Origin of the sequence: Capnocytophaga periodontitidis (assembly GCF_016126015.1) — a bacterium.
GTDB classification, from domain to species: domain Bacteria; phylum Bacteroidota; class Bacteroidia; order Flavobacteriales; family Flavobacteriaceae; genus Capnocytophaga; species Capnocytophaga periodontitidis.
This window is the reverse complement of record NZ_JAEFDB010000005.1, coordinates 115,343-197,519: the sequence shown is the minus strand read 5'-3', so window position 1 is coordinate 197,519 and position 82,177 is coordinate 115,343. Positions and strand designations below refer to the sequence as shown.

General features: G+C 40.3%; 62 protein-coding genes (1 of these 62 only partly in view). 32 read left to right on the top strand and 30 right to left on the bottom strand.

Features of this window, described 5'->3' with window-relative positions:
- From I7X29_RS09455 to I7X29_RS09435, 5 genes are all read right to left on the bottom strand, one after another.
- Positions 1-2,136 (bottom strand): DUF7619 domain-containing protein (locus I7X29_RS09455; RefSeq protein WP_198474270.1); only part of this gene is annotated, 2,136 nt, incomplete at its 3' end.
- Positions 2,137-2,517: 381 nt separating this feature from the next.
- The gene (odhB, locus tag I7X29_RS09450) at positions 2,518-3,789 is read right to left on the bottom strand and encodes a 2-oxoglutarate dehydrogenase complex dihydrolipoyllysine-residue succinyltransferase (RefSeq protein ID WP_009414363.1); all 1,272 of its coding nucleotides are present in this window, start codon (positions 3,787-3,789) and stop codon (positions 2,518-2,520) included.
- A gap of 29 nt (positions 3,790-3,818) precedes the next feature.
- Positions 3,819-4,775 (bottom strand): DUF4299 domain-containing protein, encoded by a 957-nt coding sequence (locus I7X29_RS09445; RefSeq protein WP_198474268.1) that lies wholly within the window; start codon positions 4,773-4,775, stop codon positions 3,819-3,821.
- 400 nt (positions 4,776-5,175) lie between these two features.
- Positions 5,176-5,736 carry a TonB-dependent receptor gene (locus I7X29_RS09440; RefSeq protein ID WP_198474266.1) on the bottom strand — a complete coding sequence of 187 codons (561 nt, stop codon included), beginning with the start codon at positions 5,734-5,736 and terminating at the stop codon, positions 5,176-5,178.
- Between the two features lie 124 nt (positions 5,737-5,860).
- Positions 5,861-8,635, bottom strand: coding sequence for a 2-oxoglutarate dehydrogenase E1 component (locus tag I7X29_RS09435; RefSeq protein WP_198474264.1), 2,775 nt, complete (start codon positions 8,633-8,635; stop codon positions 5,861-5,863).
- 372 nt (positions 8,636-9,007) lie between these two features.
- On the opposite strand from I7X29_RS09435, the gene I7X29_RS09430 reads away from it, so the two are divergent.
- Positions 9,008-9,487, top strand: a complete 480-nt coding sequence (locus I7X29_RS09430) for a Dps family protein (RefSeq protein ID WP_009414368.1) — start codon at positions 9,008-9,010, stop codon at positions 9,485-9,487.
- Positions 9,488-9,669: 182 nt separating this feature from the next.
- Complete coding sequence (locus I7X29_RS09425) at positions 9,670-10,590, top strand: aspartate carbamoyltransferase catalytic subunit (protein WP_198474262.1); 921 nt, start codon at positions 9,670-9,672, stop codon at positions 10,588-10,590.
- A 70-nt stretch (positions 10,591-10,660) separates the two neighbouring features.
- Here I7X29_RS09425 and I7X29_RS09420 read toward each other — a convergent pair whose 3' ends face one another.
- The 7 genes from I7X29_RS09420 to I7X29_RS09390 form a co-directional block, all read right to left on the bottom strand.
- Positions 10,661-11,527, bottom strand: a complete 867-nt coding sequence (locus tag I7X29_RS09420; protein ID WP_198474260.1) for a bile acid:sodium symporter family protein — start codon at positions 11,525-11,527, stop codon at positions 10,661-10,663.
- 16 nt (positions 11,528-11,543) lie between these two features.
- Positions 11,544-12,467 (bottom strand): hypothetical protein, encoded by a 924-nt coding sequence (locus I7X29_RS09415; protein WP_198474258.1) that lies wholly within the window; start codon positions 12,465-12,467, stop codon positions 11,544-11,546.
- Positions 12,468-12,595: 128 nt separating this feature from the next.
- Positions 12,596-21,718: a T9SS type B sorting domain-containing protein gene (locus I7X29_RS09410; protein WP_198474256.1), complete on the bottom strand. Its 9,123-nt coding sequence runs from the start codon at positions 21,716-21,718 to the stop codon at positions 12,596-12,598.
- A 260-nt stretch (positions 21,719-21,978) separates the two neighbouring features.
- Positions 21,979-25,059, bottom strand: coding sequence for a reprolysin-like metallopeptidase (locus I7X29_RS09405; protein WP_198474254.1), 3,081 nt, complete (start codon positions 25,057-25,059; stop codon positions 21,979-21,981).
- A gap of 155 nt (positions 25,060-25,214) precedes the next feature.
- Positions 25,215-27,650 carry a reprolysin-like metallopeptidase gene (locus I7X29_RS09400; RefSeq protein WP_198474252.1) on the bottom strand — a complete coding sequence of 812 codons (2,436 nt, stop codon included), beginning with the start codon at positions 27,648-27,650 and terminating at the stop codon, positions 25,215-25,217.
- Between the two features lie 154 nt (positions 27,651-27,804).
- A complete protein-coding gene (locus I7X29_RS09395; RefSeq protein WP_198474250.1) occupies positions 27,805-30,825 on the bottom strand; it encodes a reprolysin-like metallopeptidase in 3,021 nt (1,006 codons plus the stop codon).
- An 87-nt stretch (positions 30,826-30,912) separates the two neighbouring features.
- Positions 30,913-32,784 carry a glycoside hydrolase family 13 protein gene (locus tag I7X29_RS09390; protein WP_198474248.1) on the bottom strand — a complete coding sequence of 624 codons (1,872 nt, stop codon included), beginning with the start codon at positions 32,782-32,784 and terminating at the stop codon, positions 30,913-30,915.
- A 316-nt stretch (positions 32,785-33,100) separates the two neighbouring features.
- On the opposite strand from I7X29_RS09390, the gene yaaA reads away from it, so the two are divergent.
- Positions 33,101-33,859 (top strand): peroxide stress protein YaaA, encoded by a 759-nt coding sequence (gene yaaA, locus I7X29_RS09385; RefSeq protein WP_198474246.1) that lies wholly within the window; start codon positions 33,101-33,103, stop codon positions 33,857-33,859.
- Positions 33,860-33,942: 83 nt separating this feature from the next.
- Here yaaA and I7X29_RS09380 read toward each other — a convergent pair whose 3' ends face one another.
- From I7X29_RS09380 to I7X29_RS09315, 14 genes are all read right to left on the bottom strand, one after another.
- Positions 33,943-34,269, bottom strand: a complete 327-nt coding sequence (locus tag I7X29_RS09380) for a hypothetical protein (protein ID WP_009421892.1) — start codon at positions 34,267-34,269, stop codon at positions 33,943-33,945.
- The gene (locus I7X29_RS09375; protein WP_198466679.1) at positions 34,259-34,486 is read right to left on the bottom strand and encodes a hypothetical protein; all 228 of its coding nucleotides are present in this window, start codon (positions 34,484-34,486) and stop codon (positions 34,259-34,261) included. Before I7X29_RS09375 ends, I7X29_RS09380 begins: the two co-directional genes overlap by 11 nt.
- A gap of 41 nt (positions 34,487-34,527) precedes the next feature.
- Positions 34,528-35,319, bottom strand: a complete 792-nt coding sequence (locus I7X29_RS09370; protein ID WP_198466678.1) for a DUF2797 domain-containing protein — start codon at positions 35,317-35,319, stop codon at positions 34,528-34,530.
- Positions 35,320-35,330: 11 nt separating this feature from the next.
- Positions 35,331-35,975 carry a ribulose-phosphate 3-epimerase gene (gene rpe, locus I7X29_RS09365; protein WP_198474277.1) on the bottom strand — a complete coding sequence of 215 codons (645 nt, stop codon included), beginning with the start codon at positions 35,973-35,975 and terminating at the stop codon, positions 35,331-35,333.
- A 35-nt stretch (positions 35,976-36,010) separates the two neighbouring features.
- Complete coding sequence (gene sufB, locus I7X29_RS09360) at positions 36,011-37,480, bottom strand: Fe-S cluster assembly protein SufB (protein WP_009412509.1); 1,470 nt, start codon at positions 37,478-37,480, stop codon at positions 36,011-36,013.
- 164 nt (positions 37,481-37,644) lie between these two features.
- Positions 37,645-38,196, bottom strand: coding sequence for a TlpA family protein disulfide reductase (locus I7X29_RS09355; RefSeq protein WP_198466676.1), 552 nt, complete (start codon positions 38,194-38,196; stop codon positions 37,645-37,647).
- Positions 38,197-38,206: 10 nt separating this feature from the next.
- The gene (locus I7X29_RS09350) at positions 38,207-38,641 is read right to left on the bottom strand and encodes a DUF4268 domain-containing protein (RefSeq protein WP_198474244.1); all 435 of its coding nucleotides are present in this window, start codon (positions 38,639-38,641) and stop codon (positions 38,207-38,209) included.
- 50 nt (positions 38,642-38,691) lie between these two features.
- A complete protein-coding gene (locus I7X29_RS09345) occupies positions 38,692-39,429 on the bottom strand; it encodes a hypothetical protein (protein ID WP_198474242.1) in 738 nt (245 codons plus the stop codon).
- A 36-nt stretch (positions 39,430-39,465) separates the two neighbouring features.
- Positions 39,466-41,298: a GNAT family N-acyltransferase gene (locus I7X29_RS09340; RefSeq protein WP_198474240.1), complete on the bottom strand. Its 1,833-nt coding sequence runs from the start codon at positions 41,296-41,298 to the stop codon at positions 39,466-39,468.
- 14 nt (positions 41,299-41,312) lie between these two features.
- Positions 41,313-42,617 (bottom strand): cation:proton antiporter, encoded by a 1,305-nt coding sequence (locus tag I7X29_RS09335; protein ID WP_198474238.1) that lies wholly within the window; start codon positions 42,615-42,617, stop codon positions 41,313-41,315.
- Between the two features lie 189 nt (positions 42,618-42,806).
- On the bottom strand, positions 42,807-43,376 hold the full coding sequence (locus I7X29_RS09330) for a hypothetical protein (protein ID WP_198474236.1): 570 nt from the start codon (positions 43,374-43,376) through the stop codon (positions 42,807-42,809).
- Positions 43,377-43,407: 31 nt separating this feature from the next.
- Entirely contained in the window at positions 43,408-44,067 is a 660-nt protein-coding gene (locus I7X29_RS09325; protein ID WP_198474234.1) for a DUF4294 domain-containing protein, read from the bottom strand.
- 90 nt (positions 44,068-44,157) lie between these two features.
- Positions 44,158-44,643, bottom strand: coding sequence for a 6,7-dimethyl-8-ribityllumazine synthase (ribH, locus tag I7X29_RS09320; protein WP_198474233.1), 486 nt, complete (start codon positions 44,641-44,643; stop codon positions 44,158-44,160).
- A gap of 69 nt (positions 44,644-44,712) precedes the next feature.
- Positions 44,713-45,501 carry a tetratricopeptide repeat protein gene (locus I7X29_RS09315; RefSeq protein ID WP_198474231.1) on the bottom strand — a complete coding sequence of 263 codons (789 nt, stop codon included), beginning with the start codon at positions 45,499-45,501 and terminating at the stop codon, positions 44,713-44,715.
- 127 nt (positions 45,502-45,628) lie between these two features.
- Between I7X29_RS09315 and I7X29_RS09310 the strand changes: the two genes are divergently transcribed.
- From I7X29_RS09310 to I7X29_RS09195, 24 genes are all read left to right on the top strand, one after another.
- Positions 45,629-46,969 carry an anthranilate synthase component I family protein gene (locus I7X29_RS09310; RefSeq protein ID WP_198474228.1) on the top strand — a complete coding sequence of 447 codons (1,341 nt, stop codon included), beginning with the start codon at positions 45,629-45,631 and terminating at the stop codon, positions 46,967-46,969.
- 27 nt (positions 46,970-46,996) lie between these two features.
- Positions 46,997-48,628 carry an anthranilate phosphoribosyltransferase gene (trpD, locus tag I7X29_RS09305; RefSeq protein ID WP_198474226.1) on the top strand — a complete coding sequence of 544 codons (1,632 nt, stop codon included), beginning with the start codon at positions 46,997-46,999 and terminating at the stop codon, positions 48,626-48,628.
- 26 nt (positions 48,629-48,654) lie between these two features.
- A complete protein-coding gene (locus I7X29_RS09300; protein WP_198474224.1) occupies positions 48,655-49,383 on the top strand; it encodes an indole-3-glycerol phosphate synthase TrpC in 729 nt (242 codons plus the stop codon).
- Between the two features lie 68 nt (positions 49,384-49,451).
- The gene (locus tag I7X29_RS09295; RefSeq protein ID WP_198474222.1) at positions 49,452-50,084 is read left to right on the top strand and encodes a hypothetical protein; all 633 of its coding nucleotides are present in this window, start codon (positions 49,452-49,454) and stop codon (positions 50,082-50,084) included.
- A gap of 3 nt (positions 50,085-50,087) precedes the next feature.
- On the top strand, positions 50,088-50,699 hold the full coding sequence (locus I7X29_RS09290) for a phosphoribosylanthranilate isomerase (protein ID WP_198474220.1): 612 nt from the start codon (positions 50,088-50,090) through the stop codon (positions 50,697-50,699).
- A gap of 11 nt (positions 50,700-50,710) precedes the next feature.
- Positions 50,711-51,895 carry a tryptophan synthase subunit beta gene (gene trpB / locus I7X29_RS09285; protein ID WP_198474218.1) on the top strand — a complete coding sequence of 395 codons (1,185 nt, stop codon included), beginning with the start codon at positions 50,711-50,713 and terminating at the stop codon, positions 51,893-51,895.
- The gene (trpA, locus tag I7X29_RS09280) at positions 51,885-52,649 is read left to right on the top strand and encodes a tryptophan synthase subunit alpha (RefSeq protein WP_198474216.1); all 765 of its coding nucleotides are present in this window, start codon (positions 51,885-51,887) and stop codon (positions 52,647-52,649) included. Before trpB ends, trpA begins: the two co-directional genes overlap by 11 nt.
- A gap of 220 nt (positions 52,650-52,869) precedes the next feature.
- Positions 52,870-55,935, top strand: coding sequence for a SusC/RagA family TonB-linked outer membrane protein (locus I7X29_RS09275; protein WP_198474214.1), 3,066 nt, complete (start codon positions 52,870-52,872; stop codon positions 55,933-55,935).
- Positions 55,936-55,947: 12 nt separating this feature from the next.
- The gene (locus I7X29_RS09270; RefSeq protein WP_198474212.1) at positions 55,948-57,753 is read left to right on the top strand and encodes a RagB/SusD family nutrient uptake outer membrane protein; all 1,806 of its coding nucleotides are present in this window, start codon (positions 55,948-55,950) and stop codon (positions 57,751-57,753) included.
- A 1-nt stretch (position 57,754) separates the two neighbouring features.
- On the top strand, positions 57,755-58,738 hold the full coding sequence (locus I7X29_RS09265) for a DUF5017 domain-containing protein (RefSeq protein WP_225883712.1): 984 nt from the start codon (positions 57,755-57,757) through the stop codon (positions 58,736-58,738).
- A gap of 218 nt (positions 58,739-58,956) precedes the next feature.
- Positions 58,957-63,087, top strand: a complete 4,131-nt coding sequence (locus I7X29_RS09260; RefSeq protein WP_198474210.1) for a response regulator — start codon at positions 58,957-58,959, stop codon at positions 63,085-63,087.
- Between the two features lie 162 nt (positions 63,088-63,249).
- Positions 63,250-64,833 carry a glycoside hydrolase family 31 protein gene (locus I7X29_RS09255; protein WP_198474208.1) on the top strand — a complete coding sequence of 528 codons (1,584 nt, stop codon included), beginning with the start codon at positions 63,250-63,252 and terminating at the stop codon, positions 64,831-64,833.
- 86 nt (positions 64,834-64,919) lie between these two features.
- Positions 64,920-66,389: a DUF4832 domain-containing protein gene (locus I7X29_RS09250; RefSeq protein WP_198474206.1), complete on the top strand. Its 1,470-nt coding sequence runs from the start codon at positions 64,920-64,922 to the stop codon at positions 66,387-66,389.
- Between the two features lie 136 nt (positions 66,390-66,525).
- Positions 66,526-67,005 (top strand): hypothetical protein, encoded by a 480-nt coding sequence (locus I7X29_RS09245; RefSeq protein WP_198474204.1) that lies wholly within the window; start codon positions 66,526-66,528, stop codon positions 67,003-67,005.
- Between the two features lie 38 nt (positions 67,006-67,043).
- Positions 67,044-67,580, top strand: a complete 537-nt coding sequence (locus I7X29_RS09240) for a DUF1599 domain-containing protein (RefSeq protein ID WP_198474202.1) — start codon at positions 67,044-67,046, stop codon at positions 67,578-67,580.
- Between the two features lie 18 nt (positions 67,581-67,598).
- Positions 67,599-67,796 carry a hypothetical protein gene (locus I7X29_RS09235; protein ID WP_198474200.1) on the top strand — a complete coding sequence of 66 codons (198 nt, stop codon included), beginning with the start codon at positions 67,599-67,601 and terminating at the stop codon, positions 67,794-67,796.
- Positions 67,783-68,166, top strand: coding sequence for a type II toxin-antitoxin system VapC family toxin (locus I7X29_RS09230; protein WP_088593810.1), 384 nt, complete (start codon positions 67,783-67,785; stop codon positions 68,164-68,166). The genes I7X29_RS09235 and I7X29_RS09230 overlap by 14 nt, the downstream gene beginning before the upstream one ends.
- On the top strand, positions 68,163-69,158 hold the full coding sequence (locus tag I7X29_RS09225) for an NAD(P)H-dependent glycerol-3-phosphate dehydrogenase (RefSeq protein ID WP_198466656.1): 996 nt from the start codon (positions 68,163-68,165) through the stop codon (positions 69,156-69,158). Before I7X29_RS09230 ends, I7X29_RS09225 begins: the two co-directional genes overlap by 4 nt.
- Positions 69,159-69,176: 18 nt before the next feature.
- Positions 69,177-69,743: a Panacea domain-containing protein gene (locus I7X29_RS09220; RefSeq protein ID WP_088593808.1), complete on the top strand. Its 567-nt coding sequence runs from the start codon at positions 69,177-69,179 to the stop codon at positions 69,741-69,743.
- A gap of 2 nt (positions 69,744-69,745) precedes the next feature.
- A complete protein-coding gene (locus tag I7X29_RS09215) occupies positions 69,746-70,189 on the top strand; it encodes a hypothetical protein (RefSeq protein ID WP_088593807.1) in 444 nt (147 codons plus the stop codon).
- 34 nt (positions 70,190-70,223) lie between these two features.
- Complete coding sequence (locus I7X29_RS09210; RefSeq protein WP_198466655.1) at positions 70,224-70,808, top strand: riboflavin synthase; 585 nt, start codon at positions 70,224-70,226, stop codon at positions 70,806-70,808.
- Positions 70,809-70,926: 118 nt separating this feature from the next.
- A complete protein-coding gene (locus tag I7X29_RS09205; protein WP_198466654.1) occupies positions 70,927-71,520 on the top strand; it encodes a hypothetical protein in 594 nt (197 codons plus the stop codon).
- On the top strand, positions 71,513-71,797 hold the full coding sequence (locus tag I7X29_RS09200) for a winged helix-turn-helix domain-containing protein (protein WP_009412478.1): 285 nt from the start codon (positions 71,513-71,515) through the stop codon (positions 71,795-71,797). Before I7X29_RS09205 ends, I7X29_RS09200 begins: the two co-directional genes overlap by 8 nt.
- Before the next feature lie 12 nt (positions 71,798-71,809).
- A complete protein-coding gene (locus I7X29_RS09195) occupies positions 71,810-72,526 on the top strand; it encodes a hypothetical protein (RefSeq protein WP_198466653.1) in 717 nt (238 codons plus the stop codon).
- Here the strand turns inward: I7X29_RS09195 and I7X29_RS09190 are convergent.
- The 4 genes from I7X29_RS09190 to I7X29_RS09175 all read right to left on the bottom strand — a co-directional run bounded on the left by I7X29_RS09190 (position 72,483) and on the right by I7X29_RS09175 (position 78,734).
- A complete protein-coding gene (locus I7X29_RS09190) occupies positions 72,483-73,253 on the bottom strand; it encodes a lysophospholipid acyltransferase family protein (protein ID WP_198466652.1) in 771 nt (256 codons plus the stop codon). The two genes, I7X29_RS09195 and I7X29_RS09190, sit on opposite strands and share 44 nt — an antisense overlap.
- A gap of 145 nt (positions 73,254-73,398) precedes the next feature.
- Positions 73,399-74,769 (bottom strand): RagB/SusD family nutrient uptake outer membrane protein, encoded by a 1,371-nt coding sequence (locus tag I7X29_RS09185; protein WP_009412475.1) that lies wholly within the window; start codon positions 74,767-74,769, stop codon positions 73,399-73,401.
- Between the two features lie 5 nt (positions 74,770-74,774).
- Positions 74,775-77,846 (bottom strand): SusC/RagA family TonB-linked outer membrane protein, encoded by a 3,072-nt coding sequence (locus I7X29_RS09180; RefSeq protein ID WP_198474198.1) that lies wholly within the window; start codon positions 77,844-77,846, stop codon positions 74,775-74,777.
- A gap of 441 nt (positions 77,847-78,287) precedes the next feature.
- Positions 78,288-78,734 (bottom strand): hypothetical protein, encoded by a 447-nt coding sequence (locus I7X29_RS09175; protein WP_198474196.1) that lies wholly within the window; start codon positions 78,732-78,734, stop codon positions 78,288-78,290.
- A 139-nt stretch (positions 78,735-78,873) separates the two neighbouring features.
- Here I7X29_RS09175 and I7X29_RS09170 point away from each other — a divergent pair, with 139 nt between their 5' ends.
- The 5 genes in view from I7X29_RS09170 to I7X29_RS09150 are tightly spaced (at most 24 nt apart) and all read left to right on the top strand, a layout consistent with a single transcriptional unit that may run on beyond the window.
- Entirely contained in the window at positions 78,874-79,338 is a 465-nt protein-coding gene (locus tag I7X29_RS09170) for a DinB family protein (protein ID WP_009412471.1), read from the top strand.
- On the top strand, positions 79,335-80,384 hold the full coding sequence (gene thiL / locus I7X29_RS09165) for a thiamine-phosphate kinase (protein WP_198474194.1): 1,050 nt from the start codon (positions 79,335-79,337) through the stop codon (positions 80,382-80,384). Before I7X29_RS09170 ends, thiL begins: the two co-directional genes overlap by 4 nt.
- A gap of 13 nt (positions 80,385-80,397) precedes the next feature.
- Positions 80,398-80,547 carry a hypothetical protein gene (locus I7X29_RS09160; RefSeq protein ID WP_009412469.1) on the top strand — a complete coding sequence of 50 codons (150 nt, stop codon included), beginning with the start codon at positions 80,398-80,400 and terminating at the stop codon, positions 80,545-80,547.
- 10 nt (positions 80,548-80,557) lie between these two features.
- The gene (locus I7X29_RS09155) at positions 80,558-81,967 is read left to right on the top strand and encodes an alkaline phosphatase (RefSeq protein ID WP_198474192.1); all 1,410 of its coding nucleotides are present in this window, start codon (positions 80,558-80,560) and stop codon (positions 81,965-81,967) included.
- 24 nt (positions 81,968-81,991) lie between these two features.
- A protein-coding gene (locus I7X29_RS09150; protein ID WP_198474190.1) for a cation diffusion facilitator family transporter crosses the window boundary here: on the top strand, positions 81,992-82,177 show its 5' end (the start). Its footprint extends 792 nt past the window's final position; the window shows 186 of its 978 coding nt (coding positions 1-186); it begins with the start codon at positions 81,992-81,994; the stop codon falls past the right edge of the window.

Genomic DNA, 82,177 nt, shown 5'->3' with positions numbered 1-82,177 from the left:
ATACACTACACAATTACCACCTCCATTGCTATAAGTTACTACTAAACGATAGTCACCTTCTTGATTAAATGTATATTGGGTGGTAGTGCCGTTGTTAGTATGCACATTTGCCCAAGTACAATTATAGGATTCAAGGCTTGGAGGGCATTCTTTAAAGCGCTGCGCTTCTTTAGCATTACAGTTGCCTTTTTTCTGCCATACAAAGTTTGTAGCATTAGAAACATTTACTTTTAAATTCACAGAAGCATTAGCACCACACAAATACACTTGAGGATAATACTGACCTGTATCTGGACAAATATATAATTCCCCATTGATCTGTTTATTTTCAATCATCTTATGAATGGGGTGATCAGCTTCGGCAGTATTAGGTTTTACCTCGTAGATTTCGTACATAGTAGCACAACCAGCTTTGGTTTTGGTCACTTTATAAGTACCAGCTTCTGAAACGGTAAGAGAACGATCGGTTCCTTTTTGTCCTTTGTTTGCTCCTTCGGTTTTTTCCCATTTATAGTTATCAAAGCCATCGGCAGCTGTAAGTACAGCATTGGCTTGACAAAGGGTAATGGTTTCTTTATAGGCACATTTACTAAAATCAGTTGCAACGGTAAAAATTGTAGGGGCTTCAGAAGCAGCACCACAAGAGCCTGCTAGAGGGAAACTGTAGGTTTTAATACCACCATTAACAGGGTTTTCGACGCCGTTATAGGTAGCGAAAGCGCTGTTTTCCACCTCATTAGCACAAGGGTCACGCCAATCGTTACAATTATTAGCAACTTGTACGCCGAAAGATATTTCTTGCCAAGCACTACCTCTTTTCACTAAACTTTTATCTACCGTAAATTTTATTTCACGGGTATTGGGGTTGTAAGTTGAAGGAGACACGCCTGAAGGTACACTAATACCGCTTACATTATTTTGTAAACTTTTAGGGAGTATATCGGTGATTACCAAATCTTTAGCATCATCATTCCCGGTATTTCTGAAGCGTATTTTATAACGGAGAGAAGCGCCAAAGGCTATATTGGTAGCATTGGTAACATCATTATTAGCTGCATCGTACACGCGTTTTTCGAGAGCGATGTGAGGTTGTATTACCTCTACGCTGAAGGCGAACATAAAAGGATAGTAGACGTCACCATTTGTACTAGCGAAGAGGCTTGCTGAAGAGGTATTATTTCCTAAGATATTATTTCCTGCATTGGGGAGATCAAAAATACCTACATCGATACCCAGTAGGTTTCTGGATTTAGGGTTACGGTCAAAATTTTCACCATTTTCATCGGTGATAAAACTTTTGAAGAAGTTTTCACCTCTTCCTGATGCATATTCACGTCCTGGGGGGTGAAGGTATACACCTAAATGAGATGTTTTATTAGTTTTTATTCGGAGTCCATCGCCATAATAAGCAACATCGCCCTCTAAAGCAGCAAAGGCGATTTTGGCTTTTACGGGACCTGTAGGGACAGTTGTAAAGCCATCAATTTTTATTTCTTTAGTGGTGTTAGATATTTCTTCCCAACCATCGAACAAGGTGATGTTACGCGCTGGTTTAGATAGATCTTCATAAACTATAAAGAGTGTCCAACCGCCGGCATAGCCTGTGCTTCTACCCGTAACGGCTTGTATATTAGCGACGGTGTAAGTACCTGCTACACCAATGAGTTTATCGGTAACATCGGCTACATATATATAGGCATCATTAGAATCTAAGATTTTTGTTCCTATGATGTCTTGGTAATTAGCTGAACCTATCTTAAATTTTACTTGGTTGAACTTATTTCTATCGACTTTATTTTTACCTCCATACCATCCCCAACTACTTGCTGCCCAATAGAGGAAAGCTTTTTTTACCTTGCGTTCGCAGGTACTTCCTGGGTTAGGGTCTTTGACATTTGCGGAGCTAGAATTGAAAGTATTAGGGTCGTTATCAATATCGACAAAAACTTGGTCTACCGATCCATTCACTTTGGTTAAATCATCAAAGTTACCTGTTTTAGTGGTACCTAATACAGTATTACCTACCACTATCATATCTCCTTTGACAGTGTTTTTATAACGTATTTTGAATTGCTGTGCTGTAGTGCTACCTATAGCAACTAAAAAGAAACATTGTAATAGTATAAACTTTTTCATAATGTGAATGAATGTATTTCTTAAAAATGCTAATTACTAGAAAAATGTGTGTATTATTAGACACACTTATCCTTTGAAGTGCAAAAATACAATATTATTTTTATACAGAAATAGGTAGTAAGAAATTTAACAGAAAATTAACGCTTTTGGGATGCCCCCAACCCCCCGAAGGGGGACAAGCCGGAAAAAGGTGGTGGGAGGTGGTGGGAGGTGGTGAGAGGGGTGGGAGCTGTGAGAGGTGCGAGAGGTGCGAGAGGTGCGAGCCGCACGGGCGATAATGGAGCGGTGGGAGCGGTGGGAACTGTGAGAGTTATGGGAGCTGTGAGGTAAAAGTTTGGGGAAACTCTTACCTCTTAGCTCTTACCTCTTACTTCTTAGCTCTTAGAGTTCAAGGGCTTGTTTTGGGTTGCCGTTCATTAGGAGCTCGATGGGATTTTCAAGAGCTTCTTTTACTGCTACTAAAAATCCTACTGATTCACGTCCGTCGATGATACGGTGGTCGTAAGAAAGGGCGACATACATCACGGGGGCAATTACTATTTGACCATTGCGCACTATAGGGCGATCGACGATGTTGTGCATACCCAAAATGCCTGATTGCGGTGGATTTATAATAGGAGTAGACAACATTGATCCGAAGACACCTCCATTGGTAATGGTGAAAGTACCTCCGGTCATCTCATCTACCGTAATTTGTCCATCACGAGCACGGGTTGCTAAGCGTTTTACCTCGGCTTCAACACCGCGGAAGGAGAGGTTTTCGGCGTTGCGAATGACGGGCACCATCAATCCTTTGGGGCCTGATACGGCGATAGAGATGTCGCAGAAATCGTAAGTAACTTTATCTTGACCATCAATCATTGAATTGACATCGGGGAAGAGTTTGAGGGCGCGTACTACTGCCAAAGTGAAGAACGACATAAAACCGAGACTCACGTTGTGACGTTCTTTGAAAGCGTCCTTATATTCGGCGCGCAACTGATAAATAGCCGTCATATCAACCTCATTGAAAGTAGTGAGCATAGCGGTTTCGTTTTTAGCACTCACTAAACGTTCGGCTACTTTACGGCGCAACATACTCATCTTAGCACGTGTTTCACGACGCACACCACCTGTGGGGGTTCCCATTGATGGCTTAGAGGCTTTAAGAGCGTCGTTTTTGGTGATACGACCGCCTTTGCCTGTACCTACTACTGTTGATGCAGGAATCTCGCGTTCTGCTAATATCTTGCGAGCGGCCGGTGATAGTCCTCGATCTCCTGAAGTGGGAGAAGCTGGTGCGGTGGGAGATTCTGATTGCCTCCGTTCCCCCGAAGGGGGACAAGCTGGTGTGGTGGGAACAGCGGGAGGTGCGGGAGCCTCTTGTTTCACTGGTTGCGATGATGAAGGGACTGCTAATGAAGGAGCTGCTGGAGCTTTTGCTTCAGTATCAATCAAGCATACCACTTGTCCTACTTTTACGGCTTCGCCTTCTTCGGCTTGCAATGTAATAATTCCGCTAGCTTCAGCGGGAAGTTCAAGGGTTGCCTTATCGGAATCTACTTCGGCAACAGCTTGGTCTTTAGTTACGTAATCCCCGGTCTTTACAAGCCAACGGGCTATTTCTACTTCGGTGATAGATTCCCCAGGTGAAGGGACTTTCATTTCCAACATATCGTTTAGTTTTAGGTGTTAGGTATTAGTTATTTCGTCGTTAAAAAGTTTTTCAATTTTGCTAAGAATCCTTTGCGTTCTTGTTTATCATTTTGCAAGAGAGTTTCGAGTTCTTGTCGATTGAGTGTTATAAGCATATAGTGACCATCGAGTTTTTGTATTTTGTTTTGAGGCAATCGCTCTAAAAAGGTTTTATAATCAAGTCCGTCGAGTACCTCATAAGCATCGGGGTCGTTTTCATCGCCGCTGATAACTACCAAACTAATGCGCCACAACTTTACATCGCCTTGACTGAGGTTTACTTGGGTAAAATCTACAAAAGGCGGATATTCATAAGGCAAAATAGTAGGAACACCCTCTGTAAGAGCATAAGCTCCCATCACCTCTCCTTTATCATTTCTAAAAAACTGCTGACGTGCTATATATGCATCAGGATGTTCATATAGTTGTTTTTCTATGAGCTGACTAAAGGCTTTTACCTTATCTTCGGCGGCTAATAACCGTTTTATCATTTCGTCTGACAAACATATAGGACGATAGACACCGAACAGATAAGATCCTCCTTTTTCACCTTCATAACATTTGATGCCAAATTTAATATCGTTTCTATAATTGTACGTAATGGCATTGGGTTCATAAACTTCTCCTTCTTCATCAACTACTTTGCTACCCAATGCGGTGGCTACTTTGCCAATAAACTCGTACGCACCTAACCAATCGGCTTCGGTACTGGGAGTAAATACGCGCACACCGTAGTCTTGGGTTTCGGTGTCGTAAGAGACTTCAAAACCGCGACCACTAATGCCTTCTTGTCCCATCAGCATATAGCCCCAATCACTAAGCGGTGCATTCATCACTTGGGAGTAATGCTCGTCGTTATCAGCAATAGAGTATTGTACAAATCCGTCACGCTGGAGGTTGAGCAATTGCTGAGGAGTCATTTCCTCAGGTGCTTGTGTATTTTTAATGTAAAAAGTTCGGCTCATTTTTTTTATAGGTAACAGGTGTTAGGGGTTAGGTGCTAATTTAACGTGAGTTCGACGTAAGTAATTATTAAATAATCAGCAAAATGTTTTAAATCTCCCACGAATTTCACGAATTTTCACGAAATAAGGACTGTAAAAAATTCTTTACTTTACATTATCTCACGAATTTTCACCTGACGGTGAATTATTTTGTGAATATATTATAAAGTAAGCACTCTTAGTTGAGGCTCTACAAGGGGAATACTATCTAATACAAGTAAAGCTGCAATAGACTTTCGCTGTGCTGATACAGTTCCGATGATAAATAAACACAAGAATGTAATAATTGTTTTCATTGAGGTTAATTTAGAGTTTGCAAACTCGTGGCACGAGGCTGTAGCTCATACTGAGGGGGGCTATTTTATGGAGTTTTCTCTATTAGAGGTATATCCAACTTTTCAGGATTACCTTTTAGAGTAACTAAAATCACTCCATTTTTAGCTTTCTCACTGTATTTTTCAGTAGCTTTTTTGTCTTTTAGTACTACGATACTCTCTACTCTTTTAGGGCTGACATTGTTCATAAAAAGCTTTCCTACTTCAGGATCTGAAAACTCTACATCATTGACAACAACCAGAGGAAAATCTTTGTTAGGAACTTCTATTCTTGATAGGTTAGCTTTCTTAGAAGTATCTTTGCTTTTCTTCAAAGTAATGATAACCACTCCTTTTTCGGCTTTACTGCTACATAAAACAATAGCAGAAGGATCTTTAAATATGCTTTTAAGTACATTGATATTCTCAATATCATTAGGCTCAATTGCATTTAAAAAGATAGTACCTACCTTGTCGTCATCTATCAGAACACCATTCACCACGAGCAATGGCGAATTTTGCTCTCGTGACACAATTTTGGCTACTGTTTTTTGCGCTGATAGTGCATAAGTGGTTATCAACAATAGTAATGTAATGATTGCTTTCATATTGACGTTCAAAAAGCTCTATTTGTGAGGGCGAATTGCATTAGGGCGAATTGCATTAGGGCGAATTGCATTAGGGCGAATTGCATTAGGGCGAATTGCCATTAGGACGAATTGCCATTCGCCCCTACGGAATAAATACGGCGGCAATGGCTTGGTTGTGACGTTTGCGGTCGCGGGTGTGACTACCAGAGGCGGGGGCTGCATAAGCAGGTGTGCCTACATAACGCCATTTTACCAAATCAAAATTCATTAGCATATAGCCATAAGCGCCCATATTTTTTGGTTCTTCTTGCGCCCATACGAAATCGGTGGCGTGAGTGTATTTGGCTATGATAGCTTTAAGCTGCTCAACAGGCAATGGGAACAACTGCTCAATACGTACCAAGGCTACATCGTCTCTACCGAGTTTTTCACGCTCGGCATAAAGGTCGTAGTAATAACGGCCGGAACAAAAAACCACGCGTTTTACCTTTTCAGCATTGGCGATAGGGTCGTCGAGCACTTCTTGGAAATGTCCTGCAGCTAAATCGTCTACCGTTGAAATCACTTGTGGGTGACGCAACAAGCTCTTAGGTGTGAACACTATCAAGGGCTTGCGGAAGTTGGTTTTCATCTGTCGGCGCAAGAGGTGGAAAAAGTTGGCTGGGGTGGTACAATTGGTTACATACATATTGTTTTCGGCACAGAGTTGTAAATAGCGTTCTATGCGCGCTGAGGAGTGCTCGGCTCCCTGGCCTTCGAAACCGTGAGGGAGTAACATCACTAAGCCGTCTTGGGTTTTCCATTTGCCTTCACCACAAGAAATATACTGGTCGATCATTATTTGAGCACCATTGGAGAAGTCGCCGAACTGTGCTTCCCATATAGTGAGTGTGCGCGGACTTGCCATTGCATAACCATACTCATAGCCTAAGACTCCATATTCGGATAACAAGGAGTTATAGATATGGAAATTACCTGTTGCTAATTGTTTAGTTTTTAAGTCTTTTAAGAAACATACTTCTTCTTCAGTATCTTCAGTTTTGAGTACGGCGTGGCGATGTGAGAAAGTACCGCGTTGTACGTCTTCGCCAGTGATGCGCACATCGAAACCTTCGGTGAGGAGCGATCCATAAGCTAAGAGTTCCGCCATTCCCCAATCGATATGGTTATTAGCATACGCTTCTTTACGGTCGGCGATAATTTTCTTCACCTTATTAATAAAAGGTTTATCGGCGGGTAATTCGGTAAGTACGGCAGCTATCTGGTCAAGTTTTTCTTTAGAGATAGTTGTATTTACCTTTTGTAGCATTTCCTGAGGAGAGGCTATTTCAAAGCCCTGCCATTCGGTTTGCATAAAAGGTTTTAATATTGTAATCGGTTCTTTTCGAGAGGCTTCGAGGCAAGTATCGAGATATGCTTTGTAAGCATTTTCTATTTCGGTAACATACGCTTGTTGGGTAATCCCCTCCCCTATCAGTTTTTGTGCGTATATATGGAAAGAATTATCGTGTTTTCCAATAGTTTTATACATTATCGGTTGAGAGAATCGGGGTTCGTCGCCCTCATTATGACCGTATTTGCGATAGCCAAAGAGATTGATATACACATCTTTGCCAAAGGTTTGGCGGTAATCAATTGCTAAGAGGAAAGTATGTACAACGGCTTCGGCATCATCGGCATTGACGTGAAGCACAGGTGATTCGTTCATTTTTGCAATATCGGTGCAGTAGAGGGAAGAACGTGAATCGGAAAAATTAGCAGTAAAACCAACTTGGTTGTTGACCACGATATGCACAGTACCACCATTAGTAAAGCCACGCAAGCCGCACATTTGAACAGTTTCGTATACTATACCTTGACCTGCAACGGCTGCATCACCGTGAATGAGTATAGGCAAGGCTTGACGGATATTTCCTTGACAATAGCGGTCTTGTTTAGCGCGGGTAATCCCTCCGACGAGTGCATTTACAGCTTCGAGGTGTGAGGGGTTAGGCACCAAGTTCATATCTACCGTTTTGCCAGTGCGGGTGTTGCGCTGGGTGGTAATACCCAAGTGGTATTTCACGTCGCCATCGAACCAATCGTCCATTTCGTAATCTTTACCATCGAACTCGGAGAAGATATCTTGTGGATTTTTGTGGAATATATTAGCTAATACATTCAATCGACCGCGGTGTGCCATACCGAGTACGACGTGTTTTACGCTTTGTTCGGCAGCTGCTTCGATCATAAAATCGAGACCCGCTACAAGGGTATCATTACCTTCTAATGAGAAACGTTTTTGACCTACATATTTTGTATGTAGGAAGTTCTCAAAAGAAGCCGCTTCGTTGAGTTTTTGGAGGATTTGGAGTTTTTCTTCTTTAGAAAAGTGAGGAGTATTATGGTTTTGTTGTAATCGTTTGACAAACCAGTTGCGTTCTTCGGTATTGCGAATGTGTTGAAACTCCACTCCTATAGATTTACAATAGGTAGTTTGGAGTTTTTCGACGATAGTGCTGAGAGGTGCGGGGGCTAAGCCTATTTCGCGAGCGGCATCGAAAGAGGTATTTAAATCGGCGGATGCGAGTCCGTAGTTTTCGATAGCCAAGGTAGGGGTATAAGGCTCACGAGGGCGTAGCGGGTTGATTTGAGCGAATAAGTGTCCGTAAGTACGATAATCGTTGATTAGGTTGAGAACGGCGAATTCTTTTTTGACCTTATTGATCAAGGCGGGGTTTTCGTCACTCACTACTTGTTGTGCCATTGCGGGTATAGCTTCTTCAACGGAAGTGCCATATTGCTCTTGAGCAAAATCAAAACCTTGGAAGAAAGCGCGCCAACTGGGTTCTACTGCATCGGGGTTTTCTAAATATTTATCGTATAAATCACCGAAAAAGGCCGTACTTGCGGCATTCAAGAAAGAATACTTATCCATAAAATAGCAATTGTTTCGTTTGACTTTCGTTAATAATAGGCAAAGGTAGTATTTTGTTTTGAATTAGCAAGGGGATTTGTGTTAAAAAAAATAAGATTTTTATAAATATTTGATTTTCAAGTATAGTGGGAGCAAAATGAGGGGAGCACGAGCTACAAGCTTGCGTTAGGGGAGGGATAATGGGAACTGTGGGAATTGTGGGAGCTGTGGGAGTTGTGGGCTACAAGCTTGCACTAGCGGGGGAGACTCAGATAATCTTGGAGAGTCTCGGAGGAGGCAATAGTATTATTAGAAAAATCTATTAAATTTAATTATTGTATTTAACAAATTTATTATATCTTTGCAGCGTAGAATTAAAAAAATAACAACATTATGAAATTAAATACCTTAGGGCTTGACAAAGCCAAAGTAGAAAAAGAAATCGGCTTGCTAAACGTATTGCTTGCCAACTATCAAACGTATTACCAAAACTTGCGCGGTGTACACTGGAATGTAAAAGGAAAACGCTTTTTTGAACTTCACGTAAAATTTGAAGAGCTTTACACTACCGCTCAAGAACAAGTAGACGAAATTGCTGAACGCATTCTCACCCTTGGAGGTGTGCCTTTCCACACTCTCGAAAGCTATGTGAAACACACTTCTGTTCCTGTAGGTGAAAATATTTTTGACGATGATAAAACAGTGCGTTTGATCATTGATACTCTTAGCGCGTTATTGCCTTTGGAAAGAGAATTGTTGAACTTCTCTGACGAAATAGGCGACGAGGGTACTAACTCATTGATGAGCGACTTTATCTCTGGGCAAGAGAAAACTGTTTGGATGCTTAAAGCTTACTTAAATGAAGTTGTGTAATCAATTGATTATTGACAATTGACAAAGTGCGGTGTTTCATATTGTGAACATCGCACTTTTTATTTTGGAGAGAGGTGAGAGCGGTGGGAGTGGTGAGAACAGTGGGAGCGGTGGGAGTAAAAAATTGTTGTTAATTAAGAAATTATTATTACTTTTGCACAACCACTTAAAAAGAATATAAAATGAGTGCATTGAGTGTGAATCACCTATTGGGTATCAAGTATATCACTGAAAAGGATATACAGTTAATTTTTGAGACTGCTGACCATTTTAAGGAGGTCATCAACCGTCCTATAAAAAAAGTGCCTTCACTGCGCGATATTACTATTGCTAATCTTTTCTTCGAGAATAGTACACGCACACGCCTATCATTTGAATTGGCAGAAAAACGCCTCTCTGCTGATGTGATTAATTTTTCGGCTTCGCAATCTTCAGTTACTAAAGGAGAAACTTTGGTAGATACTGTAAACAATATCTTATCGATGAAAGTGGATATGGTAGTAATGCGCCACCCTAATCCAGGGGCAGGAGTCTTTCTCTCACAACAGGTGAAGGCTTCGATTGTAAACGCTGGCGATGGGGCTCACGAACACCCTACACAAGCGCTTTTGGACTCGTACTCCATACGAGAACGTTTGGGTGAGGTAGCAGGTAAGAAAGTAGTGATTGTAGGCGACATATTGCACTCACGGGTGGCACTTTCTAATATTTTTGCCCTTCACAAACAAGGTGCTGAAGTGATGGTATGCGGGCCTCAAACGCTCATTCCTAAATATATACACGCATTGGGCGTGAAAGTAGAAACTGACTTACGCAAAGCACTGAATTGGTGTGATGTAGCGAATATGTTGCGCATCCAAAATGAGCGCTTAGATATCAGTTATTTTCCTTCTACTCGCGAATATGTACAACAATACGGACTCACCAAAGAGATTTTAGATAGCTTAGACAAAGAAATTGTGATTATGCACCCAGGACCTATCAACCGAGGGGTAGAAATCACTAGTGAAGTAGCTGATAGTGACCAATCAATTATCTTACAACAAGTAGAGAACGGAGTTGCTATACGAATGGCGGTAATTTATTTATTAGCTAACAAGTAAGAGGTAAGAGATAAGAAAAGCGCGATGTTTATCATTCAAAACATCGCGCTTTTTTATTTATCAGTTGTTGTTATCTTTTTAGTCTGATAGTAATAAGGGCAAAAGCAAAAGTGGTAAAGAAAGAAAAAATTGCATAGACAAGGGCGGGTTTGGTCATATCGGTATTGCCTATGAGGGTTCCTGCTACTAATATAGCTAAAGCTGTGTTTTGCAGTCCTACTTCTATACTAATAGTTGTTGCTTGTACTCCTGAGAGTTTAAAGGTTTTTAAAGCAATGAAATAACTGAGAATCATTGCACTGAGGTGCATTAGCAGTGTAGCAGGCAAAAGACGAATTATCTCATCTACCGAGATACCACTACCTCCTGATTGTTTATCTCCAAAGAATTTAATAAAAAAAACAATTCCCAATAATATCGTATTGATAACCTTTAAAGGAAAACGGATTTTAAGGGATATGTTAGGAAAAAATCGGTTGAAAAACAAACCTAACAAGGCGGGAATGATGATAATTTTGGCTACTTCCCAGACCATATTGAAGATAGGTAAAGAAACTTCGGTATGACTTCCCATAAAGATTGCTACTGCCCAATTAGACAACAGTGGAATGGAGAGCAGAATGAGCAGACTGTTGATAGCAGTAAGCGCGACGGCTAAAGCGGTATCGGCTTTGATGAGATAGCTGATAAAGTTAGAGGTCGTTCCACCAGGACATATTGCGACGATGATGAGTCCGACTTTTTCGGCTGGGGGGAGATTAACTAATTCGGCAATGATAAATGCACAAATAGGCAGAAAGACCATCTGCAAGAAAAGCCCCAAGTATAGGGGCTTTGATTTTTTGAATATATTCTCGAAATCGGCAAAGCGAAGGGAGCTACCTATCGCAAAGGTGATAAGCATCAGAACTGCCGAAAGAAGATAATCTATAAACATTAGTAATTAGGTTTTTCTAATAAGTGTAAGTATAATTGGCTTTATGGTTGCTATTTTTCTTGTATTCCATTGATTTAGGGCTGTTGTTGCTGTTCCATTGATAAGAGAAAGAGCGAGTAGCATTCTCTAAATCTTGGTAGTTCGCTTGAGTGTTGTCATACAGATTGTTTGTATAAGAAACAACATTATGAGCGGCTGTTCTTAGCAGAGGATCCCTATAATAATCGCCATAGTAGTTGTAGTTACTTATCAACTCTATTTCAGCTAAATATTTAAAGAGGTCTCGTTGATAGATATTCGGTTTATTATCGTATTGGTAAGTACAAGTGCCTTTGGTTTCTTCTCTAGGTATATTGCCTATATAAACTATTTTCTCAAAGGAAGCTACTGTGCCATCGGGATTGAGAGTATAGGTAAAACGGTCGTTAGAACCAGGAGTAGGATCGGTGGCAATCATTTTTATTTTATTAGCTTCATAAGTATAACTATATTTTTTTGTTTCAGTTCCATCAACCGTAGTTTTACTCGCTACTTTGTTATTAAGATATTCATAGGTGATTTTTTGAACATTATCACTACGAATGATAGATTGTAAGTGATTTTCACTGTAATTAAAATTATAAGAATAATTTCTATTGCTTTGAGAATTACTTTTGAGGGTGATTCTTTTTATCAAATCACCTTCATAGTCAATGGTATAGACTTCATCAGTAGTAATAGATCCATCTTCTACTATTCTTACTCTACTGAAAGTTGTTATTTTATTTCCAGTTAAAGTATAAGTATCCGTAGTTTTTACGGTTTTCCCTATGGAAGTAGTTACCTCTTCTACAATTGTTTTAGGGAAAACGTTACTATAGGTAGTTTCATTGTTATTATCGTCTTTTCTACAAGAGAGCAGTACAAGGGTAAGTACTGCTAATAATACTATTTTTCTCATTTTTGATACGCTTTGATGGGACAAAGGTAGCAATAATTTTTTAATTAGCCAATTTGTAGTTGAGCAAAATCATAAAAAGGACTGCCAGATTGATTCTGGACAGTCCTTTTTTCTATGAACTCATTTAATTATTTCTTGAGATATAACCAACCTACTTCAGATTGTTTTTTATTATTCTGATCGTAGTATTCGATTACATAATAGTAAGTACCTTGAGGGAGTTTATCGGCAGCTTCGACGGTTGCACGGGCGTCGGAGATTCCTCTAAACACGCGGGTTACGTTGTCGTAGCCGTTTACCTCGAATACTTTCACGCCCCAACGGTTGTAAATACGTACCACATTGTTTGGATAGTTTTCTATGCCACCAATATGGAAGTGGTCGTTTTTACCGTCGCCATTTACTGACATACCACTGTAAGGGATGATTTTATTCACTACTTCTACGGTTACTGTAGCAGAGCTACATCCAGCGGAGTTACAGATTTCGTACACAAAGGTATCGGTTCCTGTAAATCCTGTGTGAGGACGGTACTCTATTGTGTTATCGCTATTTACCATCACTGTACCATTTGCTGGAGAGGTTACTACATTAGGGGTAGTTGCTCCGTTGAGGGTATCGTTTGGCAATACTGCAATATTTACAGGTGTATTCACTGCTGTAGATGCTCTATCATCGACCGCTACTGGCAATACTGTAGGAGTTACTGTTGTAGGTGATACAGTGATTGTTACTACACCTGTTACACAACTTGTAGGGGTTGCCGTTGTACATACTTGATAAGTAATAGTGTATGTACCGCTTGCTGTGCCGGTTGGAACGGTTACTGTTCCATCAGGATTCAAGGTTGGAACGGTTCCTCCTGGTACTTGTGGCGTTGCTGGAGTTACTACGGTGATGGTAACGTTACCTGTTGGGCCTGTAGTTACTGATTGAGTTCCTACAGTTCCTCCTGTGGTGATATTTCCAGCTGTAGTTGTGGTTGTATCGGTGTATACCATATTGTTGTTTGGCAATACCGGTACGGGTTGTCTCACCGTTACTGTTACTGTTGCTTCTGTACTGCAAGCTGTAGGTGTTGCTACTGAACAGATATGATATGTATATGTGTAAACTCCTGGGATTGCATTAGCTGGTACTGTTACCGAACCGTTGCTTCCTATTGTAGGTACTCCTGTACCTGTTGGCGCAGTAGTTACACTTACTGTTACATTAGTAGCTGTTGCTGATGCAACTCCATCGACAGTATCATTACTCAATATAGTTCCTACTACTGTTGCTGTACCACTTGTTGGCACATCGTAAGCATTATCACCTGCTGTAGGTGTGGCTGTTGCTGTAGGTGATACAGTGATTGTTACTACACCTGTTACACAACTTGTAGGGGTTGCCGTTGTACATACTTGATAAGTAATAGTGTATGTACCGCTTGCTGTGCCGGTTGGAACGGTTACTGTTCCATCAGGATTCAAGGTTGGAACGGTTCCTCCTGGTACTTGTGGCGTTGCTGGAGTTACTACGGTGATAGTAACGTTACCTGTTGGGCCTGTAGTAACTGACTGAGTTCCTACAGTTCCTCCTGTGGTGATATTTCCAGCTGTAGTTGTGGTTGTATCGGTGTATACCATATTGTTGTTTGGCAATACTGGTACGGGTTGTCTCACCGTTACTGTTACTGTTGCTTCTGTACTGCAAGCTGTAGGTGTTGCTACTGAACAGATATGATATGTATATGTGTAAACTCCTGGGATCGCATTAGCTGGTACTGTTACCGAACCGTTGCTTCCTATTGTAGGTACTCCTGTACCTGTTGGCGCAGTAGTTACACTTACTGTTACATTAGTAGCTGTTGCTGATGCAACTCCATCGACAGTATCATTACTCAATATAGTTCCTACTACTGTTGCTGTACCGCTCGTTGGCACATCGTAAGTATTATCACCTGCTGTAGGTGTGGCTGTTGCTGTAGGTGATACAGTGAGTACTGTTGTACCACTTACACAAGTACTTGGTGTTGCTGTTGTACAAACATCGTAAGTAATTGTGTAGACTCCTGGAGGCAATGTGCCTGGGACTGTAATAGTACCATCAGGATTCAATGTAGGAGTAGGAGCTCCAGGTGCAGCACCTGGTGTTACTACTACATTGGTAATAGTTACATTACTTCCTGTTGCAGAAGCAGTGGTACCGTCTGGTTTCACTATATCATCATTGTTCAAGATACTTGGCGTTGTACTAGTACCTGTTTGCGTTACTGTAAGGTTTTCAGGACGGATAATAGGTGATGGCTGACTTACAGTAACTGTAAGGGTACCACTTGTACAAGCTACAGGTGTAGCTGTTGTACATACATCATAAGTGATAGTATATACACCTGGAGGTGTGGTAGGTGGTATTTGTACGTTACCTGTAGTTGGATCTATCACTGGTGTATTAGGTGTGATAGGACTTGTTATAGTAATGGTTACATTTCCACCTGTACCTGCCGTTGCTGACTGAGTACCTACTGTATCGTTTGTCAATATATTACCTATAGTACGGGTTGTTGTACTTGTAGGTGTTGATGGTACTATTGGTAAATTATCTGGTGTGATTACTGGAACCTCGCCTACTACTACTGTAGCGGTTGCTGTTTTACAGTTAGAAGGATTCAATACTTCACACACTCTGTATACAATATTATAAGTACCTGACTTAGTACCTGTTGGTACAGTTATCTTACCTGTAGTGGTGTTTAAAGTAGGTGTAGGTGTACCTCCTAAGCTTGTTGCCGGAGTTACTACTGCTATAGTTACAGCTGTTGAACTTACTGGGTTTCCACCTAAAGTTGCCGTATCTATTACAGTTTCTGTTGAAGTAGTTCCTGGTGCTAAAGGATATACTTTAGAAGGTACTACTAATTCAGGGGCTCCGACAGTTACCACTACAGTGCGCGTTCCTGTACAGTTAGTTGGGTTCAACACTTCGCAGTAGTTATACGTAATTGTATAGTTACCTGCTGGGGTATTGCCCGGTACGGTTACTTTACCTGTGTTTGGATCCATCGTCGGTACTTTGCTACCACTTGGATTATGAACCGTCATTGTTACATTACCACCAGGGCCTGCTGTTGGCGTTGTTACTCCGCCTATGCTATCGTTATCGAAAATGCTTGGCGTTGTTTGAGTGCTGGTGCTTGGCGTTACTGTAAGTGTTTCTGGCACTACTGTAAGACTGGCTGAACCTACGCTGATTACTACTGTTTGTGTTTGGCAGTTGCTGCTTGGGTTCAAGCTTTCACACTCTTTATAAGTAATGGTATATGTGCCTGACTTAGTTCCTGCTGGTACAGTTACTATACCTGTGTTTACATCTAAGGTTGGGGTTTTACCTCCTCCTATTGGCGTTGCTGGGGTAACCACAGTGATGGTTACGCTACCTGTTGGGCCTGCTGTTGGGGTATTGCCTCCTAAATTGTCGTTGGTAAGGATATTACCCGCTGTTTGGGTTGTTACTCCGTTACCTACCGTAAAGGTATCGCTTGCTACTGTAAGGGTTGCTGCACCTACAGTTACCACTACAGTGCGCGTTCCTGTACAGTTGGTTGGGTTCAACACTTCGCAGTAGTTATACGTAATTGTATAGTTACCTGCTGGGGTATTGCCCGGTACGGTTACTTTACCTGTGTTTGGATCCATCGTCGGTACTTTGCTACCACTTGGATTATGAACCGTCATTGTTACATTACCACCAGGGCCTGCTGTTGGCGTTGTTACTCCGCCTATGCTATCGTTATCGAAAATGCTTGGCGTTGTTTGAGTGCTGGTGCTTGGCGTTACTGTAAGTGTTTCTGGCACTACTGTAAGACTGGCTGAACCTACGCTGATTACTACTGTTTGGGTTTGGCAGTTGCTGCTTGGGTTCAAGCTTTCACACTCTTTATAAGTAATGGTATATGTGCCTGACTTAGTTCCTGCTGGTACGGTTACTATACCTGTGTTTACATCTAAGGTTGGGGTTTTACCTCCTCCTATCGGCGTTGCTGGGGTAACCACAGTGATGGTTACGCTACCTGTTGGGCCTGCTGTTGGGGTATTACCTCCTAAATTGTCGTTGGTAAGGATATTACCCGCTGTTTGGGTTGTTACTCCGTTACCTACCGTAAAGGTATCGCTTGCTACTGTAAGAGGTGTAGCTGCTAACTTAATAGTTGATGTTTTAGTAGTTACATTACCAAAGGTATCTTTTGCTACAAAGGTAACTGTGATAACGCCACCAGGTACAGTACAAAAGTCAGCTGGAGTATTATAGTTATTTGTGATAGTTGCTATTGCTCCACAAGCATCGGTGGCAGTAGCCGTACCGAGCCAAGTGTTGATAGCTGTAGTAGCTGTAGTTGAGTTACACACTATATTCAAAGCAGATGGAGCATTGAAAGTAGGTGGTGTGGTATCGTTCACTGTAAGGGTAACGGTTACGAGGCCACTAGTACAGCCGTTGTTATTGATAGCTCGTACATAGGCTGTTGCAGTAGTACGAGTCGTTACATTCGTATTGATAGTAGGAGCTACAGTAGTGCTTGCAGTAGCTGTAGGGGTAGCATACCAACGCAAGGTAGTACCTACTGCAGGGGTTACATAATTATCAAACGATACAATATTACTATTTGCTGTAGGGCAAAGGGTAGTAGTACTGCTTACTGTAGGAGTAGCGGCAGTAGTTACAGTTAATCTTACTGTTGTGCTTGTAGCAGTAACAACTGTTGTAGTACAACTAGTATATTTGAATACTACACGGAAGTACTTGCCGTTATAGCTTACTGGTACATTTTTAAGAGTAAGCGTAGAGGTATGGATACCATTGTTGAGTACACTTCCTGTTGGAGCAGGGGCTACTGGAGCTACTGCTTTTATCCAAGTAGTAGCATCATCACTTTGTTGCCATTCGTAACTAATACTATATGAAGCTGGTACACCTGTTAGTATAGCTTTTGCCTCTAATTTTGAATCATCACCTGCACATATAGTTTTAGGAGTAGGTTGAGCTGTAACACTCATTGTTCCTACAGATACTACTGATATTGGACACAATTCTACTACATACCCACCGGCGCTACTGTTATCAGGGTCGGTAAGGGTAAGTTCGGTGAACGGTTTATCAGAGGTTACGACTACTTTTGCTTGAGTATACACATTGGCTTGGTGTGATACTTTTCCACCAGCTACGGTAAGTTTTCCAGCATCGGTACCACAACCTACTGCGTTTACTGCTACTGTGCCACCACAGTTTACTGCAAAGGTTACGCTATCGGCATTGGCAACACTAGGGTTACCTCCGAATCCTGAAAGCCATACTTGTACAGAGGTTACAGGTTTGCTAAATGTATACTTAATAGTTGACTGTCCACCTTTCATTATAGGATAGCCTGCCAATATAGTGCTTTGGCACATTTGTCCTGAATCATAGGTATAGGCGTCAAAAAACTGTGGAGTTCCTGTAATAGTTCTGTTTACTGTTAGTCCTCCTATTTGTGCTGCTGCAGTAGCTGTTTTAGCAAACTGAGGTGAAGGGAAACTGGTACAAGCTCCTCCTGCTTTACCTACTTCTACTAAATAGTTAGTAGTGAGGGTACAAGTACCGTTGGCTACTTGTGTAATTGCCAAGGTAGCTGTAGCAGTTTGTCCTGGTTTAGATATTGTTAAGACCCCTCCTGGTGGTATAGAGGCAGCAGTAGCTGCACCATTATTGAATTTATGTGTCAATTGTGTACCTGGAACACCTTTAATAGTATATACTACATTGGTAGCTCCAGTTTCATTAAGAGTTGCAGGAGTAGCATAAAACTCAGTAATGTTATTGAGTACTGAAGCTTTAGTAACAGTAAACTCATCAGAGTATGCAGAGATATCATCACATAAACCTACGAGGTCTACAGCATAGCGCACTCTGAACTTACCACCGTTAGCCACATTGGCTGTATTGATAGTAAAGGCACGAGTAGCCCCTACTTTGGTGTTGTTACTGTACGTTTGGGTAGCTCCTCCATTAGGAAGTGCATAGTTCACCCAGTTAGCAGAACTATTGGCTTTGTACTGCAATTCATAAGAGAATCTATTACCACCGATATTTACTATAGTACCTGTAGCTACTGTAGCTTGCGCATTGATAGTAAAGGTAGCATCTGTACATACTACTTTATCAGGATAAGTAGTAGGGTTGATAGTAAGCACATCGGTAACAGTGAGAGCTGTAAATTTAAATATATTAGAATAGCTTTCTCCACCGCCACATACTGAGGCATCGGAGGTATACTTCACACGGTAATAACCTGTGTTAGAAGCTACATTCTCTATTGTAAGTATCTTTTCAGCACCGCCAGTTACAAGTGTATATTTCTGAGTAGCGTGATCTACCCAATTAGCTGTATCGGTAGGACGGTATTGTAACTGATAAGTAACACCAGTTCCTCCCATACCTGTATTGAGGGTTGCTTTAGCCGTAATAGTAGTAGTACCTGTAGCACTTGCACATACAGCTACATCAGTATAAGCAGGTGCATTTATTGCGATGACTGAAGATACTGTGTTAGCTACCAATTTAGTAGCATTGGTAGTAAGCGACAGCGTACCACAGAAACTACCTGCGTGAGTATAAGTATATGCCACACGGTATAGCGCATTGTTATCAGAAGTAGTAGGCGTAAAGCTATAGGTGACATTAGCACCTGAAGCTGCACTACCACTTTGTCCGCTTATATCGCTCCACGTAGTACCATTGTTAGTAGACTTTTGCCATTGGTAATTGAGACTACCACTGAAAGGGCTTGCTAAAGTAGCTTGTGTAGTAAGGGAAGTTGTAAACCCAACGCAAGCGGTAGTAGTAGCGGTAAGCTGGGTAGTGATGGTTACAGGATCTGTTTCTCCCGTACCCTGTTTCTTAATAGAAGCAGGACAAAGATCTACAAAGTAACCCGCTGCCTCACTATTTACATCAGTAATAGTAAGTTCTGTAAAAGGTTTATCAGAAGTTACTTTTACACCTACATCTACGCCTTTTTCACCATCAGCCCATACTACATTATTATCTATAGCAGCATTACCTACACAATCAGAAACTAAGGTTAGTGTAGGATTGGTTCCACAATTAGTTGTAATTTTAGCAGCATCACGATTAGAAGGGATTTCCTTATGTCCTCCCATTAATGCCATCCATACTTCTACATTGTTTACAGGCTGACTAAATTTATAGGTAACACTTTTATTATTTTGTAAAAATGTAGTACCTGCTTTATATACAGTTTGACAAGTGGTTACACTAGCAGTAGAATAATTTGTAGTTCTCTCTGTTCCTGCCGGTCTATTGATATTCACTTGTATACCATTAGCAGTAGCTGTAGTCGTTCCTACAAACATAGGGTCAGGCATATTAGGTCCACATTGTGCACCATTATTATATGGAGGTCTCTTCACTGAAGTAGGACAAATCACCACGTAATAACCACCGCCATTACTATTCACATCAGTAAGGGTTATTCTCGTAAAAGGAGCTGTAGAGGTTACTCTTATTCCCGCATCGGTAGTAAGCTTTTTAGTAACACTCTCTACTGTATTATCACTATTGATAATAGTAGCTCCAGGGTAACAATCGTATACTTTATTAAGAGAAATTGTACCACTATTTACTGCGAACTTTACTTTATCCTTAGTACCTTCATTTATATTATCCCCAAAGTAATAGAGGAATATTTCAGCACTTTGTATAGGAGTTGAAAAATCATACGTAATTTGTTTATTACCTATCAACAAAGGCAAATGTGCAGGGTAATTTACATTGCTACCACAATGGTTTGAAGTGTTAGCCACTGTAGATATATCATTAACACTTGCTACTGAACGTGTTACCGTTATATTATTCATCTGAGCGGTAGCCACTTGTTGTCTTGCAAAATTAGATCCTATAGTAGCAGGGGTACAATTATAGCTAGTTTCAAGTAACGCTTGTACAGAAGAAGGGCAAAGTGCTACAACAGAACCTTTTCCTGTACTTCCTTTATCTGTAAGAGTTATTTTAGTAAAAGGTTGCGTTGATACAAGTTTAAGAGAGACATCGGTAAGGATTTTTCCTGTAGCGCTCTTTATTGTACGTCCTGTAATATTACTTACCCCTACATTACACTCAAAAACTTTTTGAAGAGAAAGGATTCCTCCCCCATCTACTTCAAATTCTATTTCATCATAAGTGCCTGAAAGAAACTTATCACCAAAAGCGTATAATAAAATTTCAATATTATTAACAGGTTTATCAAACTCATATATAAGTTTATCTCCTCCTGCTGTACCTCCTAATAATGGTAAGTTAGGAGGATAGTTTTTAGTAGAACCGCAATAGCTATCTGAACCTATACTTCCTAACTTTCCTGCAGTCATTTTACGGGTAACTTGCACTCCGTTAATTGTAGCCACTTTTGTAGCTGCAGAACTGCCGCCGAAAGGATCAGCTATACTATTAGGAGTTTCTGCAGAACAAACACTATTATCTAATTCTAATGTTTCTAAGCATATTTCTACAAAGAAACCATAACCACCTGTTTGTCCTGATTTTTCCTCAACTTGCAAATAAAGCTCTGTAAAGGGTTCTGTAGCGGTAACCCCTACTTTAACATCGGTAGTTTTATCCTTGTTAGACACTACTTTATTACCACTTTCGATGGTAGCAGCTCCTGAATCACAAGAACTACGCAAATTTAAATTGGTAGATCCTCCACTATTAGTTGTAATTACCACCCTATCTTGGTGAAGTTTACTATTATCCCAAGTTTTCTTTGTTCCACTATACCCAAAGGCTGCTAAGAAAACTTCAGCATCCATTACGGGCTTACTAAACTTATAGGTAATTTTGCTTACCTTGTTAGAGTCCATAAAGGGATACTTCTTGTTACCAAAGGTAGCCATACGCCATTTACCACAATAGTATTCGTCGCTTCGTGTGTCTTTACTACTATCATGATCATTACTCATCAAGGTTTCCTCATTAGAATACCTAATCTTATCAATAGACCAGCCTCTCGTTTCTAAAATACGAGTTACTGTAATACCATTGATAGTAGCATACTCTTCTACTCTTTTAGTAGTTTTGCTCACTTGTGTGTAGCTCACAGGTTCAGGCATAGTGAGACACTGTGCACTCAAATGCCCGATAGTGAGTAAGAAGAAGCCTACCCATAGTAATAAATGAATGTTTTTGCTTGTTAGTGATGTAAAGTTTCTTTTCATTGAAAAACAGTTTTCTTCTATTTTAGGGTGCAAAAATAGTAAACTGTTTTCACACTACCATATACAGAATGAGATTTAATATTTTTTTAACAGCTTTTAGGTAGTTTTTAAGGATTGAAGTAAGGTAAGAGGTAAGAGCCAAAATACTCCGCTCTTGCAGACTTCCTCAAAGGGGACAATCGGCAAGAGCGATTTTTTTGAATAGGTGTTGGAGTATCTCGGAGAGGCTTGGAGTATCTCAGAGGGGCAAAGTTAGCTAATTATTTTACATACAAGAAACCTTTTTGGGTTTGTTGTTCTTGATTTTTATAATAGGTAACAATATAGAAATAAGTACCTGCAAGAGCTTTGCTCTTACTTATATTCTGTACATTAGGATAGCCTCTAAACACTTCGCCGTTTTTGCCGTAATTATTGTTTTCGTATACTTTGAGTCCCATTTCATCGAAGATGAGCACTGAGATAGGGCGATCTTCATCAGTATTTTCTATTTTAAAATAGTTCTCGGGGTTAGAGATAGAGACACCATTGTATATAATAAGTGATGGGGTGGACGAGTCGGACGGGGCTGACGGGTCGGGGTTAGGGTTGGGTTGTGGTTGAGGGTTGGGTTGTGGTTGAGGGTTGGGTTGGGGTTGTGGCTGTGGTTGTGGGTTGGGTTGGGGTTGTGGCTGGGGTTGGGGTTGAGGCTGGGGTTGGGGTTGAGGCTGTGGTTGAGGTTGGGGTTGTGGTTGAGGATTTTGAGCGTTAGGATTAATAGTGATTACTTGTTCATAACGGTTTTCGTTATGAGCGCTATCTTCTACAAACCATACATAGCGCACTATTTTTTTACCGTTTTTAGTTTCATTGCTTTGACTAGACACTACTTGTAAAGCTCCATCGCAATTATCGGTTGCAGTGAGGTTTTGTCTTACAGGTACATCGGCTTCGCTCTTTACGGTCATACTTGGAGGGTAAGACGAGAGCACTGGTTTTTGAGTGTCTTTAAGGAAAATTTGTTGAGTATGGCGGATAGGCAAAGCTCCCTCGGCATAGGCTATCCAAGAGCGAGTGAGTTTGTAAGACTTACGGTCGCCTTCTCTAAACTCTTCTTCATAGTCTATGTGAATGTTATCAGATCCCTCTGCTTTTACTTCAGCTTTGGCAGGAATATCGCCTCGGCATTGTACGTGTTTATCCTCAGGAAGAGGAGCTACAAATCGTAAGGTTTTAGTAGGTGCTTCTTTTTCATAATAGATAAATTGCTGTGCTGTAGCAGAATAGTTGCATTTATCCTTTGCTACCCATTTACGCAATAAATAGGTAGTATGGTCTTCTTCTGAAAAAGTTACCTCAGCTTTTTTATTAGCACCACAATAATGAGATTCGGCGGTAACGTTAGGTTTTTCGGGAATAGCATTCTTTTTAACAGTTATCACAGGTTCTGGCAAATTTTTAAAGGTAATGTCAGGGCTGTGCATATCTAAAGTGCCTGGGGTATCACTGCTCACAGCATAGGCAATATGGTCAATTACTTCTATTTTAAAGAGACCTTCTACAAAAAGATTAGAATTTTTCCACCCTTTGGCTTGTGTAGGAAAAATGACCGTAGCTTGTCCGTTGTTAGGCAATCCATCGGCTAACACGTATTTATAGGTTTTTCCATAATCGTCTGAAAAGAGGATACGCACCTTACTATCGTTGCCAAAAACATTCTTATCAACATCCCAGTAGATAGTAGTTTCTTTACCATATTTAAATTTTCCGGCACTGCTTTTAGTTATATTAGTTATCCTAAAAGGCTTACCTTCTACTATATTTACTTTGGTTTCATAAACATCATAGAGCGCTACGTGCGGTTTTCCATCTTTGTAAGCTCCTATTTTACCATCGCATACGCCTAACCAAAAAGTAAAAATGCCGGTTTCGTTTTTATTTGTGAACTTATAAGGAACAGGTTTCCATTGATTGTACCCATTTTCTCTATAGGGTTGATAGAACTCTATATGGTTGCTTTCGGTAGGACGATTAGAAGGGAAACGCGCTTTGCCGAATTGATTAAAGTCGGCTTGATGTGCCATATAGAGAAGGGGGTCGCCATCAGGGTCGGTTGCTTCTATATTGAATTGAAAGTAAGTGTTAGGGGGCAGTTTGTATTCCTTTTTCAAAGTAGAACGTTGGATCACAGGGGCACGGTTAGTAGAAATTTCACCGTAGGGGATATTGTCCTGTGGCAAGCCTACCAACTGAGTACGAGCTTTATTGCTATAATAAGCATCGTGCAAATTGGTACGGTTGCGGATGGTGTATATAGACGGAAGTGAGAAATATGTACCATAAGGGTCGTTGATATAGCTCATAATAGAGTTCCCTCTATCGGGCTCGGTATGAGAAGAAGCGGTTGCTCCTCCTATGGTAAAGGTGTGTGCAGATCCTAATAAGTGTCCTAATTCGTGAAGGATGATATAAAACTCGTGGTTGGCGATACAGCCTCCTTTTAGCTTTCCTGTAATTTCACCCAAATGTGCCAATCCGCGATTATCACGGTATATAGAAAAGACAATACCTGCATCGTAATTCTCTTCGCCTATAAGGTTATTAAAATCTGAAGTCGCTCTATTCAATACCTCTCTCACCACAGGGTAATCGTATATTTCTTTGTCTTTAGTAGTGATGATAAGGCGAGGGTCGTTCACCAAAGTAAATTGACAGCCAATCTCTCTACCGCATACTTCGTTGAGCCCTGCTTCTACTTTTGTCATAAATTCTTTTACCTTATTCATATCACCATAACAACGTTCTTTGTAGAAACTGTAATCGATGAGCATAGCCAAACGATAGGTTCTGAGTACATTGGTATTGTAAAGCACTTTTTTGTCGTCAGACGGAAGTGCCTCTTCGTGCAGTATGGCACCACGTGCAGTCATCGCATTAGCAGGCGCGAGTTGCATAGGTAGTCTTTGGGAAGTGGGCGTTGTAGCTTGAGAGCATTGTCCATCGGCGCAAGTGCCACAAGTGAAGTGTTCTTTATCGGTTGTAACTTTGAGCATTCCGTTTTCAGTGTTGATGAAATAAGAATGACCATCGTGCCATACTTCACCTGATAGGGTAGTTTTATTCATTGAGAGCGTTCCTGCAAAATTGCCATTATGATAGGCAACAAAAGTGCGGAATCCTTCTTGGGCAAGGCTGTTGGGACGTGCTTGCCAGTTGAGCGATATAGATTTTCCTTTGATAGGAACATTCCATTGTACTGAGGTGTTTGTACCAAAAAGTCGGATTACCTCAGTAGCTTTTTGTTGTGCGTTGGTTACTGCTGTTAGTAAGAAGCAGAGTAGTAAGAGTTTTGATATTTTCATTTGTTGTTAGTGTTTAGTGTTATAGCCCCCGTTCCCCCGAAGGGGGACAAGCCGCAAAAGTGATTGTTTTAAGAGGCTTGGAGTTCTCGGAGGGCGACAAGCCGCAAAAGTGATTGTTTTAAGAAGCTTGGAGCATCTCGGAGGGGCTTAGCTAATTATCTTACATATAAGAAACCTTTTTGGGTTTGTTGTTGCCCTTCTTTATAATAGGTAACAATATAAAAATAAGTACCCGCAAGGGCTTTGCTCCTATTCATATTCTGTACATTAGGATAGCCTCTAAAGACTTCTCCGTTTTTGCCGTAATTACTATTCTCGTATACTTTGAGTCCCATTTCATCAAAGATGAGCACCGAGATAGGATGGTTATCATCAGCATTTTCTACTTTGAAATAGTTCTCGGGGTTAGAGATTGAGACACCATTATATATAATAGGTGATGGGGTGGACGAGTCGGACGGGGCTGACGGGTCGGGGGTAGGGTTGGTTGGGGGTTGGGGTTGTGGGTTAGGTTGGGGCTGTGGTTGGGGTTGGGGTTGAGGGTTGGGTTGGGGTTGGGGCTGTGGTTGGGGGTTAGGTTGAGGTTGAGGGTTAGGCTGCGGTTGGGGGTTAGGTTGCGGCTGGGGTTGAGGGTTAGGCTGTGGTTCTGGATCAGGGGTAGTTTCAGGTTTTGTAGGGTCTTTTTGTATCATAAAACCTCCTACGTGATAAGGCTTTGTACAAGACAATGCATAAGCCAAGCCATCAATCACTTCTATTTTAATGATACCTTGTCCTCTTTGTTTGCCGAAATGTCCGTGGGTAGTGCCTACAGAAATATTAGGAAGCACTACCTCACAAGCTCCATTGTTAGGTGCTTCTTTTTTCAATACGTATTTATAAGTTTTTCCAGAATCGATTGACAGAAGGATACGCACCTTGCTATCCTTACCAAAAATAGCCTCGTCGACCTGCCAATGAAGCGAAAGCACTTGTCCCCCTTTGTAGGTTTTGTTCTGCTCCCAACTGCCATTATCGAAATTTTGTATTTCAAAAGGTTTACCTTTGGCTATTTTCACTTGCACCTCTTCTACATCGTATTTCACTACGTGGTTGCTATCGCTTTTGTTATGATCGGCAGCTGCCAACCAAAAGGTGAAAGTACCTTTTTTGTAAGAATCGGCAGCTCCTATAGGTACAAAGGTATTGCGTTCACTCTCAAACCAAGTGGTTTCAAAGCGTATATTACCATCAGATTTTCCTTTGTAGGTCATAAAACGCGCGTTAGATTTAGTAGAGTGAAAACGCCTATCAGCGGGGTGTGCTATATAAGTAAGTGCATCGCCTTCGGGGTCAGTAGCGTTCAGATAGAATTGAAAATAAGTATCTTCAGGGATAGTGTAGGTTTTCTTAATGTGCGTTCTATCAAGCACTGGGGGGCGATTGTTACTCTTTACCCCATAAACAAGGTTAGAACCTGTGCCCTCTACACGCTTGCCTGCTTCTTGAGTGCGCGCTTCATCGGCGTAATAAGCCATAGAGTTACCCAAGAATTTGCGTATCTCTTGCAGACTTACGAGCGAAAAGAAATCGCGTGGGTGCTCGTGTCCATAACTCATAATTGATTGACCCGATCCAGTTTCGGTTTTACTGGAATACTGTCCTCCGTTAGAGAACGTATGGTCTGACCCAAACATGTGTCCTATTTCGTGGGCAATGGTAGAAGGTTTTACAGGGCGTGCAGCTGCGTTAGCTTTGTTGTGTTGCTCATAAGCAGCATAGACCATCGCCAAGCCATTGTACCTTTCGCGATAATCGGTGAGGATAATTGCTATATCGTATTTGTTTTTATCGTAACGTTTGTTGAGAGTGATAGTACCGTTGTTTACCACTTCATTAGCAGCTTCCCTTCTGCGGAATAAATGATTTTCTTCAGTTGTAAAAATAAGCGCCTCATCATCTACCAAAGTAAAATCCACCCCCACATCATTGCGATATAACTCATTCATAAAGGCAATGGTGGCATACCAAAACGCTTTGATTTTATTTACATTTCTATTAAAATATGCCGAATTGTAAATGCTGTAATCCACTGGTATTGCCAAGCGGTAGTGCCTAAATACACCGTCGGTGTGAATGAGCGCTTTAGGATAAAGTGAATTGTAAATCTCGGGTTGCTCGATAGGGGGGTCGTTCTTATCTTCATCGCTTTCGGGGAAGAAATTGCGGGCAGAGAGCGCTTGCTTTTCCAAAGAACTCGCACCACAATCGTGCTCGTCGGTTACTGCTTCAACAGTAAGCATTCCTTGGGGAGAAGTACCCAATACATAAGATTTTCCTCTGTAAAAAATTTCACCGCTTAACTGCTGTTTGTCAAAGCTGATGACGCCTACAAAATGATCTTGATAATAACCTACAAACGAGTGGAAACCATTAGAAGTAGTTCGCGCCTGCCATTGTACAAGTATAGAAGTTGAGTTAGGAATAGGGGGTGCCCATTCTACGGAAGACTTTGTAGCAAAAAGAGTTATAATACTTTGGATGTTAGTTTGTGCATTGGCTACTTCTATGCTTAGGCATAGCCAAAGTAAGTAGCGTAGTAGATGTTTCATTAGTTTAGTTTTAAAAAACGGTGCAAAGGTACGAAACAATTAACAAATAGCAAGGAAAAATTAACACTTTTTAAAAAAAACATCAGAGAGAGTTGGAGCCTCTCGGAGGGTTGCTCATTGGTAATATATTAGGACAACCTATACAGGCGTATAATTATCTTACATATAGAAATCCTTTTTTTGTTTGCTGTTGTCCGTTGAAATAATACGTCAATACATAGAAATAAGTTCCTGCTAATCGTTTGCTACCTACTACTCCTTTTATATTAGGGTAGCCTCTAAAATATTCACCATTTTGTTGATAATGGTTATTTTCATAGACTTTCAAGCCCATTTCATCAAAAATAACCAAGGTAATAGGTTGGTTTTTATCTGTATTTTCTATTCTAAAATAGTTATCAAATCCTTTTTCAGTAGAAACGGCATTGTAAATCACGACTTCATCAGGGTTAGTATCTATGTGGGGAGGTTCTTGCGATTTAAGTTTTATAGTAATATTTTGGGTATGTATTCTTTCATTGCCACAGACATCGCGAGCCACCCACTTATAGACCACTTTAGAGAGTTTTCCATTAGTGAGATATTCTTCTTTTGGCGGCATTGTAACGGTAGGTTGTCCTGCACAAGCATCTTCAGCTGAAATGCTCTGCTGAGAAGGTATGGGTGTCCCTTCATCAATGGTAAGATCTTGAGGCAGTGTTCCTACAAAGGTAGGTGATTTTTTATCGGATACCTTAATGCGCTGGGTATGCGTAAGGGTGGCACAACCATCAGAAGCCGTAAAAGTGCGCTCTAAAGTGAAATTGTTGAGACAGCGCTTGTTGAGTTCCTTATCGGCACGGGTTATCACTACTTTAGCACAACCGCCTTGAGTTGTAGGCGTTTGTACAGCAGGAATGGCTTTGACACAATCGACGGTTATATCGCGAGGAAGTGTTGCCCAAGTGAGGGTAGGGACTTTTTTTGGTACAATGGTAACAATTTGCTGGTGAGTAGTAACATTGCCACAAGTATCTTTAGCTATCCATGTATAGATAAGTTTAGTAAGTTTGCCTTTGGCATCTTTTTCTTCTTTATGAGAAGTTGTAACCGCAGCAGTACCACAATTATCAGTAGCGGTAAGCGTTACTTGAGTAGGTATTGTTTTGCCTTCTTTAACACTCATATTTTGGGGTAAAGCACCTACAAAAGTAGGGGGAGTTTTATCTGTTACGCTAATAGTTTGAGTGTAAGTAAGTGTTTGGTTACAAGTATCGGCAGCTGTAAAAATACGTTTGACAGTATAAGTATAGTCGCAATTGCCTTTGATGCGTTCTTCTTTTTGAAGGGTAACCGCAGGAGTACACCCTCCTGTAACTGTAGGCAATGCTACCGCTGGGATAGATTGCTCACACGAAAGCGTAAGATGATTAGGGAGTGATGCCCAAAGGAGAGGCTCAGGTAGAGCAGGGTTCTTTTCAATGGTAAAACCTCCATTTTTAGGATTGTAATTGGTAAGATCAAAAGCTAAACCATCGATTACTTCTACTTTTAGCACCGCCTTATCTGTATTGATATTAGGCAAAGTGATTTCCTTACTGCCGTTGTTATCAGTTTCTGCTACTACTATATATTTAAACGTCTTTCCTAAGTCATCAGAAAGCAGGATACGCACTTTTGTATCTTTGAAAATGGTATTATCTACGTTCCAAGTGAGAGTGATTTTATCCCCACCTTTGTATTTGTTTTTAGGAGTAGTTGTAATTTTGAAAGGGGTACCGTCTTTGACTGTTACTTTGGTTTCAGCCAAATCATATTGTACTATATAATCAGCTGACTGTTGGGGTTGTGCATCGCTCACTCCCAACCAAAAGGTAAAAGTACCCGTAGTTTGTTGTGCTAAGCCACTATTGGCTACTACATTCCCCGAGTTTTCGTGGTACTCGGTTTTGATAGTTACAGGGTTGGCAGGGGTAGATTTATAGATAATGTATTGTGTTATAGGAGTTTCATCGCCATTTCGCACATCGTGTTGATTTACGTTGTACAGTAGCTGCTCGCTATCGGGGTCGGTAGCGGGGATATAGAATTGTAAGAAAGTCCCCTTGGGAATAGTATAATGGCTTTTAATCTCGCTATGGTTTATGCGAGGAGCTTGAGTAGTGAAAGTCTTGTCGTGAGCTTTCACGGGTACTTTTGTCAATCGTTCACGTATGCGCTGAATGCTTGACAGCGAGAAGAAATCACGTGGACTGCCATAACTCATCACCGAAGTACCACTGCTATATTCTGTTTTTTCGCTATCCCAAGCAGCAGAACCTTTATGACTACCAAAAGTATGTTTTCCCCCAAAAAGATGTCCTATTTCGTGAGCTATGACTTCTTTGGTAAGTACTGCTACAGCAGCAGCTTTCGTATTAGCTTGATAAACACCATTAATATTATCAGCCAAGCCACGAATGCCTTCATTTAAAGAAATGGTATAAGCAAGGGTAATTCCCACATCATAACTGTTTTCTCCTATAAGTCTGTTGATAACATTAGTAGAATGATCAATCACATAATCAGCTCGGTGTTTTGCGTTAAAAGTTTCTTGATTTTCATCTTTGATAATGAGGTGTTCGTCCTTTACTACCTCAAAACGTACTCCCAAATCGCGCAGGTACATCTCGTTGAGGAAAGCCTCGGTATCTGCCCAAAAAGTTTTTACTTTTTGTACGTTTTTCTCTAAGTGTCCTGTACTGAAGGTGCTATAAGGGATATGCATCGCCAAACGGTATACCCTTAGTGTTTGTGTGTTGGCAATGGTAGGAGTGGTTTCTTCGGCTAATATCGCAGGGCGTGCTGTTGAAGGGCTTGGGTGTGAATGAGGTGTATCGGTAGTGCCACACTCAAATTCTTTATTAGGCAAAAAGACTAATTTTCCTTTTTGCAAACTGATTTCATACGATTTATCTCGGTAGTGAAAACTCCCTGATACCGCTTTTGAACCTACTGAAAGGGTCGCTACAAAATTGCCTTCGCAGTAACCTACAAAAGAGCGAATACCCTCAGAGGCAAGAGAAGTTTTGCGCTCCTGCCACTGAATATCAATTTGTTGCTCTTTGGTAATTTCTTTAAGATAAGTTTCTGCGGTTTGAGCATTTGCTCCTATAAAAAGGAGAATAAATAACCACAGAGAAAAAAAGTGTTTCATAAAAAGTAAACTTTTTGAGAGGGAGGTGAGAATCAGAAAATCTCAGTGAGACTCAGAAAGTCTCGGATGAGAAAAAACTCTTATATCTTATTTTAATTCAATGATCATAGGGGTTTTAGCAGGTATTGCTAAGGTATTAGTGTTCAAATTGAGTTCTTTCCCTGAAATAACATCTTTTCCCCTCAAAAATCCAGCCAAACTCTCGGCAAAGCGGTTGAGGTGGAGCGTTTGGGGCTTATCGCTGTTGTTGAGGATAACCATTAGGCTCTCGGTATCGTTGTAACGGAAATAGACATACACTTCATTTTCAGGCAAGTATTGCTTGGTCTTCCCGTAGTGAATTACAGATTTACCTTTACGCCAATTGAAGAGCTTAGATGTAAAATCGTAATACTCTTTTTGAGTAGCTGTACGCCCAGCAGCAGTGAAAGCATTCTGTGTATCGCCTGCCCAGCCACCAGGAAAATCTTGTCGTATATCGCCATCGCCTTTGCTCTTGTCGCCTGCCATTGCTATCTCACTACCGTAATACAATTGCGGAATACCACGCGCCGTTGCCAGCAATGTGATAATCATCTTATAATCCTCTATCTTAGGATATACGTGATTGATACGTGCTGTATCGTGATTTTCGGCAAAGATAAGCAGGTTGTTGATGTCTTTATACAGAAAATCATTAGTGAAATTGTCGTAGAGTTGTATCATACCCTTATCCCACGAAGGCGTGGAGCGAAATGCTTCTCCTATCGCATTGAAAAGTGGAAAATCCATCACGGTAGGCAGGTAAGTATTATAGCTTTGTATCGCACTGATAGGGCTATCCTTTTGCCAATACGATACTTGGGCACTCTGGTTGAGCCACACTTCTCCCATAATATTGAAATGAGGATACTCATCGGTGATAGCTTTTGTCCATTTAGCAATGCCCTCTTTATCGTTATATGAATAGGTATCTACGCGCAAACCGTCAAGGTCGGCGTATTCTATCCACCAAATAGCGTTTTGAGTGAGGTAGTTTAGTACCAATGGGTTTTCTTGGTTAAGGTCGGGCATAGAGCGTGCAAACCATCCTTTTTCACAGTACTTTTTATCCCATTCCGAAGCATTACTATCCATCTGAGTGCTCATACGGAAAGTGCTCTGACCATACCCAGGGAATTGATGTAACCAATCGTAGCAAGGCAGGTCTTTCACCATCCAATGCTGACTGCCCCAGTGGTTGGTTACATAGTCTTTGATGAGCTTCATACCGCGCTGGTGCAAAGCCGCTGATAGCTGTTGGTATTCCTCATTCGTGCCATAACGCGGGTCTATTTTGTACACATCGGTTTGGGCATAAGTGTGATAAGAATGTTGTGGTTCATTGTCCTCACATAGGGGCGTACTCCATATAGCTGTAGCGCCTAAAGATTGTATATAATCCAAATGGTTGATAATCCCCTGAATATCTCCCCCGTGACGACCATTAGCAAGCGAGCGGTTGAGTTTATCGGTAAGTGCGGGGTGCGAATCGTTGTCGGGTTTACCATTAGCAAAGCGGTCGGGCATAATGAGATAAATCATATCACTGCTGTCGAAACTTTTACGATAAGCCGAGCCTTCACGACGCGCTTTTAATTCGTAGCGAACACTGCCCACTTGTTTCTTCTTCTGCCATAGTGAAATGGTATAGTTGCCTGCTTTTTTACTCTTAGTGTCTACAGTAACAAATAGATAATTAGGGTTTTCGGTTTTCAGCACATTGGTGATAGGCAAGTCGCTTTCCACGCGGTATTGTGCTATATTTTTGCCGTACAATAATATTTGTATTTCGGCATAGTGCATTCCTTCCCACCAAAAAGGTGGTTCTACACGCTCGATTTGAGCGTGAGCATTAAAAAAAGTAAATAGTCCCATAAGGGTAATAATGTATTTCATAGTGCAAGTTACACGGATGTTTATTCGCGCAAAGATAAGCATTTCTTTTCAAACAACAATGATAAGATAGTAGTTAGTTATTTTAGCTCGGACAAGTCTGACCCCACAGAACCAGAGCAACAGTTCATAGCAACAACATTATAAATTCTATTAGTATTCCATTAATCTTTGGTTGGTCTTCATTGTAGAGCCACTGTAGACCCACTGTAGACCCACTGAAGTCCCACTGTAAAACTATCATAGTTCCGTTTAAGGTTTGTTTAAAGTCTATCAAATGTCTCACCCCTATTCATTTGTCAATTATCAATTGTAAATTGTCAATTGTTTTGTAACTTTGCCCCGTTAATTATTTATCACTATGAAAATCGTAATCTCTCCTGCCAAAGCCATTAACGAAACATCAGCCCTACCTACTACCGTACACTCTTCGGCTATTTTTCCAAAGGAAATTGGCGAGGTAAGCACTGCCCTTAAAGCACTCTCTCCAAAGCAACTTATAAACCTGATGCATATCTCCCAAAAGCTCGCCGACCTGAATTGGCAACGACACCAACAGCTCTCATTGCCCTTTACCCCACAAAATGCACGTCCGGCACTCTTTGCTTACAATGGCGATGTGTATGAGGGACTCGATGCCTATTCACTCTCCGAAACGCAAATGGATAAGTTGCAAAGGTCTTTGCGTATTCTCTCGGGGCTATACGGATTGCTTAAACCCTTAGACCTTATCGCGCCTTATCGGTTGGAAATGAGCATCAAACTACCCGTAGGAAAGGCTACAAATCTATATGCTTTTTGGAAAGAAAAAATCACTCAGGCATTGAACGACGAATTGCAAGAAGGAGAATTGTTTATCAATCTCGCCAGTGAAGAATATTTTAAGGCAATTGATACCACAAAGTTAAAAGTGCCCGTGATTACACCTATCTTCAAAGATTATAAAGGAGATACACTGAAAGTTGTTAGTTTTTATGCGAAGAAAGCACGGGGTCGTATGGTGCGTTTTTTGGCAGAAAATGAGATTCGCTCAGTAGAAGATTTGAAAGGGTTTAACGCTGATGGATATGCGTTTTCAGAAAAGTTTTCAGAAGGAAATACACTTGTTTTTATTAGATAAAAAACTTTGCCAAAGGTTCTAATTGCACGTCGTGCTACAACTGCCTGTGCGGCTCGCACCTTTGGCAAAGTGTATGATATCAATCATTTTTGAGGAATATTGATAATAGTAAGTCTTCTCAATAATTTATTAGGGTCTTCTTTAGCATTTATAGCTCCTATAATCCAAATTTTTGACAATTCTTCTACAATAAGAAAATAAATACCAAAGTGAAATCTTTTAGTAAAGCAAACACGCACTTGTTCTATTTCTTTTCTAAAAGAAAAGGGGCGACTTTTTATTTCTTGTATATAGCTATAAATCTCCTCATATACTTCAAATCCTAAATTTTCTCTTATTTTATTGTAGTAAACTACAATTTCTTCCAAGTCTATTTCGGCTTGACGATGAATCATTAGCTCAAAGTCCATATCTTGCTCTCATTTTTTTATCAAATTCATCAAAAGCTCTTCCTGCTTGTTCAGGATTTTCTGTAATTTCATCAGCTCGTTTCAAAAGCACTTGCAAATACTCATTAGAAGTCTCACTATCCGAAATATTATAGTCAAAATCCATATTTTTTTCTTTTAAAAAAGAAGTTAGCAGTGCTTTTTGAGTTTCATCTTTTGGATATACTAATACACACATAATTATTCTTTTTGGCAAAGGTATAAAAAATAATTGGAAAATCAGCTAATTTGTAAATTAATTACAAGTCCTTCGTTGCCTCGTACATTGAAAACGGTATTGTCGTTGAAAATGAGGTATTGCCCTTTGATACCCATTAGTTTACCACTATAAGTAGGGGTTTGCGACAATTGCAGTGAGCGTACTTGGGTAGGGTATTTTTCTACGGGGAAATGAATGCGTAGGGGAGTGATATCTTCGGTGATGTAGGGCTGTACTTCATTGGGTACAAAGTCGCGCACTTCTAATTTTACTCGTAATAAATCTACGGGGGTGATTTGATTAGTGAGCATTTTGCGCCAATTGGTTTTATCGGCTAAATGCTCTTTGAGAGCGACCTCGGCGATGCCTGCTAAATAGCGATTTGGCACTTCGGCAAGGATGAGGGCTTCGTGCGCCCCTTGGTCGATCCAGCGTGTTGGGGCTTGTGATTTACGGGTTACTCCTACTTTTACATCGCTAGAATTGGCGAGATATACATAATGCGGTTGCAACTGCACTTGCTGTTCATAGCCTAAATCGCGTTCTTCAATATTGAGGTGTGCTTTGCTGAGTTCGGGGTGCATCACCCAATCGGCGGTTTGAGGGACTTCAAAAAAACACTCTTTGCAATAGCCCTGACGGAAGATTGGTTTGTTTTCACCACAATTCATACACTGAAAACGCACAAATTGGAGTGTTATATCCTTGCCGATAAGTTGGTTCATCAGCACAAAATCACCTTCCATTGGCAAATAATACCTTATAGGGTCAGCCCATTCGGTAAGCATTTTTTGAAGTACTCCTTGAAACATTGTTTTATTGACTATATGTGTTTTAAATCTGCAATAGTTTGAGTAGGATTGGCAGCATTGAACACAAAACTACCAGCCACTAAAGCATCGACACCTGCCTCTACTAATGCTTTGGCATTCTTTAGACTCACTCCTCCATCTATTTCAATAAGGGTTGAGGCTCCTGCTTGCTCAATCAGCATTTTGGCTTGTCGCACTTTTTTATAAGTATTTTCTATGAATGACTGACCTCCAAATCCTGGGTTTACACTCATCAACAAGAGTACATCTACCTCTTGAATGATATCTTCTAAAAATGCCACAGGAGTATGTGGATTGAGTGCTACTCCTGCTTTCATTCCTTCTGCCTTAATGGCTTGCAAAGTGCGGTGCAGGTGTATACACGCCTCGTAATGTACGGTGAGAATATCGCTGCCGAGCTTTGCAAAAGTACTGATGTAACGACTAGGGTCTACGATCATCAAGTGAACATCAAGGGGCTTGGTAGCGTGTTTTTGGATTACCGATAGCACGGGCATACCATAAGAGATATTAGGCACGAACACACCGTCCATAATATCAATATGAAACCAATCGGCTTCGCTGGCGTTTACCATTTCAATAGCTTGTTGTAGGTTGCCGAAATCGGCAGCAAGGAGAGAAGGCGCAAGAATCATATTTTCAATTAATATTAACAAATTTCAATTAACAATTATCCTACACTGCCTTCTAAGGAGATTTCTAAGAGTTTTTGAGCTTCGACGGCGAACTCCATAGGCAGTTTGTTGAGTACTTCTTTACCAAAACCATTTACGATGAGTGAAATTGCTTTTTCGGTATCAATACCACGCTGGTTACAATAGAAAATTTGGTCTTCACCAATTTTAGAAGTAGTAGCTTCGTGTTCTATTTGGGCGGTAGGATTTTTAGCTTCTATATAAGGAAAAGTGTGTGCTCCACAATCATTTCCCATTAAGAGAGAGTCACATTGAGAGAAATTGCGCGCATTTTTAGCATTAGGCACTACTTTTACCAATCCGCGGTAACTATTTTGTGATTTGCCTGCCGAAATACCTTTAGAAATAATTGTAGATTTGGTATTATTACCCAAATGTATCATCTTAGTACCTGTATCGGCTTGTTGAAAGTGATTGGTAACGGCAATAGAATAGAATTCACCTATAGAATTATCGCCTTTGAGCACTACAGAAGGATATTTCCAAGTAATTGCTGAGCCTGTTTCTACTTGTGTCCACGATATTTTTGCATTTTTTTCGGCCAAAGCGCGTTTGGTTACAAAATTATAAACCCCACCTTTACCGTCTTTATCACCAGGGAACCAGTTTTGTACTGTAGAATATTTAATTTCGCCATTATCCATAGCTATAAGTTCTACCACAGCAGCGTGTAATTGGTTTTCATCGCGTTTGGGTGCTGTACAACCTTCGAGGTAAGAGACGTAAGCCCCTTCATCAACAATGAGGAGAGTACGTTCAAACTGACCTGTACCAGCTTGATTGATACGGAAATAGGTAGAGAGTTCCATAGGGCAACGCACTCCCTTAGGCACATAGCAGAAAGAGCCATCGGAGAAGACAGCAGAGTTGAGCGCAGCATAGAAATTATCGGTTTTAGGGACAACCGTACCGAGATATTTGCGTACGAGATCGGGATATTTTTGAATAGCTTCGGAAATAGAGCAGAAGATAATGCCGCGTTCAGCCAATGTTTTTTGAAAAGTAGTTGCTACTGAAACGGAGTCCATTACTACGTCCATTGCGACAGCAGGTTTATCTTCTACCCCTGTGAGGCGTTTTTGTTCTTCAAGAGAGATGCCGAGTTTTTGGAAAGTTTCCAAGAGTTGAGGATCAACCTCGTCTAAACTATTGAGTTTAGGTTTTTGTTTAGGAGCAGAGTAGTAGGCAATATCTTGAAAATCGGGAGTTTCAAATTTAAGGTTTGCCCAATGAGGAGGCTCTTCCATCGCTTGCCACGCGCGGAAAGCTTCTAAGCGCCAATCGGTCATCCATTGAGGTTCGTTTTTCTTTTTAGAGAGGGCAATTACCACCTCTTCATTGAGTCCTTTAGGGAAAGTTTCGGATTCTATATCAGTATAAAAGCCGTATTTATATTCGTTGTTTTCTAATTCTTCTTTAAGTTCTTCTTCTGTATATTTAGCCATAATTTCTTTTAGATAAGAGATAAGAGATAAAAAAACTCCTCTTATTTATACCGAGATGTGATTTTACAAAGCGCAAAGATAGTACTTTAAATTGAATCTAAAATACTATCTTTATAATTATTTTCTATCTCGGATAAAGATAAGAGATAAGAGGTAAGGAATTATCACTTAACCAAGGCGTCTAAGAGTTCGTGGACGGCATCGCTATTCCAACGGGCAATTCCTTCTTTTTGAGCGCGTACGAGTCCGTTTTTATCTACGATATAACCTGACGGGATTTTTTCGGGGTCGAAAGGCATTTTCTCACCGATGATGAGGTAGGTTACTTTGAAATGGAAATTGCGTTTTTGCATCATTTCTTCCACTGGTTCAGGGCGCTCGTTAGTGATGATATAGAAATCTACTTTATCCTTATAGGCATCATATAGTTTTTCTACTGCATAGAGGTCGGCAATACTAATACCTCGCCAAGAGGAGAAGAAATACACGAATGAGGGTTTCTTTCCTTGAGTTTGCGAGTAGTTGAACTGCACATCTTTGCGATCTTTGAGTTGCCAACTGAAATCAATTTTTTGAGCTTTATCGGCGGGAATGATGTCTACCGAACTAGCGAAAATTCGTTGTAGTAAAATCTTACTTTCATAACCTAAGGGGGTTACGAAGAAAGAAAGTATGAAAAGGATAAGGAGTAGATTAAGTATGGTACGTTTTTTCATATAAACTAAATTATTTTTCTTCTTGAATGATATCTTTATATTCTTCCCAAAAGGCTTCGAACTGCGACATTGATTGGTATAGAAACTCCATTGTTTGTTGCCAAGTGTCTTTGTTGTGAATGGTTACCCGTTGCAGTTCTACATATACACAACTAATTTCTTTACCATTGTCCAAGAAGAAATGCTCTTCGAAAACAGTGTTAGGGAGGTATTCTTCTTGGAGTATAGTTTTGAGCGACAGCAATTTGTTATAATACAAACTACGTATCTCCTCGTGAGGGTCTTCTACAGCGAGTAGCACCCGCGCTTTACGAGTGTCGAATGAAAACTTAAAACTGAAATCCTTTATTTTAGTGTCATACAACGTCCATTTGCGAGGGAACGATTTACCAAAAGATATCCAGAAGTCTTCGCGTAGTTTTTTTGCTTCAGCTTTGCTATACACTTTTAATTAGGTAACAGGTAATAGGTAACAAGTTGATATGTGATAATAAATTAATTGAATTTTATTTGGGCGGAGAAAGTAAGAGGTGATCCATCTATTTGCTTGTAAAAAGTAAATTTATAGAAAGTGGAACCGTCTTTTTCTAAAACACCATATTTTTGTTCTTCTACATCAAAAGCCAGAAATACATCAGGAGTATTGAGTTTTCTAAGTTTGAATTGCAATTCATTTGTTTTTTTATCAAACAACTCATATCCCCAATTAGTTGGTTTAGCATACAGAAATAGAATAAGAGGTTCGCTTATAGGCGCAGCAGTAGCTGTAAGTTCGGGTACTGCTGTTGTTGCTGAGGGAATAGAGGGTTTTGAGGCTACTGAAGGAGCTTGATAATCTGCCTTAAAAGTAGCTAATTCTGCACCAGAAAGGGCATTACGCAAGGCTTCTTGGTAGGATTTTTTAAACTCCTTTTCACGGCTTTTACCTATCTGAGAAGTAAAGACCGCTTTATTAGTACAATCGGTGAGAAGGAATTGTACTTTAGAGGTCATCATATTCGATTGGTTCTTCACATCAGCTTTTAGGGTAGCGCAAGGGTTTTGGAGTAGATCGGCAGGAGCTTCACTTTCCATATAGACTTTAAATCCTTGTTTTTCGAGCAAGAATTTTGTGAGCATATTGAGTTGATATTGATTGTCTTCTTTTTGGAAAGCATAACGATTAGGAACAATCACGGTTTGTGCTACAAGAGTTAGTGGTAGTAATGCTACTAAAAATAATATTTTTTTCATTGGGTTTATTTATTTATGGTCAAATAAAAAAGGATGTCATTCTTCGTTGTTCTTCATACGAGCTTCGAGTTCGGCCTGGAACTCCTCAATAACGGGTTTCATAGTGCTTTCGGGGAGGTCGGAGATACGGATATACATTAATCCGTCGACAGAATTGTTGAACAGCGGGTCGACATTGAAAGCGATAACTTTGGCGTTTTGCTTGATATACTTCTTGATGAGCACTGGCAAACGCAAATTCCCAGGTTCGAGTTCATCGATTAGCTTATCGAATTTGTTTAAATCAGCCTTACTTTCGTCGAAAATAAAGTCTTTATCTTCGTCTTTGAGTTTTACTTTGAATTCTTTTTTTGGGCGTACATATTGTGCGATGTAAGGGTCGTAGAAGTTTGACTTCATAAACTCTATCATCAGCGATTTAGAAAAGTTGGAAAATTGGTTGCTAATGCTCACGCTACCCAACAGATAAGAGTGTTCGGGATAGCGCAAAGTAGTGTGGGCAATTCCTTTCCAAAGCAAAAACAGGGGCATTGGTTTCTGTTGGTATTCCGAAATTATAAAAGCACGCCCCATTTCGATGGTTTTACTCATCATATCGTAGAGTTCGGGCTCAAAACGGAATAAATCGTGCGTATAGAAACCTTCAATACCATATTTAGGGAATATCTCAGCGCCTAATCCCATACGATAAGCTCCTGCTATTTTTTTAGCTTCGTTATCCCAAAGGAAAAGATGGTGGTAATAGAGGTCGAATTTATCGACATCGGAGGAAGCGTTTGTCCCCTCCCCTACTTCGCGGAAGGTAATTTCACGCAAGCGACCTATTTCCTTCATTATATTAGGGATTTCCTGATAAGGAGCTAAAAAGACCTCGTAATTATTGTTTTTCAGCAGTCGGTAATCCTTTTTAGTTACATTTTCTACTTCTTTTTCTATAAGATCTTGCTGTATAGGAGCTTCAATTTGTTGTGGATTAGGAGTACCTTTGTTTGATTTCAGTACATTAGGCAAAGGCAAGAATTTTTTATCTTGTTCAAAAGCATTGGCTAAGATATAGGTTTTCTTGCGGAGGAACTCGGTAAAATCGGCTAAATCGGTATGTTCATCTTGCATAGTTACCGAGATGGGTTTTCCTATGCGTATGTAGATAGTACGTTGTTTTTGAGTGAGGAGTTCTGAAGGTAATTTGGCAGTGCGTAAGGTATCACTCAGGCTTGCCAAAAAGTAGAACAATTTGCTATTTTTAGCGTGGAAATAGATAGGGACGATAGGCACTTTAGCTTTTTTAGCGAGTTTCATTGCAGCTTCTTCCCAAGGTTTATCAACCATTAGTTGTCCTTCTTTGGTTACAGAGACTTCGCCAGCAGGGAAAAGCCCCAAGGGTTTTCCTTCTTTGAGATGTACTATGGTGTGTTTGAAGCCAACAATACTGGATTTTGCATCCTTGCGGTCTTCAAACGGATTGACAGGCAACACATAAGGAGCTAAAGGCTCAATGCGTTGGAGGAGGAAATTTGCCATAATTTTGAAATCAGGGCGTTTTTCTAAGAGCAATTTGAGGAGCAAAATGCCATCAACACCCCCCAGTGGGTGGTTAGAAATCGTAATAAAAGCTCCTTCTTTGGGGATATTTTTAAAATCTTCTTCAGGTATTTCGAACTTTATTTCAAACTCGTCTAACAGTTTGTTGAGAAAGTCTAAGCCTTCAAATTTTTTGGTTCGGTTGTAAATAGCATTGAGTTTGGAGAGACGGAGTAGCTTCATCAGCGCCCATCCTCCAAAGGTACCCAAGAAACCAAGTTTATCAATATTAATTGCTTTGGCTACTTCTTTGGCACTTACCAATCCTTTATCTTTTTGCATTCTCATTCGTTATTAAAGTTTTATGATTGTTTTCCTTTTTGCAGTTGTTTTATTCTCTTGAGTCGTGCCATCACTTCATCACGGTGGAGGGATTTAGAAGCTACCTTGCCTATAGTGAGCCCTTGTACCAAAATAGAAAACAATACTACTATATAAGTAATTTGCAACAATGTTTCTTTAAGACCGCCCTTATCGGCTGGGATAGAGAGTACTAAGGCAATAGATACACCGCCGCGCACGCCTCCCCACACCATAGTAATGAGTGATCCTGAAGAATAGGTAGTAGCTTTGCGTAATATAGTTTGGGCGGGAATATAAATTGCTAAAGCACGCCCTAAGAGGCACACGAGAATAGCAACACCTCCTAAGAGGAACTGTTCATTTAAGTTATCTATCAGTAGCATCTCAAAACCTATGAATAGGAACAAGATAGCGTTCATTATCTCATCGACAATCGCCCAAAACTTCTCTAAATAGTCCTTATTTTCAGCACTATTTGCTTTTTTACCTACATTACCCACAAAAAGTCCTGCGATTACCATTGCCAAAGGCGAGGATACGTGAGAGGTTTTGGCAATAAGGAAGCCTCCCATTACTACGGCTAAAGTGAGTAAGACACTCACGTGATAGTCGTCGGCTTTTTTCATCATTTCGGAGGCTATCCATCCTAAGAGCACCCCTAAGAAAATTCCTCCTCCAGCTTCTAAAAGGAAAAGTTTTGTAATGGCATTGAAGGAAGGTTCAAAAGTATGATCGGTAGCTAATTTGAGTACTACAGCGAACATTACGACAGCTACCCCATCGTTGAAAAGAGATTCACCTGTAATTTTATTTTCGATACGTTTAGGTACATTAGCTTGCTTGAGCACTCCCAACACTACAATAGGGTCGGTAGGGGAAATGAGTGTGCCAAAGAGCAAACAATAGAGATAAGGAATTTTAATACCTATCAGAGGTGCTATATAGTACAGCAGTGCTGATATGAAGAAAGCTGAGAGCACTACACTCACTGTTGCATAAGTGAAAATAGGGAGACGGTGGCTTTTAAGGTCGTTGATATTGATATGGAGCGCTCCTGCAAAGAGGAGGAAGTTAAGCATTGCCCCCATTAAGATTTCGGTAAAATCAAATCCTTGTAATAAGGATTCCAAACGATGTGCTAAACCTGAGAATATTTCACCACCGAAAAGACGTACGCCTACTGATACCATCATAGCAATCACCATAATACCTATAGTCATAGGTAGTTTTACGTAGCGCACATTCACGTACGAAAACAAGGCGGCTAAGACGATAATCACTGAAAAAGCGTAGTATAACTCCATATTACTATTTTATTTGTGGGCAAAGGTACAAAAATAATAATAAATGACAAATGCTATATAGTCTTTTGTAAGAAAAAAACTTTACTAAAGGCAATAGTTTAATTCTATAACCTTTAGCGATAAATGTATTTAATCAGCTTCAATATATAAATCTGCTAATTAACTACCACCAACTTCAATTGAGTATTATTAGAAATCTTTTTTTAAACCAGTTCCTACATTATCCTCCAAGTATTTCTTTTTAGATATAGGTTCAATCTTAACATTTTTTGTATCTTTTAAATCTATTACTATAAACTCTAAATCCTTGAAGTAGATATTTTGAGCAGTAGTTGTTCTAGCAGCATCTGCATCTAAGAAAAGTATATTTTGAAGCTCCTCTGGCACACTGATTTCACTTCCTTTTATCGTTTCTTTCCATTTAAGTTCAGAAATTTTAACTAAATAGTATCCTTTTTTAAAAGGTATATTTTTAAAATAAAAATTATAGTATTGTAATTTTCTTTTAGTTTTCAAATACATTATTTTATTATGATATTTAAATTCATATCGTTTTTCAAAATAACCTACTCCCATATCTTCGAAAGCCCAGGGGTATAGTGCTACAATCGCCTTGTTGTTGTATATTTCATTTTTGAGAGCTACTCCTTCGTCTAAAAACTGAAAGCAAAAAATATCACAACGTGTTGCTACAACTTCTTTCTGACTATAGCATAATGGTATAAAGAATAAGCATAATAAAGTAAAAAATCTCTTCATAGTAATTATTTTATTTAACTTTTTAGCTGAATTAATTAGCTAATCGCTTTCGCCGGTGTTCAGTAAGTTCAGAGAAATTGTATTGGAGAGCAGGAGTTTGATCTTCCAATTCACCATTGCTAATGGCACGGAGGACTATTTCCTCTATCCAATAGTCTTCTTCGATATTCATAGGATCATAGCCTTTTTTTAGGGAAAGATCATAGAGCCAAGCGGTTTTATTATACCAATAGGCATTCCACCCATTGCGGAGTTCTTTTACCAAATCGTAGGCAGTACGCCCTGTTTGGCGGTGGATGAGCTTGATGAGGATGCGCCCTTGAGAGCGGGAGAGTTTTTTGAGTTCGTCGGTAAAGTGGTCTTCTATATAGCGTTGGGTGCGCTTTACATAGACTTTTCGCTGTTGTTTGTTTTGCATAGTATCCATAGTGCGCTCCATAGTATAGAGGCGATCGGCAGCCATTTTAGCATAAGGATATACGCGTTTTACACGACTTTTGAGCAGTAGATATCTTTTTTGAGTATCGGCATCACCAAAGGAACGCTCTTTGCCAAAAAGGTTTACCTCAGGAAGGTAGATGGTATCGCCTTCGTGAAAATCTTGAGCGAACAAGAGGTAAGAGGTAAGGGGTAAGAGGTAAGCTATAAATGGTAGGAGATAACGTTTTATATATGTGATGATGTTTTTCATAGTGATTTTTTTATTAAGGGCGTATGGCATACGCCCCTGCATAACATACTGCAAAAATTATTCCAAGTTACCTATTCCCTATTAGCTTCACTATTTCCCTAAAACAGCCATTTTGATAGCAGTGATAGCGGCTTCTACACCTTTGTTGCCTAGTTTTCCTCCACTTCGGTCGAGTGATTGCTGAAGATTGTTATCGGTGAGGACACAGAAGATTACGGGCACCTCACTTTGCATTGCATTGAGCTGAGCAATACCTTGTGTAACTCCTTGACAAACAAAATCAAAATGCTTGGTTTCGCCTTGTATTACACAGCCTATTACGATGATAGCATCTAACTGTTGAGTGTCGAGCATTCGCTTGGCAGCGTGCACCAATTCAAAACTACCAGGGACTTCCCAAAGGAAGATATTGCTATCTACAACCCCGCAATCTTTAAGGGTAGCGATAGCCCCATTGCGCATTCCGTAAGTTACTTGCTCATTCCACTGAGAAGTAATAATCCCAAAGCGAAGAGCTTTCGCATTTGGGATTGTACTTTTATCATATTGAGATAAATTCTTGTTTTCTGTTGCCATTTTTTCAGATAAGAGATAAGGGATAAGAGGTAAGAATGTTCATCTTCTACCTTTTATTCTTATCTTGTTTTATTGACTGATTTTTCCGATAAGGATATCGATAGTGCGAGCTTCTTCTGAAGTAGGGAATTCATCTTTGATGCGCTCGTAGTATTTGAGAGCATCGTCTTTTTTACCTTGTAGAGAAGCTACGATACCTGCTTTTTTGAGGTATATAGGAGTTACAAAATCGTTGTTGCTATGTTCAAAGGCTTTGATGTAGTATTTGAGAGCCTCGGCATTATTTTTTTGTTGGAGGTAAGCATCACCTATGTTTCCATAAGCCAAAGCGCCGAAAATATCATCATCAGAATTGAATTTTTTGAGGTGGTTGATAGCGTTGTTGTAGTCACGTAAACGCATATAAGCCATACCCATACCGTACTCAGCTAAGTTAGCAGCTTTGGTACCGCTATAGTTTTGAGCGATTTGCTGGAAGCCATATTTACCTTTACCGCCTTCGATAGAAACTTTGAAGAGAGAATCTTTGGCTTTAGCATCGGTAGCTTGCATAGCTTCATCAAAGAATTGTTGAGCGAAGAAGAATTCGTTAGCAGCTTTCTTTTCGTTAGGAGCTTTCACAAATTGTTGGTATAACAAATAACCTAAGCCCAGTACGGCTACAGCTATGAGGGCTCCGATAATAATTTTCTGATTGCGTTTCACCCAATCTTCGGTACGAGTAGCGCCTGCATCAAGGGCATCGAATACCTCGGCAGTAGTACTTTCTTGGTGCAATCGAGTTTCTTGAGCGTCGTTGAGTTGCTCGTTATCTCTATGTCTATTAGGTCGGTTGTTGTTCTTTTTGTAAGTTGCCATATATAATTTTCAATTAAAGTTCGGCAAAAGTACGACAATTATTTGAATTGACAAATTTTTTTTCTAATTTACTTATTTGTGAATCTGCTAATTATTTTATACCTTTGCCACTCCAAAGTAATTTTATATGCTTACTAAAGAACCATTACATTATTTTTCTACTATACGCAAACATTTCAGAAACTCTTACTTAGCTGAAGACATTCATCAGATTATCATTGGGATAGATTGCGATTACTTTGATGCCTACAGTCATAATTACGCCTCTTTGCAAGCTTATTACCAGCAACAAACACCCATCGCACCCTTTGCGGGACTTTTTGGGGTATTAGGTTATGAATCAATCCATTTTTTTGAAAATATTCCCACACAAGAGCAAGCTCAATACGAGTTTCCCGCTTTTGTATTTGCGAATGCAAAAGCCTATTTGCATTATTCCAAAGTGAATAAAGTGTACTCTTTTTACGGCGATGAAGTATTATACTTCAATTTTTTGGAAGCAGCAAATGAAGAAACTTCTACTTTTATAAAATCAATTTCAGCTGAAAAACCTTTTTATCACATCAATACCGACCTGAATGAGGAGCAAATACACTTCTACAAGATTGTTGAAAAAGCTAAGGAATACCTACGTGCTGGCGATATTTTTCAAGTGGTATTGAGCGAACAACTCTGTTTGGAAAGCAACCTCAACTCTTTAGAATTTTATAAACTACTCAGTACAGCCAATCCCTCTCCTTATATGTTTTTCTTCCCTACTCCTTATGGAGAGGTGGTAGGGTCAAGTCCTGAAATATTAGTAGAAATCAACTCCGAAACTATGTATATAGCACCTATCGCTGGTACACGCCCGCGTGGTAAAGATGCTAACGATGATGCTCGTTTGGCACAAGAACTTCTCGCCGATCCTAAAGAGTGTTCTGAGCACCGAATGCTGGTTGATTTAGCACGCAACGATATAGGGCGTTTTGCCGAGAAAGGTACTGTACAGGTGAAGAATATGATGCACATTAAGCAGTTAGAGCACGTGATGCACATAGTAACCGATGTGTATGGTCGCAAGCGCAAAGAGGTGTCGCTTTTTGAGGTGATTGGAGCAGTATTCCCTGCAGGTACGCTGAGTGGAGCGCCTAAAATACGCGCTATGGAAATTATTGCTGAGCTGGAACAATACCGCCGCAATGTGTATGGAGGAGGTATTGGCTTTTTGCATTTCAACGGCAACGTACAGCTCGCTATTGTGATACGCAGTGCTTTTTTTGAAAAACCTGCTTTTCAGGATTTTGAGCGCACCCGTGTATTTATACAAGCTGGAGCAGGAGTTGTTTACGATTCTATCCCTGAAAAAGAATATGCTGAAATACAACACAAAAGAGCTTCGGTAGTGAAAGTATTTGAGAAGAATTGCAATCCTCACCCCCAACCCCTTTCCCAAGGAGAGGAGGGCAATCCGCAAAAAGGACTATAACTAATGACTAAAACCTAACAACTAAAAATGATTTTACTAATAGATAATTACGATTCATTTGTTTTTAATGTAGCACAATACCTCGGTGAACTCACTGATGAAGAAGTGCATACTGTGCGCAATGACCAACTCACTCTTGCCGAGATACGCACTCTAAACCCCTCACGTATAGTGCTTTCACCAGGACCCAAACACCCTAAGGACAGTGGGATTTGTTTGGAAATACTAAAAGAAATTACCGATATTCCTATTTTAGGTATCTGTTTAGGGCATCAGGCGTTTGGATTGGTGCACGGTGCCACTGTAAAACGATTAGAAAAACCTTTGCACGGCAAGACTTCTGTGCTTACCGTTACCGAACCACAATCGGTATTGTTTAAAGGCTTGCCACAGCAGTTTAACGTGATGCGCTACCACTCGCTATATGTAGATAAAGACACCTTGCCACAAGAACTCATCATAACTGCCCTCTCGGACGATGGGGTGATTATGGCATTACAACACAAAACAAAACCTATTCACAGTATCCAATTTCACCCTGAATCGTTTTTTACTGAATACGGCAAAAATATCCTTAAGAACTTTTTGGTAGGGACACAAACTGCTCAAAGCGTTCAAAATACTGAGGAAAAAGCTAAAGCCTACGCCAATGAAGTGTTCAAAGGAGCTTTGAAGAAACTGCAAGAAAATCAGCCGTTAGGCGATAGCGATTTCAAACAGATATGTGCGGTATTGCACAGCAAGCAGTACGACATCGTACAATTAGGCGCGCTCTTGGTGCTTATCAGCGAAAAGAGTTTATATCCAGAATCACTTACTGCTTTTGTGCGTAACATCTTGGCGTATAGCACCACCTTTGCGGACTCAAGACCTATGATAGACCTCTGTGGTACAGGAGGCGATGGACTCAAAACTATTAACATTTCTACCACGGTAGCCTTTATAGTAGCTGCCTTAGGGGTGAAAGTAGCCAAACACGGCAACAGGTCGGTTACAAGCCAGAGTGGCAGTACTGATGTGTTAGGAGAGCTCGGTATTGCGATGGAAAGCAACTTGATGAAGCAATTAGATAGCTTGGAGAAAAACGGATTAGCATTCTTCCACGCGCCTTTCTTCCATAACTTAGTAGGCGAAGTACGTGAAGTGCGACAACGTTTGGGCATCCGCACGGTGTTCAATGTATTAGGTCCTCTGTTACACCCCAATACAAAACTAAAATACCAATTAGTAGGTTTATATCACGAGCCCGTGATGCGCCTCTATGCTGAAACACTACAGCTTTTAGGACGCGAACACGCTTTAGTAGTGCGTGGTAATGATGGTTTAGATGAAATAAGTATTTGTGATGAGACGAAGATTGTAGAAGTAAAGGGTAAGCAAATATTAGAGTATACCATAGCGCCTGAAATGTTTGGCTTTAAGCGTGCTTTTCACGCTGATATACAAGGTGGTACGCCTACTGAAAACGCTGAGATACTACGTCGCACTCTCAAAGGTGAAGAGCGCGGCGCTAAAGCCGATATCGTGATACTCAACGCAATGTTTGCCCTCTATACCGCCAATGTAGTAAAACACCCCGCTGAAGCCAAACCTCTTATTGAAGAAGCGTTAAGGAGTGGAAAAGTATGGAACTATTATCAATTAACAATGAACAAATAACAATTAATAATTAGCAAGTTTCATTTATGGATATTCTTTCAAAAATCAAAGAACAACGCGAAATACAATTACATCGTGAAATAGAAGAATGGGCGCGCCCTTATTTAACGCAGGCTATACAACAACCTGGCATTAGCATTATTGGTGAAATCAAACGTGCTTCTCCCTCTAAAGGACAAATAGCGACAGAAGATTTTGATCTTCTAAAGCAAGCCCAACACTACGCAAATAACCGCGTAGCTGCCTTTTCTATCCTTACCGAAGAAGCTTACTTTAAGGGAGATAACGCTTTTATTCCCACTGTAGCCAAAGCTTTCCCTACAATGCCTATCCTCCGCAAGGATTTTATCTATACTCCTTTTCAGGTATTCCACGCCAAGAGTTTAGGAGCTTCGGCAATTTTGCTGATTGTACGTATGCTTACTGATGATGAGCTGATGTTCTTGCATCTGTTAGCTCATTCTTTAGATTTAGAAGTATTAGTAGAAGTTCACAATGAAAAAGAACTACAACGCGCTTTACAAGTGCCTGATTTAGAACTCTTAGGTATCAATAATCGCAACCTCAATACTTTTGAGGTATCGCTGAAAACAACAGAGCAACTACTCAAAGCAATTCCCAAAAGCCAACGAGAAGAACTATTGATAGTAAGCGAAAGTGGCTATCACAGTAAAGAAGATATTGTATATGCCGAAAACTTAGGCATAGATGCCCTTTTAATAGGAGAAGCACTGATGAAAGGAGAGATTTTTTAATGACGAGTTACGAATGACGAGTTACGAATGACGAGGGACAAATGAAAAGTAAATAAATCACTGAACTTATGAATAAAATTATTGATAGAACCTTATTTTTTAGATGGGGTGAGAGTTCTACTTGTTTAGAAGTATCTGGTGATGTGTTTTTCTTTGATACTGACGGAAATTTGCGCGGCATAAACCTCCTTTTGCAACACAATGTAGGGAGTGTTATACTACCTGTTTTACCTTCCTTTCTGTTAGAAGAAAAACCTACTACGCTCACCACTCTTTCGCGTGAGGATTTCAGCTTTGAAGTAGATGACTACACCCATACCCGTGCGTACTTATGTGATAATAATCTTGTATTTAGCTACACCAATTGCAATAAAATATTAGACTTGGTAACCCTAAAAATTACTAAAAATCTTTATTTCATTCTCAACGAAGAAAAGATTTTGCAATACATTGTAGTAACTGATGTATCAAGTATACCTTTTGCTGGGATGCCTTATTATAGCGCTCCTCTCTACCTAAAAGAAAAAGAAGTGAGAGAGTTATATTTTTTAACTTATACTTTAGCTTCTGACGATGTAGTGCAGTATGTGAGTATTTTAGAAAAAATACAAAAAAATGATTATTACGACGGGCAACTCGAAAGAGTAGCTAATGATTTAGTGAATGATTTAGATGAATGGCTTACTATAATAGCAGAATAACCAATGACCACTCAACTAAAAATATGTGGAATTCGCTCTCTTAGTGAAATCCAAGAACTGAAAGATTTGCCTATTGATTACTTCGGCTGTATCTTTGCGCCTAAAAGTCCGCGTTATGTGAGCGTGGATTTAGCAAAAGATATAGTTACTGAAATACACTCAGTTGGCAAACTGGCAGTAGGGGTGTTTGTGAATACACCTATACACGAACTACAACAAATTCAGCAACAAACAAACATTGATATACTGCAACTACACGGCAATGAAAGCGTTGAAGATTGCAGCACCTTACACAGCGCAGGCTACACTCTTTGGAAAGCCTTTTCAGTATACGATACTTTACCTGATATTACTCCCTATCAGCCTTATATTCAATATCCTTTATTCGATACCAAAGGCATTGCCGAAGGTGGTAACGGCACTCGATTTAATTGGGAAATACTTAAAAACCTATCGCCTTATTCTTATATTTTAGCAGGAGGTCTTGAGGTAAATAATGTACAAGAAGCCTTGTGTTATCGCCCTGCAATATTAGATGTGAATAGCAAAGTAGAGTGCAACCACCGCAAAAATCGCTCACTTGTGGAAAAAATAATTAGTAAATTAGCAGATTAGAAAATTAACAAATGAATACAAAATCTTATTTTGGTAAATTTGGAGGACAATACGTGCCTGAAACCGCTATGTTCGCTTTAAACGAATTAGAATCCGAATACCTTAAAGCCAAAGCCGACCCTACCTTTCAGGAAGAACTAAACGAGCTACTCAAAAACTATGTAGGTCGTCCTACCCCCCTTTATCACGCCAAAAACTTAAGTGCGCACTACGGTCAGCAGATTTACCTGAAACGCGAAGACCTCAACCATACTGGAGCTCATAAGATTAACAATGCTCTGGGGCAAGTATTGCTTGCCAAACGTATGGGCAAGAAAAAAGTGATTGCCGAAACTGGTGCAGGACAACACGGGGTGGCAACCGCTACTGCGGCGGCTCTCTTAGGATTGGAATGCGATGTGTATATGGGTGCAGTAGATATGGAGCGCCAAAAGCTAAATGTTTTCCGTATGGAACTCTTGGGCGCACACGTAGTAGCCATTCACGACGGACTTAAAACGCTTAAAGAAGCAACCACCGCTGCTATCCAATCGTGGGTAGCTGAGATTGAAACGGTGTTCTACGTGATAGGCTCGGCAGTAGGTCCTCACCCCTACCCTTCAATGGTAAAAGATTTTCAATCGATTATAGGGAGAGAATGCCGTGAGCAACTCAGTGCTTTAGGCTTGCACGCCGATCACGTAATTGCTTGTGTAGGTGGTGGTAGCAACGCCATTGGTATCTTTTCAGGATTTTTAGATGATGATACTACACACCTCTACGGAGTGGAAGCAGGTGGTTACGGTATTGATACCGATATGCACGCTGCTACCCTCACTTTAGGCAAAGAGGGTATTATTCACGGAATGAAAACTTATGTTTTACAGGATAAGTACGGACAAATAAGTCCGGTGCATTCTATTTCGGCTGGACTTGATTACCCTGGGGTAGGACCTCAGCACGCCCATCTCTTTGAAAGTGGTAAAGCTACATATATACCTATCACCGATGCGGAGGCTATGGAGGCTCTTGTGCGCACCACTCGTTCTGAAGGAATTATCCCTGCCATTGAAAGTGCTCACGCTTTGGCGTATTTAGAAAAATTATGCCCCTCCTTGCCTGCTAATCAAACTATAGTAGTAAATGTATCGGGTAGAGGTGATAAAGATATGCACACTGTTTTTTCAGTATTAAAAGGAGAAAAAGATGAAATATAAAACTATAACAGATATTTTTGCCGAAAAGAAAAACGTTAATATCGGCTATATAGTAGCAGGCTACCCCTCTACTCAATTTACAAAAGAATTTTTCACGAAGTTAGACGAATCTGCTATTGATATTTTGGAAATAGGCATTCCCTATTCCGACCCGTTAGCCGATGGTAAACACATTGCTGAAGCTTCATTTGCTGCCTCGCAAGCAGGGGTTACTACCGATGTAGTGTTTGATCTTCTTAATTCAGTAAAAGAAAAAATACATAAACCTTTAGTGTTTTTAGTGTATTACAATCTCGTTTTTGCTTATGGAGTAGAAGCCTTTGTAAAGCGAAGTGCTGAAGTAGGTATCAAAGGTATGATTATCCCCGATTTGCCTTATGAAGAAGCCACTGAAGTAGCACAACTGCTAAACGCTCATAACATTGCTTTTATTCCTTTGGTGAGTGTAACTTCTGGCGACCGCATTGCTAAAATCGCTTCTTTGGCTAAAGGTGGTTTTGTATATGCTGTGGGCTCTTTGGGAGTAACGGGTAGCAAGCAGGTTGATTTAGGTAGATTGGAACAGTTCATTACCGACATCAAGCAACATACCACCCTACCTGTAGCGTTAGGATTTGGCATCAAAACGAATAACGATGTACAAACGATGCGCCATTATGCCGATGGAGTAATTGTAGGCACAAGTATCGTCATTCTCACCCAAAACAATGATGTGGTAAAAACTATGAAAGAAATTGAAGAACTATTTAAGTAACATTGGGGTAACAAATAACAAGTAACTTTGTTAGAGTCTATCGACTTTAACAAAGTTTTTTTATGATTAATCATTAACGACTGCTTTCCTAACTTACTGATTACTTACGTTTTCGTAAGAAAAACAAACTTTAGTAAAGAAAAACGTACAATAGGTAAAGAGTACTTTGTTAATCAATTCTTAATTTTGTCGCAAAGAAAAAACTTTAAATTTTTGTATAATGAAAAACATCATTAGCATTTGTATTTTGTTGTTCAGCATCCCGATGTTGGCGCAAAAAGTAACCATTACGGGGGTCGTTACCGATGAAAACCAACAACCCCTTCCTGGTGCGACGGTAGTAGTAGAGCCAGCGCATACAGGTGCGGCTACTGATTTGGATGGGCGTTTTTCCTTGAGTGTGCTCCCTACTGATAAACTCGTAGTGAGCTATATAGGGTATCAGCCAAAAACTATAGTCGTAGGCAAAATGCGTACCTTTAAAGTAACTCTCTCTCCTGAAGTAACTCAAATGGATGAGGTGGTAATTGTGGGGTACGGTACACAGCGCAAAAGTGATATCTCTACAGCAGTAGCTTCGGTGAAGATGGCAGATATCGCCCAAAGCAGTCCGTCGCAGGTATTGCAAGCGTTGCAAGGTAAAGTGAGCGGGGTGCAAATCATCTCTTCCGATGGTTCTGCTTCCAGCGGACTCACATTTAGAATTCGCGGAGTGAACTCCATCACAGGAGGTACGCAACCGCTCTTTGTTATTGATGGGGTGCCTATGCCTACCCAAAGGGTAACCAATACCAATGAAGATGTGGCTAGCAATCCGCTACTCAGCTTAAACCCTAACGATATCGAGTCAATGGAAATCCTCAAAGATGCCGCAGCAGCAGCTATCTACGGGTCTAACGGTTCTAATGGGGTAGTACTTATCACCACCAAAAAAGGAAAAGAGCTCGCCAAACCAAAATTCAATTTCAGTTATGCAAGTTCTATTGATATGATGCCTAATATCCCTTTGAAGGTGCTCAGCGCTGAAGATTACGCTCACAAAATGCTTGATTATGGCACTTGGGGCAATCAACCTCAAATAGACTTTTGGCAACGAATGATTGCCGAAAAAGGCTGGAATCACCCTGCCGTAAAAGATTGGCTGAAAGAAGTTACCCAAACAGGTACTAAAAACGAAGCTAACGGTAGTATCACGGGTGGTACCGACCAAACCCGCTATATGCTTTCAGTGGGCTATCTGAACCAAGAAGGACTTATCAAGCGTTCTGCTTTCAACCGCTTTACTTCACGCCTCAACCTCTCTCAGAAGATTAACGATAAGATGAATGCAGGTATCAACCTCTCATACGCCGTTTCTAAGGATAAAAACCCCGTAAGCGATTGGTCTCAAAATGGAGTGGTACTCAAAGCTTTGCAAACTTCTCCTTTCTTAGACTACCCTGGTTTTGGTACCCTGATGAGCTATCCTAACATTCGCACAATGAGCCCTAAGGTAGCGGTAGACCAAGTGGATATCAATACCAAATACAACGAGCTCAACGCCAATGTATACCTCAGCTATCAACTGCTTAAAGATTTGACTTTTAACACCAGTGCTTCTTACCGTTTGCACACTATTGGTCAAGACCGTTTTTGGGGACCTGACACTTGGTTCGGACAGTCAGAACGCGGACGTATGGAACTCTCTCATCGCAATGAGAACAGCTGGGTATATGAAGCCCGTTTGCAATACTCTAAAAGCGTCAATAAACACTATTTTTCTATAATGGGCGCTTTTGAAGCTAATAAGTATTGGACAGATTATACTTACAATAAGTCTACCAACTTCGAGGATACCAAACAAGGCATTTGGGGTATCAACCAAGGGTTAGTAACCTATGCGCCTTTGTACACTTATGATGGTAACCAATTGGTATCGTACATCAGTAGGGCTACTTATAGTTATAACAACAAGTATGTACTCAACGCTTCTTTGCGTGCCGATGGTTCTTCTAAATTTGGTAAGAATAACAAATACGGTTACTTCCCAGCTATTTCTTTGGCTTGGAATGCTCACGAAGAAGACTTTATCAAGAAAATAGAAGCTATTTCCAATTTGCGTTTACGCGGTAGTTTTGGTATGACAGGTAACAACCAAATCCCATCTTATCAATCTTTAGCGCAACTCGCTAAAAACAAAGTAGTATTAGACGGTAACAAAGTAGAAATCGGTCGTTATACCAGCAATATTGCTAACGACAACCTCAAATGGGAAAGCCAAAAGCAATACAATATCGGTTTAGATTTGTCCTTCCTCAAAAACCGTTACACCCTTTCTACTGAATTGTATTACAAACGCATAGACGATATGCTTTTGGAAGTGAATATCCCTTCTACTTCGGGATTCCAAAAAGCGTGGAAGAATGCAGGTTCAATGGAAAACAAAGGTCTCGAAGTAAGCTTCAATGCACAATGGTTGCGTGAAGGCGATTTCAAATGGACAACCGATTTCAATATTTCTTTCTACCGAAACAAAATCCTTTCATTAGACGAAGGTCAGTATCAACAATTCTACGACCGAGGCATCAACTCCAAAATCAAAAGTGATGTGCTCTTGCGCGTAGGTATGCCGGTAGGTATCTATTATGGTTATGTAGCCGATGGGGTATTCCACAACCAAAACGAAGTGGATAACGCTCAGCCAGGGCCTAACGTAGCTTTAGGCGGTTTACGTGTGAAAGACATCAACCACGATGGTGTAATCGATACTAACGACCGTGTGCCCGTAGCCGATGTAAACCCATTACACACTGGTGGTATAGGCAACACTTTCTCCTATAAAGGTTGGGAATTGTACGCTTTCTTGCGTTGGTCGTATGGCAATGATGTAGTAAACGGTAATGCTTACTACCTCACAGGCACTAAGAATATCGACAATATCACACAAAGCGTTTATAACAACGTGTGGTCGGAAGCACACCCTGACCGTAACTTTCCGCTCTTTGGAGGTGGTTTTTGGGCTGAAAACGCTTTCCGTAGCGACTTGGTAGAAGATGGTTCATTCTTGCGTTTGCAAACCGTGAGTCTCAGCTACAATTTGCCTAAGGAGGTATTAGAGCCTTATAAACTTAACAAATTGCGCATAGGGGTAACAGGTACTAACCTCGCTCTTTGGACACGTTATTCAGGGTTTGACCCCGAAGCTAATACGGGCTATGGAACTATTGCTCGCTTAGCCCCAGGTCTCGATATGAGTCCTTACCCACGACCTACATCGGTTTTATTCTCAGTAGAAGTTGGTTTTTAAAAGATATAGATTATGAAATTACATATTATCACCATTATAGCAATAGGGGCAAGCCTCGGATTGAGCAGTTGTGCTAAGTTCTTAGAAGAAGACCCCAAGAGCACCCTTACGTCTCAATTTTTCTATCAAAATGAATTGGATGCTCGCCAAGCGATGAACGGTACTTACCGTTACCTCACCGATGTGTACATCACAGGACACGGCACCAAACAAATTAGTACCGACCTTGCCAAACGCGCTGATTGGGACGAGGGGCAAGGCTTGCGTAACTATAAGTTTGGGCCTGACAACGATTATATCACCCAAATGTGGCAACAACACTATGCTGCCATTAAGAACTGCAACTCGGTAATCGATAATGTAACCGAACACCAAGATCGTATCAATAACTGGGAACGCTATGTAGCCGAAGCTCGTGGTGTGCGCGCTTACTTGTACTTCGATTTGGTGCGTTGGTTTGGCGATGTGCCTTTGGTATTAAAAGAAACCGAATCGCTCGACGACCTCAAAGTGCCTCGCACCCCTCAAAAGCAGGTGTTTGAGCAAATTATTGCCGATTTTACTTACTCGATGGCTCACGTAGCCGAAAAAGACGATAGAAGCAATGGTTACCAATACGGACGTATTACCAAAGATGCTTGCCGCGGTTTCTTGGCTAAAGTACACTTGTGGCTCGCTTCAGTAGCGCAACGCGACGGACGTGAAGTGCTTGGTTCGGCTACTGAAAACTACACCAAAGCAATGAACTATGCCAAAGAGGTCATACAAGGCGGTCGCTACCAATTAGTAGAATACTATCCTGATGTATTCAACGCTAAAACCAAAATAAGCGAAGCTCCAAAAGAAGTTATTTGGTGCGTACAAGGTCTTACAGGCGACGATACCGGTACCCTCACAGGAATGCTTTACGGAATGAGAGGGAATGAAAACTTAGGAGGTTCGTGGGATAATATCTCCAGCTCTGATTACCATCGTATGATTTATGAACCCTCCGACTCTATTCGCCGGTTGTGGAACTGCCCACGTGTGCAAGTGCTCGACAATGGTAAGTTATGGGGTTGGGACTACAATATTTACAAAGATACCCGTGTAGACCAACCTCTTAGTAAGGCTACCGAAAACAATAACTGGGTGATGTGGAGCATCGGTAAGTTCCGCCGTTTCCCATTAGCTGATACCTCTTCCTATAACTACAAGAACTTTGGTATGGATGAACCGTTACTTCGCTTTGCCGATGTACTCCTCATCTATGCCGAAGCTTATAACGAGGTAAACCATTCACCTGGGGCTTACACACCCTCATCTTCTTTAACAATGAATGGCACCAACGTGCAAAGCGCTTACGATGCGGTGAATTTAGTGCGCAAACGCGCTCGTATCTCTAACAAAGCAGGCGGACGCATCGTACACCGCGATGTATTGCCTCGTGATTTGGATAAAACTCATATCAACGATGTAAACACCGTAGTACCCGATTGGAAAACCTCCTCTTATGGCTATGACTATGCAGGTACTGCTATGTGGACAGCTAAACATTACAGCGATGATTATACCGCTTTCCGTACTGAAATCTTAAATGAACGTGCACGCGAGCTTGTAGGAGAAACCACCGACCGCTGGTGTGACCTCGTACGCCGTGGCATTTTGGTACAAGCTTTCCAAAACTGGCGTATCAACAATCCGTTTATCAGTGGGGAGGAACGCCGTATTCCAGCACCTGCTGCGCCTGAGAATGTTCGCCCTTATCACCAGCTATTACCTATTCCGCTTAGCGAATTGGACGCAAATAAGAATTTAACTCAAAATCCTGGATATTAAAATGAAAACATATATATTACTCATTAGCAGTTTGCTACTCACGGCTTTGGGTGCTTGTACTAAGGATAAACCTGAAGACGTAGACCTATCAGTAACAGCTGATAAAACCCAAGTGAAGGTAGGCGACCCCGTAACTTTTACTATTCATCATAATGTAAATGCTTTGGCTATTTACACCGGTGATGAAGGGCACGATTACCAAAAGAGTATAGACAATGTACTCAAAGGGAAGACTTCAGAGGAATTACAAGGTAAAAACTATCGCCCTACCGACCCTGATGTGAAACCTTACAAAGTAGACTTTACTTCTACACAAGTAGGGAGCACTACTTTAGCTAATGGCGCTTTTGAAGTGCGCAACGCCAATAGCGGTGATAACTTAGTGGGCAAACAAGCCGAAGTAGTAACCGATGCTACCATAGGTAAAAATGTAGTAAAAGTGAATGCCAAACACCCTAACTGGTGGTATGAAGCTTTGCGCCTTAATGTAAACACCAAAGTAGGAAGTAACAAGAAGATGACTTTACGAATGAAGTTTGCGACAACTACTTTGAAAAGTACTAACGACCAAAGCGAACACCCCGAAGAAACAAAGTTCCCTATCGTGATATTCTTAGGAGGAATTGCTGAAGGAGAAACAGCAGTCACTTTCAAAAAAGAAACCGTTTGGGATTTATTTGTAGAACCCAAAACTGAGTATACCGATTACACTTTTGATATTGGTCGTACCATTTCAGCGTGGGAAAGTGCTGTAAACAAAAAAATGGCAACGCTTTCTTATATTCAGATTCTGTTTACTACCGTGGGTGCTGGCATTGGTTATATAGGCGATTACTTTGTTGAATCGGCTAACTTTGGAGCTATTGACTATAAGGCTTTCGATACAGGAAAAGGTATTACCATTACCGATGATTCTGGTGTGACTAAATACACTCATACGTATGACAAAGCAGGAACTTATGAGGTAGTGGTAGTGGGGCAGTAGCAGTGGTTTTAAAAGCTATTCAAAAGACGGCTATAAAACTGATGTAGGAACTGTAAGTGCCAACGAGTACAAGTACAACACTGAATACCGGACTATCAAAATTACAGTAACACCGTAAATAATTACGAATGACGAGTTACGAATGACAATTGTGTTATTTATTAATTGTTAATTGTCAATTGTTTAATATTTTTGCCCTTTAAATGAATTTTTAACAAATGGACAGAACGATAAAGCTCCTGCGAATCCTGCTGTTGTGGCATTTTCTCTTTCCTATCGCTTTCACAGAGGGGGTGGTGGTGAGAACACAAGCGCAAGAAACTTTCCTTTTCCACCATCTTACGCGCAATGAAGGCTTGTTGCACGACAACGTTACTTGCATTGCTCAGGATTCGTTGGGCTTTATTTGGTTAGGCACCCACAGAGGGCTCAACCGTTTCGATGGCTATACCCTTGATGCCTACAAGTACGAGCAAGACCCTATCAACTCGGTGTACTACAACCGTGTGTACAGCTTGCAACCTATGGGGCGTTACCTTTGGGTAGCTACCGAAGCAGGAGTAGCTTGTTTTGATATTCGGCTCAAACAGTTTGTCAATTTCAAAATAGACGACCCTCTTGATTTGGCTTTCTATACCAAAGTAAAACTCTTACAAAAAGGCACAAATAATGAACTTTGGCTTTTGAGCGAAAACCAAATTAGGCGTGCTAAAGTAGTGTGGAATCAGCGCGAGAAGGCACTTACGCTAAAAACATTGCCTATTGGCTCTGCCTCACAACTCACTACTTCGCAACTCAATCCGCAAATAGCAGTGAGCGAAAAAGGAGAAGTGTGGCTTTCGGGGTTCCCTTGGTTATCGGCTTACGTTCGTGACAAGGGCAGATTAAAAGCCCTACCTGAAAAGGTGAACAACATAGGTTCGGGTATCGTAAAGATGCTCTATGCCGATGGCTACTTGTGGGTGATTTACCGAGATAGCTTAGTGAAGTACGCCTGTAAGCCCGATAACACCTATGCGATAGTTGCTAAAAAGGAATTTGACCTGAACAAACATTTGCTTTCTCTTACACTGAGCGGGCAATACGTGTGGGTAGTGAATGAAGAAAGTATCTTTCAGTTGGATAAAAACAGTCTTTCTCTGCTGAAAGAACACAGTCACTCGCCTTTGAATCCGTACTCGGCAAGCAATCATATCAACAGTGTGTTCTTAGACAAGGAGAGCAATTTGTGGGTATCGGCTTGGTCTAATGGTGTATCGTACAGCAGTACGCGCGATGCGTTCTTCAAGACGGTATGGATAAAACCGCAAAGCAAAGTGGGTTCGGAGTTTGTAAGCACGATGCACTACGACCCCGATGGTTTTGTGTATATAGGCAATAAGTTCGGCGGAGTGATTAGGTTTCACACCCAGAGTCAGCAGTTAGACGAGCACTATTGCAATGCTCCTGAGCTTTCGCCTAACGTTACGAGTATTCAGAGCGATAAAGCACACTTGTACGTATCGGTTCGCGAACGGGTATGGGTGATAGACAAGCAAAGCCGACGCATTATCGGTTCGTTTGCAACACAGTGCAACGATTATATATTTGATATCAAGCTCGATACCTTTCACCGTTTGTGGATTACTACCTATTCAGGATTGGAGTGCTTTGAAGAGCAAAAAGGACAATGGCAAAACGTCTACACCTTTACCGAAACAACGCCTGAACCTCGTAGGTTATCTACTAACAAGCTTCACAAAATATATGTGGATAAGGCTAAGAACGAACTGGTGATAACCTCAGTAATGGGGTTAAACCGATTGCAACTCAATGCCAAAGGTGAAGTAGTGCGTGTGCTCAAATACGTTGCCGACGCTAAAACCCCGCACAGCCTGAGTAGTAATTATCTTTGGGCAATTGATAAAGACAAAGATACTTATTGGATAGGCACTATGGGTAGCGGACTCAACAAGGTGGTTCTCACTGATAACGCTAATGGCAAACTCACTTATACTGCGGAACATTACGGCATAGATGAAGGGGCAACCTCTAACGATATTGAAAGTGTGGAAGTAGATGCTTTTGGCAATGTGTGGTGTGGAGGCTTTTACTTGAGTTTCTTTGATACAAAACTAAAACGTTTTGCGGCTTTCAGCAACAACGATGGCTTGCAAGGACACAGTTTCGGGACGGCTTCCTCTTGCAAAGATGCTGAGGGGAATCTGTACTTTGGAGGCTCACACGGCTTTAACTATTTCAAACCACAAGCGCAAATGTTTTCGTCAGCTCACCTAAGAGTACATTTTAGCAGGTTTGAAAACAACGGCAAAGTAGTCAATTCGTGTATAGAGTTTACCGATGCGCTTTCGATAGCGTACCCGAACAACGATTTTTCGGTGTACTTCACCACTTTGTCATACAATGCCCCTCAGCGGTTGCGCTACCGTTATAAATTAGAGGATTACGACACTGATTGGCATTATATAGCCGTGAATGACCCTGCCCCACACGCCACTTACCAAAAGCTCCCTTATGGTACTTACAAACTATTAGTAGAGGTAGGCGATTGGCAACAGTGGAGCGGAGCGCAGACCGAGCTTACAGTGGTTTCCAAGCCTCCTTTTTGGCTTACGTGGTGGGCGTACACCCTCTATGCACTTGCCCTTGCAGGCTTGCTGTACATAGGTTTCAGGTACTTTATGCGATGGACGCAAATGAAACATACCATAGCTGTACAAGAGGAAAAAGAGCGACATAAAGAAGAGCTAATGCAGATGAAAATGCAGTTCTTTACAGACGTCTCACACGAGTTCCGTACACCACTTACCCTAATGAGCCACGCAGTAACTGAAATGGAAGAGGAAATGCCTTCCAATAAGTATGTGCATACCCTCAAACGCAATACGGGTAAGCTCAGTAATATGGTGAACGAACTGCTTGAAATACACCGTATGGACGTGTATACACCTCAGCTAAAAGCCAATTATATTTCGGCAAACAGCTATGTGCAAGCCATTTACAACGAGTTTAAGGAGTGGGCAAGCAAAGTGGCTATAACGTTGCAATTAACACTACCTGAACAAGAAGTAAAGTTGTGGTTAGATGAGAAGTATTTTAGCAAGATACTTTCGAATATTCTTTCCAATGCTATTAGGTACTCCAATGCGGGAAGCACTATACGCTTATCGATTTCGGTAGAGAATTTGAGCGAGCTCACACCGCTCTACAAGAACGCCTTTGAGAACACTATGCATACCTTGCCAGGCAAACAGTTGGTGGTAAAAGTGCAAGATGAAGGCGTAGGGTTGGAGAAGAATGCCTTATCCGAAATCTTTGAACGCTTCCACCGTGTAGAGGGGTTGGGGCAAAAAAGAGTAGGTTCGGGCATCGGGCTTTCTTTGGTAAAATCATTAGTTGAAGCGCATCGCGGTGGGATTATCATTAGCAGTAAGCCCAATGTAGGTACCGAAGTTATCATCACCTTCCCTATGGACGATAGTTACTTATTGCCCGAACAGAAGTTACAGGACAGTGCTTTTCAGCTGAAAGAATACTTATCGGACTATGCGGTTGAGTATGAACATATATGCGAAGACGAGGACGAAATGTTAAATTTGCCTCAGGAAGATAAACCTACCTTGCTTTTAGTAGACGACAATCACGAGGTACTGATGATACTCAAAAACATCTTTATCAAAGAGTACAACATCATTCTCGCCTCCGACGGTGAACAAGCCATTGAGAAGTGTAATCAGCATTTTCCTAATTTAGTCATATCGGATGTGATGATGCCTAAAATTGACGGATTTGAGCTTTGTGCTATCCTGAAAAAGAACCTGCAAACCTGCTTTATCCCTGTGATATTGCTCACGGCGAAATCGCAAGTAGAGTCGCAAATAGAAGGAATTGAGTTAGGAGCTGATGCCTACCTTACGAAACCTTTTGATGTGAAACTGCTCAAAACCAATGTGCGCAACTTGCTCAACAAGAGCAAACAACACGCTCCTATTGAGAATATCCGTCAGAAAGTGATTGATAAAAAACAACAAGAACAGTTAGACAAGCTCACTCACTTGGTAGTGACCAATATGCAAAACCCACATTTCTCGGTAGATAACCTCTGCCTTGAACTCGGTATGAACCGCACTAAGTTGTACAGCTTTGTCAAACAAGCTACAGAGCTTACCTTGGCGAACTACATTCGCAAAATACGCTTAGACAAAGCTGCCGAACTGCTCAAAACTACTGATAAACTCATCAGTGAAGTGTGCTACGAAGTGGGAATCGATAGTCCGTCGTATTTTACAAGAGCTTTTAAAGAACAATTTGGGGTATCACCCTCAGAATTTATCTCAGGTAAGAGATAAAGCCAGCGAGGGCTCACAGCTAAGTATATGAGTAAAGCTAACGGCTAATAATACAAATAAGTTTTAAGAAATAATCAATAACTAATTTTACAGTACATTATCACTTTTTCGGATTGTCCCCCTTCGGGGGGTCGGGGGCAACTAACACCTAAAAACATACAAATGAAAAGAATATTTGCTTTTATTACTTTGTGCAGTTCGCTATGGGCGAGTGCACAACAGCCCACTGAAATCACCCTACTACCCAATGAACAATGGTGGGGTGGCTTTACGGGCGTAGGCAAAGAAATGCCTTACCAACCATCGGAGCGCATTTACAACTTGCGCACCGAGAATTTTAACAATCAATCGGTGCCCTTTCTGTACTCTAATCAAGGGCGTTACATCACTTCGGAGGCTCCTTTTGCTTACCAATTTAAAGAAGGAAAGATACTTATCACGCCTTCACGGGCTGAGGTGAGTTGCCACACAGCAGGCTCTACCCTTAAAAGTGCCTATCAGGCAGTGAGTAAACAATACTTTCCGCCTTCTGGGGTAATCCCCCCCGAAGTGTTCTTTACCAAACCGCAATACAACACTTGGATAGAACTTATTTACAATCAGAACGAAAAGGACGTTTTAGCCTACGCCAAAGCTATTCTGGACAACGGAATGCCAACGGGAGTAATAATGATTGATGACAACTGGCAAAAAGACTATGGTGTATGGCAATTCCGCCCCGATAAGTTCCCTACACCTAAGGAAATGATAAACCAGCTCCACCAAATGGGCTTCAAAGTGATGGTATGGGTATGCCCATTTGTATCGCCCGATAGCCAAGAATACCGCTTTTTGCGTGACAAAGGCTATTTAGTGAAGAAAAAAGGAGCTGACACCCCTGCTATCCTCGATTGGTGGAATGGGCTCAGCGCTTGCTACGACCTCAGCAATCCCGAAGCTTTTGCCTACTTTGTGAATATGCTTAAAGACCTACAAAAAGAATACGGCATCGATGGATTTAAGTTTGATGGAGGTGACCCAGAGCGTTATTTGGCGGAAGATATAGAGGTTTTCGACCAAAAATCTTACGATACCGAGCAGACCTACCTCTGGGGTAAATTAGGCTTAGAATTCCCCTACAACGAGTTCCGTGCTTGCTGGAAATTAGGCGGACAAGCTTTGGTACAGCGTTTGGGGGACAAAAGCTACTCTTGGGACGGTGTAGCCCGTTTAGTCCCCGATATGATAGCCGCAGGACTCAACGGTTATGCATTTGCCTGCCCCGATATGATAGGCGGAGGGGAATATGGTAGTTTCTTGAATGTAGACCCTACTAAGTTCAATCAGAAGCTCATCGTGCGCTCTTGCCAAATACATTCGATGATGCCTATGATGCAATTCTCAGTAGCACCTTGGCGCATTCTCTCGAAAGAGAATTTGGCTATCTGTATCAAATACGCCAAATGGCACGAACAATTAGGCGACTATATCATAGCCGAAGCTAAAAAATCGGCACAAACAGGAGAACCTATTGTGCGCAGTATGGAGTATGCTTTTCCTCATCAGGGTTTCGCTAATTGCAAAGACCAATATATGCTAGGTGATAAGTATTTAATAGCCCCTGTAATGACCGAAAGCGATATTCGCACGGTAAAACTCCCCAAAGGCACTTGGCAAGACGAACAAGGCAAGAAGTACAAAGGATGTAAAGAATACACCCTAAAAGTACCTTTGGAGCGATTGCCTTATTTTGTAAAGATTAAGTAATAAATTATAATAGCGTTTTGATAACCAGTGTAAGGGCGTTTTGCAAACGCCCTTACAAAAGAAAACCTTATTAAAAATTCAATAATATGAAAAAATGCTTTTTAACGTTATGCGCTTTATTAGCAGTGTCTATCTCTTGCCAAAGCAAAGAAGATGACGTTAACAATGGAGGAGGTACACAGTCACCTACTACTCAATCGCAAACTACCCAACCCTTACCCCCTAATACCCAACTCACTCAAATAGTGAATTACCAGCCTACTAATGAAATATTCTTAAACCCCGAAAGAGGTTTTTTAACACACCAAGATCAAAAAAGTGATAGCTGGCAATTAAATGCCAATTGGGTAAAAGAAAAAAGAGAAAAAGAGGGACTTAGCCTTGTACTCACCATCTATTATATGAATGAGTTTCGCGAGCAACCTATTTCAGAAAGCTTTCTAAATCGCATTCGCAATAATATGCGTGCTATTCGCGAAGGAGGTAGCAAGGTTGTGTTGCGCTTTGCCTATTCGTACGATCAAAACGACTACAACAATGGCAAAGGAGACGCTTCTTGGCAGTGGACAGAAAAACATCTCAATCAATTAGCCCCTATCATCAAAGAAAATGCTGATATTATAGCCGTGTGGGAATCTGGTTTTGTAGGGGTGTGGGGTGAATGGTATTACACGAATCACTACACCTTTGAGCCTGCTAATAACGCCCAAGCGTATGAACCGCGCAAGAAGGTATTAGCCAAAGAGTTGAGCATTTTACCTAAGGATAGAATGGTAAGTGTGCGTTACCCAAAAGCCAAACTCTACACTCAAAATATAGGCGTAGGGAATGCTCTAACGGCTCAAACAGCTTTTACCGGTAGTGACCTTTCTCGTATAGGTTTTCACAACGATTGTTTCCTCGCCGATGACGACGATACAGGCACCTACCACCACATACAAGAGCATCGCAAATATGTAGCCAATGAAACTCAATACGTAGTAATGGGGGGCGAAACTTGCCGTCCGGCATCAGGCTACTCTTCTTATGCCGAGTGTAGTAACGCCCTAAAAGATATGGCTACCTACCATTGGAGCTACCTCAACCAAGACTATTATGAAGGGATTCTAAACCTTTGGAAAAACAAGTGTATGGACGAAATCAAAAGACGTCTCGGCTATCGCTTTGTGCTTACTGAGGGAAAATTCAATGAAAATATCAAAGTAGGAGGAAAATTACAACTGCAATTGAAGATTAAAAATGAAGGTTTTGCAGCACCTTTTAATCCGCGTGATGTACAGATAATCCTTACAAAGAAAGGAACTGGCGAAAAACATATTTTCAAAGTAAATACTGACCCTCGCCGATGGGCAGCAGGCAGCACTACCGAAGTAGGTACAGAGATAAGTCTTCCTAAAAATCTTACCGCAGGAGAATACAACGTATATCTCAACCTCCCCGACCCCTACAAGAGTCTATCTTCTCGCCCCGAGTATAGTATCCGTTTAGCTAATAAAGAAGTATGGGAACCCTCAACAGGTTACAACAAGATTCACTCAATAAAGATTAAGAATTAGAAATTAGCAGTTAGAAATTAATAATTAGTCGTCAAACAAATCAGATTACTTCGGTTTGTTTGACGACTAATTTTCCAATCACCAAATTGGTTAATTGACAAATTATTTATACCTTTGCCCAAAAATAAGAACAATAATGAAAAAAATAATCACATTTTTTGCTATAACTACAACTTTTAGCTCTTGTAGTTTCTTTTCTAATGCAGCCAAAGAAGCTGCCAATACTACCGAAGAAATCGCTAATAAAACCGCTACTAAAGCAGGCGAAATCGTAGGAAGTACAGCACGTTCTTTCGGCGATGGTATAGGAGAAGGCATTGACAAATCAGGTAATTCAAGACTAAAACTTTCTGAAACTCTCACCCAACGAGGCTTAAAATTAGGTCATCACACCGTTAGTGATGAAAATGGTAACGACAATAAACTTTCTCTCTACCTCATTTTCGAAAAAGACTTTGAAGGTAGCGTAATGGTAAAAGTATTTAACAAACAAAACATAGAAATTGGGCGCGTAAAACAACAAATAAAAGGAAAAAAAGACGATGCCGCTTATTTTGACTTTGTATTCGACCCTCGTACTAATATCGACCCTAAATACACTATAATCATAGAATAAAACATTATCTCTTGCCTCTTAGCTCTTACCTAAATAAAATGAATACCATAGAACAATATAACAAAGTAATTGAACAATGCCGCAGTCTCTTTATCAATAAAATGAAAGACTATGGCAGCGCGTGGCGTATATTGCGACTCCCCTCTCTCACCGACCAAATTTTCATCAAAGCACAACGCATTCGCGGATTACAAGAAAACGCTGTACACAAAATAGACGAAGACGAAACTACCGAGTTTATAGGCATTATCAACTATGCATTAATGGCACTCATTCAAATAGATAAAGGCATTGCCTCTCAACCCGACCTCAATGTTGAGGAAGCTACAGCCCTCTACGATACCAAAGTAGTTGAAGCTCGCACCCTAATGGAAGCTAAAAACCACGATTACGGTGAAGTATGGCGTGAAATGCGTGTGAGTTCTCTCACCGATATTATCTTACAAAAACTCTTACGTGTAAAACAAATTGAAGACAACCAAGGTAAAACACTCATAAGCGAAGGTATTGCAGCTAACTATCAAGATATAGTAAATTACGCTGTATTTGCCCTCATCCACCTCAATAATTATTAATTGTTAATTGTAAATATTATGCCTACAACAGCTACAATAACAACTACACACAAAGCCAGCAACAGCAGAGGCTTAGGACTTGTAATGCCTACTAAAAAGAAGGCTACATCTAAAAAGAAAAAAACAATAGAAGAATTAGCTGAAAGAGCTCAAGCTATCATTAGCAAGTACGATATCAAACCTTTTAACAGAAAAGAATTATATGGTAATTTGTGATACAAATATCATTAGCAAACTTCTATTTCGCGATCCTGAAGTAATGAAGCAAATCAATATAATAGGACTGAAAAATGTATATATCACTCCTATTGTATACATCGAAATCGTACATTGGCTTAGTGCTTTTAGAAAATTTACTCGTGAGGACAGAAAGGAAATCAAAGCCTTTATGGACTCTCTAAAAGTACTCCATATCAATAAAAGTATTTCTGAACTTTCTATTGATGTTATCAAAAAGGATAATAGTCTTGAATTCCCCGATATTTTTATCGGTGCAACAGGAGTATATTACAACTTGCCTGTATACACCCACAACCTTAAACACTTTAAACTTATTAAAGGTATCACCTTATACAAAGAACAATGAAATCTAAAATATCTGTAATAGGCGGCGGTAGCTGGGCAACTGCCCTTATCAAAATCCTTACTGCCAATATCGACCAAGTGTGTTGGTATATGCGCAATGAACAGGCTATTGAGCACATCAAAGCAACCAAACACAACCCTAACTACCTCAGCGACGTACACTTGAACATCAACAAGCTACACCTCACTAACGATATCAACGAGGCAGTAGCTTTTAGCGATTATATTGTCTTCTCTATCCCTTCAGCTTTCTTAAGCGATGAATTAGAAAAACTCACCGAACCGCTATCTAATAAAAATATTTTTTCTGCTATCAAAGGTATCGAACCTAAAAGCGGACTCATAGTAGGTGATTATTTCAATAAAATACATCACGTACCTTATGCTCAGATAGGAGTTATAGCAGGCCCTTGTCACGCCGAAGAGGTAGCCCTCGAACGCTTATCATACCTCACAATCGCTTGTCTCGATGAGGAAAAAGCACGCTTTATGGCTGAAGCTATGAAACGCCATTATGTGAAAACCAAAATATCCGACGATGTGGTAGGTATTGAATACGCTGCTATGCTCAAAAATATCTATGCCCTTGCTGCGGGTATTGCACACGGTTTGGGCTATGGCGATAACTTCCAAAGTGTACTGATGAGCAACGCCATTCGCGAGATGCGACGTTATATCAAGCATATTTACAAAATCAAACGCAATATCAACAACTCTGCTTATCTCGGTGATTTACTCGTAACTGCCTACTCGCTTTTCAGTCGCAATCGTATGTTTGGCACGATGATAGGCAAAGGCTATACCGTAAAGAGTACAATGGCTGAAATGAATATGGTAGCCGAAGGTTATTACGCCACCAAAAGCGCTTATCTCATCAACAAAAATCAAGAAAAACCAAGCCGTACCCCCATACTCAATGCCGTCTACAAAGTGCTCTACGAAGGCAAAAGAGCGAGTATAGTGTTCTCAGAACTCACCGGAGAATTGGATTAGATAAATAGGTAAGAAGTAATGAAAAATGAAACTTATACACAATATAGTGAAGCGCAACTCAACAAAATAGGGAACACAGCAATCTATTTGAGTGAAAGAATACAACATTTATCAAAAACAAAATTTTTGAAGTTGTTGTATATTTTAGATGAGCTCTCTATCAAACAATCGGGAATTCCTTTCTTTAATTTGGATTATAAAGTATGGAAGTTCGGTCCCGTAGCCGAACCTATATTTATTGATTTATCATCAGAAATGACTCTGCTATCCCCTTTTATAAAATCCGATAAAAACGGATATCTTTCTGCTAAAAAATCATTCAACGACGATGAATTTTCTGATAATGATATAAATTTATTAGACGAAGTGATAGAGCGTTTTGGAAATCAATCTGCTAAACAATTAGTTACTTACACACATAATGAAGACTCGCTATGGAACAAAACTGCTAAAGAGCATAATGTTTTAGCTCTTTTAGAAAATGAAATGATTAACAGTACCAATCTTTATCTCAATTTAGCCGATTTGGTAGCAAACGACCCACGCAAAAAAGCTATTTATGAAGATTATATCGAACAGTTTTAAAAATGTTTACCGAAAGAACCATTATATATTTTACTCCTTTTTATTTTAAAAATGGTAATAAAGCTAAGAATAAATATTTCGTAGTATTAAAAAATATCAACAACAAAAGTATTCTTGCCTCTTTGCCTACAAGTAAGGATTACATCCCCGAAAAATTAATAATTGAACACGGTTGTATAGAATGTGAAAGTAGTAATTTCAATTGTTTTGTACTTTCTACTTCTACTGAAATTACTGAAGATGGAAAGCATTTTAGCGTACCAACTTTTCTATACGGACATCTATTAGACGAATACACTACTGATTTGTTAGAAGATTTATATCCTAACGAAACAAGTGATTATAAAATATGGGGAAAAATGAAAGTATCTTTATTCAATGAATTGATTGAATGTTTAAGAAACTCTAAATCAGTAAAAAGAAAATATAAAAAACTACTCCCATAATATTTGCTAATTAACTAATTTGCTAATTAACTTTATGTTCACAGGAATTATAGAAGAAATAGGTAAAATCGTACGAATAGAACGCAAACAAGCGAATCTGCATTTATACGTAAAAAGTTCGTTTACTAATGAACTAAAAATAGACCAAAGTGTTGCCCACAATGGGGTATGCCTCACCGTAGTAGCTATCGACGGCGATGTATACCAAGTAACTGCCATTGCCGAAACCCTTGCCAAAACCCACTTGGGCAGTTTGCAAGTAGGTGATGCAGTAAACTTAGAGCGCGGTATGCTCCTCAACACCCGTTTAGATGGACATATCGTACAAGGTCACATCGACCAAACAGGCACTTGTATTGCTATCCAAGAAGAAGCCGGTAGCACCCGTTTTACTTTTCAGTACGACCCTTCCACGGGTAATGTAGTGATTGAAAAAGGCTCTATCACTGTGAATGGCGTAAGCCTCACAGTAGTCGATGCCACTCGTGATAGTTTTAGCGTAGCAGTAATCCCTTATACTTTAGCGCATACCAATCTACAACATTTACAAATAGGTAGCATTGTAAATTTAGAATTCGATGTAATTGGTAAATATGTCGCCCGACTTATGCAACGATAAAATATAGATTTTGCCAGAGTTCAAAGACTTTGGCAATTTTTTTAGGTAAAAAATTTGGTTTATAAAATAAACTTAATTATCTTTGCCCCGTATTTGAACGTAAAAACCTTTTAATGTTATGGAATTACAGCCTTCCGATAGCTTGAAAATCATTCAAGAGATTATCCAGCAACGCAAACAAAAGTATGAAGCCAATGGCTTTTTCTTGCTCTTTTGGGGCGCACTCATCGCACTGTCAGGAATAGTGCAGTTTACAATGCTCATCAGCAATTTTTACCCTAAACAATCGGGAATGGTATGGGCAGTATTGATGCCTTTAGGCTTTGTAATTAATTTTGGAATCCTCTTGAGAAATAGAGGAGAACAGCGCAAAGCTTTTCTTTCTGCCGATTGGCTCGACTGGGCGTGGTGTGTGGCAGGAATAGTGGCATTGCTCAGTTTTTGTATGCCTTTTAGCTTGTGGAATCATTACGAAATTGCCTTGTTAACGATCTATTTTCCTTTTGCTTTTGTAGCTTTGGCAGTTGCCTTACATTTGAAAATGCGCCTTTGGGTCGCTACTTCACTCATTGCCATCGTAATTATCTATACCGTTTTGTATTGTCAATATGGTGTGTATCTACCTTTACTCTCATCGGTATTAGCGTGTTTACTGTTTTTAATTCCTGGTGTTCAACTCTATATTCACTATAAAAAGCAACAAAATGTTTAGCGAACTTGACCCCATTTTGCACTCACAACTCCGCTTGGCAATAGTCTCTTTGTTAATATCAGAAGAAAAAGCTGATTTTGTGCGCATCAAAGAGGTTACTAAAGCTACATCGGGAAATATATCGGTGCAAATACAAAAGTTAGAAGCTGTAGGATATGTTACAGTAACTAAATCCATTAAGGACAATTACCCAAACACCGAACTTCAACTCACGCATAAAGGGTTGCTTGCCTTTGAAAACTATGTAGAAGCCTTAAAAAGTTATCTCAAACTCTAAAAAATAACGAATATGATGAAGTATTTTAATTTGTATTTAATGTGTTGGCTATTGTTCAGCGGCATAGCTACAGCACAAAGTACGGATGCACAAGTCGCCTCCGTTTTAGCCACTGCTCACCAACAAAAGAGCGAGCAGCCTTTGCGTGACTTTTACGAAAAGAACGAAAAGCAACTTTCCGATTATTGGAAAGCCTATCTTTTGTATCGCAAAGCTTCTATGTTAGGCACTTATGGAAATGTAAAGAATGAGGCTCTTCGCCTTCTTGGCAAAGCCGATATAGAGAAAGCTGTTCAGTTATTGGAAAAGAAAACCGATAAAGATGCTGAGGACTGGGTGCTTTTAGCTCTCTGTGAAAGTTATGCTTTAAATTTTGTAGCTCCTAATGCCAATATGTACCAAAAAGCAATGAAAATTAACGATGATTTAGACGAAGCGCTATCGATAGACAAAGCTAATCCGCGGTATTTTTTAGTGAAGGGTATACAAGATATGCACACTCCCGAAATGTATGGTGGGCAACGCAAAACCGAAAATTATTTCCTGCAAGCCATCGCCCTATTCAGCAAAACACCTAAGGATAGTCCCGTGAGTTGGGGTTATGAGGACACCTATCAACTATTAGTGAGTTTCTATCTGAAGAAAGGTGAAAAGGAAAAAGCTAAAGAAACTGCTAACAAGGGGGCTACTCTTTTCCCTCAGAATCAGTTCTTCCAGAAGATTTTATAAGTCTCTCCCATAACAACGCACGCACTTCTTCTCGTAGAATCTCTTTATCGTCAAGGGTTTTGCCTTGGGTAGAAATAGGCGGTAGTACATCCACTCGCATTGTGCCTATACTGCCTGCAAAAAAGCGGAAAGGAAAGCGCTTTTTAGTGTCGTAAAACACCATTGGCACTATGGGTATTTGGCACTGTATAGCAATGCGAAAAGCCCCGTCCTTAAAACTATCGAGTACAATGCTCTCATCATCGGGTACGCCCCCTTCAGGGAAAATACAAATACTCAAACCTGCCTCTATGCGCTCCATCGCTTGGGCGTAGACCTCCCTCCTACTCTGCGGACTCTTTCTATCTACCATTATAGCCACCCGCTTGTAGAAATAACCAAATAAGGGTAATTTAGAGAGCTCTTTCTTCCCTACAAACACAAAGGGGTTTTTACTGCAATAGAGCATCAGCATTATGTCCATCATACTGTAGTGATTGGCAATCAACATATAGCTATGGTGATCGTTAGGCACCGTGTACTCGCGTTTTACTTTAGGAAAGAAGCCCATACCGTACAATATAGGGGTTGCCCAGAGATGTCGCATTACCCAATACAAAGCGCGATACCACCTTTTATGAGCAGTAAGAACGAGCAATAGGGGCAAAAGGAGTAGTATAATAGAGGCTACAAGTACATAAAACCAAGATTTCCAAAGTAGCCAAAAAGTGTATTTCAAAAATTTCATTTTTCTTATCTTCAGGGGGCAAAGATAACGCAAATATTTATAAACAACAATTTATAAAAAAGGCTATCCGTTTATTTTCGGACAGCCTTTTCTAATTTTATTCTACTTTTTAGTTTACTAAACAGCAACAACTAAGGTTTTGAAGTTAGTAACCTTGGTTCTGCTTCATATTGCCATTAGCTCCCATTTCGTCATCTGGAATAGGAAATGAGTATTTATAGCTTCCATAGGTTACTGTTCCATAAGTTTGTAAAGCATCATCTACAAGAGGCATATCTTGTTTATTTCGTGCAATATCATAAAAACGGAAGCCTTCACCTGCAAACTCTTTTCGTCTTTCTAACAAAATATTCTCAAGAGTTGCCGATGTATAAGCGGTTGCACCTCGTTTTGCAGGTATTAAATTCAGCTGAGCAAGGGCATTTGCAGTATCACCTAAACGGAAAAGAGCTTCGGCATAAGTGAGCACCACTTCTTCATAACGAATAACAGGTATATCTTGTGAACCTATGATATCAGTTTGTTTTCGCATTCTGTAAGTTTTACCAGCTTTTACTTCGGAAAAAAGAGCTTTTCTAACATCTCCTGTTTCGTATTTTGAATACAAATCGTTGAGCATTACCACATCTCCATAAGTCCCAAAATAAATATTTCCTAAACTATTATTACCTGTATTATCACTATCGTTATTAGCAATAGAAAAAATTTGATTTTTAGTATTATCAGTAGTAAAAGTCTTTGCAAAATCGTTAGCATCTGCAATATCCAAGCGAGAACCTTTGTGATCAATTACGTACTTAGCAGCATCACGAGCAATTGCCCAATCTTCAAAGAAAAGAGCTACACGCGCTTTGATAGCGTAGGCTGCAAAAGTAGTAATGTAGTGAGCAGAAGCGTCATCTTTGCTTGCTGATAAATTGCTAATAGCTGCGTTTAGGTCTTCCATTATAAGTTCATAAGTACGCTGAACCGTTTCACGAGCTGGATAAATGGCTTTTCCAAATACTTTTGTATAAGGAACACCTAATGCTTTTGTTCTGTCAGACTGTTGGTATTGTTGACCATAAAGTTTCAGCAAGTCAAAATGAGCTAAAGCACGAATGGCATAAGCTTCCCCTAAATAATGATTCAGCGTAGTAACATCCCCCGTGATTTTTGCTCTATCAGCATTAATAACTACGTTGGTGGATACTATTGTTTGATTGATACGCTTCCAAGCAGTAGAAGGGTCGTTCTCTGTTTTAGTCATAGCCATTTTAGCAACCGTAACAAAACGGTTTGAATTTGCATCGGAGTATGCATTATCGGAACGCACTTCTCCAAAAATAATCACATCTCTTCCGTAGTACTCTCTTGAACTCATATGATTATACGCTGAGTTTAAAACACTTCTAACGTCTTCTACAGAATTGATACTTCCCCCTAACTCTTTATCTTGCTCCAATGTAGGGTCTAAGTCGGCACAGCTTGTAGCTAACAAAGCTGTGCTAAATAGTGTGTATATAACTTTTTTCATTTTGTTTAGAATTTTAAATTAACACCAAATACTACAGATTTTACAGGTGGTGCTGTAAGGGTAGTATATCCCATTGTATTGCCTTTATTACCCACTTCAGGATCAAGTTTTAGACCGCTGTCTTTCACCCAAGTATAAAGATTAGTTCCTCTAAGGGTAAAGGTAACTCCATCAAAACCTGTTCCTTCTAAGTATTTAGAAGGCACTTCATAGCCCAATGTAATGTCTTTCAAGCGTGCAAAAGTACCATCGTATAAGTGACGAGAAGAAACATCGTGGAAATTATCAGCGCCTGAATAGGTTATTTTTGGCACATCGGTTACATCTCCTGCTTTTTGCCAAGCGTTTAATAACTCGGCATCTCCATTATAATTTACTGTTGTAAAATTATTGGTTCTCAAATAGAATTGAGCAAATCGTTCGTATACTTTATGCCCTCCTGTAAAATAAACAGTAGCATCTAAAAATACCCCTTTGTATTGAAGGTGAGTAGACAGACCTCCTGAATATTTTGGAATGGCAATACCTTGGAATCTTCGCTCTGCGAGGTTATAGTCTGATGTTTTCTTGCCATCTTTGGCATACCACTCAGGAGCCCCTGTAGTTACATTGACACCTGCCCAAGTTGGCATATACCAATAAGCATACGTTTCTCCCACTTTGGTTTGTTTGTATGCACTCCCTGCTGTTGGGTCTACATCGGCGCCTGTACCGTCTTTTGCCAATTCTTCTACCCTGTTTTTAACTGTTGCTATATTAGCCGACAAGTTCCAAGTGAAGTTTTTATTACGGATAATATCAACCCCTAATGAAGCCTCAATACCCTTATTACTCATTGCTCCTGTATTAATAGCTTGTTCTTCAAAACCTGTAGTTCTTGACAAAGGCACGTTTAGCAACAAATCATAAGTATATTTATCGTAATATGCAACAGAGCCTCTTAAGCGCTGGTTAAATAGTGCAAAATTGAGCCCTACATCAAAAGTACGGTTTTTCTCCCAAGTAAGGTCGTCATTTCCTAATGTTTTGGGGTAGGCAGCTCCATTTTCAGCATAATCAGCATCATAGGCTAAAAGTACTTGGTATTGGTTTAAATCTACCCCAGAGTTCCCTGTAAGCCCATAAGAAGCTCTTAATTTTAACTCGTTAAAAACTTTCCCAAGGGCCTCAAACTCTTTATGAAGGTTGTAAGCAAGACCTAATGACCAGAAATTCCCGTAGCGATTTCCTTTTGCAAAACGAGAGGATCCTTCTCTACGAATACTTGCGTCAAGAATATATTTTTCGGCATAAGAATAGTTAAGCATTCCTAACAACGATACATTCGCCCAATCTTCAAAAGTAGAATATACTTTTTTTTCTTTTGTTACAGAAACGAGATTGGTTAAACCATCAGCGGCTATATTAGAACCATAACCTTCTAAATAATTCTTTTTGTACTTTTGATATTCATAAAGTGCTGTAAGACCAAATTTATGTTTCTCGGCTACATTGAAATTATACGATAAGGTATTTTGATATACCCAAGTAGCGTGGTGAGTCATTATACGTTGTGAAGACCCATTTTGTTTATCATCATCACTGTGTATTCTGTTTCTATAGCTTTTATAATCTGATGAAATGTAATCTACATTGGCACGAGTAGAGAATACTAAATTTTTAAGCAGTTCGTAATCTACTTTAAAGTTCACCAATCCTCTTAGGGTATTGTTCTTTACTATATCGTGTTCTTGTAGATACAAGTAATTGTACAATCCTGTATACCTATTAAATGTGGTAACATTATACGACCCATCGGCATTATAAGGATTTGCCCAAGGCGACATCATTACTTTTGCTAGATAAGGATTCGTAAAAAAAGCTGATTGCTCAGCAATAGGATTTTGAGATACCCAAGAGCCATTTACTGAAGCCTCTAACTTCAATTTATCATTCAAATCTCTGTTGATTTTTATCACTCCGGATACACGTTTAAAAGGGTCTGATACTTTTACAGTAGGTTCTGTTCTGTTATACCCCAAGGATACATAGTAAGTTCCTTTTTCATCTCCTCCAGAGGCCGATATATCGGCAGAAGTCATTACAGCATTTTTGTTTTTTATAAGTTCTGACCAATTGTTGTTATTTAATGCACTATTAAAGTTTTCTGCTCCGTTAAGTCTCAAACCATTGGTGTGGGCAAAATCAATTGCGTTGTCGTAAGTTACACCTCTGTTTGCAAATTGGTTTGCCAATCCTTGTTTTAACAAATGATAGCGTTGGTCACCCGTAAGAGGAGACCTTTTAAAATACGCATCGTTTTGAAAACCCACTGAGGTATTTACATTAAACTTTGTCTTTCCTCTTTTACCAGATTTGGTTGTAATAACAATAACCCCATTAGAGCCTCTCGCCCCATAAAGAGCTGTAGCAGCAGCATCCTTGAGCACTGTTAAACTTTCTATATCTTCGTTGTTAATACTTGCAAGGGTTGACATTGAAGAAAATGTATCTTTATCCTCTGTTAAGTTTTCTGTGATTACTGGCACACCATCTATCACATAAAGAGGTTTATTGCTACTATTCATAGATCCAACTCCGCGAATCATCACGGTTTGTTCTGCTCCTGGTGTTCCTGAAGCAGCGTTAATTACCACTCCTGGAGTTTTCCCTTGCAGAGCTTGGTCTACAGAAATAGCCGAAGGTGTACTTATATCTTTACTTGATAACTGTACAGTATTTCCTGTGGATTCGGCTGCTTTCTTTTTAACAACACCCAAAACCACTACTTCGCCGATCTCTACTGCTTCTTCTTGCAGTACTACATCAATACGACTTGAAGTACCAACTTTGTGACTTTGGGTTTTCATTCCTAAAAATGAGAACTCTAAAGTCTTACCTGGCGCTGCCTTGATACTGTAACGACCTTCCATGTCAGTTTCGGTACCGTGGTTTTCTCCTTTTACTACTACGGCTACACCCAACATTTCTAATCCGTTGGCATCACGCACCGTTCCTGTAATCGTCCTTTCTTGTGCAGTAGCGACTGCTGAAAAGAAAAGAACGAATAAAAACACGTAAAATAGTTTTTTCTTCATCGCTATTAATTTTATAGTTTAACACCGCAAAGTTATAGAATAATTTTACAAGAATCCAAATACTATCAGATTTTTTTTCTACAGACTTAAATACTTCTCAGTGAAACTATTTTTTTGAACAAATCGCAATATTTCAGTTAAGAATTTATCATATTCTCAATAAAATAGACTTTTTAATAAAAATATCTCATTTTTCATCTTAATTTTTTACCTATATTACAACATTGCTAAAAATTGTATTAAGTATCTTATTTTCAATAATATAAATAACATATATACTGTTATAAGTATTTTTTATAACCAAGAAAATCAATACTCTTTTCTTCAAATTTTAACTATATTTAACATCTGAATAAACGTAAAAAATCTCTCGTTGCAAAGCTATTTTACAACGAGAGACCTGTATTTTATTGAAAATAATTCGTTAAAAAACGAAATCTATTATGAAAATCCTAACCATAATCCCCAAGGAATTCTGGAAAGTAATAGCACTAAAGCTATACCGTAGAACAAGGCTATTTTGCCAAACATCTGGCGCACCTCAGTCTGCTTTTTGAGTTTTACCCAACCAACGGTGATGAGCACTATGGCAATGATATTCATCAAAGGGTGTTCTAACAACAGAAGGCGCAATAAGGAGTCTTTCATCACTACTTTAGCCCCCTCACCCCACATCTGCAAACGAGGCGTTGTTACATATAGTAACAAACCTAATAACATTTGTATATGTGAGAAAACAAGTGCAAACAAACTTAAACGGAGGTCTTTTACCTCAAAGTATTTTTTATTCTTGAAATAACCGATAAGTGCATTAACTACCGCCGCAATAAGCACAGCTAATACTATATAGGCAGTGAATGAGTGTAATTGTTTAATTAGTTGATACATAAAGCTTTCTTTTAAATTTAGGGCGCAAAAATACAAATCTTTTCCAAATATAGTGATATATTGGTCTATTTTTTGTAATTTTGCGCTGAAATACAGTGATTAGCAGCTTTTTGCTTTTCACTCTTAAATTTTCACTATAATGACAGACCAAGTATTTGCCCTACACGTGGCAACCCGCAACAATCTTTTAACTTATTTGGAGAACCTAACTCCTGAACAATTAGCGCAAATCCCTAATGGATTTCACAATAATATCTGGTGGAACATCGCTCACTGCGTGGCACAACAACAAATACTCTGCTACAAACTATCAGGACTCAATTTCGTTGTACCCGAAACTTTTGTAGATACTTATAAAAAAGGCACTTATCCCGATGGGCATATCCCTACCGCTGACGAAATTCAAGAATTGCGCAGTCTGCTCATCAGTACCCAAAAACAACTACAAGCCGACTACGAGCGCGGAGTATTCTCTAACTTTACCCCTTATACTACCAGCTATGGCTATGCGCTCACTTGTATAGAAGATGCAATACATTTCAACAACACTCACGAGGGTATGCACCTTGGGGTGGTAATTGCTTTAAACTACTTTGCTAAATGATAGAAGATAAAACGCCACACCGCACCTCATTAGCCGATTTGGGTGAATTTGGACTCATCGACCGCCTGACGAAGGGATTTGAAATCCACAATCCTTCCACTCTTAAAGGCGTAGGTGACGATGCCGCGGTAATGGATTTTAAAGATAAAAAAACAGTTGTCTCTACCGACCTGCTCATTGAGGGGGTTCATTTCGACCTCAGTTATGTACCGCTGAAACACTTGGGTTACAAAGCGGTATCGGTGAATGTATCCGATATTTATGCAATGAACGCAACGGCTACCCAAATAACGGTATCGATAGCAGTATCTAATCGCTTTCCGTTGGAAGCCTTAGAAGAACTCTATGCGGGCATTCGCTTAGCGTGTGATCGTTACAAAGTGGACTTGGTAGGGGGCGACACGACTTCCTCTACACGCGGACTCATCATCTCGGTAACGGCAATAGGCGAAGCTAATGAAGAGGACTTGGTATACCGCAACGGGGCACATCCTAACGACCTTATAGTGCTCACAGGCGATATAGGGGGCGCCTATATGGGCTTGCAGATATTGGAGCGCGAAAAAGCTGTTTTTCAGGTAAATCCAAACTCTCAACCCGATATAGAGATGTATTCTTATATTTTGGAACGCCAGCTCAAACCCGAAGCCCGCAAGGACATTCCGCCACTGCTCAAACAATTGGGTGTAAAACCTACTGCGATGATGGATGTGAGCGATGGCTTATCGTCAGAGCTCTTGCACATTTGTAAACAATCGGGGGTAGGTTGTAGGTTATATGAAGATAAAATACCGCTTGACCCACAAGTGATTAGCACTTGTGAGGAGTTCAATTTAGATAGCACTACCATAGCCCTAAGTGGCGGTGAAGACTACGAACTGCTCTTTACTATTGCTCAAGCCGATTACGACAAAATTAAAGGCAACCCCAATTTTAGCGTAATAGGTTACATTACTGATAAAGGGGAAGGCGTAAACCTCGTCACTCGTGCAGGACAGTTCATCCCAATCATAGCGAGAGGGTGGAACGCTTTGAGTAATGAATAATGATTAATGGTTGATGAATAAAAAGATAGATATAAAAATAGATAAAAGTCTTGATAAATTTAAAGGGAAAGTACTTTTCCCAAAGAAATTAGCACTTGCTGAAGAACTCTTACAACGTGCTAAGTTTCCTACGGAATTAAAAGAGAAATTAAACATATCATAAAAGAACTATTATGAAAAGAAGAGCATTTTTTAAAAATGGGGCTTTAGCAGCTTTAGGAGGCTTAGTATTGCCTTCCTTTGATTTACAAGCGCAAACCCTTGGGGAAACCCATAAAAACAAACGCACTAAAAACATCATCTTTATGGTGAGTGACGGTATGAGTTTCGGCACTTTGGTAATGGCTGACTTGTACCTCAAACGCAAATTCGGTCGTCCTTCTCATTGGATGGGGCTATACGAACAGAACCTCGCTCAACGCGCCGTAATGGATATGGCATCGGCGAGTTCGGTAGTAACCGATTCATCGGCAGCAAGTTCGTCTTGGGGCGGTGGCGTACGTGTAAAGAACGGTAGCCTAAATATCAGTCCGGATGGCAAAGAGAATATGCCTATCTTGCAAAAGTTCAAAAAAGCAGGTAAGAAAGTGGGTTGTGTCACTACCGTAATGGTAAACCACGCCACTCCGGCAGGCTTCTGTACGTGGAGCAAAAGCCGTAATGCTATGGACGAGATTGCCCTCAACTACACCGAATTAGGTTTTGATGTGATGCTGGGGGGCGGTAGCAAATACTTCGATCCTGCCCACCGCAAAGATAAAAAAGACCTTTTTGACACTTTGAAGAAAAAAGGCTATACAGTAGCTCGCACTCGCAGTGAAATGCAGAAAGCGCCTACTAACAAACCTCTCTATGGACTCTTTGCTGAAGATGCCCTCCCCTACTCTATCGATCGCGCTCAAAGCAGTGAAGAACAAGCTAAATCACCTACCCTTGCCGAGATGACCGCCAAGGCTATCGACCAGCTCAAAAATCACCCTAACGGCTTTGTAATACAAGTCGAAGGTGGTAAAGTAGACTGGGCTGCACACGCTAACGATATAGGAGCTTTGCTCTACGACCAAGTTGCTTTTGACGAGGCTATAGGGGTAGCACTCGACTTTGCTAAAGCTGACGGCAACACTCTTGTGGTGCTTACTTCCGACCACGGTAATGCTAACCCTGGACTCATCTACGGCAAAGATTGTAACGACAATTTTGACAGATTGCAAAACTTCACCCATTCTAACGATTGGATTTTACAACAAATCAACTCTAACGACTCGGTAGCCAAAGTGCGTGAGCACGTTGCTCAATACTGCGGTGGAATGAACATCAGTGAGGAACAAGCTAAAGAACTCTTAGGTTATTACGCTAAAACCGAAAGAAAAGAAGACGGCTTGTACAACTACAAACACCTCCCTTACCGATTGTTTGCCGAAATACAAAAAGCTCATACTTCCGTAGGCTGGATAAGTATGGATCACTCATCCGATTACACTGAATTGGGAATGTATGGACCTGGTAGCGAACGCCTAAAACCTTTTATGCGCAATACCGATATACACAATTTCTTGTTGGAAGCAGCAGAGGTTAAAGTTTAGAAGTTAGGAAGTAGAAATTAGAGGGTGAAAAGTTTTCAGTTTCAAAAGCTCGTTACTTTTATAGGTACATTGCTCTTCATCGTGAAGTTGATAGCGTGGCATATTACCAATTCTAACGCTATTTTTTCGGACACGATGGAGAGCATTGTGAATATCATTGCCGCCTTTATGGGGCTCTATTCGCTATACCTTTGCAACAAACCTCGCGAT

Bases quoted from the DNA above. Each gene is read 5' to 3' on its own strand.
- odhB (WP_009414363.1), bottom strand. From the start codon at position 3,789: ATGTTGGAAATGAAAGTCCCTTCACCTGGGGAATCTATCACCGAAGTA.
- I7X29_RS09445 (WP_198474268.1), bottom strand. From the start codon at position 4,775: ATGAGCCGAACTTTTTACATTAAAAATACACAAGCACCTGAGGAAATG.
- I7X29_RS09440 (WP_198474266.1), bottom strand. From the start codon at position 5,736: ATGAAAGCAATCATTACATTACTATTGTTGATAACCACTTATGCACTA.
- I7X29_RS09435 (WP_198474264.1), bottom strand. From the start codon at position 8,635: ATGGATAAGTATTCTTTCTTGAATGCCGCAAGTACGGCCTTTTTCGGT.
- I7X29_RS09430 (WP_009414368.1), top strand. From the start codon at position 9,008: ATGAAATTAAATACCTTAGGGCTTGACAAAGCCAAAGTAGAAAAAGAA.
- I7X29_RS09425 (WP_198474262.1), top strand. From the start codon at position 9,670: ATGAGTGCATTGAGTGTGAATCACCTATTGGGTATCAAGTATATCACT.
- I7X29_RS09420 (WP_198474260.1), bottom strand. From the start codon at position 11,527: ATGTTTATAGATTATCTTCTTTCGGCAGTTCTGATGCTTATCACCTTT.
- I7X29_RS09415 (WP_198474258.1), bottom strand. From the start codon at position 12,467: ATGAGAAAAATAGTATTATTAGCAGTACTTACCCTTGTACTGCTCTCT.
- I7X29_RS09410 (WP_198474256.1), bottom strand. From the start codon at position 21,718: ATGAAAAGAAACTTTACATCACTAACAAGCAAAAACATTCATTTATTA.
- I7X29_RS09405 (WP_198474254.1), bottom strand. From the start codon at position 25,059: ATGAAAATATCAAAACTCTTACTACTCTGCTTCTTACTAACAGCAGTA.
- I7X29_RS09400 (WP_198474252.1), bottom strand. From the start codon at position 27,650: ATGAAACATCTACTACGCTACTTACTTTGGCTATGCCTAAGCATAGAA.
- I7X29_RS09395 (WP_198474250.1), bottom strand. From the start codon at position 30,825: ATGAAACACTTTTTTTCTCTGTGGTTATTTATTCTCCTTTTTATAGGA.
- I7X29_RS09390 (WP_198474248.1), bottom strand. From the start codon at position 32,784: ATGCTTATCTTTGCGCGAATAAACATCCGTGTAACTTGCACTATGAAA.
- yaaA (WP_198474246.1), top strand. From the start codon at position 33,101: ATGAAAATCGTAATCTCTCCTGCCAAAGCCATTAACGAAACATCAGCC.
- I7X29_RS09380 (WP_009421892.1), bottom strand. From the start codon at position 34,269: ATGGACTTTGAGCTAATGATTCATCGTCAAGCCGAAATAGACTTGGAA.
- I7X29_RS09375 (WP_198466679.1), bottom strand. From the start codon at position 34,486: ATGTGTGTATTAGTATATCCAAAAGATGAAACTCAAAAAGCACTGCTA.
- I7X29_RS09370 (WP_198466678.1), bottom strand. From the start codon at position 35,319: ATGTTTCAAGGAGTACTTCAAAAAATGCTTACCGAATGGGCTGACCCT.
- rpe (WP_198474277.1), bottom strand. From the start codon at position 35,975: ATGATTCTTGCGCCTTCTCTCCTTGCTGCCGATTTCGGCAACCTACAA.
- sufB (WP_009412509.1), bottom strand. From the start codon at position 37,480: ATGGCTAAATATACAGAAGAAGAACTTAAAGAAGAATTAGAAAACAAC.
- I7X29_RS09355 (WP_198466676.1), bottom strand. From the start codon at position 38,196: ATGAAAAAACGTACCATACTTAATCTACTCCTTATCCTTTTCATACTT.
- I7X29_RS09345 (WP_198474242.1), bottom strand. From the start codon at position 39,429: ATGAAAAAAATATTATTTTTAGTAGCATTACTACCACTAACTCTTGTA.
- I7X29_RS09340 (WP_198474240.1), bottom strand. From the start codon at position 41,298: ATGAGAATGCAAAAAGATAAAGGATTGGTAAGTGCCAAAGAAGTAGCC.
- I7X29_RS09335 (WP_198474238.1), bottom strand. From the start codon at position 42,617: ATGGAGTTATACTACGCTTTTTCAGTGATTATCGTCTTAGCCGCCTTG.
- I7X29_RS09330 (WP_198474236.1), bottom strand. From the start codon at position 43,376: ATGAAGAGATTTTTTACTTTATTATGCTTATTCTTTATACCATTATGC.
- I7X29_RS09325 (WP_198474234.1), bottom strand. From the start codon at position 44,067: ATGAAAAACATCATCACATATATAAAACGTTATCTCCTACCATTTATA.
- ribH (WP_198474233.1), bottom strand. From the start codon at position 44,643: ATGGCAACAGAAAACAAGAATTTATCTCAATATGATAAAAGTACAATC.
- I7X29_RS09315 (WP_198474231.1), bottom strand. From the start codon at position 45,501: ATGGCAACTTACAAAAAGAACAACAACCGACCTAATAGACATAGAGAT.
- I7X29_RS09310 (WP_198474228.1), top strand. From the start codon at position 45,629: ATGCTTACTAAAGAACCATTACATTATTTTTCTACTATACGCAAACAT.
- trpD (WP_198474226.1), top strand. From the start codon at position 46,997: ATGATTTTACTAATAGATAATTACGATTCATTTGTTTTTAATGTAGCA.
- I7X29_RS09300 (WP_198474224.1), top strand. From the start codon at position 48,655: ATGGATATTCTTTCAAAAATCAAAGAACAACGCGAAATACAATTACAT.
- I7X29_RS09295 (WP_198474222.1), top strand. From the start codon at position 49,452: ATGAATAAAATTATTGATAGAACCTTATTTTTTAGATGGGGTGAGAGT.
- I7X29_RS09290 (WP_198474220.1), top strand. From the start codon at position 50,088: ATGACCACTCAACTAAAAATATGTGGAATTCGCTCTCTTAGTGAAATC.
- trpB (WP_198474218.1), top strand. From the start codon at position 50,711: ATGAATACAAAATCTTATTTTGGTAAATTTGGAGGACAATACGTGCCT.
- trpA (WP_198474216.1), top strand. From the start codon at position 51,885: ATGAAATATAAAACTATAACAGATATTTTTGCCGAAAAGAAAAACGTT.
- I7X29_RS09275 (WP_198474214.1), top strand. From the start codon at position 52,870: ATGAAAAACATCATTAGCATTTGTATTTTGTTGTTCAGCATCCCGATG.
- I7X29_RS09270 (WP_198474212.1), top strand. From the start codon at position 55,948: ATGAAATTACATATTATCACCATTATAGCAATAGGGGCAAGCCTCGGA.
- I7X29_RS09265 (WP_225883712.1), top strand. From the start codon at position 57,755: ATGAAAACATATATATTACTCATTAGCAGTTTGCTACTCACGGCTTTG.
- I7X29_RS09260 (WP_198474210.1), top strand. From the start codon at position 58,957: ATGGACAGAACGATAAAGCTCCTGCGAATCCTGCTGTTGTGGCATTTT.
- I7X29_RS09255 (WP_198474208.1), top strand. From the start codon at position 63,250: ATGAAAAGAATATTTGCTTTTATTACTTTGTGCAGTTCGCTATGGGCG.
- I7X29_RS09250 (WP_198474206.1), top strand. From the start codon at position 64,920: ATGAAAAAATGCTTTTTAACGTTATGCGCTTTATTAGCAGTGTCTATC.
- I7X29_RS09245 (WP_198474204.1), top strand. From the start codon at position 66,526: ATGAAAAAAATAATCACATTTTTTGCTATAACTACAACTTTTAGCTCT.
- I7X29_RS09240 (WP_198474202.1), top strand. From the start codon at position 67,044: ATGAATACCATAGAACAATATAACAAAGTAATTGAACAATGCCGCAGT.
- I7X29_RS09235 (WP_198474200.1), top strand. From the start codon at position 67,599: ATGCCTACAACAGCTACAATAACAACTACACACAAAGCCAGCAACAGC.
- I7X29_RS09230 (WP_088593810.1), top strand. From the start codon at position 67,783: ATGGTAATTTGTGATACAAATATCATTAGCAAACTTCTATTTCGCGAT.
- I7X29_RS09225 (WP_198466656.1), top strand. From the start codon at position 68,163: ATGAAATCTAAAATATCTGTAATAGGCGGCGGTAGCTGGGCAACTGCC.
- I7X29_RS09220 (WP_088593808.1), top strand. From the start codon at position 69,177: ATGAAAAATGAAACTTATACACAATATAGTGAAGCGCAACTCAACAAA.
- I7X29_RS09215 (WP_088593807.1), top strand. From the start codon at position 69,746: ATGTTTACCGAAAGAACCATTATATATTTTACTCCTTTTTATTTTAAA.
- I7X29_RS09210 (WP_198466655.1), top strand. From the start codon at position 70,224: ATGTTCACAGGAATTATAGAAGAAATAGGTAAAATCGTACGAATAGAA.
- I7X29_RS09205 (WP_198466654.1), top strand. From the start codon at position 70,927: ATGGAATTACAGCCTTCCGATAGCTTGAAAATCATTCAAGAGATTATC.
- I7X29_RS09200 (WP_009412478.1), top strand. From the start codon at position 71,513: ATGTTTAGCGAACTTGACCCCATTTTGCACTCACAACTCCGCTTGGCA.
- I7X29_RS09195 (WP_198466653.1), top strand. From the start codon at position 71,810: ATGATGAAGTATTTTAATTTGTATTTAATGTGTTGGCTATTGTTCAGC.
- I7X29_RS09190 (WP_198466652.1), bottom strand. From the start codon at position 73,253: ATGAAATTTTTGAAATACACTTTTTGGCTACTTTGGAAATCTTGGTTT.
- I7X29_RS09185 (WP_009412475.1), bottom strand. From the start codon at position 74,769: ATGAAAAAAGTTATATACACACTATTTAGCACAGCTTTGTTAGCTACA.
- I7X29_RS09180 (WP_198474198.1), bottom strand. From the start codon at position 77,846: ATGAAGAAAAAACTATTTTACGTGTTTTTATTCGTTCTTTTCTTTTCA.
- I7X29_RS09175 (WP_198474196.1), bottom strand. From the start codon at position 78,734: ATGTATCAACTAATTAAACAATTACACTCATTCACTGCCTATATAGTA.
- I7X29_RS09170 (WP_009412471.1), top strand. From the start codon at position 78,874: ATGACAGACCAAGTATTTGCCCTACACGTGGCAACCCGCAACAATCTT.
- thiL (WP_198474194.1), top strand. From the start codon at position 79,335: ATGATAGAAGATAAAACGCCACACCGCACCTCATTAGCCGATTTGGGT.
- I7X29_RS09160 (WP_009412469.1), top strand. From the start codon at position 80,398: ATGAATAAAAAGATAGATATAAAAATAGATAAAAGTCTTGATAAATTT.
- I7X29_RS09155 (WP_198474192.1), top strand. From the start codon at position 80,558: ATGAAAAGAAGAGCATTTTTTAAAAATGGGGCTTTAGCAGCTTTAGGA.